General features: G+C 56.8%; 103 protein-coding genes (2 of these 103 only partly in view). 54 read left to right on the forward strand and 49 right to left on the reverse strand.

The features are described 5' to 3' along the window. Both ACOTYH_RS03090 and ACOTYH_RS03095 read left to right on the forward strand, forming a co-directional pair. Nucleotides 1-192, forward strand: the 3' portion of a protein-coding gene (locus ACOTYH_RS03090; RefSeq protein ID WP_045341369.1) for an ExeA family protein. 1,371 nt of this gene lie to the left of the window's left edge; only the last 192 of its 1,563 coding nucleotides appear in the window; its start codon lies off the left edge, out of view; its stop codon occupies nt 190-192. Next, nucleotides 192-830, forward strand: a complete 639-nt coding sequence (locus ACOTYH_RS03095; RefSeq protein WP_032653093.1) for a hypothetical protein — start codon at nt 192-194, stop codon at nt 828-830. The genes ACOTYH_RS03090 and ACOTYH_RS03095 overlap by 1 nt, the downstream gene beginning before the upstream one ends. On the opposite strand, the gene ACOTYH_RS03100 is transcribed toward ACOTYH_RS03095, so the two are convergent. The 3 genes from ACOTYH_RS03100 to ACOTYH_RS03110 form a co-directional block, all read right to left on the reverse strand. Next, nucleotides 827-1,450, reverse strand: a complete 624-nt coding sequence (locus tag ACOTYH_RS03100) for a helix-turn-helix domain-containing protein (RefSeq protein ID WP_023303371.1) — start codon at nt 1,448-1,450, stop codon at nt 827-829. The two genes, ACOTYH_RS03095 and ACOTYH_RS03100, sit on opposite strands and share 4 nt — an antisense overlap. Nucleotides 1,451-1,715: 265 nt before the next feature. Continuing rightward, on the reverse strand, nt 1,716-2,546 hold the full coding sequence (locus tag ACOTYH_RS03105) for an N-acetylmuramoyl-L-alanine amidase (RefSeq protein ID WP_015571006.1): 831 nt from the start codon (nt 2,544-2,546) through the stop codon (nt 1,716-1,718). Next, entirely contained in the window at nt 2,543-2,866 is a 324-nt protein-coding gene (locus tag ACOTYH_RS03110) for a heavy metal-binding domain-containing protein (protein ID WP_006174327.1), read from the reverse strand. The genes ACOTYH_RS03105 and ACOTYH_RS03110 overlap by 4 nt, the downstream gene beginning before the upstream one ends. Before the next feature lie 97 nt (nt 2,867-2,963). Between ACOTYH_RS03110 and ACOTYH_RS03115 the strand changes: the two genes are divergently transcribed. The 6 genes from ACOTYH_RS03115 to artJ all read left to right on the forward strand — a co-directional run bounded on the left by ACOTYH_RS03115 (nt 2,964) and on the right by artJ (nt 7,489). After that, nucleotides 2,964-3,482 (forward strand): lipoprotein, encoded by a 519-nt coding sequence (locus tag ACOTYH_RS03115; RefSeq protein ID WP_015571007.1) that lies wholly within the window; start codon nt 2,964-2,966, stop codon nt 3,480-3,482. A gap of 226 nt (nt 3,483-3,708) precedes the next feature. Beyond that, nucleotides 3,709-4,437 carry an arginine ABC transporter ATP-binding protein ArtP gene (gene artP / locus ACOTYH_RS03120; protein ID WP_006809439.1) on the forward strand — a complete coding sequence of 243 codons (729 nt, stop codon included), beginning with the start codon at nt 3,709-3,711 and terminating at the stop codon, nt 4,435-4,437. Nucleotides 4,438-4,455: 18 nt separating this feature from the next. After that, nucleotides 4,456-5,187, forward strand: a complete 732-nt coding sequence (gene artI / locus ACOTYH_RS03125) for an arginine ABC transporter substrate-binding protein ArtI (protein WP_006174322.1) — start codon at nt 4,456-4,458, stop codon at nt 5,185-5,187. A gap of 6 nt (nt 5,188-5,193) precedes the next feature. Further along, entirely contained in the window at nt 5,194-5,910 is a 717-nt protein-coding gene (gene artQ, locus ACOTYH_RS03130; protein WP_003858367.1) for an arginine ABC transporter permease ArtQ, read from the forward strand. Further along, nucleotides 5,910-6,578: an arginine ABC transporter permease ArtM gene (artM, locus tag ACOTYH_RS03135; protein ID WP_003858369.1), complete on the forward strand. Its 669-nt coding sequence runs from the start codon at nt 5,910-5,912 to the stop codon at nt 6,576-6,578. The genes artQ and artM overlap by 1 nt, the downstream gene beginning before the upstream one ends. Before the next feature lie 179 nt (nt 6,579-6,757). Continuing rightward, nucleotides 6,758-7,489: an arginine ABC transporter substrate-binding protein ArtJ gene (gene artJ, locus ACOTYH_RS03140; RefSeq protein WP_063933206.1), complete on the forward strand. Its 732-nt coding sequence runs from the start codon at nt 6,758-6,760 to the stop codon at nt 7,487-7,489. A 76-nt stretch (nt 7,490-7,565) separates the two neighbouring features. Here artJ and ACOTYH_RS03145 read toward each other — a convergent pair whose 3' ends face one another. The 11 genes from ACOTYH_RS03145 to nfsA all read right to left on the reverse strand — a co-directional run bounded on the left by ACOTYH_RS03145 (nt 7,566) and on the right by nfsA (nt 18,329). After that, on the reverse strand, nt 7,566-9,035 hold the full coding sequence (locus tag ACOTYH_RS03145; RefSeq protein ID WP_032653088.1) for a sensor histidine kinase: 1,470 nt from the start codon (nt 9,033-9,035) through the stop codon (nt 7,566-7,568). Further along, the gene (locus ACOTYH_RS03150) at nt 9,019-9,726 is read right to left on the reverse strand and encodes a response regulator transcription factor (RefSeq protein ID WP_421637553.1); all 708 of its coding nucleotides are present in this window, start codon (nt 9,724-9,726) and stop codon (nt 9,019-9,021) included. The genes ACOTYH_RS03145 and ACOTYH_RS03150 overlap by 17 nt, the downstream gene beginning before the upstream one ends. 112 nt (nt 9,727-9,838) lie before the next feature. Further along, nucleotides 9,839-10,975: a 23S rRNA (uracil(747)-C(5))-methyltransferase RlmC gene (gene rlmC, locus ACOTYH_RS03155; protein ID WP_048973296.1), complete on the reverse strand. Its 1,137-nt coding sequence runs from the start codon at nt 10,973-10,975 to the stop codon at nt 9,839-9,841. Nucleotides 10,976-11,015: 40 nt separating this feature from the next. Further along, on the reverse strand, nt 11,016-11,513 hold the full coding sequence (locus ACOTYH_RS03160) for a YbjO family protein (protein ID WP_085929694.1): 498 nt from the start codon (nt 11,511-11,513) through the stop codon (nt 11,016-11,018). A 42-nt stretch (nt 11,514-11,555) separates the two neighbouring features. After that, nucleotides 11,556-12,401: a putrescine ABC transporter permease PotI gene (gene potI / locus ACOTYH_RS03165; RefSeq protein WP_003858378.1), complete on the reverse strand. Its 846-nt coding sequence runs from the start codon at nt 12,399-12,401 to the stop codon at nt 11,556-11,558. Next, the gene (gene potH, locus ACOTYH_RS03170) at nt 12,398-13,351 is read right to left on the reverse strand and encodes a putrescine ABC transporter permease PotH (protein ID WP_017693731.1); all 954 of its coding nucleotides are present in this window, start codon (nt 13,349-13,351) and stop codon (nt 12,398-12,400) included. The genes potI and potH overlap by 4 nt, the downstream gene beginning before the upstream one ends. A 9-nt stretch (nt 13,352-13,360) precedes the next feature. Then, nucleotides 13,361-14,494, reverse strand: coding sequence for a putrescine ABC transporter ATP-binding subunit PotG (gene potG, locus ACOTYH_RS03175; RefSeq protein ID WP_017693732.1), 1,134 nt, complete (start codon nt 14,492-14,494; stop codon nt 13,361-13,363). A 143-nt stretch (nt 14,495-14,637) separates the two neighbouring features. Continuing rightward, complete coding sequence (potF, locus tag ACOTYH_RS03180) at nt 14,638-15,750, reverse strand: spermidine/putrescine ABC transporter substrate-binding protein PotF (RefSeq protein WP_015571013.1); 1,113 nt, start codon at nt 15,748-15,750, stop codon at nt 14,638-14,640. A gap of 349 nt (nt 15,751-16,099) precedes the next feature. Continuing rightward, nucleotides 16,100-16,576, reverse strand: coding sequence for a YbjN domain-containing protein (locus tag ACOTYH_RS03185; RefSeq protein ID WP_003858385.1), 477 nt, complete (start codon nt 16,574-16,576; stop codon nt 16,100-16,102). Nucleotides 16,577-16,639: 63 nt separating this feature from the next. Next, on the reverse strand, nt 16,640-17,542 hold the full coding sequence (gene rimK, locus ACOTYH_RS03190) for a 30S ribosomal protein S6--L-glutamate ligase (RefSeq protein ID WP_017693733.1): 903 nt from the start codon (nt 17,540-17,542) through the stop codon (nt 16,640-16,642). A 64-nt stretch (nt 17,543-17,606) separates the two neighbouring features. Beyond that, a complete protein-coding gene (gene nfsA / locus ACOTYH_RS03195) occupies nt 17,607-18,329 on the reverse strand; it encodes a nitroreductase NfsA (RefSeq protein WP_015571015.1) in 723 nt (240 codons plus the stop codon). 185 nt (nt 18,330-18,514) lie between these two features. Between nfsA and ACOTYH_RS03200 the strand changes: the two genes are divergently transcribed. After that, nucleotides 18,515-18,784, forward strand: a complete 270-nt coding sequence (locus tag ACOTYH_RS03200; protein WP_006809455.1) for a GrxA family glutaredoxin — start codon at nt 18,515-18,517, stop codon at nt 18,782-18,784. 30 nt (nt 18,785-18,814) lie between these two features. Here ACOTYH_RS03200 and ACOTYH_RS03205 read toward each other — a convergent pair whose 3' ends face one another. Then, nucleotides 18,815-19,189 carry an inner membrane protein YbjM gene (locus tag ACOTYH_RS03205; RefSeq protein ID WP_421637554.1) on the reverse strand — a complete coding sequence of 125 codons (375 nt, stop codon included), beginning with the start codon at nt 19,187-19,189 and terminating at the stop codon, nt 18,815-18,817. A 274-nt stretch (nt 19,190-19,463) separates the two neighbouring features. Here ACOTYH_RS03205 and ACOTYH_RS03210 point away from each other — a divergent pair, with 274 nt between their 5' ends. Beyond that, on the forward strand, nt 19,464-21,149 hold the full coding sequence (locus ACOTYH_RS03210) for an aspartate:alanine antiporter (RefSeq protein WP_026080732.1): 1,686 nt from the start codon (nt 19,464-19,466) through the stop codon (nt 21,147-21,149). Nucleotides 21,150-21,437: 288 nt separating this feature from the next. Here ACOTYH_RS03210 and ACOTYH_RS03215 read toward each other — a convergent pair whose 3' ends face one another. Next, a complete protein-coding gene (locus ACOTYH_RS03215; RefSeq protein ID WP_032647831.1) occupies nt 21,438-21,995 on the reverse strand; it encodes a TetR/AcrR family transcriptional regulator in 558 nt (185 codons plus the stop codon). An 82-nt stretch (nt 21,996-22,077) separates the two neighbouring features. On the opposite strand from ACOTYH_RS03215, the gene ACOTYH_RS03220 reads away from it, so the two are divergent. Together ACOTYH_RS03220 and ACOTYH_RS03225 are read left to right on the forward strand one after the other, a co-directional pair. After that, entirely contained in the window at nt 22,078-23,292 is a 1,215-nt protein-coding gene (locus tag ACOTYH_RS03220) for an MFS transporter (protein WP_421637555.1), read from the forward strand. Then, a complete protein-coding gene (locus ACOTYH_RS03225) occupies nt 23,282-24,094 on the forward strand; it encodes a Cof-type HAD-IIB family hydrolase (RefSeq protein WP_421637556.1) in 813 nt (270 codons plus the stop codon). The genes ACOTYH_RS03220 and ACOTYH_RS03225 overlap by 11 nt, the downstream gene beginning before the upstream one ends. A 90-nt stretch (nt 24,095-24,184) precedes the next feature. Here the strand turns inward: ACOTYH_RS03225 and ACOTYH_RS03230 are convergent, their stop codons facing one another. Further along, entirely contained in the window at nt 24,185-25,417 is a 1,233-nt protein-coding gene (locus ACOTYH_RS03230) for an MFS transporter (protein WP_172739279.1), read from the reverse strand. Between the two features lie 167 nt (nt 25,418-25,584). Between ACOTYH_RS03230 and ACOTYH_RS03235 the strand changes: the two genes are divergently transcribed. From ACOTYH_RS03235 to deoR, 3 genes are all read left to right on the forward strand, one after another. Next, on the forward strand, nt 25,585-26,313 hold the full coding sequence (locus ACOTYH_RS03235) for a phosphatase PAP2 family protein (RefSeq protein ID WP_032653080.1): 729 nt from the start codon (nt 25,585-25,587) through the stop codon (nt 26,311-26,313). Nucleotides 26,314-26,320: 7 nt separating this feature from the next. Then, the gene (ybjG, locus tag ACOTYH_RS03240) at nt 26,321-26,929 is read left to right on the forward strand and encodes an undecaprenyl-diphosphate phosphatase (protein ID WP_062938122.1); all 609 of its coding nucleotides are present in this window, start codon (nt 26,321-26,323) and stop codon (nt 26,927-26,929) included. A gap of 67 nt (nt 26,930-26,996) precedes the next feature. Beyond that, on the forward strand, nt 26,997-27,755 hold the full coding sequence (gene deoR, locus ACOTYH_RS03245) for a DNA-binding transcriptional repressor DeoR (RefSeq protein ID WP_017384886.1): 759 nt from the start codon (nt 26,997-26,999) through the stop codon (nt 27,753-27,755). An 86-nt stretch (nt 27,756-27,841) separates the two neighbouring features. On the opposite strand, the gene dacC is transcribed toward deoR, so the two are convergent. Continuing rightward, on the reverse strand, nt 27,842-29,047 hold the full coding sequence (gene dacC / locus ACOTYH_RS03250) for a serine-type D-Ala-D-Ala carboxypeptidase (RefSeq protein ID WP_023296184.1): 1,206 nt from the start codon (nt 29,045-29,047) through the stop codon (nt 27,842-27,844). A gap of 243 nt (nt 29,048-29,290) precedes the next feature. On the opposite strand from dacC, the gene ACOTYH_RS03255 reads away from it, so the two are divergent. Beyond that, entirely contained in the window at nt 29,291-29,917 is a 627-nt protein-coding gene (locus ACOTYH_RS03255; protein ID WP_017384888.1) for a glutathione S-transferase family protein, read from the forward strand. Here ACOTYH_RS03255 and ACOTYH_RS03260 read toward each other — a convergent pair whose 3' ends face one another. Then, a complete protein-coding gene (locus tag ACOTYH_RS03260) occupies nt 29,918-31,036 on the reverse strand; it encodes a PQQ-dependent sugar dehydrogenase (RefSeq protein WP_017384889.1) in 1,119 nt (372 codons plus the stop codon). It abuts the gene before it with no gap. A gap of 106 nt (nt 31,037-31,142) precedes the next feature. Next, entirely contained in the window at nt 31,143-31,526 is a 384-nt protein-coding gene (bssR, locus tag ACOTYH_RS03265) for a biofilm formation regulator BssR (protein WP_003858412.1), read from the reverse strand. A gap of 217 nt (nt 31,527-31,743) precedes the next feature. On the opposite strand from bssR, the gene rimO reads away from it, so the two are divergent. Continuing rightward, nucleotides 31,744-33,069 (forward strand): 30S ribosomal protein S12 methylthiotransferase RimO, encoded by a 1,326-nt coding sequence (gene rimO / locus ACOTYH_RS03270; protein WP_017693743.1) that lies wholly within the window; start codon nt 31,744-31,746, stop codon nt 33,067-33,069. A 63-nt stretch (nt 33,070-33,132) separates the two neighbouring features. On the opposite strand, the gene gsiD is transcribed toward rimO, so the two are convergent. Genes gsiD through iaaA form a run of 5 tightly spaced genes read right to left on the reverse strand, consistent with a single transcriptional unit; the run spans nt 33,133 to nt 39,355 of the window. Further along, on the reverse strand, nt 33,133-34,044 hold the full coding sequence (gene gsiD, locus ACOTYH_RS03275; protein WP_015571027.1) for a glutathione ABC transporter permease GsiD: 912 nt from the start codon (nt 34,042-34,044) through the stop codon (nt 33,133-33,135). Nucleotide 34,045: 1 nt separating this feature from the next. Then, nucleotides 34,046-34,966, reverse strand: coding sequence for a glutathione ABC transporter permease GsiC (gsiC, locus tag ACOTYH_RS03280; protein ID WP_006809475.1), 921 nt, complete (start codon nt 34,964-34,966; stop codon nt 34,046-34,048). Nucleotides 34,967-34,971: 5 nt separating this feature from the next. Next, complete coding sequence (gsiB, locus tag ACOTYH_RS03285) at nt 34,972-36,510, reverse strand: glutathione ABC transporter substrate-binding protein GsiB (RefSeq protein ID WP_015571028.1); 1,539 nt, start codon at nt 36,508-36,510, stop codon at nt 34,972-34,974. A gap of 23 nt (nt 36,511-36,533) precedes the next feature. After that, nucleotides 36,534-38,405, reverse strand: coding sequence for a glutathione ABC transporter ATP-binding protein GsiA (gene gsiA, locus ACOTYH_RS03290; protein WP_332944226.1), 1,872 nt, complete (start codon nt 38,403-38,405; stop codon nt 36,534-36,536). Nucleotides 38,406-38,416: 11 nt separating this feature from the next. Next, complete coding sequence (gene iaaA / locus ACOTYH_RS03295; RefSeq protein ID WP_017384893.1) at nt 38,417-39,355, reverse strand: beta-aspartyl-peptidase; 939 nt, start codon at nt 39,353-39,355, stop codon at nt 38,417-38,419. 189 nt (nt 39,356-39,544) lie between these two features. Here iaaA and moeA point away from each other — a divergent pair, with 189 nt between their 5' ends. Next, on the forward strand, nt 39,545-40,777 hold the full coding sequence (moeA, locus tag ACOTYH_RS03300) for a molybdopterin molybdotransferase MoeA (RefSeq protein WP_033486341.1): 1,233 nt from the start codon (nt 39,545-39,547) through the stop codon (nt 40,775-40,777). 1 nt (nt 40,778) lies between these two features. Then, nucleotides 40,779-41,531 carry a molybdopterin-synthase adenylyltransferase MoeB gene (moeB, locus tag ACOTYH_RS03305; protein ID WP_023303354.1) on the forward strand — a complete coding sequence of 251 codons (753 nt, stop codon included), beginning with the start codon at nt 40,779-40,781 and terminating at the stop codon, nt 41,529-41,531. Nucleotides 41,532-41,617: 86 nt separating this feature from the next. Here moeB and fsa read toward each other — a convergent pair whose 3' ends face one another. Then, a complete protein-coding gene (gene fsa / locus ACOTYH_RS03310; protein WP_062938124.1) occupies nt 41,618-42,280 on the reverse strand; it encodes a fructose-6-phosphate aldolase in 663 nt (220 codons plus the stop codon). 127 nt (nt 42,281-42,407) lie between these two features. On the opposite strand from fsa, the gene ACOTYH_RS03315 reads away from it, so the two are divergent. The 4 genes from ACOTYH_RS03315 (at nt 42,408) to ACOTYH_RS03330 (ending at nt 48,185) form a co-directional block, all read left to right on the forward strand. After that, on the forward strand, nt 42,408-43,307 hold the full coding sequence (locus tag ACOTYH_RS03315; RefSeq protein WP_015571034.1) for a glycyl-radical enzyme activating protein: 900 nt from the start codon (nt 42,408-42,410) through the stop codon (nt 43,305-43,307). 4 nt (nt 43,308-43,311) lie between these two features. Beyond that, nucleotides 43,312-45,744: a formate C-acetyltransferase/glycerol dehydratase family glycyl radical enzyme gene (locus ACOTYH_RS03320; RefSeq protein ID WP_058700467.1), complete on the forward strand. Its 2,433-nt coding sequence runs from the start codon at nt 43,312-43,314 to the stop codon at nt 45,742-45,744. Nucleotides 45,745-45,962: 218 nt separating this feature from the next. Continuing rightward, nucleotides 45,963-46,778 carry a Cof-type HAD-IIB family hydrolase gene (locus tag ACOTYH_RS03325; RefSeq protein WP_017693749.1) on the forward strand — a complete coding sequence of 272 codons (816 nt, stop codon included), beginning with the start codon at nt 45,963-45,965 and terminating at the stop codon, nt 46,776-46,778. Between the two features lie 150 nt (nt 46,779-46,928). Next, complete coding sequence (locus ACOTYH_RS03330; RefSeq protein WP_017384899.1) at nt 46,929-48,185, forward strand: DUF1479 domain-containing protein; 1,257 nt, start codon at nt 46,929-46,931, stop codon at nt 48,183-48,185. Here the strand turns inward: ACOTYH_RS03330 and ACOTYH_RS03335 are convergent. Beyond that, nucleotides 48,182-49,255 carry a LacI family DNA-binding transcriptional regulator gene (locus tag ACOTYH_RS03335; protein ID WP_047717911.1) on the reverse strand — a complete coding sequence of 358 codons (1,074 nt, stop codon included), beginning with the start codon at nt 49,253-49,255 and terminating at the stop codon, nt 48,182-48,184. The two genes, ACOTYH_RS03330 and ACOTYH_RS03335, sit on opposite strands and share 4 nt — an antisense overlap. 286 nt (nt 49,256-49,541) lie before the next feature. Here ACOTYH_RS03335 and ACOTYH_RS03340 point away from each other — a divergent pair, with 286 nt between their 5' ends. Further along, nucleotides 49,542-50,843, forward strand: coding sequence for an MFS transporter (locus ACOTYH_RS03340; RefSeq protein ID WP_017384901.1), 1,302 nt, complete (start codon nt 49,542-49,544; stop codon nt 50,841-50,843). A 17-nt stretch (nt 50,844-50,860) separates the two neighbouring features. Next, nucleotides 50,861-53,224: a TIM-barrel domain-containing protein gene (locus ACOTYH_RS03345; protein WP_421637557.1), complete on the forward strand. Its 2,364-nt coding sequence runs from the start codon at nt 50,861-50,863 to the stop codon at nt 53,222-53,224. 83 nt (nt 53,225-53,307) lie between these two features. Here the strand turns inward: ACOTYH_RS03345 and ACOTYH_RS03350 are convergent, their stop codons facing one another. Next, nucleotides 53,308-54,903, reverse strand: a complete 1,596-nt coding sequence (locus tag ACOTYH_RS03350; RefSeq protein WP_023296172.1) for an ABC-F family ATPase — start codon at nt 54,901-54,903, stop codon at nt 53,308-53,310. Nucleotides 54,904-55,125: 222 nt separating this feature from the next. Between ACOTYH_RS03350 and ldtB the strand changes: the two genes are divergently transcribed. Beyond that, nucleotides 55,126-56,046 carry a L,D-transpeptidase gene (ldtB, locus tag ACOTYH_RS03355; protein ID WP_063413073.1) on the forward strand — a complete coding sequence of 307 codons (921 nt, stop codon included), beginning with the start codon at nt 55,126-55,128 and terminating at the stop codon, nt 56,044-56,046. Between the two features lie 41 nt (nt 56,047-56,087). Here the strand turns inward: ldtB and ACOTYH_RS03360 are convergent, their stop codons facing one another. The 6 genes from ACOTYH_RS03360 to ACOTYH_RS03385 all read right to left on the reverse strand — a co-directional run bounded on the left by ACOTYH_RS03360 (nt 56,088) and on the right by ACOTYH_RS03385 (nt 64,252). Next, entirely contained in the window at nt 56,088-56,804 is a 717-nt protein-coding gene (locus tag ACOTYH_RS03360) for a GntR family transcriptional regulator (protein ID WP_015571043.1), read from the reverse strand. Between the two features lie 14 nt (nt 56,805-56,818). Next, on the reverse strand, nt 56,819-58,141 hold the full coding sequence (locus tag ACOTYH_RS03365; RefSeq protein WP_421637558.1) for a PTS sugar transporter subunit IIC: 1,323 nt from the start codon (nt 58,139-58,141) through the stop codon (nt 56,819-56,821). Between the two features lie 51 nt (nt 58,142-58,192). Next, on the reverse strand, nt 58,193-59,569 hold the full coding sequence (locus ACOTYH_RS03370) for a glycoside hydrolase family 1 protein (RefSeq protein ID WP_257437784.1): 1,377 nt from the start codon (nt 59,567-59,569) through the stop codon (nt 58,193-58,195). Between the two features lie 184 nt (nt 59,570-59,753). Further along, nucleotides 59,754-61,124 carry an efflux transporter outer membrane subunit gene (locus ACOTYH_RS03375; protein WP_154123227.1) on the reverse strand — a complete coding sequence of 457 codons (1,371 nt, stop codon included), beginning with the start codon at nt 61,122-61,124 and terminating at the stop codon, nt 59,754-59,756. Between the two features lie 3 nt (nt 61,125-61,127). Then, nucleotides 61,128-63,068, reverse strand: coding sequence for a MacB family efflux pump subunit (locus ACOTYH_RS03380; RefSeq protein ID WP_058688784.1), 1,941 nt, complete (start codon nt 63,066-63,068; stop codon nt 61,128-61,130). Further along, nucleotides 63,065-64,252, reverse strand: coding sequence for an efflux RND transporter periplasmic adaptor subunit (locus ACOTYH_RS03385; RefSeq protein WP_023303343.1), 1,188 nt, complete (start codon nt 64,250-64,252; stop codon nt 63,065-63,067). Before ACOTYH_RS03385 ends, ACOTYH_RS03380 begins: the two co-directional genes overlap by 4 nt. Nucleotides 64,253-64,922: 670 nt before the next feature. Between ACOTYH_RS03385 and iroB the strand changes: the two genes are divergently transcribed. The 4 genes from iroB (at nt 64,923) to ACOTYH_RS03405 (ending at nt 72,210) form a co-directional block, all read left to right on the forward strand. Beyond that, a complete protein-coding gene (iroB, locus tag ACOTYH_RS03390) occupies nt 64,923-66,038 on the forward strand; it encodes a salmochelin biosynthesis C-glycosyltransferase IroB (protein ID WP_017384908.1) in 1,116 nt (371 codons plus the stop codon). A 141-nt stretch (nt 66,039-66,179) separates the two neighbouring features. Continuing rightward, complete coding sequence (gene iroC / locus ACOTYH_RS03395; RefSeq protein ID WP_047740607.1) at nt 66,180-69,839, forward strand: salmochelin/enterobactin export ABC transporter IroC; 3,660 nt, start codon at nt 66,180-66,182, stop codon at nt 69,837-69,839. 101 nt (nt 69,840-69,940) lie between these two features. Continuing rightward, nucleotides 69,941-71,170, forward strand: coding sequence for an esterase family protein (locus ACOTYH_RS03400; RefSeq protein ID WP_032102662.1), 1,230 nt, complete (start codon nt 69,941-69,943; stop codon nt 71,168-71,170). 83 nt (nt 71,171-71,253) lie between these two features. Beyond that, nucleotides 71,254-72,210, forward strand: coding sequence for an alpha/beta hydrolase (locus tag ACOTYH_RS03405; protein WP_032647796.1), 957 nt, complete (start codon nt 71,254-71,256; stop codon nt 72,208-72,210). Between the two features lie 44 nt (nt 72,211-72,254). Here the strand turns inward: ACOTYH_RS03405 and iroN are convergent, their stop codons facing one another. The 7 genes from iroN to mntR all read right to left on the reverse strand — a co-directional run bounded on the left by iroN (nt 72,255) and on the right by mntR (nt 81,785). Beyond that, nucleotides 72,255-74,429 carry a siderophore salmochelin receptor IroN gene (gene iroN / locus ACOTYH_RS03410; RefSeq protein ID WP_086523929.1) on the reverse strand — a complete coding sequence of 725 codons (2,175 nt, stop codon included), beginning with the start codon at nt 74,427-74,429 and terminating at the stop codon, nt 72,255-72,257. Between the two features lie 346 nt (nt 74,430-74,775). After that, nucleotides 74,776-75,816 carry an aldo/keto reductase gene (locus ACOTYH_RS03415; RefSeq protein ID WP_015571054.1) on the reverse strand — a complete coding sequence of 347 codons (1,041 nt, stop codon included), beginning with the start codon at nt 75,814-75,816 and terminating at the stop codon, nt 74,776-74,778. 102 nt (nt 75,817-75,918) lie between these two features. Next, the gene (locus tag ACOTYH_RS03420; protein ID WP_063847782.1) at nt 75,919-77,442 is read right to left on the reverse strand and encodes an efflux transporter outer membrane subunit; all 1,524 of its coding nucleotides are present in this window, start codon (nt 77,440-77,442) and stop codon (nt 75,919-75,921) included. Then, complete coding sequence (locus ACOTYH_RS03425) at nt 77,442-79,013, reverse strand: DHA2 family efflux MFS transporter permease subunit (RefSeq protein WP_015571056.1); 1,572 nt, start codon at nt 79,011-79,013, stop codon at nt 77,442-77,444. The genes ACOTYH_RS03420 and ACOTYH_RS03425 overlap by 1 nt, the downstream gene beginning before the upstream one ends. Further along, complete coding sequence (locus ACOTYH_RS03430) at nt 79,010-80,104, reverse strand: HlyD family secretion protein (protein ID WP_015571057.1); 1,095 nt, start codon at nt 80,102-80,104, stop codon at nt 79,010-79,012. The genes ACOTYH_RS03425 and ACOTYH_RS03430 overlap by 4 nt, the downstream gene beginning before the upstream one ends. 101 nt (nt 80,105-80,205) lie before the next feature. Beyond that, nucleotides 80,206-81,315, reverse strand: a complete 1,110-nt coding sequence (locus tag ACOTYH_RS03435) for an anion transporter (protein WP_017384914.1) — start codon at nt 81,313-81,315, stop codon at nt 80,206-80,208. Further along, nucleotides 81,312-81,785 carry a manganese-binding transcriptional regulator MntR gene (gene mntR, locus ACOTYH_RS03440; protein ID WP_015571059.1) on the reverse strand — a complete coding sequence of 158 codons (474 nt, stop codon included), beginning with the start codon at nt 81,783-81,785 and terminating at the stop codon, nt 81,312-81,314. Before mntR ends, ACOTYH_RS03435 begins: the two co-directional genes overlap by 4 nt. 183 nt (nt 81,786-81,968) lie before the next feature. On the opposite strand from mntR, the gene mntS reads away from it, so the two are divergent. Then, on the forward strand, nt 81,969-82,097 hold the full coding sequence (gene mntS / locus ACOTYH_RS03445; RefSeq protein ID WP_017384915.1) for a manganase accumulation protein MntS: 129 nt from the start codon (nt 81,969-81,971) through the stop codon (nt 82,095-82,097). Between the two features lie 269 nt (nt 82,098-82,366). Beyond that, on the forward strand, nt 82,367-83,950 hold the full coding sequence (locus tag ACOTYH_RS03450) for a phosphoethanolamine transferase (protein WP_032653046.1): 1,584 nt from the start codon (nt 82,367-82,369) through the stop codon (nt 83,948-83,950). A gap of 112 nt (nt 83,951-84,062) precedes the next feature. Here ACOTYH_RS03450 and ompX read toward each other — a convergent pair whose 3' ends face one another. After that, nucleotides 84,063-84,581: an outer membrane protein OmpX gene (gene ompX, locus ACOTYH_RS03455; RefSeq protein ID WP_003858450.1), complete on the reverse strand. Its 519-nt coding sequence runs from the start codon at nt 84,579-84,581 to the stop codon at nt 84,063-84,065. Between the two features lie 354 nt (nt 84,582-84,935). Between ompX and rhtA the strand changes: the two genes are divergently transcribed. From rhtA to ybiO, 6 genes are all read left to right on the forward strand, one after another. Continuing rightward, entirely contained in the window at nt 84,936-85,823 is an 888-nt protein-coding gene (gene rhtA, locus ACOTYH_RS03460) for a threonine/homoserine exporter RhtA (protein ID WP_017384917.1), read from the forward strand. Between the two features lie 298 nt (nt 85,824-86,121). Continuing rightward, nucleotides 86,122-86,625 carry a DNA starvation/stationary phase protection protein Dps gene (gene dps, locus ACOTYH_RS03465; protein ID WP_000100801.1) on the forward strand — a complete coding sequence of 168 codons (504 nt, stop codon included), beginning with the start codon at nt 86,122-86,124 and terminating at the stop codon, nt 86,623-86,625. A 361-nt stretch (nt 86,626-86,986) separates the two neighbouring features. Further along, complete coding sequence (gene glnH, locus ACOTYH_RS03470; protein WP_003858455.1) at nt 86,987-87,730, forward strand: glutamine ABC transporter substrate-binding protein GlnH; 744 nt, start codon at nt 86,987-86,989, stop codon at nt 87,728-87,730. Between the two features lie 93 nt (nt 87,731-87,823). Then, nucleotides 87,824-88,483 (forward strand): glutamine ABC transporter permease GlnP, encoded by a 660-nt coding sequence (gene glnP / locus ACOTYH_RS03475; protein WP_421637559.1) that lies wholly within the window; start codon nt 87,824-87,826, stop codon nt 88,481-88,483. Further along, nucleotides 88,480-89,202: a glutamine ABC transporter ATP-binding protein GlnQ gene (gene glnQ, locus ACOTYH_RS03480; protein WP_006809503.1), complete on the forward strand. Its 723-nt coding sequence runs from the start codon at nt 88,480-88,482 to the stop codon at nt 89,200-89,202. The genes glnP and glnQ overlap by 4 nt, the downstream gene beginning before the upstream one ends. A 120-nt stretch (nt 89,203-89,322) precedes the next feature. Further along, entirely contained in the window at nt 89,323-91,533 is a 2,211-nt protein-coding gene (gene ybiO, locus ACOTYH_RS03485; protein ID WP_023303335.1) for a mechanosensitive channel protein, read from the forward strand. Between the two features lie 45 nt (nt 91,534-91,578). On the opposite strand, the gene rlmF is transcribed toward ybiO, so the two are convergent. Next, nucleotides 91,579-92,490, reverse strand: a complete 912-nt coding sequence (gene rlmF / locus ACOTYH_RS03490; RefSeq protein WP_017384919.1) for a 23S rRNA (adenine(1618)-N(6))-methyltransferase RlmF — start codon at nt 92,488-92,490, stop codon at nt 91,579-91,581. A 242-nt stretch (nt 92,491-92,732) separates the two neighbouring features. Between rlmF and mcbA the strand changes: the two genes are divergently transcribed. From mcbA to ybiJ, 3 genes are all read left to right on the forward strand, one after another. Beyond that, nucleotides 92,733-92,996: a DUF1471 family periplasmic protein McbA gene (gene mcbA, locus ACOTYH_RS03495; protein WP_003858470.1), complete on the forward strand. Its 264-nt coding sequence runs from the start codon at nt 92,733-92,735 to the stop codon at nt 92,994-92,996. Between the two features lie 123 nt (nt 92,997-93,119). Next, entirely contained in the window at nt 93,120-93,386 is a 267-nt protein-coding gene (locus ACOTYH_RS03500) for a DksA/TraR family C4-type zinc finger protein (RefSeq protein WP_017693765.1), read from the forward strand. 285 nt (nt 93,387-93,671) lie between these two features. Continuing rightward, the gene (gene ybiJ / locus ACOTYH_RS03505; RefSeq protein WP_032670284.1) at nt 93,672-93,932 is read left to right on the forward strand and encodes a DUF1471 family protein YbiJ; all 261 of its coding nucleotides are present in this window, start codon (nt 93,672-93,674) and stop codon (nt 93,930-93,932) included. 116 nt (nt 93,933-94,048) lie between these two features. Here ybiJ and ybiB read toward each other — a convergent pair whose 3' ends face one another. Continuing rightward, nucleotides 94,049-95,011, reverse strand: a complete 963-nt coding sequence (ybiB, locus tag ACOTYH_RS03510) for a DNA-binding protein YbiB (protein WP_017693766.1) — start codon at nt 95,009-95,011, stop codon at nt 94,049-94,051. Nucleotides 95,012-95,266: 255 nt separating this feature from the next. On the opposite strand from ybiB, the gene ACOTYH_RS03515 reads away from it, so the two are divergent. The 5 genes from ACOTYH_RS03515 (at nt 95,267) to ACOTYH_RS03535 (ending at nt 100,636) form a co-directional block, all read left to right on the forward strand. Further along, on the forward strand, nt 95,267-95,803 hold the full coding sequence (locus ACOTYH_RS03515) for a fimbrial protein (protein ID WP_128771757.1): 537 nt from the start codon (nt 95,267-95,269) through the stop codon (nt 95,801-95,803). Nucleotides 95,804-95,872: 69 nt separating this feature from the next. Continuing rightward, nucleotides 95,873-96,547 (forward strand): fimbrial biogenesis chaperone, encoded by a 675-nt coding sequence (locus ACOTYH_RS03520; RefSeq protein WP_063658891.1) that lies wholly within the window; start codon nt 95,873-95,875, stop codon nt 96,545-96,547. Between the two features lie 26 nt (nt 96,548-96,573). Continuing rightward, entirely contained in the window at nt 96,574-99,117 is a 2,544-nt protein-coding gene (locus tag ACOTYH_RS03525) for a fimbria/pilus outer membrane usher protein (RefSeq protein ID WP_192969349.1), read from the forward strand. Nucleotides 99,118-99,138: 21 nt separating this feature from the next. Next, nucleotides 99,139-100,125 (forward strand): fimbrial protein, encoded by a 987-nt coding sequence (locus tag ACOTYH_RS03530; protein ID WP_063658895.1) that lies wholly within the window; start codon nt 99,139-99,141, stop codon nt 100,123-100,125. 7 nt (nt 100,126-100,132) lie between these two features. Then, nucleotides 100,133-100,636, forward strand: a complete 504-nt coding sequence (locus ACOTYH_RS03535) for a fimbrial protein (protein WP_033486369.1) — start codon at nt 100,133-100,135, stop codon at nt 100,634-100,636. On the opposite strand, the gene dinG is transcribed toward ACOTYH_RS03535, so the two are convergent. Beyond that, entirely contained in the window at nt 100,623-102,800 is a 2,178-nt protein-coding gene (gene dinG, locus ACOTYH_RS03540; protein WP_040117404.1) for an ATP-dependent DNA helicase DinG, read from the reverse strand. The genes ACOTYH_RS03535 and dinG overlap by 14 nt on opposite strands. A 97-nt stretch (nt 102,801-102,897) precedes the next feature. After that, the gene (gene rhlE, locus ACOTYH_RS03545; RefSeq protein ID WP_017693771.1) at nt 102,898-104,280 is read right to left on the reverse strand and encodes an ATP-dependent RNA helicase RhlE; all 1,383 of its coding nucleotides are present in this window, start codon (nt 104,278-104,280) and stop codon (nt 102,898-102,900) included. Nucleotides 104,281-104,484: 204 nt separating this feature from the next. Between rhlE and cecR the strand changes: the two genes are divergently transcribed. The 5 genes from cecR to ACOTYH_RS03570 are packed head-to-tail and all read left to right on the forward strand — an operon-like array spanning nt 104,485 to nt 110,173. Then, a complete protein-coding gene (cecR, locus tag ACOTYH_RS03550; protein WP_003858489.1) occupies nt 104,485-105,162 on the forward strand; it encodes a transcriptional regulator CecR in 678 nt (225 codons plus the stop codon). After that, entirely contained in the window at nt 105,159-106,154 is a 996-nt protein-coding gene (gene hlyD / locus ACOTYH_RS03555) for a secretion protein HlyD (RefSeq protein WP_023296152.1), read from the forward strand. Before cecR ends, hlyD begins: the two co-directional genes overlap by 4 nt. After that, nucleotides 106,147-107,886 carry an ATP-binding cassette domain-containing protein gene (locus ACOTYH_RS03560; protein ID WP_047057791.1) on the forward strand — a complete coding sequence of 580 codons (1,740 nt, stop codon included), beginning with the start codon at nt 106,147-106,149 and terminating at the stop codon, nt 107,884-107,886. The genes hlyD and ACOTYH_RS03560 overlap by 8 nt, the downstream gene beginning before the upstream one ends. Further along, nucleotides 107,876-109,009, forward strand: coding sequence for an ABC transporter permease (locus tag ACOTYH_RS03565; RefSeq protein WP_045906632.1), 1,134 nt, complete (start codon nt 107,876-107,878; stop codon nt 109,007-109,009). The genes ACOTYH_RS03560 and ACOTYH_RS03565 overlap by 11 nt, the downstream gene beginning before the upstream one ends. A gap of 57 nt (nt 109,010-109,066) precedes the next feature. Then, a complete protein-coding gene (locus ACOTYH_RS03570; protein WP_017384932.1) occupies nt 109,067-110,173 on the forward strand; it encodes an ABC transporter permease in 1,107 nt (368 codons plus the stop codon). Here ACOTYH_RS03570 and ACOTYH_RS03575 read toward each other — a convergent pair. Then, complete coding sequence (locus ACOTYH_RS03575; protein WP_003858499.1) at nt 110,135-110,545, reverse strand: YbhQ family protein; 411 nt, start codon at nt 110,543-110,545, stop codon at nt 110,135-110,137. The genes ACOTYH_RS03570 and ACOTYH_RS03575 overlap by 39 nt on opposite strands. 133 nt (nt 110,546-110,678) lie before the next feature. Between ACOTYH_RS03575 and ACOTYH_RS03580 the strand changes: the two genes are divergently transcribed. Genes ACOTYH_RS03580 through ACOTYH_RS03590 form a run of 3 tightly spaced genes read left to right on the forward strand, consistent with a single transcriptional unit; the run spans nt 110,679 to nt 113,637 of the window. After that, nucleotides 110,679-111,440 (forward strand): endonuclease/exonuclease/phosphatase family protein, encoded by a 762-nt coding sequence (locus ACOTYH_RS03580; protein ID WP_017384933.1) that lies wholly within the window; start codon nt 110,679-110,681, stop codon nt 111,438-111,440. After that, nucleotides 111,437-112,675, forward strand: a complete 1,239-nt coding sequence (gene clsB, locus ACOTYH_RS03585) for a cardiolipin synthase ClsB (RefSeq protein ID WP_015571079.1) — start codon at nt 111,437-111,439, stop codon at nt 112,673-112,675. Before ACOTYH_RS03580 ends, clsB begins: the two co-directional genes overlap by 4 nt. Further along, nucleotides 112,675-113,637, forward strand: a complete 963-nt coding sequence (locus ACOTYH_RS03590; RefSeq protein ID WP_015571080.1) for a lysylphosphatidylglycerol synthase domain-containing protein — start codon at nt 112,675-112,677, stop codon at nt 113,635-113,637. Before clsB ends, ACOTYH_RS03590 begins: the two co-directional genes overlap by 1 nt. 126 nt (nt 113,638-113,763) lie before the next feature. Here ACOTYH_RS03590 and ACOTYH_RS03595 read toward each other — a convergent pair whose 3' ends face one another. Both ACOTYH_RS03595 and moaE read right to left on the reverse strand, forming a co-directional pair. Continuing rightward, the gene (locus ACOTYH_RS03595) at nt 113,764-114,471 is read right to left on the reverse strand and encodes a Bax inhibitor-1/YccA family protein (RefSeq protein WP_015571081.1); all 708 of its coding nucleotides are present in this window, start codon (nt 114,469-114,471) and stop codon (nt 113,764-113,766) included. Nucleotides 114,472-114,529: 58 nt separating this feature from the next. Beyond that, nucleotides 114,530-114,808, reverse strand: partial view of a molybdopterin synthase catalytic subunit MoaE gene (moaE, locus tag ACOTYH_RS03600; RefSeq protein ID WP_015571082.1) — the 3' portion only. It continues 174 nt past the right edge of the window; 279 of the gene's 453 nt are visible here — the last part of the coding sequence; its start codon lies off the right edge, out of view; its stop codon occupies nt 114,530-114,532.

Genomic DNA, 114,808 nt, shown 5'->3' on the forward strand with positions numbered 1-114,808 from the left:
GCCCGGATCTGGACCACAGAGATGATGAAACGCACCCGCGAGTTCCAGCAAAAAATGCATCTGCACGTGGATGGTATCCCCGGTGAAGATACGCTGATGCAGCTGATGCGCGTGACCAACAGCACGCCGGGCGTACTGATTCAGACCACCCGCACCACCCCGGACGCGAAAATGCAGGAGAAGAAAGCCTAATGTCGACCATCTGTCTTGCGGCCCAGCGCAGCTATACAACCGGGGAAGCGGTCTGGTTTTCGTACCGTCTCCCCAGCCTGAAAAACGTATTCGGCAAAACAGCGTTATGGCTGGTCGGGCTTTGCGTCATGCTGGTTGTCGGCCTGTATATGCACGTCTACTGGAACCTGCACCACCCGGCGCCTGAACCGGTCAACGCCAGCGTTGCGAAACCGGAAACGCAGCTTTCGGATATGCATTACGTGTACGTGAGTAAACCGTTCCCGCATCCGCAGCCTAAAGCTGCGCCAGTGCCAGTTGATGTTCCATCGATGCAGGATCTGCCGATCAACAGTGATGATGGCGACTGGCAGCAGGCGCCCGACGGCGCGGTGCCACACGACGCCTCGCGGGATACCTTACCCGGGACCGAAGCGCATGAGCACGATAACGCTCCCGCCAGCACGGGCAGTGAAGAGTCATCATTAACAGAATTATTTAAGCAGGCGCTAAAAGAGCAGGAGCAGGATTATTCTCAAGGAAAAATTCCCGCGCCGCCGGTTGACGAAACGCAGGATAATTCACAAGCCAGTGTAAAAAACAGTGGAAATAGCCGTTCTCCTTTCAGTGAAAAAGGAGACGGCGGGAGCAGGTATTAATATTTTTCAGGCAGTGCGGTAAGGTTAAGCAGTCGACCTTTTTCCACCACAATATATTGACCCTTTTTCAGATCGGAGAGGATTTTAATAATAGTGCTACGTGCCAGGTTAGTGTATTCCTGAATGTAATCATAAACGTTAATATCACGCTGTTGTTGAACAATCAGGTCGTTAATCTCATATAAAAATTCGCGGACAACGGAATACGCACTGCGGGCAACCAGAACATCATCACGTTTGCTCAGCATGCAGATGTACCAGGAAAGGACTTTGGTCAGTTCTGGCCACAGATTTTTTTCGGTCATCAGCTGGGCGAAGACCTCTTTCTTGATCGAGCGAACAACCGTATTCGTCCGAACAAGGCCGTACATATGGGTGGCGCTGTAATACATTGACGACAGGCCGAAAATGCATTGCCCGGTGACGGTGAACATGCACAGTTCGTCAGATTCACGTCGAAATTCGACTTCACCGCTGACGATAATATGAATATAGCCGGAATCAGAAGTGGAAATTTTCTGCCATTTTTTTAATGTTCTTTCTTCAACGCCTGAGGTTGCAGAAATGATCTTTTCCATTTCATGTTGCGGACGTAATTTTTTTCCATAGATGCTTAACATGGTTATACCCGATTTAAGATGTGATTTTTAAAAAGCATGGCAACGGCATTCATACCGAGCCATAAATATTTTTCCTGATGAAAACGTCAAGAATAAAAATAAAAGTGTGAAGATTTTTTATTCGCCAAATTACTTAGCGTGCTATATGTCCATCTTAAATCCGGATAATTTTAAGTCAATTAACTAAAAATGAAATGAGTTTGTACTTAAGATTAATCTGATAGAAACTTGCTAAAATATACTCATTCGGGGGTAATCCGAAGGTTTACCCCTGTCCGTATTTCTCTAAAAGTGCTTCAGCAATCGCCATGGTTTCAACATCTGCAACGCCACTCCATAACTGCGGACGGAAATGCATCTGGAAAACCATGATGATGCGTTTTTGCTGTTCGGGCGTACTGTTTTCTGGCACCTCGTAACCGTAGCGCGCCAGCAAATCGAGCAGTGCTGCGGTATCAACCTGCTGATAATGCGGTCGCCCGTTGATATAAAAATTCACGCGCCCCGGATCGGGCCAGGCTCCGATACCCTGCTGCGCCAGTTCGCGCCAAGGAAACAGTGGCCCAGGATCGTCTTTACGCTGCGGGGCGATATCCGAGTGTGCCACCACGTTCTGCGGTTTAATGTCGTAGCGGGCGATGATGTCTCTGGCAAGCGGGATCAGCGCCGCAATTTGCCCCGGTTCGAAGGGGGTAAAGGTTTTCACGTCACCGGTTTTCCGCCAGCCGCGGTTTTCCAGCTCAATGCCGACGGAGGTATCATTTATGCGGTTGGTGCCACGCCAGAAGCTGATGCCCGCATGCCAGGCCAGTTCGCTCTCCGGGACCAGCTGCCAGATACGCGGTTTGCCCTGCGGAGCTGGCGGCTTTGCGGGGATGAGATAGTGAGAGCTGACGTTTTTATCGGTCAGGGTCGCAAGCGAGGTGTCGAAATCATCGGCGGTGTAGTGAATAACCAGCACCTTTATACGCGGGTAGGCCGCCTGCGCCTGATGGCGCGTATCCAGCTCGTACGCGCCTTTATCAACAATGCCCTCTTCCGAGGCGCATCCTGCCAGCAACATCGCCAGCAGGAGGGTTGAGAGCGAACGCTTCATCGACGGGTTTTCACCGCCGTACCGCTTACGCTCACCATCAGCATGCTGGCATCTTTTCCGACCGTTTCGTAGTCGATATCAATGCCCACCACCGCATCCGCGCCCAGCGCTTTGGCCTGCTCGCCCAGCTCCTTAAAAGCAATCTCGCGCGCCTTACGCAGCTCTTTCTCGTACGCGCCGGAACGACCCCCGACGATATCCCGAATGCCGGCAAAGAAATCGCGGAAAATGTTTGCGCCCAGAATCGCCTCACCGGTGACCACGCCGCAGTACTCGGTAATCGGTTGACCTTCCAGGGTTGGCGTTGTTGAAAATTGCATACTTTCTCTCCTTCTTTAGCGTTCAATGCGTTAGCGACAGCATTATCGGTTCGTTACGCTATGATTGAAAGGATAGTTAATAAATAAGGAAATCAACATGCGCTACTCTGCTTTAACGCTTTTAGTGCCATGCGCGCTGGTGCTCAGCGCCTGCACAACGCCGGTCACGCCAGCCTTTAAGGATATCGGAACCCGCAGCGGCCCTTGTATTGAGGGTGGCCCGGATGCCGTGGCGCAACAATTTTATGATTACCGTATTCAGCATCGCGGTAATGACCTGACCGCCCTGCGCCCGTACCTGAGCGATAATCTGGCGAAACTGCTCACCGACGCTTCGCGCGATCCGCAGCACAACGCCCTGCTGTCATCCGATCCGTTCTCCAGCCGCGCCACGCTGCCGGACAGCGCCGACGTTGCCAGCGCGTCCACCATACCGAATACCGACGCACGCAATATTCCCCTGCGCGTGAAGCTCACCCAGGGGACGCAAACATGGCAGGATGAGGTTCTGATGATCCGTGAAGGCCAGTGCTGGGCAATAGACGATGTGCGCTACATTGGCGGCAGCGTTCATGCCCCGGCGGGCACCCTTCGCCAGTCGATTGAGAACCGCTAACGCCTCCGTTAAATAAACGTTAACCCCGTAAAATGTCCGGCATTTCCTGCGGAATGCCGACATTTATACTCGCCCCCCTTTCCCGTCGCTATTTTGTGCTATGTTTAAGAGGAAACACGGGTTATATTTAACTTTTAACGCAGAAATATTGCATAACTATTCTGTCAACGGTACTATCTGCGGCCTCAATTGCTATAGATTGCCTGGATGAGTAAAGACTGCCCCGATGAGTATTAAACTAAACGGCATTAACTGCTTCTACGGCGCACACCAGGCGCTGTTCGACATTACGCTGAGTTGCCCGGAGGGCGAAACGCTGGTTTTGCTCGGCCCAAGCGGCGCGGGAAAAAGCTCCCTTCTGCGAGTTCTTAATCTGCTTGAAATGCCCCGTTCGGGGACGCTGGCCATCGCCGGTAACCATTTTGACTTCGCGAAAACCCCGTCTGATAAAGCGATTCGTGAACTGCGTCAAAACGTGGGCATGGTTTTCCAGCAATACAATCTCTGGCCGCATCTGACGGTGGTGCAAAACCTGATTGAAGCCCCGTGCCGCGTGCTTGGCTTAAGCAAAGACCAGGCGATGGCGCGTGCGGAAAAGCTGCTGGAACGTCTGCGTCTGAAACCGTACAGCGACCGGTATCCTTTACACCTCTCTGGTGGTCAGCAACAGCGTGTGGCGATCGCCCGTGCGCTGATGATGGAGCCGGCAGTGCTGCTGTTTGACGAGCCAACCGCGGCGCTGGACCCGGAAATTACCGCCCAGATCGTGAGCATTATTCGTGAGCTGGCGGAAACCAACATTACCCAGGTCATCGTGACCCACGAGGTGGAAGTGGCGCGCAAAACCGCCAGCCGCGTGGTCTATATGGAAAACGGGTATATCGTTGAGCAGGGTGACGCGAGCTGCTTCACTAACCCGCAAACCGATGCCTTCAAAAACTATTTATCTCACTGATGTGTTAGGGAAATTATAATGAAAAAAGTATTGATTGCCGCGCTGCTTGCTAGCGTCAGCCTTTCCGCTACCGCAGCCCAGACCATCCGTTTCGCCACTGAAGCGTCCTACCCTCCGTTTGAATCCATTGATGCGAACAACAAGATTGTTGGCTTCGACGTGGACCTGGCAAACGCCCTGTGTAAAGAGATCGACGCGACCTGTACCTTCAGCAACCAGGCGTTCGACAGCCTGATCCCAAGCCTGAAGTTCCGCCGTATCGACGCCGTAATGGCCGGAATGGACATCACTCCGGAGCGTGAAAAGCAGGTTCTGTTCACCACCCCTTACTATGACAACTCGGCCCTGTTCATCGGTCAGAAAGGTAAATACGCCTCCGTTGACCTGCTGAAAGGCAAGAAAGTCGGCGTGCAGAACGGCACCACGCACCAGAAATTCATCATGGATAAGCATCCGGAAATCACCACCGTGCCGTATGACAGCTACCAGAATGCGAAGCTGGACCTGCAAAACGGTCGTATCGATGCGGTGTTCGGGGACACGGCTGTTGTGACTGAATGGCTGAAAGCGAACGACAAGCTGGCCGCCGTGGGTGACAAGGTGACCGATAAAGACTACTTCGGTACAGGTCTGGGTATTGCCGTACGTCAGGGCAATACCGAGTTGCAGCAGAAATTCAACGCTGCGCTGGAAAAAGTGAAGAAAGACGGCACCTACGAAACCATCTACAAAAAATGGTTCCAGAAGTAATTCCTGATGAATGAAATTTTTCCTTTAGCAAGCGCCGCCGGGATGACCGTCGGCCTTGCCGTTTGTGCACTGATTATCGGCCTCGTACTGGCGATGTTCTTTGCGGTGTGGGAGTCCGTTAAGTGGCGCCCTGTCGCATGGCTCGGTTCAGCGCTGGTGACTGTGCTGCGTGGACTGCCGGAAATTCTGGTGGTCCTGTTTATCTATTTCGGCTCCTCACAGCTGCTGTTAACGCTGTCGGACGGCTTCACGATTAATCTCGGCTTTGCGCAGATCCCGGTGCAGATGCAGATTGAGAACTTCGACGTCAGCCCGTTCCTGTGCGGCGTGATTGCGCTCTCCCTGCTCTATTCGGCCTATGCGTCACAAACGCTGCGCGGCGCGCTGAAAGCGGTACCGCAGGGTCAATGGGAATCCGGCCAGGCGCTGGGTCTGTCGAAAGCGGCGATCTTCTTCCGCCTGGTGATGCCGCAGATGTGGCGTCATGCCCTGCCAGGGCTGGGTAACCAGTGGCTGGTACTGCTGAAAGATACCGCGCTGGTGAGCCTGATCAGCGTGAACGATTTGATGTTGCAAACAAAAAGTATCGCCACCCGTACGCAGGAGCCGTTTACCTGGTACATCGTCGCGGCGGCTATCTACCTGGTGATCACGTTGCTGAGCCAGTACGTTCTGAAGCGTATTGATCTGCGCGCAACGCGTTTTGAACGGAGACCAGGCTGATGCTGGATTATTTACCCGAACTGATGAAAGGGCTGCACACCAGCCTGACGCTGACCGTCGCGTCTATCATCGTGGCGCTGATCCTGGCGCTGATCTTCACCATCGTCCTGACGCTGAAAACGCCGGTGCTGGTGTGGATTGTACGTGGCTACATTACGCTCTTCACCGGAACGCCGCTGCTGGTGCAGATCTTCCTGATTTACTACGGCCCGGGCCAGTTCCCGTCGTTACAGGAATATCCGGTTATCTGGCATCTGCTCTCTGAGCCATGGCTCTGCGCCCTGATTGCCCTCTCCCTGAACAGCGCGGCCTATACCACGCAGCTGTTCTACGGTGCCATTCGCGCGATCCCGGAAGGCCAGTGGCAGTCCTGCGGGGCGCTGGGCATGAGCAAGAAGGATACGCTGGCGATCCTGCTGCCTTATGCCTTTAAGCGCGCCCTCTCTTCCTATTCCAACGAAGTCGTGCTGGTGTTCAAAAGTACCTCTCTGGCCTACACCATCACCCTGATGGAAGTGATGGGCCACGGACAGCTGCTGTACGGACGCACCTACGACGTGATGGTGTTCGGTGCGGCGGGTCTGGTCTATCTGGTGGTCAACGGTCTGCTGACCCTGATGATGCGTCTTATCGAGCGTAAGGCGCTGGCGTTTGAGCGCAGAAATTAATCGACTTAATGCATAAAGCTGTTTTCGTAGTGCGGGTAACCTGATGGGTTACCCGCATTTTTTTATGCATTAAATAATATTTAATCATATTTATTGCATATAAATTCATTGAGTGGCATTGTACATCCATGCCGCAGACACGGCGCATAATGACAAGATTGACAGACGGGAGCATTACAATGAAAAAGTTAGTTCTGGCCGCATTCCTCGCAACCTTCGCCGCTGGCGCATCCGCCGCCGATAAAATCAATTTCGGCGTTTCTGCCACCTATCCGCCGTTTGAATCGCTGGATGCCAGCAACCAGATCGTCGGCTTCGACATCGACCTGGCGAAAGCGCTGTGCAAGCAGATGCAGGCCGACTGCACCTTTACTAACCACGCATTTGACAGCCTGATCCCGTCCCTGAAATTTAAAAAGTACGACGCGGTGATCTCCGGCATGGACATCACGCCAGAGCGCAGCAAGCAGGTCGCGTTCACCGACCCGTACTACGCGAACTCTGCGGTGGTGATTGCGAAGAAAGGGGCTTATAAATCTTTCGACGAGCTGAAAGGCAAGCGCATCGGCATGGAGAACGGCACCACGCACCAGAAATACCTCCAGGACAAGCATCCTGAAGTGAAAACCGTGGCCTACGACAGCTACCAGAACGCCATTATCGACCTGAAAAATGGCCGTATTGATGGCGTATTTGGCGACACCGCGGTCGTGAATGAGTGGCTGAAAACCAACCCGCAGCTGGGTACAGCGACGGAGAAAGTGACCGATCCGCAGTATTTCGGCACTGGCCTCGGTATTGCCGTGCGTCCGGATAACAAGGCTCTGCTTGAGAAACTGAACGGCGCGCTGAAAGCGATCAAAGCTGACGGCACATACCAGAAAATCAGCGAGCAGTGGTTCCCGCAATAACCTTTTTTGCCGGGTGACCTGGCCTACGGGGGTGGTCTGTAGGCCGGGTAAGGCGAAGCCGCCACCCGGCAATTTCTTAAAGCGGCACAAAGAACCTGAACCGTGCCCCGCTCACGGACTCCATCAGCCTGATCCCCCCGCCGTGCAGCTCCAGCATTCTTTTCACGATTAACAGCCCTAACCCGCCCCGGTGCTCCCGCGAGGCCTGTGGATTTAACGCTGACGGACGCTGGAACAGATCGTCCCGTAATGCGGCATCAACACCCGTTCCGCTGTCGGCCACTTCAACCTGTAACCGGTCGTTCTCCTGCCACACCGCCAGACGAATGTCTCCACCTGCTGGGGTATGGCGTATCGCATTATCCAGCAGATTCGTCACCACCCGTTCAATCATGGAAACATCGGCCAACACCTGCGGCAGCGGACCCGGGACGTCAATGTGCAGATTTAACTCACGCGTGCGGGCAGCGAGTTCAAACTTTTGCGCCACGTCGGAAATCAGTTCAGCCATGGCAAAACGCTCGCGCTGGGGCTTGATGCCGCCGTGCTCAAGACGCGCCAGCTCGAACAGCTGCTGCGACAGATGGCGTACCTTTTGCCCCTGACGCAGCGCGGTAGCGAGGTACTGCTGATGCTCCTGCGGCGACAGCGTTGCGGATTTCAGCGACAGCGTTTCCAGATAACCCAGCAGCGACGTCAGCGGGGTGCGTAAGTCGTGCGAAATGTTGGCGATAAACTCCCGGCGCTGGCGGTCGCTGTCGGCCAGCCGATCCCACTGAGAGGTGATTTTGCGCGCCAGCTCGATAAAGGTATTGCGCAGGATCGCCACTTCATCCTGGCCGGCAGGCTCAAGCGGCTGGGCCGCCAGCTGCTTAATCGCGCTGATGCTGTCCTGCTCCAGCCCGGCCACGTCCAGCGTGAGCTCTTTAACCGGGCGCGTCACCCAGTACCAGAGCAGCAACCCCGCCAGCAGACCAAACAGCGCCACCAGCAGCATCGACCACAGCGCCGTACTCCAGAGCGCTTTGTGCCAGGCCATATCCGCCAGCGCGTTGGACTCCTCCCCCTGCAAAATAATGTACAGATACCCCTTCAGCTCACCGTCCTGCCGCAGCGGGGTGGCGCTGAAGACTTTCTTATTATGGCTTCGGGGATCGTCGCCAAACACCGGCATCACCGTCCCGCTGAGGAAATTCTGTATCGGCGCAAGGTCAATTTTTTGCCGCTGAATGTGCCCCGGCGGGGCGGCATCGGCCAGGATATCGCCATCTGGCGAGACAACATACAGCTCGACGCTCGGATTAAAGGTCATCAGCCGGTCGAACAGCGGTTTTAAGGCGCTGCGATCCACCCTGCCCTGCGCATCCAGAATCGCTTCCCGCTGCACAATCTGCTGCGCCAGCCCGCCGGAGAGCCGCTGCACCATCGCATTGCCGTACTGCATGCTACTGTAGAGCTGCACCGCACAGGCGACGGTGGCGCAGAGCAGCAGTAACGCCGTAAACAGCAGCGTCAGGCGCTGGCTCAGGCTAAAGCGACGCATCATGATTCTGCTCCGCAAATTTGTAGCCTTTGCCCCAGACGGTGCGAACGATCTCCGGCTCGGCGGCATCTTTCTCTATTTTGATGCGCAGGCGGTTAATGTGGGTATTGACGGTGTGTTCGTAGCCTTCGTGCTGATACCCCCACACCTGCTCCAGTAGCGCCAGCCGCGAAAAAATCTCCCCGGGATGGCGGGCAAAGAAATAGAGCAGTTCAAATTCGCGCGGGGTGAGATCGACGTGTTGACCGTTAAGGCGCACGGTGCGCGCCAGCGGATCGATAGTCAGTCCGTGCGCCTGAATAATGCCGTCCGTCTGCGCCTGGCCCATCGCCTGCTGACGGCGAAACAGCGCCTTAATGCGGGCAATCAGCTCCTGCACCGAGAAAGGTTTTGCCAGATAATCATCCGCCCCTGTTTCCAGGCCAGTAATACGGTCAGTTTCACTGCTGCGGGCGCTAATGATGATAATGGGCAGGTAGCAGGTCATCTGGCGGATACGGCGGCAAATCTCCAGACCATCGACATTCGGCAGCATCAGATCGAGGATCACCGCGTCCCACGGCTGTGTTTCAAGACGCTGTAAGGCGTTGCCCCCGTCGGGCTCGTGGGTAATGGCGTAGCCTTCATCTTCCAGATTAAGACGCAGGAGTGCCGCGATATCGTGGTCGTCTTCTACCAGCAGGATCTGCTTCATGGGTAAGCCTTCAATCATTTGTTATGACGTAAGCTTACCTGATTTCGAGCGGGGGAAGAGTTCACATTTTGTTGAACATTGTGCGGGGTTTATGCCGGGTGACGGCTTCGCCTTACCCGGCCTGCGCTTTGGTTAACAACGTCAACACTTCATAATGGGCGGTATGGGGGAACATATCGAAAAGCTGAACGCGCGCAATGCGGTAGCCCGGCAGGCTGGCGATATCCTTCGCCATGGTCTGCGCGTTACAGCTGGAGTAGACAATGTACTCCGGCGCCATCTGGCTCAGGTAGTCGCAGAGCGCCTGGCCGATACCCCGGCGCGGCGGGTTCACCAGCACCAGCTCCGGCACGTTGCCCTGTCCGGTGGCGAACCGGGTCGAGTCTAGCGCCTGGAAGTGCAGATTCGTCAGCCCCAGCTCTGCGGCGGACTGCTTCGCGCAGGCAATCGCTTCGGCGGAGATCTCAATTCCGGTGAGCTGCATGTCTGGCGTGGCACAGTGCAGACCAAAGCCGCCGACGCCGCAGAACAGATCCCACATGTGATGAACCTGTAACGCACGCACCCAGTCGCGCGCGGTGGCATACAGCGCGCTGGCGACGGTGGGGTTAGTCTGAAAGAAGCTTTGCGGACGGATCCACAGCGGCACGCAGTTAAAGCTCTCCGCCAGCGCATGCTGTTCGGTGAAGAAAATCTCTTTCTCCCCTTCCATGATCGCCATATGCACCGGCTGAATATTCGCGGTGATAACCTTGAGCTGCGGAAGCTGTTCCTGCAACCCCGGAAGCGCCGCGCGCAGCTGCTCCAGCTTGTTTTCCGAACGCAGCACAAAGCGCAGCATCATCCCGCCGTCGATCTGGCTTTCGGTCAGCAAAAGGTATTTCAGCTCGCCGCGCCTGCGGGCAACGTTATAGGGCGTTAACCCCGCCCGGGCGATAAACGGTTTCAGCGCGCTAAACACCGGCTCAAACGAGGCGGGATACAGCGGGCAGTCGGTTAAATCTTCCGGGGTGCCGTCGCGGTGCAGCATCCCCAGCAGCGGCTTTTCAACGCTGCCGCTGACCACCATTTTGGCTTTATTGCGAAAGCCCTGTTCCGGGCCACTGACGGGTGCGCACCACTCGCCCACCGCATGTGCTGTCAGCAGCTGTTGCAGGTCGGCCATTTTGGCGGTGAGTTGTTGAGAGACCGGCTGTTCTATCCACTGACAGGAGCGGCAGCGTCCGGCGTCATAGAGTGCGCACTGCATATGAAAACCTTAAGAAACACGAGGGCTGCGATTATACACATTATTGCAGGCGGAAGAACCGCCGACTGGAAGCCGGGAGATAAAGCAGGCAGAGCACCAGCATATCCGGCAGTTTTTGCATCACCAGTGAATGGAAAATCTCGCGTCGCGACTCACCGGGTATGCTGAACAGCTCCGGATAGCCATAGCCCAGCGAGGCGGCCCACAGGTAGCCTGCGGCGGTGATCTGCGTAAGCAGATACACCCAGCGCGCCCAGTTACGTCCTTTCACCAGCGAGAACGCACAGTAGATCTCAATAAACACCAGCATCAGGCTGCTGAGAAACACCAGCGTCAGATTCCACGTCTGCGCGCTGCGGTGAATAAATTCCCCCATTCCGCGCGGACCCAGCGTGTTCATTATCATCAGCACATCCAGGCAGCGGATCATAATAATGGCGAGCGCCGCCACCTGCACCAGTGCAGGGACGTTCGGACGAGCGTGCGAATGACGTGTTTTTTGTAAGAATCCCAATGTTTTTACTTCCCTGAAAAACAGTGCCGCGTCATACGCGGCACATCACTGGAAATAGTAATTCCTTCAGCCGCGTCTTGCACGCTGGATATCGCGCACACGCTGTTTTTCCGCGCGCGCCATCAAATACCAGGCGATAAATCCGACAATTCCGACCACGCCAAGGATGATGGACGCCAGGGCGTTGATCTCCGGATTCACCCCCATCCGCACGCTGGAGAAGACCAGCATCGGCAGCGTCGTCGCGCCTGGCCCCGACACAAAGCTGGCGATAACCAGATCGTCGAGCGAGAGCGTGAACGCCAGCAGCCAGCCGGAGATCACCGCCGGCATAATCATCGGCAGCGTGATGATGAAAAAGACCTTCAGCGGCGTTGCGCCGAGATCCATCGCCGCCTCTTCAATGGAGCGATCCAGCTCGCGCAGCCGCGAGGAGATCACCACCGCCACATACGCCGTACAGAAGGTGACATGTGCCAGCCAGATGGTGAGCATCCCGCGATCCGCTGGCCAGCCGATGGCGTGCGCCAGCGCGACAAACAGCAGCAGTAGCGACAGGCCGGTGATGACGTCCGGCATGACCAGCGGGGCGGTGATCATAAACGCGAAACCATTCGCCCCGCGGAAACGGCCAAAGCGCACCATCACCAGCGCGGCGATAGTGCCCAGCACGCAGGCCATCGTCGCCGCCAGCGCCGCAATGGTCAGGCTCAGCCCCACCGCGCTCATCATCGCATCATCGTGGAACAGCTCGCTGTACCAGCGCGTGGACCAGCCCGCCCAGACGGTGACCAGCTTAGAGCTGTTGAACGAGTAGATCACCAGCATCAGCATCGGCGCATACAGGAAGGTAAAGCCGATAATCAGGATCGCAATTCGCCACGGGGAGCGTACTACCGGTAAGTTGTTCATCCGTGGTCTCCCATCTGTTTCTGCTGATGTTTGTGGAACCACATGATCGGCACGATCAGCAGCAGTAACATGACGATCGCCACCGCCGAGGCCACCGGCCAGTCGCGGTTATTGAAGAACTCCTGCCACAGCACGCGGCCAATCATGATGCTGTCCGGGCCACCGAGCAGTTCCGGGATCACAAACTCCCCGACCGCCGGGATAAACACCAGCATCGATCCGGCGATGATCCCGCCTTTGGTGAGCGGCACAATGACGCTGAAGAAAGTCTTCAACGGGCGTGCGCCGAGATCCAGCGAGGCTTCCACCAGCGAGTAATCGATTCGCGTCAGCGCCGTATAGATCGGCAGCACCATAAACGGCAGATAGGCATAGACAATCCCGATATACACCGCAAGGTTGGTGTGCAGGATCGTCAGCGGCTGGTCGATGACCCCAAGCCACAGCAGGAAGTTATTCAGTATGCCGTTATTCTTCAGGATCCCCATCCACGCGTACACGCGGATCAGGAACGACGTCCACGACGGTAAAATGACCAACAGCAGTAAAATATTTCGCGTCGACGGCTTGCTGTGCGCCACTGCCCACGCCAGCGGGTAGCCCATCAACAAGCAGCAAATCGTAGAAATAGCCGCAACCTGTAACGACTGCAAATAGGCTTCGAAATAGAGCGGATCGTCGGTCAGTTGCAGGAAATTACCGAGGTTTAAGGTCAGCGTCAGCTGCCCGTCGGCCCACTCCCACAGATCGGTATACGGTGGGATAGCCCGCGCCATCTCCGCCAGGCTGATCTTAAAGACGATCAGGAACGGCAGCAGAAACAGCAGGATCAGCCAGATATAGGGCATGGCGATGACCAGCTTGCGGCCATGCGCCATCTGCATGCGCGCCAGCCAGAGCGCGAAACCGCCCGGTTTTTTGACGCGGGCTGGAGGTTCAAGTGTGCTCATGACCGCTCCTTATACCGTCAGGACTACGCAACTGTCCGCATCCCAGCAGAGGCTCACTTCGTCGCCCCAGGTTGGCTGTCCCTTGCGATACCGGTGTTCGTTCTGTAACTGGGCGCTGAGCATCTGGCCGCTTTTCAGGCGCACATGGTAAATCGACAGATCGCCGAGATAGGCAATGTGCACCACTTCGCCCACGGCAAAGTTATAGCCATCGGCGGGCGGCTCATCGCAAAGCATGATTTTTTCCGGGCGCAGGGCAACGTAAACCGGCACGTTGTCCACTACGGAGTTATCAGAATCAACCTTCAGCGGGTGCACCAGCCCCGGCGATTCAATCACCAGACCGTCGTCCTGGCGTTCCTTCAGTAGCCCTTCGAAGACGTTTACCGAGCCGATGAACTCCGCGCTGTAGCGGGTTGTCGGGTGTTCATAGATCTCTTCCGGCTCGCCGATCTGCACGAACTTACCGCGATTCATGATCGCAATGCGCCCGGCCATGGTCATCGCCTCTTCCTGATCGTGGGTCACCATCACGCAGGTCACCCCCACGCGCTCGAGGATATCCACCACTTCCAGCTGCATCCGGTCGCGCAGCTTTTTATCCAGCGCGCCCATCGGCTCGTCGAGCAGTAATAATTTTGGTCGCTTCGCCAGACTTCTTGCCAGCGCCACGCGCTGACGCTGGCCGCCGGAAAGCTGATGCGGCTTACGCTTCGCAAACTCCTGCATATGCACCAGGCTCAGCATCTCTGCCACGCGCGCGGTGATTTCGGCTTTCGGCAGTTTGTCCTGCTTCAGGCCGAAGGCGATGTTCTGCTCAACGGTCATGTGCGGGAACAGGGCATAGGACTGGAACATCATGTTTATGGGCCGCTGGTACGGCGGCACGCTGGAGAGGTCTACCCCATCCAGCACGATCTGCCCGGCGGTAGGCTGTTCAAAGCCTGCCAGCATACGCAGCAGTGTGGATTTGCCGCAGCCCGATGCACCGAGCAAAGCAAAAATTTCACCTTTGTAGATCGTCAGGCTGACATCGTCCACGGCATGCTGGCCGTCGAAGGATTTAGTGAGGTTACGAATTTCAAGAAGCGGGGTCAGCGCTTTACGGACTTTCGCCTGCGGGCGGGGGATCGCGTCATTCACGGGGTGTTCTCCGGCATAGATCAACACTGGTGCAAACGCACCGTCAGGGTGCGCATCGCCGGGCGGCGCTAACGCTTGCCCGGCCTACGGGATCTGTCGGCCCGGTAAGCGACAGCGCCACCGGGCAACGATATCAAACGCCGTTACTTACCGCTTTTCACCTTGGTCCACGCGCGGGTACGCACACGGTCAATTTTCGGTTCCTGCACTTTCAGGGTGAAGAGCTTGGCAAACACATCGGCTGGCGGATAGATCGCCGGATTATTGCGGATTTCTTCGCTCACCAGCGGCACGGAGGCCTTGTTACCGTTGGCGTAGTAGACATGGTCGCTGATGTGGGCAATCACCTCCGGACGCATCAGGTAGTTGAGGAATTGATACGCTTCCTCTTTATTTTTCGCATCAGCCGGCATCGCGAAGACGTCGAAGAACGCCAGCGCCCCCTCCTTCGGAATGAAGTAGGAAACATTCACGCCGTTTTTGGCCTCTTTCGCGCGGTTCGCCGCCTGCCAGACATCGCCCGCCCAGCCGATGGCCACGCAGATATCCCCGTTAGCCAGGTCGTTGATGTACTGAGAGGAGTGGAAGTAGCGAATATTCGGACGCAGCTTCAGGAGCAGGTCGGTCGCCGGACCGGTGTAGTCGTCGGCCTTGCTGCTGTTTGGATCTTTGCCGAGATAGTTAAGCACGGTGGCGAAAATCTCTTCCGGCGCATCGAGGAAAGAGACGCCGCAGCTTTTCAGCTTCTCGAGGTTTTCCGGCTTCAGCACCACGTCCCAACTGTCCAGCTTGACGTCCGGGCCCAGCGCCGCTTTGACTTTATCCACGTTATAGCCAATACCGGTGGTCGCCCACAGGTAAGGCATCGCGTATTTATTCTCCGGATCGTGCTTCGCCACCAGCTTCAGCACGTCCGGATCGAGGTTTTTCCAGTTCGGTAATTTGCTCTTGTCCAGCGGCTGGAAGACACCGGCGGTCAGCTGACGCTCCAGGAAGCTTGCCGACGGCACCACCAGATCGAAACCGGTGCTGCCCGCCATCAGTTTGCCTTCCAGCACTTCGTTGGAATCGAATACGTCGTAGACAACCTTAATGCCGGTCTCTTTTTCAAAATTCGCGACGGTGTCCGGCGCAATATAGTCAGACCAGTTATAGACGTGCAGCGTTTTTTGTTCCGCAGCGAGCGTGCCGGCAGAGACGGCCATCAGAGCACCCGCAACCAGACCCGATAACCATTTTTTATTCAAGGCGATCATATTGTTATTCCTTCTGAAAGTTCGTTAACAAACGAACCAAAACTGTGCAGCCTGAAGATATGCAATAATCATGCATAGTTTGTCGCTCTGCCCGAAATAAAATACCCCCTCTTCCCGGCAGGTTCCGCTCGCTTTTTTAAGCACCGCAAGAATAACTGTAGCCCGTGTCTCCGGCTATAGCCCAGACGAAAAAACGCCTTTTATCAATTTTTTATGCAGATTATGTCTACGTGATAAGCCGAAACGGCCGGAGAGGAGGTGAAAAACTCTTTAAAGAAAGGTTAAAAGCAGCAGAAAAAATGGTGTTATGCAGCCGCTCTGGCAGCGACTGCGCAAAAGTCAGACAGGCTTAGTGGAGAAAATTGGGAGATGCATCATTATTCTCGGCATCATCTTCCGCGCTATACAGCAGGTGATGTGCGTTGGCTTCCATCATTACCATGGAAATTTGCTCTTCGCTCAGGCGCATAAACCAGGCGAACTGCTTGAAGGAGAGCCCCGCGCCGGAGAATAAAGACTGGCAAACCACCAGCTTTGGCAGATTATCATCCTGTATGTCGAGAAACGCTTTCACCGTCAAAGAACTGGCGTTGATCGCTGACAGATCAGACGCCAGCGCCAGCAGCGCAGAAGGCTTTACTTCAGCCAGCGCCGAGAACAGGATCACGTCGTTAATCAGATCGATTTTGGCATCGAAAATGCCATCGAAATTTTGCATGTGAGGCAGATGCAGCGCCTGGCAGGAGTCGCATTCGAAGAAAGTAATACCGGCATCATCGAGCCATTGACGTAACGTATCCAGTGTAGGTACGACCTGTAAATCCATCGCTGTGCAGCCTCTTAAATAAAAACGTTGTCCAGATTACGCAAAAAGTGCGCGCCGATCCATTTAACCGCCCGTTTTCAGGCAAAATCCCGGCGTCGCATGGCGTTCAATCCATGCGATCATTTTACCTGCAATATCGACGCCTGTGGTTTTTTCCACCCCTTCCAGCCCCGGCGAGGCGTTGACTTCCATCACCAGCGGCCCGCGCCCGGCACGCAGCAGATCGACCCCCGCCACGTCCAGGCCCAGCGTCTGCGCCGCTTTCACCGCAATCTCGCGCTCGCGCTCGCTAATAAGGGCCACCCGCGCGATACCGCCGCGGTGCAGGTTAGAGCGGAAGTCGCCCTCTTTTGCCTGCCGCTCTATGGCGGCCACCACCTCATCGCCCACCACAAAGCAGCGGATGTCGCACCCGTTGGCCTCTTTAATATACTCCTGCACCAGAATATGGGCATTCAGACCGCGAAACGCGTCGATCACGCTTTCCGCCGCCTGACGCGTCTCCGCCAGTACCACCCCAATACCCTGCGTACCTTCCACCAGCTTAATAACCAGCGGCGCACCGCCCACCATGTCGATTAAATCGCTGGTGTCGTCCGGGGAGTGGGCAATCCCGGTGACGGGCAGATCGATCCCCTGGCGCGCCAGCAGTTGCAGCGAGCGCAGCTTATCGCGGGCGCGGGAGATCGCCACGGACTCGTTGAGCGGATAGCTTCCCAGCATTTCAAACTGGCGCAGCGCAGCCGTACCGTAATAGGTGATCTGGGAGCCAATGCGGGGAATTACCGCATCAAAATGCGGGAGTTTGCGGCCTTTGTAATGAATCGACGATGCCGCAGGGTCGATGTTCATATAGCAGGACATCGGATCGAGGATCTCAATCTGATGTCCGCGTTTCGCCGCCGCTTCTCGCAGGCGTTTACATGAATAGAGCGTTCCATCCCGGGACAATATGGCAATTTTCACCCTGCACCTCTCTAAAGACATGGTAAAAGCCTGCCTATCATACACGAGGCGCAGGAGGAATGGACTACCGCGTTGCCCAGCCCTGTTTGTGCAGGTAATCAAGAATGAACGGGCGGTTCTCCTTGATGATGGTGCGACGAATATGGTCGCTCCAGGTGTCGCGGCGGTTGTTGCTGTCGCGCGTCAGATAGTAGTTCGCCAGCTCTTCATCGTATTGATGCAGAACGTCCTGGTCGACCGGCTGGTAGTGGTTTTCATGCACCAGCATCGCAGCAGGAATGCGCGGCTTCAGATCCGGGTTATCTGCCGGCCAGCCGAGGCACAGACCAAACAGCGGCAGCACGTGTTTCGGCAGCTTCAGCAGTTCCGTCACGCTTTCGATGTTGTTACGCAGCCCGCCAATATAGACGCCGCCAAGCCCCAGCGATTCCGCCGCCGTGAACGCGTTTTGCGCCATCAGCGCCGTATCCACCACGCCCAGCAGCAGCTGTTCCGCCAGCCCCAGCTCGGCCTCGGGGCAGATTTGCAGATGACGGTTAAAATCGGCGCAGAACACCCAGAACTCAGCCGCCTGGGCAACGTGCTTTTGTCCGCCCGTCAGCGTTACCAGCTGCTCACGCATCGCCGGATCGGTGATGCGGATAATGGAGCTGCACTGCAAAAAGCTGGAGCTGGAGGTGCCTCTTGCGCTGTCGATGATCGCTTCCCGCTGCGCCTGGGTAATCGGCTCATCGGTGAAATGGCGAATGGAACGGTGGGAACGAAGCAGGTCAATGGTTGGCGTCATTTTGTCTCTCTTTGTGTTGCGTAAAACGTATGGCAGCCAGTATAGGCAATGATCCACCTGATGTAATTGGCGAAACATAGCCTGACTGTATCAAAGTGACAGGTGAAACCTTCTTTCCATGACGGCAGGTTATCGTGCACTATAGGCGCCATTCGCCGTCAGGCTTGTTTTTTGAGGAGAGAGAAATGTTTGCAGTAATTTTTGGTCGTCCAGGATGCCCTTACTGTGTACGCGCGAAAGAGCTGGCAGAGAAACTGACTGAAGAACGTGATGATTTCAACTTCCGTTACGTGGATATCCACGCGGAAGGCATCACTAAAGCCGATCTGGAAAAAACCGTGGGTAAACCGGTTGAAACCGTGCCGCAGATCTTCCTCGATCAGAAACACATCGGCGGCTGCACCGATTTTGAGGCCTACGCCAAAGAACACCTGGGCCTGTTTGCGGCTCAGTAATGCGAAGACGCCCTCACCCTGAGGGCGTTTTTATTTACGGTGCTTCCTCTGTTGCAGCAGGCTGCGCGTAAATAAGAAACAGAGCGCGCCCAGCGCACACCAGAAAACGCCACTCAGTAGCCACGCCACTTCCTGCCAGACGCTTCTCGACGAGAGAAACAGCACGCGCATCAGAAGCAGGCAGAGCGGGGCCGCAAGTATTGCCCCAATAAGCGGCATCACCACCTCGCCTTTACGCGAGAGAAAACCAGCGACTACCCCCGGCAGGATGAAGAACAACAGGCCCAGCTCGGGATGACCGGACGCTCTGAAGGCGCCTTTCACGTTAAAAGCGAGCGACATGCAAACGACCGTAAACAGCAAAAAACAGCTGATTACGCCAGCCCAGTTTCGTTTAAAGTTCAAACTATCCTCCTGACTTATCTCTATCAAATACAAAAATCGTCCGGTGGACGCCCAGTCAGATAAAGCAATGCGGCAATCCTTGCCAAAGCACGCACAGAAGTCGTGCGATAATAGGTGGCTGTCGGTAGCTATTACGATTAAACTAACCGACTGCTAGTGTTTAGGGTATTTATCAGGAAGCAGGGAGATGCAAAGTGATTCCCTGACTCTGAAAACAGTAGCCCAAATAGTCCTTTCATTCAACAACTTACTGGTAAACAAGAAGTTAGCCTCCGTGAATATAAACGTCGCAGACTTGTTAAATGGGAATTACATCCTGTTATTATTTGTGGTACTGGCGCTGGGCCTTTGTCTGGGTAAATTACGCCTGGGTTCAGTTCAACTTGGTAATTCCATTGGCGTTTTAGTCGTCTCCCTGTTATTAGGTCAACAACATTTCAGTATTAACACGGACGCGCTTAACTTAGGTTTCATGCTGTTTATTTTTTGCGTAGGCGTGGAAGCCGGTCCGAACTTTTTTTCCATTTTCTTCCGAGACGGCAAAAATTACCTGATGCTGGCGCTGGTGATGGTCGGCAGCGCCCTGCTGATTGCGTTAGGGCTGGGCAAACTGTTTGGCTGGGACATCGGCTTAACGGCCGGTATGCTGGCAGGCTCGATGACCTCCACGCCGGTGCTTGTTGGCGCGGGGGATACGCTTCGTCATTCTGGCATGGCAGGCACGCAGCTTTCCTCCGCGCTGGACAACCTGAGTCTGGGCTATGCCCTGACCTATCTGATTGGTCTGGTGAGCCTGATTGTTGGCGCGCGCTATCTGCCAAAACTTCAGCATCAGGATCTCCAGACCAGCGCCCAGACCATCGCCCGCGAGCGCGGCCTGGACACGGACTCCAAACGTAAAGTTTACCTGCCGGTGATCCGCGCCTACCGCGTCGGGCCGGAGCTGGTTGCCTGGACCGACGGGAAAAACCTGCGCGAGCTGGGGATCTACCGTCAGACCGGCTGCTACATCGAACGTATCCGTCGTAACGGCATTCTGGCAAACCCGGACGGTGACGCGGTGCTCCAGATGGGCGATGACATCGCCCTTGTTGGCTACCCGGACGCCCACGCGCGTCTCGATCCGAGCTTCCGCAACGGGAAAGAGGTGTTTGACCGCGACCTGCTGGACATGCGTATCGTCACCGAAGAGATTGTGGTGAAAAACCACAACGCCGTGGGCCGCCGTCTGGCACAGCTGAAGCTGACCGACCACGGTTGTTTCCTCAACCGCGTGATCCGCAGCCAGATTGAAATGCCTATCGACGATAACGTGGTGCTCAATAAAGGCGATGTGTTGCAGGTCAGCGGCGATGCCCGACGGGTTAAAACCGTTGCCGACCGTATCGGCTTTATCTCGATCCACAGCCAGGTGACGGACCTGTTAGCCTTCTGCGCCTTCTTCATTGTCGGCCTGATGATCGGGATGATAACCTTCCAGTTCAGCAACTTTAGCTTCGGCATTGGTAACGCAGCCGGTCTGCTGTTCGCCGGGATCATGCTGGGCTTCCTGCGAGCGAACCATCCCACCTTCGGCTATATCCCTCAGGGGGCGCTGAACATGGTGAAAGAGTTCGGTCTGATGGTCTTTATGGCGGGTGTCGGATTAAGCGCCGGGAGCGGCATTGGCAACGGCCTGGGCGCGGTCGGCTGGCAAATGTTGGTTTCCGGACTTATCGTCAGCCTGGTACCGGTGGTGATCTGTTTCCTGTTCGGCGCCTACGTGCTGCGCATGAACCGCGCCCTGCTCTTCGGCGCGATGATGGGCGCGCGCACCTGCGCACCGGCGATGGAGATCATCAGCGACACCGCGCGCAGCAATATCCCGGCGCTGGGCTATGCAGGCACGTACGCAATCGCCAACGTGCTGCTGACGCTGGCGGGTACGCTGATCATCATTATCTGGCCAGGACTCGGATAAATCTCAAGTTTGCGTGTGGCTGAAAAAATTTTCGTTACGCGCAGAACTTTTTACGCAGGGTGCAGTCATAACTAGTGCCACTGCTTTTCTTTGATGTCCCCAATTTGTGGAGCCCATCAACCCCGCCGTTTTGGTTCAAGGTTGATGGGTTTTTTGTTGCCTGAAGAAATACAAATTTAAGATTCAGGATTGTAGGCCGTGTAAGGCGAAGCCGTCACCCGGCAAGTAGGGTAGTCGAATCGACTCCAGGCAAAAGTTCTGGGCCGGTAACATCATGGTGCCCTTCTGCTAATCGCGTGGCATCTGCTCACGGGCAATCCGCCCCACCATCACCCGGATCTCCTCCCGAGTTAACGGCGACCGATCGGTCACAAAATGCAGCGTCATCCCCTCGATAAACGCATCCAGCGCGCGGGCGGTGGCCGGATCAAACCACTGCTCCAGCGTAGCCTGGCTCATCTTCATCCAGTCCTGCATCACCGTTTTCAGCGCGGCGCTGCGGTGCATAAACGCGTACAGCTGATACATCAGCGCCATATTGTGTGGCGTGGTCACGGCTGAACTGTGGATCAGCGTGGTAATCGCCTCGCACGCCCTCTCGCGCCCCGTAACCCCCGCGAAGAAATCCCGGTACTGCTGAGACATCTGCTGCGTAAACCACGTGAATGCCTCCTCCAGAAGCGACTCCATCCCGTCGAAATAGTAGGTCATCGACCCCAGCGGCACGCCTGCGCAGGTGGCAATTTTGCGGTGCGTGACGGCATGAATACCGTGCTCAGCAATGGTGTCCAGCGTCGCCTGGAGTATCTTCTCGCGGCGGTTAGGGTCGTTCGGTGGTCTGCTCATAAAATCCTCATCCGGTTTATGTACAAATGTACACAAAGTTGCTAGTGTTGTCGCTATTGTTGTACTTCTGGTGCTGATCCCAATGACGCTAACTTCTCCTCGCAAAGCCCTGCATCTGCGCATGTGGGCGCTGTTTATGTTCTTCTTCATCCCCGGGCTGCTGATGGCTTCCTGGGCAACGCGCACCCCGGCAATCCGCGATACGCTATCCGTTTCGACGGCGGAGATGGGGATCGTGCTGTTTGGCCTGTCGATTGGCTCGATGAGCGGCATTCTCTGCTCGGCCTGGCTGGTGAAACGCTTTGGCACGCGCGCGGTGATCCGCACCACCATGTGCTGCGCCGTGGTGGGAATGCTCGGTCTGAGCGTGGCGCTGTGGCTCGCCTCGCCGCTGATGTTTGCCCTTGGGTTGATGGTATTTGGCGGCAGCTTTGGTGCGGCGGAAGTGGCCATTAACGTCGAGGGGGCCGCCGTTGAACAGGCGATGAACAAAACGGTGCTGCCGATGATGCATGGCTTTTACAGCCTCGGCACGCTGGCGGGCGCGGGCGTAGGGATGGCGCTGACGGCGCTGGGCATTGCGGCCAATGTGCACATTTTACTCGCGGCGCTGGTCTGCATTATCCCGATCCTCACCGGCATCAGGGCTATTCCCGCAGGCACAGGACAAAATGCCTCGGACGAACAGAAGTCTGCGGCAAAAGGGTTGCCCTTCTATCGCGATTTCCAGCTGATGCTGATTGGTGTGGTGGTACTGGCGATGGCGTTTGCTGAAGGCTCCGCCAACGACTGGCTACCGTTGCTGATGGTGGACGGGCACGGATTCAGCCCCACCTCCGGCTCGCTGATTTACGCCGGGTTTACGCTCGGCATGACCGTCGGACGCTTTACCGGGGGCTGGTTTATCGACCGTTACAGCCGCGTGGCTGTCGTCCGTGCCAGCGCCCTGCTGGGTGGGCTGGGCATCGCGATGATTATCTTTGTGGATGTGGACTGGATTGCCGGCGTGTCGGTGATCTTGTGGGGACTGGGCGCCTCCCTTGGCTTCCCGCTGACCATTTCCGCTGCCAGCGATACCGGCCCCGACGCGCCGACGCGCGTGAGCGTCGTAGCGACCACGGGCTACCTCGCTTTCCTGGTGGGGCCGCCGCTGCTTGGATTCCTCGGTGAGCACTACGGGTTACGCAGCGCGATGCTGGTGGTATTAGGGTTAGTCATTATTGCCGCCCTGGTGGCGCGAGCGGTGGCAAAACCGGAAGCAGAAACAACGTCAATGGAGAAGGGATATGAGCGTTAAACTGATTGCAGTCGACATGGATGGCTCCTTCCTGAGCGATGCGAAAACCTATAACCGCGCGCGTTTTCTGGCGCAGTACGCGCGCATGAAAGCGCAAGGCATCCGTTTTGTGGTCGCCAGCGGAAACCAGTACTACCAGCTGATCTCATTTTTCCCGGAGATCGCCCATGAAATTGCCTTCGTCGCCGAAAACGGCGGCTGGGTGGTAGATGCGGGCGAAGACGTGTTTAACAGCGAACTGTCGAAAGAGCATTTTCTGACCGTCGCCACCCTGTTAAACGACGTGCCCGGCATAGAGATAATTGCCTGCGGAAAAAACAGCGCCTACACGCTGAAAACGTATAACGACCTCTTCAAAGAGATTGCTGCGAAATACTATCACCGCCTTGAAAGCGTCAGCAGCTTTGACAACCTCAACGATATTTTCTTCAAATTCGGGCTAAACGTCTCTGACGACGAAATTCCGCGCATTCAGGCGCTGCTGCATGAGAAGCTTGGCGACATCATGGTGCCGGTGACCACGGGACACGGCAGTATCGACCTGATTATCCCCGGCGTACACAAAGCTAACGGCCTGCGGATCCTGCAAGCGCGCTGGGGCATTGAGGACAGTGAAGTGGTGGCCTTTGGCGACAGCGGTAACGACGTGGAGATGTTGCGCCAGGCTGGGTTTGGCTTCGCGATGGCCAATGCCAGACCGCACATTAAGGCGGTGGCCCGCTATGAAGCGCCGAACAATAATGACGAAGGGGTGCTGGACGTAATTGATAGGGTGCTGGACGGGGAGGCGCCGTTTAATTGATTCCGTGCGCTCTGGTGCCCTCACCCTAACCCTCTCCCACAGGGAGAGGGGACTGTCCCGAGCTCGCCCACGGGGGAGAGGGAATAAGAATTACGGTTGCAGGGCGTTTCCGACGCGCTTGTCTTTCAGGAATACCACCATCAGGGCAATCCACAGCACGCCGTTGGCGAGGTTAAACAGGCTGAACAGTCCGTTACCGCCGAAAGCATAGGCATGCTTGCTCACCTCAATACCGACGGTGAAAATCAGCATTTGCAGCATCCCCATCGCGGCAGACACCGTGCCTTTACTCATTTCACTGGCGAACAGCGTCAGGCGCACCAGGCCAGCATTCGCCACGCCAATACCAAACGCATAAACGCTCAGCCCCGCCGTCATCCACAGGTACGCATGGGACGAGACTATGGTCGCCACCGCCGCGATAATCAGCCCTGCCGCTATGGGCCAGCCGCCCATAATAATCAGCGAACGTACGGTACGGCGGGACGTCAGACGCGCCAGCACCAGGTTACCGATAATCAGCGCGCCAAAAATCGGCACCTGTAACAGGCCATACTCATAGCTGCTAAGCTGTTCGCCGCTGATGATAATGACCGGCGACTGGGCAATCCACGCCAGCAGCGGCAGGCTGACAAAGCCCGTCGCCAGCGCGCCCGCGACAAAACGACCGTTTTTCAGCACCGCCTTATAGTCACGCCCCAGCTCTTTAAGCGAGAGCTTTTCGCCCAGGCGGGTGGCGGTCTCCGGCATCGCACGGTGCAGCCCAAAGAAAGAGATGGCCGCAAGCGCGGCAAAGAGGACGAACATCCCTTCCCACGGCGCAACGTGGACCCATGCGGCTCCCACCAGCGGCCCCAGAAGCGGCGCAATCAGCGCCACGTTCGCCATCAGCGCGGTTATTTTGATACATACCGCCTCCTCAAACGACTCCTGAATAGCGGCGTAGCCCACGGCGCCAATAAAGCACAGGCTCACGCCCTGAAGGAAACGCAGCAGCGTGAATTGCTCAATGTTCTGCGCCAGCAGCGTGGCGAGACAGGTGACGATAAACCACACCACGCCCGTCAGCATCACCGGGCGGCGGCCAATACGATCCGACAGCGGCCCTAAAAGCCACTGTAAAAACATGCCGCCCGCCAGATAGGCGGTCATGGATGTAGGTACCCACTCAATACCTGCGTTGTACTGCTCAACCACAGCCAGCATGCCTGGCTGGATCATGTCGTTGCCGATGTAGGTAGAGAATTCGTAAAGCACCAGACACAGAGGAAAAAGTAACGCCTGACGACCCAGACGATTACCGGAAGAAGAACGGTTTATCATGCAATCTCTTTAGTATGAAAAAATCGCGATGAGTGTAATGAATTGCCGCTGTCTGAGATAGCACAATCATGTGAAAACTCAGAAATAAGGCACTTATCGTTGTTGTTTAAGGTTTCCTTAAGTTGCCCTCCCTATGATAGTGCTATTTCACGTTATTGACCGAAACTATGACACACGCCGTCAGCCCTTCAGAATTATCTAAGTTACCGACAAATAAGACAAAAAGCCTTTACCGTTTTTCTGCCCGCTTTTATGGTTATCAGCTTTTCGGGCTGATCGTCCTTGCGCTGCTTTTTACCTGGCTTTCGCGCGATGAATCGCTTGACCGATGGATAACCGGCTTCTGGTATGACGCGGCGACGCACCATTTCCCGCTACAGCAAAACCCGCTGCTGGATCTGCTGAACCATCGGCTGGCGAAATATGTGACCATTGCGCTGGCTGCCGCATCGCTGATTTACGGCGCTTACAAACGCAATGCCCGGCTGGTGACGGCCGCGCTTCTGATGGGGCTGGGGGCGCTGGTAGTTGGGGTGCTGAAAAGCATAAGCCACCACAGCTGTCCGTGGGATCTGGTGGAGTATGGCGGCAAAGCCGTCTCGTATCCCCTGTTCAGCGCCGTTCCGGCAGACAGCGGACCGGGACGCTGCTTTCCCGGCGGCCACGCCTCAAGCGGGTTTATGGTGATGGGGTTGTTTTTTGCCTTCTGGCGTGAACGTCCGCGCCTGGCATGGTCCTTTGTCGCGTTAGGCGTTGTTATGGGGCTGCTGATGGGATTCGGGCAGGTCATGCGCGGCGCGCATTTTTTCTCTCACAACCTGTGGGCCGGGTGGTGGGTCTGGTTTTCCCAGGTGCTGGTTTACGGGCTGGTTTCCACCTGGTTTGCTAAAGAGTAACGAGATTATGTTAGAAAATCTGAACTACGAACTGTTTTACCTGCTCAACGCCACGCCAGCATCACCGAAATGGATGATCGATCTCGCCACCTTCATTGCGAAAGATGTGATCAGCATTGTACCGGCGCTGGCGGTGATCCTCTGGTTATGGGGACCTCGTACACAGGTCACCGCCCAGCGCCATCTGGTGATCAAAATGGCGATGGCGATCGGCGTGAGCGTGCTGGCAAGCTACGTGCTGGGCCACGCCTTCCCGCACGATCGTCCGTTTGTCGATCGCGTCGGCTACAACTTCCTGCACCATGCGCCGGATGACTCGTTCCCGAGCGATCACGGCACGGTGATCTTCACCTTTGCGCTGGCCTTCCTGTTCTGGCATCGCCTGTGGTCCGGCATGGTGCTGATGGGGGTGGCGGTCGCCATCGCCTGGTCCCGCGTCTACCTGGGCGTGCACTGGCCGCTGGATATGGTCGGCGGTTTCCTGGTGGGGCTGATGGGCTGCGTCAGCGCAGCCATCCTGTGGAGCCTCTTTGGTCCGGCGCTTTATCGTGGATTATCACAGGCCTATCGCGTTCTGTTTGCCCTTCCGATCCGCAAAGGCTGGATACGTGACTAACCCCGGTCCGTCAGGTTACACTTGAGCCCCCGCCCTGCGGGGGCTCACTTTTTTAGCCCGAGGATCTATGGAAACACGTCGCGATGACCGCATTGCTCAGCTACTTCAGGCGCTGAAGCGCAGCGATAAGCTGCATCTTAAGGAAGCCGCTACCCTGCTTGGCGTGTCTGAAATGACCATTCGTCGCGATCTGAACAGCGACAGCGCCCCCGTTGTGCTGCTTGGCGGGTATATTGTTCTGGAGCCGCGTAGCGCCAGCCATTATCTGTTAAGCGATCAAAAAACACGCCTGGTGGAAGAGAAGCGCAAAGCCGCGCGGCTCGCCGCCTCGCTGGTGCAGCCGCATCAAACGCTGTTTTTTGACTGCGGTACGACAACCCCGTGGATCATCGAGGCCATCGACAGCACCGTTCCCTTTACCGCCGTCTGTTATTCGCTAAACACCTTCCTGGCCTTGCAGGAGAAACCGGCGTGCCGGGTGATTTTGTGCGGCGGCGAGTTTCATGCCAGCAACGCCATCTTCAAACCGCTGAATATTCAGGACACGCTGAGCAATGTATGTCCGGATATCGCCTTTTACTCTGCGGCGGGTGTGAATGTGAAACAGGGGGCAACCTGTTTTAATCTTGAAGAGTTACCGGTGAAACAGTGGGCGCTCAACGCCGCACAGCAGCATGTGCTGGTGGTTGATCACAGTAAATTTGGCAAGGTTCGTCCGGCAAGGATGGGGGAACTGTCGCGCTTTGACGCCATCGTCAGTGATTGCCGCCCGGATGACGAGCTGGTGTCGTATGCAAAGGCGCAGCAGGTGAAGTTGATGTATTGAGGTTGTGCCGGGTGGCGGCTTCGCCTTACCCGGCCTACAACGGCTCAAACGAAGGCCGGGTAAGCGCAGCGCCACCCGGCAAAAACCTAGCTAAACCAGCTGCCAAACCAGCCGTGGAACTTCATTAATACAAAGTCCCACATCCGGCTGAAGAAGCCGCCCTCTTCCACCGCTTCCATCACCACCAGCGGACGCTGCTCAATGGATTTGCCGTTAAGCTGGAAATCTATCGTCCCGACCACCTGGCCTTTTTTCAACGGCGCGGTCAGCTGTGGCTCGGTCAGGGTATAGCTGGCTTTCAGGTTTTTCAGCTGACCGCGTGGAATGGTGACGGAACCCGCTTCACCTGCCCCCAGGTTCACTTCACTTTTATCCCCAAACCAGACGCGCTGGCTGACGAAGGTGGCGTCCGGCTTAATCGGCGTGACGGTTTCAAAGAAGCGGAAACCCCAGGTCAGAAGTTTTTCGGATTCATTAAAACGAATGCGGTCGGTTTTCGTCCCCAGCACCACCGAGATCAGGCGCATGTCGCCCTGCGTCGCAGAAGCCACCAGGTTGTATCCGGCCCCGGCGGTCGTCCCCGTTTTCATGCCGTCCACGTTAACGTTACTGCTCCAGAGCAGACGATTACGGTTAGGCTGGCGGATATTGTTGAAGGTAAACTCTTTCTCTTTATGGATGGCGTACTCATCCGGCACGTCATGGATCAGCGCTTTGCCCAGCAGCGCCATATCGCGCGCGGTACTGAACTGACCGGGCGCATCCAGGCCGTGAACGGTTTTAAAGGTGGTGTTGGTCAGACCCAGTTTTTGCGCGTAGCCATTCATCAACCCAATGAATGAGTCCTGACTGCCTGCGACGTAATCGGCCAGCGCAATACAGGCATCATTTCCCGACTGAATAATGACCCCTTTATTCAGATCGGAAACGGAGACCTGATCGCCGGGCTTCAGGAACATGACGGACGAGCCGCGCAGCGCCGGGTTACCCGTCGCCCAGGCATCTTTGCCGACGGTGACCATGTCATCCAGCTTGATCTTGCCCGCTTTCAACGCCTGGCCCACAACATAGCTGGTCATAATTTTCGTCAGGCTCGCCGGGTCGAGTTTTTCGTCGGCGTTACCTTCCGCCAGCACTTTCCCGCTGGCGTAATCCATCAGGATCCAGGCGCGCGCATCGACAGGCGGCGCTTCGGGCGCCGTCTGTTCCGCCGCATGGAGCGTTGGGGCAAAAAGGAAAAGCAGCGCCGAGCCTGCCGCCAGGCTGCGCAGAGAAGAAGTTTTTTGCGTCATAAATGCCACCCGAGTGTCCATTCTAAAAATCACGTCACAATCACCGTGTCGCAAGAAGCGATGAGTAATAGCGCACTACAGCGTTCAAAGAAACCTGTTCCAGGTAAAGTTTTTAAAGTTTATGCAATAACATTCAGATACGCTTTGATTGCGGCGTTTTTTTTAGCATCTGTTGCGTAATTGTTAGGTTTATCTCACCATGGCGAAAAGCTGACTCGGATTCACATCTCATCGGGAGTAAATATGATTACGCTGTGGGGCAGGAACAATTCGACTAACGTGAAGAAAGTGCTCTGGACGCTGGAGGAGCTGGATTTACCGTTCAACCAAATCATGGCTGGCATGGCGTTCGGGGTGAATAAAGACGCCGACTATCTGGCGATGAACCCAAACGGACTGGTGCCGTTGCTGCGCGATGACGAGACAGACGCCACGCTGTGGGAGTCCAACACCATCGTGCGTTATCTCGCCGCGCAGTACGGCCAGGGTCGGCTGTGGGTTGAAAATCCAGCCCGCCGCGCGCAGGGCGAAAAATGGATGGACTGGGCAAACCAGACGCTTTCCCCCACGCACCGGGTGATCCTGATGGGGCTTGTCCGCACGCCGGAAGCCGAACGTGATTATCCCGCCATTCATGCCGCCCAGGACGCCTGCGAATCCCTGTTCGCGATGATGGACGACGAACTGGCGAAGCACGCCTGGTTCTCCGGCGACACCTTCGGCGTGGGCGATATCGCCGTCGCCCCCTTCGTCTGGAACCTCACTAACATGGGTCTTAGCTGGAGCCCGCGCCCTCACCTGGAGCGCTGGATCCAGCAGCTTAGCGAGCGCCCGGCGTATCGCAACGTGGTGATGATCCCGGTGACCTGATTACGACCTGGACGGGCTGACTTTCAGCAGTTGCCCGTCCGTCTCGTCAGTCAGCACGTACAGATAGCCATCCGGCCCGACGCGCACATCGCGAATACGCTGATCTTTATCGCCCAGAATGCGTCCGTCCTCCGTCACGCTATTGCCCTTCACGCTCAGCACGATGACGTCTTTCTCCTTCAGAGCGCCGATAAACAGCTTGTTTTTCCACTGCGGGAAGACGTCGCTGTTGTAGAACGCCATGCCGCTGACGGCGGGCGATACTTTCCAGACAAACAGCGGCTTTTCGGTGCCCTCAACGTGCTCGCCTTTCGCTTCCGGGATTTTCAGGCCGCTGTAATTGATCCCGTGCGTCGCCAGGGGCCAGCCGTAGTTTTTGCCCTTCTCAGGAATGTTAATCTCATCCCCACCGCGTGGTCCGTGTTCGTTGAGCCACAGCGTGTCGCTCCACGGATTCATCGCCATCCCCTGCGGGTTGCGAATGCCATAGGACCAGATTTCAGGGCGCGCACCGGCGGTGTTCACAAACGGATTATCCGGCGGCACTTTTCCGTCCTCCGTCAGGCGCACCACCTTGCCCTGAAGCTTGTCCAGCTCCTGCGCCGTCGGGCGCTGGTTGTTTTCACCCAGGCCAATAAAGAGATAGCCTTTGCCGTCGAACACCAGCCGTCCGCCAAAGTGGTTGCCGGTAGAGAGCTTCGGCATCTGTCGGAACACCACCTGGAAGCCCTCAATGCGCGAAAGGTCATCGCTCAACCGCCCGTAGCCCACCGCGGTACCCGCTTTGCCATCATTACCTGCCTCGGCGAAGCTGAGCCAGACCCGCCGTGACTGTGCAAAATCCGGGGCCAGCGCGACGTCCAGCAGTCCGCCCTGGCCGCTCGCCCACACTTTCGGCACGCCGACAATCGGATCGGAGAGCCCTTTTCCAGCCTGCCAGTGCTTAAGCTGCCCGTCTTTGAGCGTGATGAGCAGCCCCTTGTTATCTGGCAGAAACGCCAGCGACCAGGGGTGATCCAGTTTTGTCTGTAGCACGTCGACCTTAACCGTCTCAGGCGCTGCAAGCAGTGAAAGCGGGAATAACAAGACTGGAAGGAAAATCAACGAGGATCGAGGCATAACGCACTCCTTTATCGACATATGGCTTAAAGATTAGCCACTGTTCCCGGGTGCGTTACCACTTTTACAAAAGCTTAATCAGAAGGGGGAGTTGCCTCCCCCGGGTTCAGTGCCGGGCAAGCGTTTCCGGCTTGTTCAGACACATGATGCAAAGCGCGAGCGTGGTCAGGCAGTTTTCAAGCTTCTCCGCGTTAACGGCAATAAAATTCGGGCAGTCGTGACGTCCGTTCATCAAACAGACTCCGGCGATGGAGAGCACCTCGGCGGCGCGGCGCAGCGCCACTAATTCGCTTTCAGCGTAGTGCGCTTTCAGGATGGGTGCTTTTTCACGCATGAAATTGCAAAGTTCAAAGAAGTTATCACGCAGATTTTCGCTTTCGCTGACTGACATATACCCTTTCGCCTTGCGGAGTTGCAGATATGCGGCCAGGTCGATTCGGGCGTTGATCAGCTTGTTAAGCAGATCGCGTTTCAGTCTGTCAACGGACATGCTATTTCCTCCCCTGTCAGCCATGTTACCTTATTAAGGATAAGGTCATTTTTTGTACAATGTAATGCCTGAGATCAATAAACGATAACTGATTAACATTCTTTACAATGTTACAACGATTGCCCGCCTCAACTGCGCCATCAAGAGTGTATAAATCCCCCGCGATACGCTGTAAAATCCCGCCCTGATAACTCCATAATTGATGAATTTTTAACCTATGAGCAATGTTACGCACCCGCCGAAAATCGGCTTTGTCTCCCTCGGCTGCCCGAAGAACCTGGTGGACTCCGAACGCATCCTGACTGAACTTCGCACTGAAGGCTATGACGTGGTGCCAAGCTACGACAACGCCGACATGGTGATCGTCAACACCTGCGGGTTCATTGACAGCGCGGTCCAGGAGTCACTGGAAGCCATTGGTGAAGCCCTGACGGAAAACGGCAAAGTGATTGTCACCGGCTGCCTGGGCGCGAAGGTGGATCAGATCCGCGAAGTGCACCCGAAAGTGCTGGAGATCACCGGCCCGCACAGCTACGAGCAGGTGCTGGAACATGTTCATCACTACGTCCCCAAACCAAAGCACAACCCGTTCCTGAGCCTGGTGCCGGAACAGGGCGTGAAGCTGACGCCGCGCCACTACGCCTACCTGAAAATTTCCGAAGGCTGCAACCATCGCTGTACCTTCTGCATCATACCGTCGATGCGTGGCGATCTGGTGAGCCGTCCGATTGGCGAGGTGCTGGCAGAAGCCAAACGCCTGGCCGACGCGGGCGTGAAGGAGCTGCTGGTCATCTCCCAGGACACCTCCGCCTACGGTGTGGACGTCAAACACCGCTCCGGTTTCCACAACGGCGAGCCGGTGAAAACCAGCATGGTCGGCCTGTGCGAGCAGCTGGCTAAGCTCGGGATCTGGACGCGCCTGCACTACGTCTACCCTTATCCGCACGTTGACGATGTGATCCCGCTGATGGCGGAAGGCAAAATCCTGCCGTATCTGGATATCCCGCTACAGCACGCCAGCCCGCGCATTCTGAAGCTGATGAAACGTCCTGGCTCCGTGGATCGCCAACTGGCGCGCATCAAGCAGTGGCGTGAGATTTGCCCGGATCTGACCCTGCGCTCCACCTTTATTGTCGGCTTCCCGGGTGAAACCGAAGAAGATTTCCAGATGCTGCTCGACTTCCTGAAAGAGGCGCGTCTGGATCGCGTCGGCTGCTTCAAGTACAGCCCGGTTGAAGGCGCAACGGCCAACGAGCTGGCGGACCAGGTACCGGAAGAGGTAAAAGAGGAGCGCTGGAACCGCTTTATGCAGCTGCAACAGCAGATCTCTGCTGAACGCTTGCAGGAGAAAGTGGGCCGCGAAATTCTGGTGATTATCGACGAAGTGGACGAAGAAGGCGCGATTGGCCGCAGCATGGCGGATGCACCGGAAATCGATGGCGCGGTGTACCTGAACGGCGAAACACAGGTTAAGCCGGGTGATATTATTCGCGTGAAGGTTGAAAACGCGGATGAGTATGACCTGTGGGGTAGCCGGGTTTAAACACCCAGCTTCCCTTTTGTAGGCCGGGTAAGGCGTAGCCGCCACCCGGCACATTCCACAGCACTACCCTTTTATCCGCGGATCCAGCGCGTCGCGCAGCCCATCCCCCAGCAGGTTAAACGCCAGCACGGTCAGGAAAATCGCCAGGCTCGGGAAGATCGCCACGTGTGGCGCAATCACCATATCCGCCCGCGCCTCGTTCAGCATCGCGCCCCACTCCGGCGTCGGCGGCTGTGCCCCTAACCCCAGAAACGACAGGCTGGCCGCCGAGATAATCGACACGCCTATGCGCATGGTGAAATAGACCACGATAGACGAGACCGTTCCCGGCAGAATATGGCTGAACAGGATGGTGGCATCGCTGGCTCCCATGCTGCGCGCCGACTCGATAAAGGTCTGCTGCTTCAGCACCAGCGTGTTGCCACGTACCAGACGCGCGAAAGCGGGAATCGAGAATACCGCCACGGCGATAATGACGTTCGCCATGCCGCTGCCCATCACCGCCACCACGGCAATCGCCAGCAGAATACCGGGAAAGGCAAACAGCACGTCGCAGATACGCATGATGATGCGGTCCCACCAGCCTTCGTAGTACCCGGCCACCAGCCCCAGCACGGTGCCAATTGCTGCGCCCATCAGCACCGCGAAGACCCCGGCCGCCAGTGAGATCTGCGCCCCTACCAGCACGCGGCTAAAAATATCGCGCCCGAGCGAGTCCACGCCAAACCAGTGCATCATCGACGGACCATCGTTCAGCCGGTCGTAGTCGAAGTAGTTTTCCGCATCAAACGGGGCTATCCAGGGGGCGATAATCGCCACCAGGATCAGCAGTAACACAAACAACCCGGCGACCATAGCGACGGGCTGACGACGGAATCGACGCCAGAACTCAACCCACGGGGTGCGAATATGGTCCGGCCTGATCCCCGGCATAGCGTTTAAAATGGCCTGGCGACGCCAGTTCAGTAATCGCATCTTACTTATACCTGATGGCCGGGTTAATGGCGGCGTAAAGCACATCCACCACTAAGTTGATAAGAATAAACTCCAGCGAGAAAAGCAGGACTTCAGCCTGAATAACCGGATAGTCACGCATATCGACCGAGTCGACCAGCAGGCGCCCCAGCCCCGGCCAGTTAAAGACCTTCTCAACCACGATAGAGCCCCCCAGCAGGAAGCCGAACTGTAGCCCCATCATCGTGACCACCGGGATCATCGCATTACGAAAACCATGCTTCAGAATGACCCATTTCTCACTCACCCCTTTTGCCCGCGCGGTGCGAATGTAATCTTCGCTCAGCACGTCGACAAACGAGGCGCGGGTAAACCGGGCCATAACCGCCGCAACGGCCGCGCCTAGCGTCATAGAGGGCAGAATGTAGTGCTTCCAGGTGTCGGCCCCGACGGTCGGCAACCAGCCCAGCTCGACGGAGAAAATCTGCATCAGCAGCATGCCCAGCGCAAACGCCGGGAAAGAGATGCCGGTGACCGCCAGCGCCATACCGAGCTTATCCGGCCAGCGGTTGCGCCAGACGGCGGCGACAATCCCCGCCCCCAGGCCAAAGACAACCGCCCAGCTCATACTGGCAATCGTTAACCAGAAGGTAGGCATAAAGCGGCTGGCAATCTCCTCCGACACCGGACGACGCGACACCATTGAGATGCCGAAATCGCCCTGAAGGACATTGCCAATGTAACGCAGAAATTGCCTGTACAGCGGTTGGTCAAGACCGAGCTGTTTACGCACCAGTTCAATAACCGTCGCATCCGCTTCCGGTCCGGCAATCAAACGCGCCGGATCGCCGGGCAGCATATGGACAAACAAAAACACCAGCACGGCCACAATCAGCAGCGTCGGGATAAGCCCCAGCAGGCGTTTACACACATAATTCAGCATGAGTTTTATTTCAAATCCGCGTCATCAAAGCTAAAGCCCGTATCCGGCATGATGTAAAAACCGGTCAGCGCTTTGTTGTGGGCTGAGACCAGTTTTTCCACCACCAGCGGCACCCACGGCGACTCTTTCCAGATAATGTCCTGCGCCTCTTTGTACAGGCGTGCTTTCTCTTCCGGTTTGGTGGTTTTTAGGGCATCGGCCAGATCTTTATCCACCTGCGGATTACTGTAGAACGCGGTATTGAACAGCGTTGGCGGCCAGTTCTGGGAAGCAAACAGCGGCGACAGGGACCAGTCCGCTTCTCCGGTTGAAGCCGTCCAGCCGGTGTAGAACATCCGCACTCCGCTCTCTTTCTGTCCTTTGCCTTCCACTTCCGCCGCTCGCTGTCCGGCATCCATCGCCGTAACCCTGGCTTTAATGCCCACCTGCGCCAGCTGCTGCTGGGTAAATTGCAGCACCTTCTGCGCGGTACTGTGGTTATGCGACGACCACAGCGTAGTGCTAAAGCCGTTCGGATAGCCCGCCTCTTTCAGCAGTTCCCGCGCTTTCGCCGGATCGTAAGGCCACGGCTGATAGCTTTGCGCGTACTCAATGGTTGGCGGCATCACGCCCGTCGCCGGGGTGGCATAGCCGGCAAAGGCCACCTTCACCAGCGCCTGGCGGTTAATGGCGTAGTTGATGGCTTCACGCACCTTCGGGTTATCAAACGGTTTCTGCGTGACGTTCATGCTGATGTAGCGCTGCATAATCGACGGGCTGGCCACCAGTTCCAGCTTGCTGTTTTTCGCCAGCAGCGCCGCCTGTTCGTACGGGATTGGGAAGGCAAACTGCGCTTCGCCGGTTTGCAGCATTGCGGCGCGGGTGTTGTTGTCCACTACCGGCCGCCAGGTGATGGTATCCAGCTTCGGCAGCCCCTGCTGCCAGTATCCGGCGAATTTTTTTACCTTCACAAAATCGGTCTGATTCCAGGTAAGCAGTTCGTACGGTCCGGTCCCCACCGGGTGGAAGCCAATCTCTTTGCCGTATTTTTTCAGGGCGGCGGGCGAAATCATCGCCGTCGCGGGATGCGCCAGGATATTGATAAACGCCGAGAACGGCTCTTTGAGGGTGATCTTCACCGTCGCCGGATCAACCACCTCGGTCTGGGCGATATTTTTATACAGGTTGTAGCGTTTAAGACCGTTTTCCGGATTGCTGGCACGATCCAGGTTGACCTTAACCGCCTCGGCGTTGAAGTCGGTGCCATCCTGGAACTTCACGCCGGTACGGAGCTTAACGGTATAGACCAGCCCGTCGTCCGACACGGTATAGCCTTCCGCCAGCACGTTTTTCAGCTTCATTTCGCGGTCCAGGCCGAACAGCCCCTGGTAGAAGGATTTTGCCACCGCCTGAGAAAGAGTGTCGTTGGCATCATACGGATCCAGGGTCGTGAAGTTAGACCCCACAGCCACCACCACATCTTTCGCCGCGAACGCGGGGGCGGCGGCCAGCGCAGCCGTCACGCTCGCGGCCAGCAGCCATTTACGAGCAACAAAAGGAACCATTGTGTTCTCCTGCCTGTTGTAAGTTATAACCGCGAGAATGCATTGCCCTGACGCGGTGGTGCGACAAAATGACCGGGTCCCACCTCACACAGCGCCACGCGCTCCAGGGTTTCGCCCCGTTTACGAATATTGCTCGGCATTTCGTCCTGCAACAGCACGCGCTGGGCGTGACGATGCTCAGGATCGGCAACCGGTACGGCAGCCATCAGCTTGCGGGTGTACGGGTGCTGCGGGTTTTCAAACACCGCCCGACGGGGGCCGATTTCAACAATTTGCCCCATGTACATCACCGCCACGCGATGGCTGATCCGCTCCACCACCGCCATATCGTGGGAGATAAACAGAAACGCAATGCCCAAATCCCGCTGTAAATCGAGCAGGAGATTGATGATTTGCGCGCGGATAGAGACATCCAGCGCTGACACGGACTCATCCGCAATCACCACTTTCGGATTGAGGGCTAATGCCCTCGCAATGCAGATACGCTGACGCTGACCGCCAGAAAATTCGTGCGGATAACGCCAGGCATGCTCCGGCTTCAGGCCCACGCGCTCCAGCAGCCATGCGACGCGGCGCTGCGCGGCTTCACCGTCGAGCAGGTTATGCACCCGCAGCGGCTCCATAATCGAGTACCCCACCGTATGGCGCGGATCGAGCGACGCATAAGGATCCTGGAATATAAACTGAATATCCCGGCGCACCGCCTGCAATTTACTGTTAGGGAGCGTGTCGATGCGCTCACCGTTGAAGGTGATGCTCCCCTCCTGCGACGCCACCAGCCTGAGCAGCGCCCGCCCGGTGGTGGATTTACCGCAGCCGGACTCCCCCACCAGCGCCAGCGTTTCGCCCGGCCAGAGATCAAAACTGACGTTTTCAACCGCATGCACTTCGCGCTTCACGCGATTGAGGATCCCGCTACGCAGCGGGAAACGGGTCACCAGGTCACGCACTTCGAGGATTGGCCTGCCGGGAACCACCGTATCCTGCTCGGTTTCGTCTTCCTGCTGGCCCTGTTCGGTCTGTGAGAGCAGCGGAAAACGGCGCGGAAAATCACTGCCATTCATGGCCCCCAGACGCGGGACCGCCGCCAGCAGCGCTTTGGTATAAGGATGCACCGGCGCATGAAAGACCTGCTCCACCGTGCCGGTTTCCACGGCATTGCCCTGATGCATAACCAGCACCCGATCGGCAATATCCGCCACCACCCCCATATCGTGGGTGATGAAAATCACCCCCATCTCCATCTCCTGCTGCAACACCTTAATCAGTTGCAGGATCTGGGCCTGAATGGTGACATCCAGCGCCGTGGTGGGTTCGTCCGCAATGAGCACCGCCGGACGGCACGACAGCGCCATCGCAATCATCACCCGCTGGCGCATGCCGCCGGAAAGCTGATGCGGATAGCGGGACAAAATCGCGTGCGCCTCAGGGATACGCACCAGCTCCAGCATCCGTTTTGCTTCGTTGAGCGCCTCATCACCGCTCAGTCCCTGATGCAGGCGGATAGATTCGGCAATCTGCTCGCCCACCGGAAAAACCGGGTTCAGGGAGGTCATCGGCTCCTGAAAAATCATCGCAATATCTGCCCCGCGCAACCCCTGCATCTGGGACGCACTCAGCTCGTTGAGATCGATAACCTGACGGTTGCGACGGCGCAACAGCATCCGCTCGCTGGTGACCTGCCCGCCCGTCTGCTCAAGCAGACGCATCAGCGCCAGCGCGGTAACGGATTTACCGGAACCTGATTCGCCAACAATCGCCAGCGTCTCGCCACGCCTGAGCGAAAACGATAAATTCTGTACTGCGGGGATGAACTGCCGCTCTTCCTGAAACGCAATATTCAGTTGGTGGACAGCCAGCACTTCGCAGTTGTCCAGCTCTTCACGGTGCGGCACGCAATGCCCCCTTATTCACGATAAATGCCTGTGCTGGGCGCATCGCCGGCATACCCCCACGCCCGGTACATCCCTTCACTGTTGAACGGCAGAGCCACGTTGCCCTCCCGATCCACCGCAATTAAGCCGCCAATCCCGCCCAGCGCCGGCAGTTTCTCCATTACTACCCGCTCGCAGGCCTCACTCAGGCTTAATCCGCCGTAATCCATTAGCGCGGTAATGTCGTAGGCCGCCAGCGCGCGGATAAACACTTCGCCGGTGCCGGTGCATGACACCGCCGCGGTGGCGTTATTGGCGTAACACCCGGCCCCCGGCAGCGGGCTGTCGCCGACGCGACCGGGAAGTTTGTTGGTCATACCGCCTGTCGACGTCGCGGCGGCGAGATTACCGGCTTTATCCAGCGCCACCGCGCCTACCGTGCCCATTTTGCTGCGTTCATCGAGCGGCGCGGCATGGTCCAGCTGCGTCATCCCCGCTGTACGGGCGTCCAGCAGTTGCCGGTAACGCTCCTCGGTGGAAAAAAGATCGGGCGAGACCGTGTCCATCCCGTGCTCAACGGCAAATTTTTCCGCCCCCGCCCCGGCCAGCAGCACATGCGGGCTTTGTTCCATCACCAAACGCGCGGCCAGCACCGGATTACGCAGACGGCTGACGCCCGCTACCGCGCCCGCCTTCAGGGTGACGCCGTCCATCACGCAGGCATCCAGCTCGTGCGTTTCATCGCGCGTAAAGACCGAGCCAATACCGGCATTAAACAGCGGGCACTCCTCCAGCAGACGTACTGCTTCGGTCACCACGTCCAGCGCGCTGTCGCCCGCTTCCAGCATCCGCTGGCCTGTTTCCACAATGGCGTTCAGCGCATCAATATAACGCTTCTCCTGCTCGGGACTGAGCTGTGCACGGGTGATTGCCCCGGCACCGCCATGAATTGCGATAACCGCTTTACTCATTTCGCATCACCCATTAGCCTGGCTGGCTGCTTTTTCTATAAATATCATTATCGTCGACGAATCTTCAGATGATTTTTGAATATAGAAAGACGCAACTGTGATGTAAAGCGTACACCCATCGGGTCATACAGTTAACCGCACTTTTCTGCCATAATGAGCGCTTTCGTTGTTACTCCGCAGGAGCCCACCATGGATTTTACCGCCGGACTGATGCCGCTTGAGACGGCACTCTCGCAGATGCTTGACCGCATTACTCCACTGCACGACGTTGAGACACTGCCGCTTGTGCGCTGTTTTGGCCGTATTGCCGCGCGCGATATCGTCTCGCCGCTGAACGTGCCGGGGTTCGATAACGCGGCGATGGACGGCTATGCCGTACGTCTGGCGGATCTGCAAACGGGTCAGCCGCTGCCGGTGGCAGGTAAAGCGTTTGCCGGGCAGCCGTTTAACGGTGAGTGGCCAGCGGGCACCTGCGTGCGCATTATGACCGGGGCACCGGTGCCAAAGGGCTGTGAAGCCGTGGTGATGCAGGAAGAGACCGAACAAACGGACGACGGCGTGCGCTTTACCGCCAGCGTCAAAGCGGGACAGAATATCCGCCACATCGGGGAAGACATTACCCTGGGCGCAACGGTCTTTGCCGCCGGGCAAAAGCTGACGGTCGCCGAACTGCCGGTGCTGGCATCGCTTGGCATCGCGGAGATTGACGTGGTCCGCAAAGTGCGCGTGGCGGTGTTCTCCACGGGAGACGAGCTACAGCTTCCGGGTCAGCCGCTGAACGAGGGGCAGATTTACGACACCAACCGTCTGGCGGTGCACCTGATGCTTGAGCAGCTGGGCTGTGAGGTGATTAACCTCGGTATCATTCCTGACGATCCGCAAAAACTGCGCGCGGCGTTTATCGACGCTGACGCCTCTGCCGACGTGGTGATCAGCTCCGGCGGCGTATCGGTTGGCGAAGCGGATTACACCAAAAGCCTGCTTGAAGAGCTGGGCGAAATCGCCTTCTGGAAGCTGGCGATTAAACCGGGCAAACCGTTCGCGTTTGGCAAACTTCCGCACAGCTGGTTCTGTGGCCTGCCGGGTAACCCGGTCTCTGCCGCGCTGACCTTCTACCAGCTGGTGATCCCGCTGCTGGCGAAGCTTTCAGGCAACAATGCCAGCCCGCTGCCGGAGCGTGTGCGCGTGCGGGCGGCAACGCGCCTCAAAAAATCACCGGGCCGTCTCGATTTCCAGCGCGGCATTCTGGCGCGCAACGCCGACGGCGAGCTGGAGGTGAGCACCACCGGGCATCAGGGTTCGCACATCTTTAGCTCCTTCAGTCAGGGTAACTGCTTTATCGTGCTGGAGCGCGATCGCGGCCACGTTGAGGCGGGCGAATGGGTTGAAGTGGAACGCTTTAACCACCTGTTCGGAGGCTGACATGACGGTGGAACTGAGCGACCCGGAGATGATGCGCTATAACCGCCAGATCGTGCTACGCGGGTTTGATTTCGAGGGCCAGGAAGCGCTCAAGGCGGCCAGCGTGCTGGTTGTGGGCCTGGGCGGTCTGGGCTGCGCAGCGGCGCAATACCTGGCTGCGGCGGGTGTCGGCAGCATGACGCTGCTGGATTTCGACACCGTGTCGGTGTCCAACCTGCAACGCCAGACGCTGCACAGCGACGCGACGGTCGGTCAGCCTAAAGTGGAATCAGCACGCACGGCGCTGGCGCGCATTAACCCCAACGTTCAGTTCACCCTGATTGACGCGATGCTGGATGACGACGCGCTGTTTGCGCAGATTGCACGGCATGACCTGGTGCTGGACTGCACCGATAACGTCGCCATTCGCAACCAGCTCAATGCGGGCTGCTTTGCCCGTAAAACGCCGCTGATTTCCGGCGCGGCCATCCGCATGGAGGGGCAAATCAGCGTCTTCACCTACGCTGAAGGAGAGCCCTGCTACCGCTGCCTGAGCCGTCTGTTTGGCGAGAATGCGCTGACCTGCGTCGAGGCGGGCGTGATGGCGCCACTGGTTGGCGTTATCGGTTCCTTGCAGGCGATGGAGGCGATCAAAGTGCTGGCGCACTACGGCACGCCCGCAGCGGGTAAAATCGTGATGTATGACGCGATGACCTGCCAGTTCCGCGAGATGAAGCTGATGCGTAATCCCGGGTGTGAGGTGTGTAGCCAGTAAAAAAGTCGGGTGGCGGCTTCGCCTTACCCGACCTACAACGGCCCGAGCGTAGGCCGGGTAAGCGTCAGCGCCACCCGGCAACAGCGTCAAATAGACGTCCGCCCAAACGCCCCCTGCCAGTCCTGCTCAAACTTCACAATTGCCGCATCCACGGCCGGAGAGGTAATAAACTGCTGCGCCACGTCCAGCGGCAGCGTGATGGACTCGCACCCTGCCAGCAGGCAGTCCAGCGCCTGGCGCGGGGTTTTAAAGCTCGCCGCCAGCACTTTTGACTGCGGGGCATGCAGGGTCAGCAGCTGTTGCAGTTCAACCACCGTCTGGATCCCGTCCCCGCCCTGCGCGTCCACGCGGTTCACATAAGGAGCCACATACTCAGCCCCCGCCAGTGCGGAGAGCATCCCCTGTGCTGCGCCGTACACCGCCGTACCCAGCGTCGGGATCCCTTCTGCTTTCAGCATTTTGAGCGCCGCCAGCCCTTCAGCGGTCACGGGCACTTTCACCACCAGGTCATTGATTATCGCGCGCAGTTTACGTGCGTCTTCCACCATTCCCTCGGCGGTCTTCGCCATCACCTGAGCGAACAGCCGGCCCTTGCCGCCCAGCGCGTCGTGCAGCGCGGGCAGCAGCTCTTCCAGAGGCGTTTTACCCGCCGCCACAATGCTTGGGTTAGTGGTCACGCCCGCCAGCGGGAAGATACGCGCCAGCTTTTTGACTGCCGCAACGTCAGATGTGTCGAGATAAAGTTCCATGATGTCACCCTCAAAATTAGCCTGCACTTACCCTATCACAGCAAAACCTGCTCAGGAATTGACCCATATCAAGATAACTTTCATTCGAAAGTAATTTAATCTTCATATGTAATTAGAGGGCAAGACAATGATCTTCAATATACAGCGTTACTCCACCCACGACGGCCCCGGTATTCGAACCGTGGTATTCCTGAAAGGCTGCTCGCTGGGCTGTCGCTGGTGTCAGAACCCGGAAAGCCGCTCCCGCACGCGGGACGTCCTGTTTGATGCCCGTCTGTGCCTGGACGGCTGTGACCTGTGTCAGCAGGCCGCGCCGGGGTGTGTTGAACGCGCGCTGAACGGGCTGGTCATTCATCGTGAGAAGCTTAACGACGAGACGCTTACTGCCCTTACCGACTGCTGCCCGACCCAGGCGCTTACCGTCTGCGGTGAAGAGAAGCAGGTGGAGGAGATTATGGCCACCGTGCTGCGCGACAAGCCCTTCTACGACCGCAGCGGCGGCGGGATCACCCTCTCCGGCGGCGAGCCGTTCATGAACCCGGCGCTGGCACACGCCCTGTTTAAAGCCAGCCATGAACAAGGCATTCATACCGCCGTTGAAACCTGCCTTCACGTGCCCTGGCATTATATCGAGCCGTCACTGCCGTATGTCGATCTGTTCCTGGCGGACCTGAAGCATGTGGACAGTGACGTATTCAAACAGTGGACCGATGGCTCAGCCAGACGGATCCTGGACAACCTGAAGCGCCTGGCTGCCGCCGGGAAAAAAATCACCATTCGCGTGCCGCTGATCCAGGGCTTTAACGCCGATGAAGCGTCGGTTACCGCCATTACCAATTTCGCCGCCGACGAACTCGGCGTTCACGATATTCATTTTCTGCCGTATCACACGCTGGGCATGAACAAATACACCCTGCTCGGCCAACCCTACTCTGCCCCTGACAAACCGCTGGATAACCCTGCCCTGCTGGACTTCGCGCAGCAGTATGCCTGCCAGAAAGGGTTAACCGCGACCTTACGAGGATAAACCTATGACAACCCTGAATCTCAACACCCTCAGCGAGCGCATTAAGGCGCACAAAACGGCGCTGGTGCATATCGTTAAGCCGCCGGTCTGTACCGAGCGCGCACAGCATTATACCGAAATGTATCAGCAGCATCTGGACAAGCCGATCCCGGTACGTCGCGCACTGGCCCTCGCCCACCACCTGGCAAAACGTACCATTTGGATCAAACACGACGAGCTGATTATCGGTAACCAGGCAAGCGAAGTGCGCGCCGCGCCGATTTTCCCGGAATACACCGTCTCCTGGATTGAGAAAGAGATCGACGATCTGGCGGACCGCCCGGGCGCAGGCTTTGCGGTGAGCGAAGAGAACAAGCGCGTGCTGCATGCGATCTGCCCGTGGTGGCGCGGCCAGACGGTGCAGGACCGCTGCTACGGCATGTTCACCGACGAGCAGAAAGGCCTGCTGGAAACCGGCATCATCAAAGCGGAAGGCAACATGACCTCCGGTGACGCACACCTGGCGGTGAATTTCCCGCTGGTGCTGGAGAAAGGGCTTGACGGCCTGCGCGCGAAAGTGGCCGAGCGCCGGGCGCGCATCAACCTGACGGTGCTGGACGATCTGCACGGCGATCAGTTCCTGAAAGCCATTGATATCGTGCTGGAAGCCGTAAGCCTGCACATCAAACGCTTTGCCGACCTGGCGCGTGAAATGGCCGCGACAGAAACCCGCGACAGCCGCCGCGACGAGCTGCTGGCCATGGCGGAAAACTGCGACGTGATTGCTCACGAGCCGCCAAAAACCTTCTGGCAGGCGCTACAGCTGTGCTACTTCATTCAGCTAATCCTGCAAATTGAGTCCAACGGTCACTCCGTCTCCTTTGCCCGTATGGACCAGTACCTTTACCCGTACTATCGCCGCGACGTGGAGCTGGACCAGAGTCTGGATCGCGAGCACGCCATTGAGCTGCTGCACAGCTGCTGGCTGAAGCTGCTGGAAGTGAACAAAATCCGCTCCGGCTCGCACTCCAAAGCCTCTGCGGGCAGCCCGCTGTATCAGAACGTCACCATCGGCGGCCAGAAGCTGGTCAACGGTGAACCGATGGACGCGGTCAACCCGCTCTCTTACGCCATTCTCGAATCCTGCGGCCGTCTGCGCTCCACCCAGCCGAACCTGAGCGTGCGCTACCACGCGGGCATGAGCAACGACTTCCTCGACGCCTGCGTGCAGGTGATCCGCTGCGGCTTCGGGATGCCGGCGTTTAACAACGATGAAATCGTCATCCCGGAATTTATCAAGCTCGGCGTGGAACGAGAGGACGCGTATGACTATGCGGCGATTGGCTGCATCGAAACCGCCGTTGGCGGCAAGTGGGGCTATCGCTGCACCGGCATGAGCTTTATCAACTTCGCCCGCGTGATGCTGGCGGCGCTGGAAGGCGGTCGCGACGCCACCAGCGGCCAGGTGTTCCTGCCGCAGGAAAAAGCGCTTTCTGCCGGTAACTTCGGGAATTTTGATGAGGTCATGGCGGCGTGGGATAACCAGATCCGCTACTACACCCGCAAATCCATTGAGATCGAGTACGTGGTGGACACCATGCTGGAAGAGAACGTCCACGATATTCTCTGCTCGGCGCTGGTGGACGACTGTATCGAACGCGCGAAAAGCATTAAGCAGGGCGGCGCGAAGTATGACTGGGTTTCCGGCCTACAGGTGGGGATCGCCAACCTCGGCAACAGCCTGGCAGCGGTGAAGAAGCTGGTGTTTGACCAGGGCGTTATCGGTCAGCAACAGCTGGCGGCGGCGCTGGCGGATGACTTCGAGGGGCTGACCCACGAGCAGCTGCGCCAGCGCCTGATCAACGGCGCGCCGAAGTACGGCAACGACGACGACAGCGTGGACCTGCTGCTGACCCGTGCCTACGAAACCTACATTGAAGAGCTGAAGCAGTACCATAACCCACGCTACGGCCGCGGCCCGATTGGGGGTAACTACTATGCGGGCACGTCGTCTATCTCCGCAAACGTGCCGTTTGGCGCAGCAACCATGGCAACGCCGGACGGCCGTAAAGCCCACACCCCGCTGGCGGAAGGGGCAAGCCCGGCCTCCGGTACCGACCACCTCGGCCCGACGGCGGTGATTGGCTCCGTGGGTAAACTGCCGACGGAAGCGATTCTCGGCGGCGTGCTGCTAAACCAGAAGCTGAACCCGTCGACGCTGGAAAACGACAGCGATCGCCAGAAGCTGATGGTGCTGCTGCGCACCTTCTTCGAGGTGCATAAAGGCTGGCACATTCAGTACAACATCGTCTCCCGCGAAACGCTGCTGGAAGCGAAGAAACACCCGGATCAGTATCGTGACCTGGTGGTGCGCGTCGCGGGTTACTCGGCGTTCTTCACCGCCCTGTCGCCGGATGCGCAGGACGATATTATCGCTCGTACTGAGCATACGCTGTAACGGTTTATCCCCTCTCCCTTGAGGGAGAGGGTTAGGGTGAGGGGGAAATGCGCACCCTGATGCCCTCACCCCGGCCCTCTCCCACGGGGAGAGGGAGAAAACACTAAAAACGGCAACTTCGGTTGCCGTTTTGCTTTGACTTTCGAATGAAATTAAATTTGTGCTCCCCGTCACCTTGTTATTAGAATGTTTCAAACGCAGTGACCCAGGAGCACAGTATGACCGTAAAAGTTATCGTCACCGATATGGACGGAACTTTCCTTGATGATGCCAAGCAGTACGATCGTGACCGCTTCCAGGCACAGTTTGAGCAGCTTAAAGCCCGCGACATTGAATTTGTTGTCGCCAGCGGCAACCAGTATTACCAGCTCATCTCCTTCTTCCCGGAGCTGAAAGATCAGATCTCCTTCGTCGCGGAAAACGGCGCGCTGGTCTTCGATCACGGCGAACAGATTTTCCACGGCGAACTGACGCGTCATGAGTCGCAGATCGTCATTGGCGAGTTGCTGAAAGACAAAGGGCTGAACTTTGTGGCCTGCGGGCTGGAGAGCGCGTACGTCAGCGATAAAGCACCAGAAGCGTTCGTGAAGCTGATGTCGAAACACTACCATCGCTTAAAACCCATCAGCGATTACCGCGAAATTGACGACGTGCTGTTTAAATTCTCCCTGAACCTGCCGGACAGCGATATCCCGAATCTGGTTGATAAACTGCATGTCTCCCTGGACGGCATCATGAAGCCGGTCACCAGCGGCTTCGGTTTTGTCGATTTGATTATCCCCGGCCTGCACAAGGCCAACGGCATCAGCCGCCTGCTTAAACGCTGGAAAGTCTCACCTCAGGCGTGCGTCGGCATTGGCGACAGCGGCAACGATGCGGAAATGCTGAAGCTGGTAAAATACTCCTTTGCGATGGGCAACGCGGCGGACAGCATTAAAGAGGTCAGCCGTTACACTACCGACGATAACAACCATCAGGGCGCGCTGAATGTGATTCAGGCCGTGCTCGACGCGCACTCCCCGTTCGACGCCTGATCCCCCTACCTGCCGGAGCCTCGCTCCGGCCTCTCACTCTTTTCCCATCCTGTGGCACCCGTCAAGGTTTTAAACTTGCATTAACTTTTTTTTAACTTAAAGTATCACTTGTAGACACTTTTACTTTCGAATGAAAGATGCGAGGCAGTTATGACCTTTACCAGCGAAACGTTGCCAGCGGACCATAAAGCGGCAATCCGTCAGATGAAACGTGAATTACGCGCGCAGATCGGCGACGTGCAGGCGGTGTTCGACCGGCTCAGCGATAAAATCGCCACCCGCGTGGCGGAAATCAACGCTCTCAAAAACAAAGGCGAAACCGTCTGGCCAGTGATCCCTTTTGCCGACGTGAAAAACGGCACGATCACCGCCGAACAGCGCGAAGCCGTTAAACGTCGCGGCTGCGCGGTGATCAAAGGCCACTTCCCGCGCGAGCAGGCGCTGGCGTGGGATCAGTCGATGCTCGACTACCTCGATCTGAACAAATTTGACGAGGTGTACAAAGGACCCGGCGATAACTTCTTCGGCACCTTAACGGCCTCTCGTCCGGAGATTTATCCGATCTACTGGTCTCAGGCGCAAATGCAGGCGCGCCAGAGTGAAGAGATGGCGCAGGTACAGTCATTCCTGAACCGTTTATGGACATTTGAGAGCAACGGTAAACAGTGGTTCGACCCGGACGTGAGCGTGATTTACCCTGACCGCATCCGCCGCCGCCCGCCGGGAACCACCTCGAAAGGACTTGGCGCACACACCGATTCTGGCGCGCTGGAGCGCTGGCTGCTGCCCGCTTATCAGCAGGTCTTTGCCCGCGTGTTTGACGGCAACGTTGAGAAATACGATCCGTGGAATGCCGCGCATCGTACCGAAGTGGAAGAGTACACCGTCGATAACACCACCAAATGCTCGGTGTTCCGCACCTTCCAGGGCTGGACGGCGCTGTCGGACATGATCCCCGGACAGGGCTTGCTGCACGTGGTGCCGATCCCGGAGGCAATGGCCTATATTCTGCTGCGTCCGCTGCTGGACGACGTGCCGGAAGACGAGCTGTGCGGCGTGGCGCCGGGGCGCGTGCTGCCGATTTCTGAGAAGTGGCATCCGCTGCTGATCGAAGCGTTAACCAGCATTCCGGCGCTGGAAGCCGGTGATTCCGTGTGGTGGCACTGCGATGTGATCCACTCCGTCGCGCCGGTGGAAAATCAGCAGGGCTGGGGCAACGTGATGTATATTCCTGCCGCGCCAATGTGCGAGAAGAATCTCGCCTATGCGAAAAAGGTCAAGGAAGCGCTGGAAACCGGCGCGTCACCGGGCGATTTCCCGCGCGAGGATTATGAGAAAAGCTGGCAGGGCCGCTTTACCGTGGCCGATCTCAACATCCACGGCAGGCGCGCGCTGGGCATGGCTTAACCGTCGTACAGCCCTTCCCGCTCTACGGCGGTACGTCGTTTCCCCTGACGTATCCGCCGGACCGACTCCCGCACGGTCAGCGTGCCGTTTAGCAGCAATGTTCCCACCGGCGCGTCCGGGCGCATCAGCCGCTGCTGGAGCATATGCACCGCTTCCGTTCCCAGCTCATCACGCGGAACATGTACCGCGGTTAAGGGCACATCCTGAATCGCCGCGAGATTAAAGCCGTCGATGCTCATCACCGAGACATCCTGCGGCACGCGCAGACCGTGTTTTTGCAGCGCGCTGATGGTCCCCGCCGCCATAAAATCACCACCAACCAGGAACGCCGTTGGCAGGTCCTTCCCTTTCTGCTGGTGAAGCCACTCGCTTACCAGCTGCTCCGTCTCTCTGGCGCTGAAGCTGGACACCATCAGCAGGTCGCGCCTGTCGCTGAACCTGAGGTTATGACCGTGCCACGCGTCGCGGATCCCGGACAGGCGCAGCTCCATGGTGTAGCGACGCAGGCACAGCACGTTCATCACCTCCCGGTGCCCCATCTCGAACAGGTACTCTGCCGCCCGCTCGCCAATCGCGCGATGATCCGGCGCGACGGCGGGCAGGCGCATGTGGCGGTCCCGGCAGTTAATCAGCATACAGGGTTTGCCCACGTCTACCGCCAGATCGTGGATATGCGGATCGTCGATACCAAGGAGGATCGCCGCCTGGGTGTCCACTTCGTTCATGCGGGCCAGAAACAGCTGGGCATCGCTGTCGTTCTCCTCCAGCGCACAGTAACGCAGGCGAACCTCATGCGAGGCCAGCCCTTTGCTCACGCTCTGGATGACGCGGTAGTAAAAGATGTCGGACCGCTCGTCAAACGCCCGCTGCGGGGCAAACACCACCAGGCTGTTAAGCAGCAGACGCCCCGCCGCCATGCCGTCCATTACCCCCAGCTCCCGCGCGCACGCCAGCACCTTTGCCCGTGCTTTTTCGCTGGTGTTTGCCTTCCCCGCCAGCACGCGAGAAACGGTGCTGATGGAGAGCTGCGTCCGGGCGGCGATTTCGGTGATTTTAAGCCTTTTGTCCATTTTGTGATCTGGCTCCGGATGTGAAATGAAAAAATTTTCACAACTTGTTTATCAGGTAATAACTTGCGAGAAGGTCATAATGCCGAAAATTAAACCTCGGTTATGAGAAAGTTTGCACAAAATCCACTATTCCCTGCCCAATTTCTTTCTTAAGGTGAACCTGTCACACAACTTCCATACTAGTTGTATAGCAGCTTAGCGCTCTAAAACAGATAACTTTCAAACGCCTGACGCTGTGTGACACCTGAACCTTTGTCCCCTTACCGTCCGTCTTGTGGAGAAGAAAATGAGTCAGGACATCAATAACACCGTAGCGACAAGCAAAACACGTCGCGTCATCAGGAACCTGCGCTGGTACGTACTGGTGCTGTTTCTTCTCGGCGTGACCGTTAACTACATCACCCGTAACTCGTTAGGTATTCTCGCCCCTGAACTGAAAGAGAGCCTCGGGATCACCACCGAGCAGTACTCCTGGATCGTCGGCGCGTTCCAGATCGCCTACACCATTTTCCAGCCCCTGTGCGGCTGGCTGATTGACGTTATCGGCCTGAAAATCGGCTTTATGGTCTGCGCCGGGATCTGGGCGCTGATGTGTATCTTCCACGCGGGTGCCGGAAGCTGGCTGCACCTGGCGATTCTGCGCTTCTTTATGGGTGCGTCCGAAGCCGCCGCCACGCCAGCGAACGCCAAAACCATCGGTGAATGGTTCCCGAAATCAGAGCGCCCTGTTGCCGCAGGCTGGGCGGGGGTAGGCTTCTCCATTGGGGCCATGCTGGCCCCGCCTATCATCTACTTTGCTCACGCGTCGTTCGGCTGGCAGGGTGCGTTTATGTTTACCGGCGTGCTGGCGCTGCTGTGGGTGATCCTGTGGTGGGCGTTTTATCACAACCCGGAACAGCACCCAAACCTGAGCCGCGATGAGCTGGCGTTTATCAAGCAGGATAACGAACCTGCGCCGGTCAAACTGCCCTTCCTGACCGCGCTGAAGACCGTCTCGAAGAACAAACGGTTCTACGGTATCGCCATCCCGGCCTTTATGGCGGAACCGGCCTGGGCCGTGCTGAGCTTCTGGGTGCCGCTGTACCTCGCCAAAGAGCACGGTATGGATTTGAAACAGATCGCGATGTTCGCCTGGCTGCCGTTCCTGGCCGCCGACCTCGGCAGCGTGGCGAGCGGCTACCTGACCCGGCTCTACACCCGCTGGTTTGGCTGCACCCGCGTCAACTCGGTGGTAGCCAGCTCCGTCACCGGCGCGTTTCTGATGATTTCTCTGGCCGTCGTGGCCGTGACCCGCGACCCGTATATCACCATCGTGCTGATCTCCATCGGCGGCTTCGGGCACCAGATCATCTCCTGCATGCTTAGCGCGCTGGTCGTGGAGTCGTTCGACAAAGGCCAGATGGCGACCGTCAACGGCATGCGCGGCTCGGCGGCGTGGATCGCCAGCTTCCTGTTCTCCCTTTTGATTGGGGTGACCGCCGACAAAATCGGCTTCAACCCGCTCTTTATCGCCATGGGCTTCTTTGACCTGCTTGGCGCTGTTTTCCTGGTGGCATTTATTGCTGAACGTCGCGCCAAGCGCGCCTGATTGTGGATGTATTGCATATGAAAACCCTGAAAAACTGGACCGTCGATACGCAGTCGGCGAATCATCTGGAACTGCTGGTCGATAACCAGCACCGCCTGTGCCTGTACGTGCTGGAAGAGAACCTGTTCCGCGTGCTGATCAAACGTAAAGGCGAGCTGGCGCTGAACCGCACCTGGAGCATCGCGCCGGAACAAGATGTGCCGTGGGAAGGCCGCCGTCGTGACGATGTCAGCGGCTTCACCTGCCCTGCCTGGACGCTGACGCAGCAGGACGACACGTTAACCGTAGCGACTGAACAGCTGCGCGTCACCGTCCACCAGCCGCTGTGGCTGGAGTGGCACTACCGCAATGAGGCGGGCGAGTGGCAGCCGCTGGTCAATGACCGCCCGACCAGCGCCTACCTGCTGAACGCCCACGGTGACGGCGTGGCGCACTATCTTAGCCGTCGTAAGGATGAACGTTTTTACGGTCTGGGTGAGAAAGCGGGTGATTTACAGCGCAACGGCAAACGCTATGAGATGCGTAACCTGGACGCGATGGGCTATAACGCGGCCAGCACCGATCCGCTTTACAAGCACATCCCGTTCACCCTCACCCGTCGCGATGACGTGAGCTACGGTCTGTTCTACGATAACCTGAGCAGTTGCTGGCTGGATCTGGGTAACGAGATCGACAACTATCACACGGCCTACCGCCGCTGGCAGGCGGAAGCGGGCGATATTGACTACTACCTCTTCACCGGCAAGCGCGTGCTGGACGTGACCAAAGCCTTCGTGCGCCTGACGGGGAAAACGCTCTTTGGACCGAAGTGGAGCCTGGGCTACAGCGGCTCGACCATGCACTACACCGACGCGCCGGATGCGCAAAACCAGCTGATGAACTTCATCCGCCTGTGCGATGAGCATGCCATTCCGTGCGACTCGTTCCAGCTCTCCTCCGGCTATACCTCGATTAACGGCAAGCGCTACGTCTTTAACTGGAACTACGACAAAGTGCCGCAGCCGAAGGTGATGAGCCAGGCGTTCCACGACGCGGGGCTGCGGCTTGCGGCCAACATCAAGCCGTGTCTGTTGCAGGATCATCCCCGCTACAGCGAAGTGGCGGAACGCGGCCTGTTCATTCGTGATTCAGAAACCGATGCGCCTGAACGTTCCAGCTTCTGGGATGACGAAGGATCGCATCTCGACTTCACCAACCCGCAGACGGTGCAGTGGTGGCAGAACGGCGTGACCACGCAGCTGCTGGAGATGGGCATCGACTCCACCTGGAACGACAACAACGAGTATGAAGTGTGGGACGGGGAAGCGCGCTGCTATGGCTTCGGTCAGGAGATCGCCATCAAGCACATTCGCCCGGTGATGCCGCTGCTGATGATGCGCGCCTCGCTGGAAGCGCAGCAGCGCTTTGCGCCGGAGAAACGTCCGTATCTGATCTCCCGCTCCGGCTGCGCCGGGATGCAGCGCTACGTTCAGACCTGGAGCGGCGACAACCGCACCAACTGGGACACCCTGCGTTATAACATCCGCATGGGGCTGGGCATGAGCCTGTCCGGACTGTTCAACGTCGGTCACGACATCGGCGGTTTCTCCGGCGACAAGCCGGATGCCGAGCTGTTCGTGCGCTGGGTACAGAACGGCGTGATGCACCCGCGCTTTACCATTCATTCGTGGAACGATGATCACACGGTGAACGAGCCGTGGATGTACCCGGGCGTCACGCCTGCGATTCGCAGCGCCATTGAACTGCGCTACCGCCTGCTGCCGTATCTCTACACCCTGCTCTGGCAGGCGCACGCCGACGACGAGCCGATGCTGCGCCCGACCTTCCTCGATCATGAGCACGATGCGCAGACGTTTGAAGAGTGCGACGACTTCCTGCTGGGCCGTGACCTGCTGGTGGCCAGCGTCGTCGAAGCCGGGCAGCGCGAGCGCCGCGTCTGGCTGCCGGATAACGAAACCGGCTGGTACGATTTTTACACTCACGCGTGGTATGCGGGCGGGCAATCGATCGTCCTTGATGCGCCGCTGGAAAAGCTGCCGCTGCTGGTACGCGCCGGGGCCGGTTTGCCGCTCAGCGAGCGCATCCGTCACGTGAGCGCAGATAAAGACGATACCCGTGAGCTGAAACTGTTCCCGGTGAAAGGCGTCGGCACCACCGCCGGGCTGCTGTTTGAGGATGACGGCGAAAGCTGGGGCTACCAGAACGGCAATGCGCTGTGGGTGGAATGGGAGATGGTGTGCGACGGCGCAAGTATCAACCTGAAGGTGAATGCGCGCGGCGACTATCGTCCGGCATGGAAGGCGCTGAAGGTGTCATTACCGGCGGGGGAAAAACGTACGTTGCGGGTGAACGGAGTTGAAGGGGGCGAGTGGGTGCTCTGAACAATGCCGGGTGGCGGCTTCGCCTTACCCGGCCTACAAACTGATCCGTAGGCCCGGTAAGCGAAGCGCCACCGGGCTTTTTTTTAGCCGTCGATACCTTTACTGCGCAGGTAATCTTCGTAGTTACCGGTGAAGTCCACCACGCGCTCTGGCGTAATTTCGATCACGCGGGTCGCCAGCGAGCTGACGAACTCCCGGTCGTGAGAGACGAAGATCAGGGTGCCCTGATACATCTCCAGCGCCATGTTCAGCGACTCAATAGATTCCATATCCAGGTGGTTAGTCGGTTCGTCCATCACCAGAATATTCGGTTTTTCCATCATCAGCTTGCCGAACAGCATACGGCCCTTTTCACCACCGGAGAGCACTTTGGCTGGCTTTTTGATGTCGTCCTGGCTGAACAGCAGACGCCCCAGAATGCTGCGTACCGCCTGCTCGTCGTCGCCTTCCTGCTTCCACTGGCTCATCCAGTCAAAGACGGTCAGATCGTTTTCAAACTCATATTCATGGTCCTGCGCGTAGTAACCAATCTGCGCGTTTTCAGACCATTTCACGGTACCGTTATCCGGTTGCAGTTCACCGACCAGGGTTTTCAGCATAGTGGATTTACCCACGCCGTTGGCGCCGAGGATGGCAATCTTCTCGCCCACTTCCAGCAGCAGGTTGAAGTTTTTGAACAGCGGGCCTTCATCGAAGCCTTTGGTGAGGGCTTCCACTTCCAGCGCGTTACGGAACAGCTTCTTGTCCTGCTCGAAGCGAATGAACGGGTTCTGACGGCTGGAGGCTTTAACCTCTTCCAGCTTGATTTTGTCGATCTGACGGGCACGCGACGTTGCCTGGCGCGATTTAGAGGCGTTGGCGCTGAAGCGGCTGACGAAGGATTGCAGGTCAGCAATCTGCGCTTTCTTCTTGGCGTTGTCGGCCAGCAGACGCTCGCGCGCCTGGGTTGCCGCCGTCATGTACTCATCGTAGTTGCCCGGATAAACGCGCAGCTCGCCGTAGTCCAGATCCGCCATGTGAGTACACACCATGTTCAGGAAGTGACGGTCGTGCGAGATGATGATCATGGTGCTGTCGCGATCGTTCAGGGTCTGCTCCAGCCAGCGGATGGTGTCGATGTCCAGGTTGTTCGTCGGTTCGTCGAGCAGCAGGATGTCCGGGTTAGAGAACAGCGCCTGCGCCAGCAGCACACGCAGCTTCCAGCCTGGCGCGACTTCGCTCATCGGGCCGTAGTGCTGTTCAACCGGAATACCGACGCCCAGCAGCAGTTCGCCCGCACGCGCTTCCGCAGAGTAGCCGTCCATTTCGCCGTATTGCGTTTCCAGGTCGGCCACTTTGTAACCATCTTCTTCGCTCATCTCAGCAAGACCGTAGATACGATCGCGCTCCTGCTTCACTTCCCACAGCTCCGCGTGCCCCATGATCACGGTGTCGAGCACGGTGAACTCTTCGAAGGCGAACTGATCCTGACGCAGCTTACCGATGCGCTCGTTAGGGTCGAGCGACACGTTACCGAGCGTTGGCTCCAGGTCACCGCCGAGGATCTTCATAAAGGTGGATTTTCCGCTACCGTTGGCACCAATCAGGCCGTAACGGTTGCCGCCGCCAAATTTGACGGAAATGTTTTCGAACAGCGGCTTACTGCCAAACTGCATAGTGACGTTGCTGGTAACTAACACGGAGAGATTCCTGCGAAAAGTGTGATAAACGCGGCATTATGCCACAATTCCGAATTGAGATCCCGTGTTGCGGTAATCCACTAAACTTTAACAAAATCGAAAAAAATGTGATTTCGTACACATCTGAATTCCCAGTTAACGGGAATGCACATATAATGCGCTCCCATTACCGATTCAGACTTATCAACTCATCGCCAGAATGGCTTAGATACCTCGCATAACATGAACATGAAATTAACAACGCTTTTTGCGGCGGCGTTAGCCGTAGTAGGTTTTTGTAAGACCGCGTCTGCGGTGACGTATCCCCTGCCGACAGACGGAAGCCGTCTGGTGGGTGAAAACCAGGTGGTGACGGTGCCGGAAGGGAACTCTCAGCCGCTGGAATACTTCGCGGCGCAGTATCAGCTCGGTCTGTCGAACATGCTGGAGGCGAACCCGGGCGTTGACCCGTATCTGCCGAAAGCGGGTACCGTACTCAACATTCCACAGCAGCTGATCCTGCCGGATACCGTGCACGAAGGTATCGTGATTAACAGCGCCGAAATGCGTCTGTATTACTACCCGAAAGGCACCAACACCGTGATCGTGCTGCCTATCGGTATCGGTCAGCTGGGTAAAGACACTCCGCTGAACTGGACCACCAAAGTGGAGCGTAAGAAAGCGGGCCCAACCTGGACGCCGACCGCCAAAATGCACGCTGAGTACATTGCTGCCGGCGAACCGCTGCCAGCCGTTGTGCCTGCCGGCCCGGATAACCCGATGGGTCTGTACGCGCTGTACATTGGACGTCTGTATGCCATCCACGGTACTAACGCCAACTTCGGTATCGGCCTGCGCGTAAGCCACGGCTGCGTGCGTCTGCGTAATGAAGACATCAAATTCCTGTTCGATAACGTGCCGGTCGGTACGCGCGTGCAGTTCATTAACGAACCGGTGAAAGCGACGTCAGAGCCGGACGGCAGCCGTTACATTGAAGTGCATAACCCGCTGTCCACCAGCGAAGATCAGATCAACAACAACGAAATCGTACCGATTAGGCTGACCAGCGCGGTGCAGTCCGTCACCTCTCAGGCGGATGTTGACACGACCATTGTTGACCAGGCGATTCAGAACCGTTCCGGTATGCCGGTGCGTCTGAACTAATCGTGAGAATTAAAAAAGCGGGCCGCGGGGCCCGCTTTTTTTTATCCGTTATTCACGATAACGATGCCGCCATGGTCATAGCGATAGTGACAGTGTGCGTACTCCAGCGGCGTACCATCTTCAAGATAGATCACCTGCTCTACCTCCAGCACCGGGTCGGTTGGCTCGCAGACAAGGTGTTGCATATCCAGCGCACTGGGCTTCAGCGCCCGCACCACCCGATACGATCCCATGATCTTCAGCCCCAGCGTCTCCTGTACATACCGGAATACCGAACTTTCAAGATGGGTTTTGTTCAGACCGGGCACCAGATTGAGCGGCATTACCGTAGCGTCCAGAGACATCGGCTCACCGTTCAGCAAACGCAGACGGATAAAGTCATAGATCGGCGTATCCGGATTTATCATCAGCGATGCCTGCTCTTTCTCGTTCGGGAAGCGCAGTTCGAAGTGCACCACCTGGCTCGTCACCGTGCCTAAATGTTCCCAGGTTTTGGTCGCCCCGAAGTAGTCGCTGCCGGAGAGATCCCACTGGGAAAGCTGGAGGAAATTTTTGCGGATGAACGTGCCCTGCCCCTGTCGGGTATAGACCAGCCCTTCTACGATCAGCTGACGCATCGCCTGCTGAATGGTCATCCGGCTGGTGCTGAACTCCGCCGCCAGCGCGAACTGGTCCGGCAGAGGTTCATTGGCGGCGTACTGCTGGGTGATAATGCGTTTCTTAATTTCCCGCGCTATGGTGATGTACTTCGCCGCCATCGTCCTTCCTTAAATTAGTGTTCTGTCCCGCTGTTTTTCAACGCCACTCGCTCGGCAACTTTGAGGAAAGGCAGGTAGAAGAATACACCAAATACGATGATTGCCAACTGCACCACCACCGCCCGCCAGTCCCCCGCCGTCGCCAGCCAGGCGCTGAGGATCGGCGGGGTCGTCCACGGGATCATCACCACGCAGCGCGACATGAGCCCCAGCGTGGTACAAAGCCACGCAAAGTAAATCCCGATAGCGGGCAGCAGAACAAACGGGATCATCAGCGGCAGGTTAAAGACTATCGGCAGGCCGAAAATCACCGGCTCGTTGATGTTAAACAGACCCGGCGCCAGCGACAGACGCGCCACCTGCTTCGCTGATTTCTGTCTTGAGAAGATGAAGATAGCAATCAGCAATGAGATTGTGCTGCCCGTCCCGCCCACCATGCCAAAGGTCGGCACAAAGATGTTGTTGATGATGTGCGGGATCGGCTGGCCGTTGGCAAAGGCCAGCATATTCTCATTGGTATTGATCAGCAGGAATGGCTCCAGCACCACGCTGTTGACCACCGACTGATGAATACCGAGCGTGAACAGGAAGTTACCGAAGCTGTAAATGAAGATCGTCCCGGGCAGACTGGTGTTGATCAGCCGCAGCGGCTGCTGAATAAATGTCGTAATGAGATGGATCAGATCCGTGTGCAGCACGTTCGCCAGTATAGCCGCCAGCACCGCAAACAGGGAGAGCGTGAGGATCGTCGGGATCAGCGCGGTAAAGGATTTGCTCACCGCTGGCGGTACGTTCTCCCCCAGCGAAATGTGCAGCGCCTTCAGCCGTGAAATGGCGATAAACAGCTCGGTTGAGAGCAGCCCAATCAGCACCCCGGCGAAAATCCCGGTGGAGCCGATATTGGCGAACGTCAGCACCTGGTTAACGTTTACCGTGGCGTCGCTGCCGACGGGAGTAATCTGTAAGCGCATCGGCATCATGATGATGAAACTGCTGACGGCGATAACCACTGCCGAGACCGGATTGTCGAAATCTTTGTTGCGCGCCAGCGACCAGGCAATCATCGGCGCCAGCAGCAGCGCGGCGATGTTCAGCGTGCCGTTGATGATCGCCTCGCCCCACACCTTAAACTGCGTGAGCGTGTCGCCCTCTAAGATCCAGGGGAACACCACGTTGTTCACCAGCACCGCCAGACCGGCAAGGATGAAAATCGGCATTACCGTGGCGAAGGCATCGCGCAGGGAGCGAAGATGCACCTGGTTTGCCAGGCGCGCCGAGAACTCAACAAATTTATCGACAAAAGACTGCATGTGCGGTGTTATTTTTGTTTCAGACATAGCGGATAGTTCCCATCAATCAGTCACAAAAACGGCCCGGCAGCGTACGGCTTACATCTCGCGTCCGTTGGTATGGATTACCTGTTTTAACCACGCATAGCTCTTCTTCGGCACGCGCTTCAGGTCTTTCAGGTCGTGATTTTCACGGTTGACGTAGACCACGCCGTAGCGCTTGCGCATGTCACCCTGGGAGCTGAGAATGTCAATCAACCCCCAGCCGAGATAGCCCAATACCTCTGACCCGTCCTCGAACATCGCCTCTTTCATGGCCTTGATATGCGCCCGGTGGTAGTCGATGCGGTAGGTATCCTCTATGGGGTTTACGCCATCCCAGGACTCAATCACCCCAATGCCGTTCTCAATCGGGAATACTGGCATCCGCCAGTCGTTGGCATAGCGGGTGATGATGGTGCGAAAGCCCAGCGGATCGATCTGCCAGTTCCACTCGGTGGCCTTCAGGTACGGATTGTTTTTCTCGCCGTGCAGCAGGTAATAGTTCACCGGCGTGCCTTCCGGGATGGCATCGCTGTCCAGCGTTTTGCTGGCGTAGTAGCTGAAGGCCATAAAGTCGTTCTTCGTGCGCGCAAACAGCGCGAGATCGTCTGCGCGGTAGATATCGCCGAAGCCTTCCTGCTCCACCACCGCCATCACCGCCGGGCTGTAGCCCTGGCCCGCGAAGACGCGCAGCAGGTTCTGGTTAAGGAATTCGTCGTACTGCTGGGCGCAGAAGATGTCACGCGGTTTGCAGGTGGCCGGATAAATCAGCTGGTGCGCCAGCATGCCGCCCATCAGCTTGCCCGGCTTAGTCTGGTGCAGGTACTCGGTCAGCGCCATGTGCGCCACCATGGTGTGATGCTGCACTTCGTACAGCTCGCGCAGGGTTTCCTCCCCCTTCATATAGCCGGAGATGCGAAAGGCTATCGGCATGTGGAAAATATTCTGCTCGTTAAAGGTCAGCCAGTACTTCACCCGGTCACCAAAGCAGTCGATCATCTTTTTGCCGTAGCGGATAAACGCCTCCACCACGCGACGATCGTTAAATCCGTTGTACTCCTGTGCCAGCGCCAGCGGCATATCGAAGTGGTAGAGGCAGACCATCGGCTCGATACCGCGGGCGATCAGATCGTCGATAAAACGGTCATAAAACGCGATGCCTTCGGCGTTGAACTCGCCGTCACCCTGCGGGCAGACGCGGCTCCAGGAGATCTGGAAGCGGTAGCAGTTCATGCCCAGATCCTGCATCAGGTCGAAATCTTCCCGGTAGCGGTGGTAGGAGTCGGTGGCCACTTTCCAGTCAGAGATATTTTCACCGGCTTCGCGAATGTCGTACACCGACATCCCCTTTCCGCCCTCATTCCAGGCCCCTTCCGTCTGCATGCTCGACACCGAGTTGCCCCATAAGAAGTTGGCTGGCAGTGATTGATTCATGGTTGCCTCCTATATGACTAGTCATTTAAATGATATGACTAGTCATATAGCCGGAGATGAAATTTCGATCAAAGGGGAGGAACGATTTTTGTGAGATGGGTTTGAATAATGACGAAGGATGTCTTGCGAACTGCGCCCTGGCAGCAAGTCCTATTGCTGCCAGACGTAAATGAGTCTGCGCAATTCAGGGGAAAGATGCCGAACCGCCGAACTCCATATAGATTTTTGCCAGATTATTTAACTGGTTAAAGCGATTTTCATACAGTGCCAGTTCGGCCTGACGGCGTTTCTCCTGAGCATCAAGCCAGAAAGAAATTCGCACCGCGCCCTGGCGATAGCGAACTTCGTTTAGCCTCTCTGATTTTTTCGCCAGTTCCAGGCCTTCACGTAGAAGCGTCTCCTGTTCCAGGAGTTGATGACGCAAAGCAAGCGCATCTTCTATGCTACTCATCGCCTTGTAAAGTTCCTGTTTAAACTCCAGAACCCGTTGCTCGTAGTCGTTGCGGGCAATCTTCACGTCCATGCCCCTTTCTCTCCATTCCAGGAACGGCAGGGTCAGGTTTGCTCCAACAGAGCCTACAGGATTTTCCAGGAAGGCCATAAGGCTGCTGCTGCTGGTGCCAAGCGAGCCGGTCAGACTAAACGCTGGATAAAATGCAGTACGCTGGACATCAACGGTGGCCAATGCTTCCCGTACCCGCCACTCTTTAGCGCTGATATCGGGTCGATGCCGCAGCACGTTGACCGGGATCTTTCCACTGACCTGCGGCAGTGGTCCCATTGGTAACGCTTTCGGTTCGACTATCGTGCTGCCCGGCGCGGTTCCAAGCAAAACGGCTTGCTGATTGAGCGCCTGTAAACGTTCATTCTTCAACGCCGCCAGCCTGTTTTCCTGCGAAAGCACGCCCTGCTGAGCATCCACAACATCCAGAGAGGAGGCACCGCCCGCGGCATAACGCGCGTTAGCCAGGCGCAGCGTCTCTTTTGCATAGTCGATGCTTTGTTGCAGGACAGACAGCTGCTGGTTAATAAAACCTAAGCGCCAGTAATTATTACTGGCATTTGAAAGCAGCGTCAGGCGTGCAGAACGCAGATCCTCTTCCGAGGCAAAACGTGCCCACGCCTTCCCATCGCGCTGCCGCGCTATTTTGCCCCACAGATCCAGCTCATAGCTGGTATTAATACTGGCAACGCTGCCCCTGCTCCAGTTGGCTGAGCTGTTCAGCTGTTTTTTACCGTCAAGCGCGAGCGAACCTTTTAGTCCCGGATCGTTTGTGATGCCAATCCGCTCTTCTTCCAGGCGGGCGCGATAAACACGCAATACTGCTCCAGCGACATCGTTATTGCGCACCATCACCTGCCGCAGCCAGCCGTCGAGGTCTGGATCGTTAAAGGCCTGCCAGTCGAACGGCATCCTCTCCTCCGCAGCATCCGCCTGATACCAGTTGGCAGGGTATTTCACCTCAGGAGGCTGATAGTCGCTTTTCAGAGAGTCGGCGCAGCCAGCACTAAGCAGGACAGCAAGGCATACTGTTAAAGGGGATAATATTTTCATGGGTTACTCGCTGGCCAGTGAAACGACCGGATCCATCCTTGCTGCCTTGCGGGCAGGGAGATAACCAAAGATCATGCCGATTAAAGTTGAGCAGAAGAATGCGGCAGCAGCGGCCTGCCACGAATAAATGGCGGTGAAAATGCCCCCTGCCAGCGCGGTGAACAGCACTCCGGCGGCATACGACAGTGCAATACCTAACACTCCGCCTATTAGACATACCAGCACAGCCTCAATCATAAACTGCTGCATGATATCGCCCTGACGCGCACCGACCGCCATTCGTACGCCAATCTCATGGGTCCGTTCCGTGACCGACACCAGCATGATATTCATCACCCCAATGCTGCCGATCATCAGCGAGATGCAGGCCACCATCAGAATCAGGATGCTAAAGGTCATTGAGGTCCGTTCGATTGATTGTCGAATCTGCTCGAAATTATAAAGCTGGAAGTCTTTCACGCCGTGGCGTTGAGTGAGAAGCTGAGAAATAGCGCTGACCGCTGCCTCGTTGGCAACATCATCCTTAAGCCTTACGCTGATGCTGGTCAACACCGGTTTTCCTGTCATTCGATACATCACCGTGCTGTAAGGCATCCAGACGTTAATGCGATTAGGCGCATAGCTTCGGCTGTTCCCTTTGGCGATGCCGACAACCCGTGCAGGCACGGAACCCAGAAAAACGATTTGCCCAAGTGCCTTGAGTCCCGCATCGTCAAATAACGCCTTGCGGGCGTTTTCATCAATGATGACTTCCTGCGAGGCATTTCGATCGTCCTGGAAAGTTGATCCCTGCAACAGTTCAATACCGTTTACGCGAAAATGATCGCGCCCAACGCCATTGATCGTGGCGGTAGCGGATTTGCCCAGAAAGCGAATGTTGTCGGAAGCGTTAACTTCGGGGCTGACGCTGTCAACAAACCCCTGCTTTGCTAATGCTTCGGCGTCTGCCGGGACCAGTGTACGAATGGCTTCAGTGCTGTCGTCAAAGAAATCCCTTCCCGGGTAGATGCTCACCACGTTGGTTCCAAGCTCCTTGATATTATCAAGGGTTCGCTGTTTCGCGCCTTCACCCAGTGCCACCACCGTAACAACCGCGGCGATACCAAAAATAATGCCCGTCATGGTTAACGTCGTGCGCAGGCGATGCGCATTCATCGCTTTTAACGCCATGTGCAGGGATTCACGGGTACGGTCAACAATACTTTGCCACCAGCTTTGCTGAACGCTGTCAGGTCGTTTAAGGGCAACCCCGGAGGTAACACGACTGCCGGTATCAGAAATAATTTCACCGTCACGCAGCTCAATAATACGGTTAGCATGCTGCGCTACCTTCATATCATGTGTCACCATAACCACGGTATGGCCACGCTGATTCAGTTCACTGAGTATTGACAGTACCTCCTGACCGGACTGCGTATCCAGCGCGCCGGTGGGTTCATCCGCCAGAATGATTTCACCGCCGTTAATCAGCGAGCGGGCAATACTCACACGCTGCTGCTGGCCGCCTGAAAGCTCTCCCGGCTTATGATGTTCACGACCTTCCAGCCCGAGTCTTCCAAGCAATGTCGCCGCGCGCAGACGGCGCTTTTCGCGCTCACTGTTGGCATAAATCGCCGGAATTTCAACGTTACTTAACGCGCTCAGGTCGGGCATTAAATGATAACGCTGGAAGATAAAACCGATGTGCTCACGGCGGATCCTTGCCAGATCGTCAGGTGAAAGCTGGGCGGCATTTTGACCGCTGATAAAGTAATCGCCACAATCAGGGACATCGAGACAGCCCATAATATTCATCAGGGTTGACTTACCGGAACCGGAGGCGCCGATGATCGCGACCATCTCCCCAGCAGCGATAGTCAAATCAATCCCTTTAAGCACGGTGAGATCCTGTCCACCGTTCCTGTAGGTGCGGCTGATGCCCTTGAGTTCTATGATATTACTCAAGATACAAACCCTTCCCCGGGCGCTTTTTCACCCGGCTGCGATAACACAACATGTTCCCCGACTTTTACACCGTCCAGGATCTGGATATCCACACTGTTAGTAATGCCGGTTTTGACCTCACGGGTTTCCAGCCGGTTATCACTGGTCAATATCTGCACCTGCTGTTTGTTGCCACTCACCTTGTGCACAGCCTGAATCGGCACCAGTAACGTATTTTTAGCTTCTCCAGCCAGCAAGGTCACCTGTGCTGTCATGGCAATTCGCAGCCGATTTTCTGGATTGGGGACATCCAGCAGCGCGTTGTAGTACACCGAAGCATTTGACGTGCCTGACCCTGAGGCTGAGCTACTGCTGGCAAGGCTATCATCTTTCATAACCGACTCAGGTGCCAGTTCAACGGTACGTAACGTGGCGTCATAATGCTTATCCGGCTCAGAGAAAATGGTGAATCTGGCTTTCTGTCCCGGTGAAATTCGCGTGATATCCGCCTCAGAGATCTGGGCTTTAATTGTCATCACGTCCAGACGTGCGAGTTTGATAATGGTCGGCGCACTTTGGCTGGAGTTAACCGTTTGGCCCTGTTGGGTGACAACGGCAATAACAATGCCGTCCATGGGAGCAACAACTTTTGTATAACCCAAATCGACCTTTTTCTTGTCGACATCAATTTGCGCCTGGACGAGTTTGGCGTTCAGTGCCGATAGCTCAGCGCGGGTACTGGCCAGCGTGGTTTCAGCCGTTTCGAAATCTTCTCTCGAGCTGGCATCCTCATTTAACATCTGGCGCTGGCGCTTAAAACGCAATGAGGCTTGCTTCAACTGCGCCTGCTTAGCCTGAAGGTCCGCTTTTACCACGTTGAGAGCAGCTTCTGCGTTGCGTAAATCATTCCGCTGCGGCACGTCATCAATTTCAGCGATGAGCTGTCCTTTAGTGACACGATCGCCTAACTTCACCTTCAGCGACTTAACCTGGCCAGAAACCTGTGCCCCAACGTTGACCCGCTCAATCGCATCAATTCGACCGGTAGCAAGTACGGCGTTTTCAATATCGCCGATGCGTACTGGAGCGGTAACATACTCAGGAACCTCGGGGCTTCTCAGGAAGAAGAACAAGGCGATGCTAAAAATAATTAGCAGAGCCGCAGCACAGGTCATTACGCGTCGGGGAGGGAATTTTGTTAACATTACGCAGGTTTTCCATAACGATAAACAGCAGTGAATCAGGCATCATAGTAACATCGCCAGTATTTACGGGAGGTAAACCCGCGCTATTTGGTGAAGTAGCGTCATCGTAGACCCCCGCCATCAATTACACAGAATCACCAGGTCCGCCTGTAAACCGCCGCAAGCGTGGGATTTTGTGCCTAAATCCACAGAGTCCCCTTTTGCTGAGCCCCACCTGCGATTTTTCCCATAATCGATTCATTGTGCATTAAGTGCTTAATTATAGTTGCAACCCACACATGATAATAGTAATTATTATCATTAGCATTTGCACTGATGGTTTATCTGGCAAGGTATACAGAGGTATCAGGAAACAAGCCTCTCCAGGTTTGTTGAACGGTCTCACACTCAACAAATGCATCTGAACACCGCGGCGTGGCAGCACGACGCCGCCTGGGCTGTTCAAAAGGACAACGGCGCGTAAGCGTTAATGGAAGCCGGGACAAGGAATTCCCGATTCACCAGCCTACGTCACGGAATAGTCAGCGACAGGACCGTTCGTAAGGCTGGTGAAACTCAAAAAGGACGCAGCGTCTGTCAAAGCAGGCTTAACGAAAATTAACGTCCTGCTGCTGGCATATGACTGCGTCGACTTCCTGATTTAGTTCGTCAAGCGGAGAGGGATTTTCTCATGCGTATTTTGTTTGTAGGCCCGCCTCTCTATGGGCTGCTGTATCCTGTGCTGTCTCTGGCACAGGCGTTTCGCGTTAACGGCCATGAAGTGCTGATCGCCAGCGGAGGAAAATTCGCCCAAAAAGCGGCAGAAGCAGGGCTGGTGGTATTTGACGCCGCACCCGGTTTTGATTCTGAAGCTGACTATCGCCGCCGCGAGGCACAGCGAAAAGAAAGCAACATCGGCACAAAAATGGGCAACTTCTCATTCTTCAGCGAAGAGATGGCCGACCACCTGGTGGAGTTTGCCGGACACTGGCGGCCCGATCTCATCATCTACCCGCCGCTGGGCGTCATCGGGCCTCTGATTGCCGCCAAATACGATATACCGGTCGTAATGCAAACCGTCGGCTTCGGCCATACGCCCTGGCATATCAAAGGCGTAACGCGTTCGCTCGCGGACGCCTATCATCGCCACGGCGTTGGGGCCGCACCGCGCGATATGGCCTGGATCGACGTAACACCACCGAGCATGAGCATTCTTGAAAACGACGGAGAACCCATTATTCCCATGCAGTACGTCCCGTACAACGGCGGCGCGGTGTGGGAACCGTGGTGGGAGAGGACGCCCGACCGTAAACGTCTGCTGGTGAGTCTCGGTACCGTCAAACCGATGGTCGACGGCCTTGACCTGATCGCCTGGGTGATGGATTCCGCCAGTGAAGTCGATGCCGAGATCATCCTGCATCTTTCGGCCAATGCGCGGTCGGATCTGCGCTCACTGCCCTCAAATGTTCGCCTGGTCGACTGGATACCCATGGGAGCCTTCCTGAACGGCGCAGATGGCTTCATTCATCATGGTGGCGCGGGCAATACCCTGACGGCGCTGCACGCCGGTATTCCACAGATCGTCTTCGGCCAGGGTGCCGATCGCCCGGTAAATGCCCGCGCTGTTGTCGAACGCGGCTGCGGGATCATCCCCGGCGACGACGGCCTGTCGAGCAGCATGATCAATGCTTTCCTCGACAATCGCGCGCTTCGCGACGCCTCTGAAGAGGTAGCGGCGGAAATGGCAGCGCAACCCTGTCCGAGCGAGGTGGCGAAAAGCCTGATCGCGAGGGTACAGAAAGGGTAGCCACTACGCCGTCATGACGATCATACGCCAGCACGCATCCAGGAGATACGCCCGTAACAATGCGGGACCGGATCGGGCTGGCGCTTTTTTTTGCACAGCGATCCGACTTGGATCCTATTTTTTACAGACGGAGGAGGCTTAATGCCTGCGACTCACTCTCCCACTCCTGCGCGGTCCTGGATAGTTCGCCTGGCACGCGTGTGCTGGGAACGTAAGAAACTTAGCATCATCGTAGTGGTAGCGTCGGTCTCGACCATTCTGCTGGCCGCGCTGACGCCGTTGCTGACAAGGCAAGCGGTGAACGACGCGCTGGCGGGCAATCCGACTCGTCTGCCGTGGCTGGCCTGCGGGCTATTGCTGATTGCCTTTTTTGATTTCATCGGTAACTACGTGCGCCGCGGTTATGCCGGGGAGCTCTCGCTCTGGGTGCAGCACACCCTGCGAGGACGGGCATTCGACAGTATTCAAAAACTTGACGGCGCAGGCCAGGACGCACTGCGCACCGGGCAGGTGATTTCACGGACCAACAGCGATCTGCAGCAGGTGCATACCCTGCTGCAGATGTGCCCGGTGCCGCTGGCGGTGTTCACTTATTACATTGCCGGCATTGCCGTGATGCTGTGGATGTCACCCGCCATGACGCTCATCGTCGTGTGCGTACTGGCATGCCTGGCTATCACTGCGCTGCGCGCGCGTCGCCGGGTCTTCGCGCAAACCGGGCTGGCCTCGGACCGACTGGCAAATCTCACCGAACATATGCGCGAGGTGCTGGCGCAAATCTCAGTGGTAAAATCCTGCGTGGCGGAGCTGCGTGAAACGCGCTGGCTGGATCGCCAGTCGCGGCAGATGGTGCGGGTACGCATCGGCGCGGCCATCTCACAGGCGATGCCAGGTGCCACCATGCTGGCGCTACCGGTGCTCGGGCAAATCGTCCTGCTGTGCTACGGCGGCTGGTCGGTTATGCACGGGCGCATCGATCTCGGCACCTTCGTGGCGTTTGCCAGCTTCCTCGCGATGCTGACCGGGCCAACCCGTGTACTGGCATCGTTTCTGGTTATCGCCCAGCGCACCCAGGCGTCCGTGGAGCGCGTGTTTGCTCTGATCGACACCCGTTCGCAGATGGAAGACGGGACGGAGGCGGTTAACGGTCAGGTTATCGGGCTGCAACTGGAGAATATGAGCTTCGAGTACCGTGGCGGCAGACGCATCCTCAGCGATGTCTCCTTTTCCCTGCACGCCGGTGAAACGGTGGCGGTAGTGGGCGCATCGGGTTCCGGGAAATCCACGCTGCTGATGCTGCTGGCGCGTTTTTACGATCCCAGCGCCGGAGAGATATGGCTCAACACCAGCGCAGGCCGACAGAACCTCCGCGATCTCAGGCTGGAGGCGCTTCGTCGTCGGGTAGGCGTTGTGTTTGAGGATGCTTTTCTGTTTGCCGGTACGGTGGCGGAAAATATCGCCTACGGGCACCCTCAGGCAACGGCGGACGACATTCGCCTCGCGGCGAGGGCAGCAGGAGCCAGCGATTTTATCAACGCCCTGCCGAAAGGCTTCGATACCCAATTAACCGAACGCGGTACGAATCTTTCCGGCGGACAGAGGCAGCGAATCGCGCTGGCACGGGCGCTCATTACCGCGCCGGAAGTGTTGATCCTCGATGACACCACCTCGGCGGTCGATGCCGGTACTGAAACGGAGATCAACACCGCGCTGAGTCGCTATGCTGACGAAAAGCATATGCTGCTGGTGATTGCCCGACGCCGTTCGACGCTTCAGTTAGCCAGCCGGATTGTGGTGCTGGATAAGGGCCGGGTGGTGGACACCGGAACCCAGGCAGAACTTGAAGCGCGCTGTCCGGCGTTCCGCGCGCTGATGACCGGCGACGGCGATTTCCTCGCGCCTTCCCACAGTGGGCCTAACGGATTGTGGCCGACCGTACCAGCGGCACAAGACGATGCGGCGCAGACGGGGGATAAAGGCTTTGTCGCCCGTATGACGCGCGTGCCGGAAAATGCAGTACAGCAGGCGCTGGCCGGTAAAGGCCGCAAAGTTACGTCGCTGCTGAAGCCCGTGGCGTGGATGTTCGTCATCGCCGCCCTGCTGATCGCCCTCGATTCGGCGGCAGGCGTCGGGGTACTGATACTGCTGCAGCGCGGCATTGACTCCGGCGTTGCCACAGGCGATATGTCGACTATCGGCCTCTGTGCCCTATTCGCCCTGTGCCTGGTGGCCGTGAGCTGGTGCTGTTATTCACTACAGACTGTCTTCGCCGCCAGAGCGGCAGAGTCAGTCCAGCATACGGTGCGCTTGCGCAGCTTCGGCCATATGCTGCGTCTTGGTCTCCCCTGGCATGAAAAGCATGTCGATTCACGTCTGACCCGCATGACCGTAGATGTGGACTCTCTCGCCCGCTTTCTGCAAAACGGCCTTGCCGGTGCAGCCACCAGCCTGGTGACAATGTTCGCCATCGCCGCCGCCATGTTCTGGCTCGACCCGCTCCTGGCGCTGACGGCATTAAGCGCGGTGCCAGTGGTCGCACTGGCAACCTGGATTTATCGCCGCCTCAGCTCCCCTGCTTATGCGCAGGCGCGGCTGGAAATAGGCAAAGTCAACAGCACCCTGCAGGAGAAAGTCTCCGGCTTGCGCGTTGTGCAATCGCATGGCCAGCAGGAACAGGAAGCCGCCCGGCTGCGCGCGTTATCGGATCGGTTCCGTGCGACCCGCGTACGTGCGCAAAAATACCTTGCCGTCTATTTCCCGTTCCTGACCTTCTGCACCGAGGCCTCCTATGCCGCCGTTCTTCTGGTGGGTGCATCGCGGGTCGCCGAAGGCGAAATGACCGCCGGGGTGCTGGCGGCTTTCTTCCTGCTGCTGGGGCAATTCTATGGGCCAGTGCAGCAGTTATCAGGAATTGTCGACGCCTGGCAGCAGGCGACGGCCAGCGGCAAACATATCAATGAACTGCTGGCGACCGAAGGCACAGAGAACATCGAGCCCTCTTCCGCACCGCCCGCCACCGGCGCACTGCATCTTGATGAGGTCACGTTCAGTTATCCCGACAGCCCTGAACCCGCGCTGAACAAACTTACCCTGACAATCCCTGAGGGAAGGGTCGTCGCGGTCGTTGGTCGCAGCGGTGCGGGTAAGTCAACGCTGATTAAGCTGATCGCCGGATTGTATTCCCCCACCCACGGCAGGATCAGCATTGGCGATCGGATGATTGATGATGCCTCGCTTGCCGATTACCGTCGCCAGATTGGGCTGGTCGATCAGGATGTGGCGTTGTTTAGTGGTGATATCGCGGAAAACATTCGTTATTCACGGCCATCCAGTACCAATGACGACATTGAGATTGCCTCTCAACGGGCAGGGCTGTATGAGACGGTGCGCAATCTGCCGCAGGGATTCCGCACACCGGTGAATAACGGCGGTGCCGATCTGTCCGCAGGTCAGCGCCAGCTGATTGCGCTGGCCCGCGCACAACTGGCGAATGCTCACATCCTGCTGCTCGATGAAGCCACGTCACGCCTGGATCGCACATCCGAAGAGCGATTGATGTCATCGTTAACAGACGTCGCGCACACCGGGAAGCACCTGGCGCTGATTGTGGCGCACCGTCTGACCACCGCGCAGCGCTGCGATCTGATTGCCGTTATCGATAAGGGACAGCTTGCGGAATACGGCACCCACGAACAGCTGTTAGCGGCCGGCGGCCTCTACACCCGCTTGTGGCATGACAGCGTCGGCAGCTCTGTTCCCCATCGCCAGCACGACATCACGGGGGAAATCGTGGAAGAGTAATTGCGCACGTAAGACATTACAAAACACGCGCTAAAGCGGCTGTTCCCGGAATAGCCGCTTTAGCTATTTATACTGACACCCTTCATATTCAAAGAGAGTGAATGCTGAACATGCAACAACATCCCTCTGCTATCGCCAGGCTGCGCAGCCAGCTGGCAGCAGGCCACATTGCTAACCTTTCTGACTTCTGGCGAGACGCTGAGTCGCTAAATGTACCGCTGGTGACGCCAGTCGACGGAGCGAAAGACGAGCGTGATGTGACATTTCTGTGGCGCGCCAGGCACCCTCTACAGGGCGTTTATCTGCGTCTGAATCGGGTGACGGATAAAGAGCACGTGGCGAAAGGGATGATGACCGCCCTTCCCGCGACGGATATCTGGACTCTGACACTGCGTTTACCTGCAAGCTACTGCGGCTCCTATTCGCTGGTGGAAATCCCCCCCGGCACCCCGGCCGAGACGATTGCACAGTCCGGAGGCCGCTTTGCTACCCTCGTCGGGCACGCCGATCCGCTAAACAAAACGCCGGGGATCAACGTTCGGGGAAGCACACAGGAGTCGGTGCTGGCGCTTGATAAAGCCCCCGCCCAGTCCGAATGGCGCGGCGGGTCACCCAGCGGGCAATTGCTTACCTCGGCGCGCACTCTCGCCGGGGAATCGCGCCGGGTTCGGCTCTATCTGCCGGACGTTGATGTTTCGCAGCCCCTCGGCCTGGTGGTACTGCCCGATGGTGAAACCTGGTTCGATCACCTTGGCGTATGCGCGGCAATTGACGCCGCCATAAACAACGGACGCATCGTGCCTGTGGCTGTACTTGGCATCGATAATATCGATGAACACGAGCGAACTGCGATACTCGGCGGGCGCAGCGAGCTGATAAAGGATATCGCCGGCCAGTTGTTGCCGACGATCCGCGCCGAACACCCGCAGCGGCGGTGGGCAGACCGTTCGCGCACCGTGCTGGCCGGACAGAGCCTCGGCGGGGTCAGCGCGCTCATGGCCGCTCGTTACGCACCGGAAACGTTCGGGCTGGCGCTCAGCCACTCCCCTTCGATGTGGTGGACGCCAGAGGGTGCCAGCCGGCCAAACGTGTTCAGCGAAACCGATTCGTCATGGGTGAGCGAACATCTGCTTTCTGCCCCGCCGCAGGGCGTGCGCATCCGCCTGTGCGTGGGATCGCTGGAAGGTTCGACGGTACCCCACGTTCAGCGGCTGCATCAGCAGTTGCTTACCGCTGGCGTAGACAGCCATTGCGCAATGTACACCGGGGGTCACGATTACGCATGGTGGCGCGGCGCACTGATTGACGGGCTTGGTTTACTCCAGGGTTGACTTGACCCGCGAACACTTTCAGGCAACTGTACAGGCTTCCTGAATAAAGAAAATGTCACCTGCGGAAAAGGAATAAACATCAGATGTATGCCCGCGAGTATCGCCCAACACGCTCACGCAAGGCGCTTGTCACTCTTCTTTCTGGTCTCACCCTTATCTGGAATGCGCACGCTTTCGCAAAGCCGGATATGCAGCCACTGGGGCCGAATATCGCCGATAAAGGCTCTGCGTTTTACCATTTCAGCGTCAACTCGTTCGACTCCGCCGATGGCAGCCGCCATTATCGGGTATGGACGGCCGTGCCAAATAAAGCCGCACCGGCGTCGGGCTACCCGATTTTATATATGCTCGACGGCAACGCAGTTATGGACCGCCTGAACGACGACCTGCTCAAACAGCTGGCAGAAAAATCACCGCCGGTGATTGTGGCTGTCGGGTATCAGACCAACCTCCCCTTCGATCTCAACGGCAGGGCCTACGACTATACGCCAGCAGCAGAAAGCGGCAAAACGGATACCCGCAACGGGCGTTTTAGCCGTAAGAGTGGGGGTAGCAACGACTTTCGCCAGTTACTGGAAACGCGTATAGCGCCAAAGGTGGAACAGGGATTGAATATCGATCGGCAGCGTCGCGGCCTGTGGGGGCACTCCTACGGCGGCCTGTTCGTGCTGGATGCCTGGCTGTCTTCCCCTTATTTCCGGACGTATTACAGCGCCAGCCCGTCGTTGGGCAGAGGCCATGATGCGCTACTGAGCCGCATCACGGCGGTTGAGCCGTCGCAATACTGCGCCAGGCGCCTGATGATAATGGAAGGTTCGGCGACGCCGGGCGATAACCGGGAAACGCATGCTGCCGGAGTGCTGACGAAAATTCATGCCACCCTCGCCACGCTGGAAGATAAAGGCGTCAATGCCGCCTTTTGGGATTTCCCAAACCTGGGACACGGGCCGATGTTCAACGCCTCCTTCCGCGGAGCGCTGTTAGATATCAGTGGTGAAAACGCAGGTAACACAGCAGGCTGTCATTCATTAAGCCGCTAAACACTGCCCGCCTTGACGCGGGCAGTACACCTGTAACACTACGATCAAAATGACGCGGTAACACCGGCATAATAAGCCCGGCCAGGCTCGTTATAGGTATTCGCCCCTTCGGAAGATCGGTAAATCTGTTTATCTAAGATATTGCTGACACCAACGTTAAGACGCAGATTTTTATTAATATCGTAATTGAAGTTCGTCCCCACCAGCGAATAAGCGCCCAGCTCTTTACCTGACAGACCGCCAGTATCTTCACTACGAGTTTCCGAATGAGTACGCGGTTTTTGTCTGCCGTATAACGTCCAGTTGACGCTGGCAGAGAACGCCTGGGTGATGGTCCAGTCAAGCGAGTTATTAATGGTGTATTTCGGGATGATCGACAGCGGATTACCGGTGTCTTTTTGCTCCGAGGTGATCATCCAGGTGGCATTGGTATTCCAGTTCAGACGATCTTTCACCAGCGGGAACGCCATGCTGGCTTCGATACCGTCCACCAGCGCTTTCCCGCCGTTCTGCCACTGGAGAATATATGCGCCGGAAGCGGTTTGCCCGATAACATTATCGCCGGCCACGATCTTATTCTGGTAGTCATTGCGGAAGTAGGTCACGCTGGCATGGTAATCTTCCCAGGCGAACTCCAGCCCAATTTCTTTATTGATGCTAATTTCCGGATCGAGATCTTTATTACCGATCAGGTAGCAGCCGCCCGATGTAATATCTTTTGGACAACCGTTGCCTTTCGAGTAGAGCAGATAACCTTCGCTGGATTGATACAGGTTTGGTGCTTTAAAGGTTCGGGCAATCCCCGCTTTGACTTTGAAGTAATCCCCCAATTCCTGCGAGAGGTTCAGGCTGGGGCTGAAGTTACCGCCGGAATCGTTGAGATAATCAAAGCGCAGGCCGGGAATGATATTCGTGCCGGGAACCGGCTCAATATTATCTTCAATATACAGCGCACTGATTTGGGAATGGTTTTTACTGCTGCGATCCGCAGCCGAGCCAGAAATGCCGCCGATATCACTGTCATCCACGGTCAGGCTGGTAGAGGAAGGATCGTCGAGCTCATCGCGGCTCCACTCCGCACCCACGGTCAGCGTTTGATCGACCAGCGCATTCAGCGGAATATTAAGCTCGCCGCTGGTTCGCCAGGAGCTCAGGCGATTGGTCGTGAACTTTTCATCCGCCGAAATACGCCCTTCACCGCCACCGGATAATCCTTCATTCATGCGGGTGTTATTGGTTTTCTCATAATAGACACCAAAACGGCTTTGACCCCAGTCCCAGATACCATTGTGCGTAACGCCATAATTCTGCCGGTAAAGGCGGTTCGTCTCCTCGCCGGATTTCGCCAGGCTTTCAGTGACGGCACTGGAAGAACTATTTTGCGTATCGCCCGCATAGATATTCCCCTGACGGCTATATCCGGCTTCGAAATCGATAATTTGCTGCGGATTTAATTTCCACGAGACAACGCCGTTAATATCTTTGTTGCGCACCCCTTCATGCCCGGCCGCGTTTTTCGTACCGGCCGAGGAGTTAATATCCCAGCTGTCGGCATCGGTTTTATTCAGGTTTCCGTACAGGCGCATGGTCAGCGCATCGCCAGCCAGCGGCCCGCTAAGGCTGAAGTTGGCGCGACGCGTAGCGCCTTCGTCGCTGCTTTCCGGCTGGTTGGTGTATAACGACAGCGAACCGTGCCAGTCGTTGGTAGGGCGTTTGGTAATGATGTTCACCACCCCGCCCGCTGCGCCCGAACCGTAGCGTGCCGCCGCAGGGCCGCGGATCACTTCAATACGCTCAACCTGTTCCGGTGGCACCCAGTTGGTGTCGCCGCGGGTATCACGCTCTCCACGCCAGCTATAACGCACGGCGTTGCGCGACGTCACCGGCACACCATCAATTAAAATTAAGGTGTTCTCCGGCCCCATGCCGCGAATGTCGATCTGGCGGTTATTACCACGTGTACCCGAGGCGCTGTTGCCGGTCAGATTGACACCGGGCATTTTGCGAATAATATCGGAGAGATCGTTGACCGGAGGGTTCTTTTTAATATCTTCGCTGGTAATAATCGACACGCCCGGCTGCTGTTTGAGTACCTGCTCAGCGGTGGCTTCCACCACCAGGGTCTCGTCGTTATCATCGGAGGATTTTGCCAGTGATACCTGACTGTTCAACCCTGCCAGGAGCGCAGTGAGCGGCCAGAAGATCTTGATAATTCTCATACCCATTCCCTAATACATGCCTAACGTAAAAGTGATCGATCGTTAAGCTCACATCCTTGCCAGATATTTTAAACTGCCATTATTTTTATAATAAGAATGATAATTAGTATCATTTGGAGAGGATTAAGGCAATCCTTAATACACGGATGCGCGCATTAATGAAACGCACGCATTGGCCCGGAGTGATTCTTCCCGGGTACCGCCCTGTGCGTTCGTAAAGCTGGCATACTGAAACAGCGGAAGAAGAGAACAGCCCATTGGTATTTCGTGTAGTGACATAACGTTAATATGTCATTACAAGGGAACGCAGCCCCGGTAAGCGCAAGCGCCACCGGGGAAAGAAAGGTTATTGTTGCGCTAACTGATTGCGACGGTACTCGCCCTGGCGCTCCAGCATCCAGCCAGGATACTCGCGCGGCAGCGCGCTGACCGCATCCAGCTGTTTCAGCTCATCATCGCTCAGCTGAATGCCGGTTGCGGCAATGTTGTCATCCAACTGATCGACCCGTTTCGCCCCGATGATGACGCTGGTCACCGCCTTCTGGTGCAGCAGCCACGCCAGCGCGATTTGCGCCACGGAAACGCCTTTACTTTCGGCGATGGTACGCATCACGTCCACGCAGTCGAAGGCGCGATCTTTATTCACTGGCGGGAAGTCGAACGCCAGGCGACGACTACCGGCCGCGCTCTGCCCGTCGCGATCGTATTTTCCGCTCAGCAGACCACCCGCCAGCGGGCTCCATACCATCAACCCGACGCCTTCGCTCTGCATCATCGGCACCAGTTCGCGCTCAAGGTCGCGCCCGGCGATGGTGTAGTACGCCTGCAATGAGGCAAAACGCGCCAGCCCCAGACGCTCAGAGATGCCGAGCGCTTTGGCAATCTGCCATGCCGCCCAGTTCGAGACGCCGATATAGCGTACGTGACCGTGCTGCACAAGATTATCCAGCGCGTAAAGCGTCTCCTCGATGGGGGTCGCGGGGTCGAAACCGTGTAGCTGATAGAGATCGATATGATCCAGCTGCAAGCGACGCAGGCTCTCCTTCACGCCGCTGATGATGTGATAGCGCGAGCTACCGCGCGAGTTCACCCCCGCTGTGCCGGTTTCACCGAACACCTTGGTGGCAACGACCACGTTTTCGCGCGGAATTTTCAGGTTCTTCAGCGCCTGCCCGGTGATCTCCTCTGAACGCCCTTCCGAGTAGACATCTGCCGTGTCGATAAAATTGATCCCGGCGTCCAGCGCGCGGCCCACCAGCTGCTCGGCGTCGCTTTGCTGAAGCTGACCAATTTTGCCCCACATGCCGCCTTCACCGCCGAAGGTCATGGTGCCGAGGCAGAGTTCAGAAACAAACAGTCCGGTATTGCCCAGTTTTTGATAACGCATAACGCTTTCCTCGCATGTCGATTGGGTGTCTGTTAGTTATACCCGCCCCCCAGCCATCGCGAATGTGGCGTTCCTGTCCGTTTCTTGCCCAATCCTCTGAATCTATCCGCGTGGGGCGTCGCCAAAGACGCTGTAGTCTGGCAGCCGCACCTGCTGATACGGCTCCCAGCCGCCGCCGAGGGCTTTGTAGAGCGCCACCAGATCAAGCGCGCTCTGCACCTGCGCCTGCGCCCGCTGCTGTTCGGCCTGAGCGAGCTGACGCTGGGCGTCCAGCACGTCAATAAAGCTGGCGATCCCCTGCCGGTAGCTGTCGCTGGCGAGATCAAAGGCGTTTTGCAGCGCGTCGATGGTTTTCGCCAGGCCCGCTTCACGCTGCTGGTCGGTGCGATAGCTCACCAGCGCGTTTTCAACGTCGCCGAGCGCCGTCAGTACCGTCTGGCGATAGTCCAGCACTGCCGCCCCCTGCTGCGCGCGCGCCACCTTGACGCTGGAGACCAGCCGACCGCCCTGGAAAATCGGTATGGAAACCTGCGGGCCAAAGCTGTAGAAGTGGCTGCTCCAGTCGGTCAGCCAGTTAGATTCACTGTTGCGCAGGCCAAACTGTCCGGAGAGGGTAAAGCTCGGGAACAGTTCTGCCACCGAGACGCCAATCTGCGCCGTGGCGGCATGGAGATTCGCCTCGGCTTCGCGCACGTCCGGGCGACGGCGCGCCAGGGTGGACGGAATACCGGTCTGCACAATATCTGGCAGGGCAGGCATCGGCTGCACGGATTGCAGTTCGGCATCCAGCGCGCCCGGCGGTTTGCCGAGCAGGATCGCCAGCCCGTTCATCGCCTGGCGTTCCTGCGCCTGATACTGCGGCAGCTGCGCTTCAAGATTGCCCAGCTGCGCCCGGGCGTTCTCCACGTCCATCTGCGGCGACAGCCCGCCCCGCTGGCGGCTTTCGGTCAGATCCAGCGTCTGCTGTGCGCTTTCAATTTGCGTATTAAGCGTGGCAATGATGCTCTGCGCCCCACGCAGCTGTAGCCACGCCCGCGCCACTTCGGCTTCCAGCGAGACCAGCGCATCGTTACGCTGCTCGATCGCCGCCCGCTGCTGCGCCTCGGCCGCTTCTACCTGACGGCGCACCTTGCCCCACAGGTCGATTTCCCACTGGGCGTCGAAGCTGCCCTGATAGAGGTTTATCGGCTGCGTCAGCGGGCCTAACGCGCCCCGCAGTTCAGGATCGACATTATTCAACTGGTCATACACGCCGTGGGACTTCAGCTCCCCTTCCAGCCCAAGCTGCTGGCGCGTCGCCTGCACATTGCCATTCACCGACGGGAAAAACGCCCCGCCGGCCTGGTTAATCTGTTCGCGCGCGCCGGCAATGCGTAATACCGTTTGCTGTAGCGTCAGATTCCCGGCGATGGCGCGTTCAATCAGGCTGTCGAGCTGCGGCGAGCCGAAGGTTTTCCACCAGCGCGGGTTAGTGGCCGCGGAGGAAGTTTGCGATTTCACCGCGCTGTCGCCCTTATCGTTCCAGTGCGTGCTGGCGGGCGGTTCAGGCTGTTGGTAGTCCGGCCCGACGGCGCAGCCCACCAGCAGCATCATTATCATCAGGGGGTGTAAACGTCTGTGTATCATCAGTGTGCTCCTGCACTCCCCTCGCTCTTAACCGGCGAGAGCAACAAACAAAACGGAATCAGTAATAGGGCCACCGCGCTCAGAATGGTGAAGACGTCGATGTAGGCCAGAAAGCGCGACTGCTCGATCATCGTCTGGTACATCCGCCCGGTGGCAATGCCGGTCGGATCGCCCACCTGAGTGGTGAAGTTCTGGATCGCCTGGGCGCTTTCGCGAATCGCCAGCTGGAACTGCTCGTTAAACGGCGAAGCGTGGTAAGCCAGATGCGCGCTGTGCGCCTGCGAGCGCTCGGTGATCGCCGCCGTCGAGAGAGAAATCCCAATCGAGCCGGCCACGTTGCGGAACATGGTAAACAGCGCCGCCGCGTCGGCGTTAAGCCGCCTCGGGATCGAGATAAAGGCGATGGTGGTCAGCGGCACAAACAGGAACCCCAGCCCTATCGACTGCGCGCTGCGGAACAGCACCAGCGTTTCGAAGTCGATATCCGGCGTCAGCGTGCGGGACCAGAAGAACGACACCGCCAGGCAGGTAAAGCCGAAGGCGATGATCCAGCGCGTCTGCACCACCGGCATCAGCTTCAGCACCAGCGGGATGGTCAGCACAATCAGCACCGCGCCGGGCGAGAGCACCAGCCCGGACCAGGTGGCGGTATAGCCCAAATCCTGCTGCGCCAGCTGCGGAATAACCACCGAACTGCCGTACAGGATCATCGCCATCCCCGCCATCAGCAGGCTGGAGATCGCAAAGTTGCGGTCCTTCATACAGTGCAGATCCACCACCGGCTTTCTGGCATACATCAGCCAGTAGATCGCGCCGATAATGCCGACCAGCGTCAGTACTGCGAAGGTGCGGATAAAGTTCGAATAGAACCAGTCATCATCTTCGCCCCGGTCGAGCATCACCTGCAAACAGCCAAGACCGAGGGCGATGAGGCCGATCCCCGTCCAGTCGACGGTGAGCTTCTCTTCCGACTTTTTCTCCCACGGCGGATCTTCCAGCAGCTGATAGATAGCCAGCACCGTCACAATCCCTACCGGGATATTGATAAAGAACACCCAACGCCAGGAGTAGTTATCGGTGATCCAGCCCCCCAGCGTGGGGCCGAGTACCGGCGCGACGATAATGGCAATGGATGAAAGGCCAAAGGCTTTGCCCCTGTCCTCCGGCTTAAAGTAGTCGAGTAGCACCGACTGCTGGGTAGGCTGCAACCCGCCGCCAAAGAACCCCTGCATCACGCGGAACAGGATGATTTGCCATAGCTCGGTGGCGATGCCGCACAGGAACGAGCAGATGGTGAACATCACAATGCAGATCAGGAAGAACTGCTTGCGACCAAACAGGCGGCTCAGAAAGGCCGAAATCGGCAGCACGATGCCGTTCGCCACCAGGTAGCTGGTGAGCACCCAGGTGGATTCGTCATAGCTGGCCGAGAGCGACCCCGCGACGTGGGGCAGCGCCACGTTGACGATGGTGGTGTCCAGAATTTCCATAAACACCGCCAGGGTGACCACAATCGCCACCGCCCACGGGTTACTGGCGGGCTTCCAGTTATCGTGGCTGTGATCCGTCATTCCACGGTGACCTTCGGTTCAACCGACAGCCCCAACGGCAGCGGCTTGTTCGGATCCAGACCTTTATCAATGACGATTTTCACCGGCACGCGCTGAACGATCTTCACAAAGTTACCGGTGGCGTTTTCCGACGGGAAGGCGGAGAAGCGCGAGCCGCTGCCCTGCTGGATGCTGTCGATATGGCCTTCCAGCTCCATATCCGGCCAGGCATCGACGGACACGGTCACTTTGTCGCCCGGCTTCATGCGCTCAAGCTGCGACTCCTTGAAGTTCGCCACCACCCACACGTTCGGGGAAACCAGCGAGAACAGCGCCGTACCTGCCTGCACCAGCGTACCGGGCTGAACGTTGCGTTTGGTGACAAAACCGTCGAACGGGGCGCGGACTTCGGTATAAGAGAGGTTCAGGTTGGCGGTTTCCAGCTGCGCTCTGGCCTGATCGACCTGCCGTTCGCGGGCTTCGACGTTGGTCTCCTGCTGGCGGATTTGCAGCTGAACCTGCTCCGCCACTTCCAGTTGCGCCTGCGCGCTGGCCAGACCCGCCTGGGCACTCCGCAGTTGAGCGTTCGCGGCATCGATACTTTGTTGCGTGGTCGCGCGCGGGTCAACGCCGCGCTGACGGCGGTACTCCGCCTGCGCGTTGGCCATATCCGCCTGGGCTTTCAGTACCTGGGCTTTGGCTTCATCGCGCTGGGCGGGATATTGCACCTTCGAGAGCGCCAGCTGCGCCTGCGCCTGATGCAACTGCGCAACCGCCAGCCCAAGCTGGGCCTGGGCCTGATCGCGCTGGGCGGTGGTATCACGCGGATCGATCACCACCAGCACATCCCCTTTCTTCACGCGCTGGTTATCCCGCACGCGAAGTTCGGTAACGTAGCCTGCCGTTTTTGGGGCAATGGTTACTACGTCGCCATCGGTAAAGGCGTCGTCGGTGGTCTCTTCGTTACGGGTTAAAAACCACCAGACCAGCGCCACAATCACCATCACGATGACCACGATGCCAAGGATAATTAACGGTTTTTTCCCCGGGCGCTTGCGCTCGTTATTGTTTTGATCCTGCTCGTCAGCAGGTGGGTTTTGATCTTCTGCCATAGTTCAGCAACGGTCCTGTCAGTGAGCGGCATCACACTATGCCGTTCACTAAAGCTAGGACGTTGCTATACATTTGCCAGGAAAAACTGACAAATTGCGCACTATATGAGAAGGAATAGTCCGAAACCGACCGCCGCTGACCAGAGCAGCATCGGGATTGACCATAAATGGAAGCGCCACCAGATGCGGCGATCGTTGGCCATCCGCAGGGCGATGAGGTTAGCCAGCGAGCCGGGCAGCAGCCCAAAGCCGCCGACGTTGACCGCCCACGCCAGCAGTACCGTTGGGGGAACATAGTTAAGCAGCAAAATGGTGGACGGCACGTTACTGATCACCTGCGAGAGACCAATCGCCGTCAGCCATAATCCCGGCTGCGACAGACCGCTGACGCTATGGAGAACGTTCTGCAATACCGGAAGCTGGATCAGGAGATGGACGTCAATAAACATCGCCATAAACACCAGCAGCAGCGTCCAGTCAACGCTCACCAGCACCCGCCGGGCGAGGAACAGGAAGCCGCACGCCACCAGCAGCGCGCCCGCCAGCGCCTGGTTTAACTCCAGAGCGATAAGGAAAACGATATACAGCCCCAGGCAGCTCCAGACGAGACGCGGCTGCCACTGGGGGCCGGTTGTACCGCTGTGGTACTGCAACGATTTATTCGGGAAAGCAAACCAGCCCACCGCCAGCAGCGACGCCACGATCGCCAGCGCCAGCGGCGCCATCTGCCCGGTAAACGCGGTAAACGACAGGCCGGAGCGTCCCCACAGCAGAATGTTCTGCGGGTTACCGATAGGCGTGAGCAGCGAGCCCGCATTGACGGCCAGCGCTTCAAAGATAATCAGACGGGTAACCGGTATTTCGCACAGCTTACGCAGCGTGAGCGTAAGCGGCACCACGATAAAAAGCGCCACGTCATTAGTGAGAAACGTCGACAACAGCGCCGCCGAAAAGACCATGAACAGGGCCAGTTTGCGCTCGGTGGCGAAGCGGCGCACCATTTTGCGCCCCAGCACGTCAAAATAGCCGCTCAGCTCCACGCCTTTGGTGAGCATCATCAAACCGCTCAGAGTAATAATGGTGCGCCAGTCTATGGCCGCCGGCCAGGTGTGCGGCGTGAAGGGCACAAAGACGCTGAGCCCAACGCCAGTGATCAGTAAAAGATGGAAAAAGCGATCGCGTTTCAGGGCCTGCAAGCCGGGGATGTTCATTCAGCGGAGGGACCGTATTTGAGCGTAAACTCGCGGAACTTCAACAGCGTCTCTTCACTGACGTGGTGTTCCATACCTTCGGCATCCCGACGGGCAATTTCCGGGCTGACGCCCAGCACCAGTAAAAAATTCTCGACGATCTGGTGTCGCTCGCGGCTCTCCTGCGCCAGCTTCTCGCCCTCAGCGGTGAGAAACACCCCGCGCCAGGGGATCATTTCGATCAGCCCGACCGACGCCAGACGTTTTAACATTTTGGCAACGGTTGGCTGCGACACCCCCAGGCGTGCGGCCATATCCACCTGGCGCGCTTCTCCAACCTCACGGATCAGATCAGAGATCAGTTCGACATAATCATCAATCAGCTCCCGGCGGTGCGCCTCACGCACCTGGCGGAAGCCTTCCACATGCTCTTCAACGTTCACCAGTTGCGTCGTTTTTTTTGTTGTTGGCTTACCTGCGCGACGGTTCATTGTGCTTCCTCAATGGGGTTGACGCTTCCAGCGCCCTGTAACGGAGCGCACATTGTAAACCATAGCTCTACAAGCACAAAAAATTAACGAATTAGCCATAGCTATACAATATAGCCTGTGCTATATCTGTATGTAATGCAGTCACCCTTCACGGATCGAAGGGATCATGAATCAGGAGGTCTTATGAATGAATTCAAGAGGTGTATGAACGTGTTTACCCACTCTCCTTTTAAAGTGCGCCTGATGCTGTTGAACATGCTGTGCGATATGTTTAACGCCAAACCGCAGCAGGACGACAATTCTTCCCACTAAGCGGCGTCGCGGTACGCCGCTTCATTTTCACGTCACACTTACGTTGTAAACTGGCCTGTTCCCGATTATTTTTGCGGATTTGCAGCCCCCTTCGCAAAACATCTGTTTAGCAACTGTTGACCTTAATTCACGCTCGCACTATCTTCTTGCAGCCCTGCACAATTTGCGGCTCGCTGAAGCGGACCTCTCATTCCCTTTCCACGCACTGTCCGGCAGGCTTTGACCCTTGACGCCAGGGTGAGCACATGGCGTTTTCGTGATAGTGATCTATGAACGTAACCCTGATTGATACACTTGTTACCCGCAGCCGGGCCTTAAGCCCGTGGACGGGATTCTATTTTTTGCAATCGCTGTTGATTAACTTTGCTCTTGGCTACCCCTTTAGCCTGCTTTATGCCGTCGGATTCACCTGTATTCTTCACCTGCTCTGGCGAAGCGCACCGCGCGTGCAGAAAGTGCTTATCGGGATCTGTTCTCTGATTGCTGCCGCCTATTTCCCGTTTGGCCAGGCCTATGGCGCGCCGAACTTTAATACTCTGCTGGCGCTCCACTCCACCAATATGGAAGAGTCCACAGAGATCCTGACGATCTTTCCGTGGTACAACTACGTGGTTGGCCTTTTCATTTTTGCCCTCGGTGTGATTGCGGTTCGTCGTAAGCCCGTCGGGAAAAAGGCATGGGGTAAAATTGAAAGCCTGTGCCTGGCCTTTAGCGTGGTGACGTTTTTTGTTGCACCGGTACAAAATCTGGCCTGGGGCGGCGTGTTTAAGCTTAAAGATACCGGGTATCCGGTGTTTCGCTTCGTCAAAGACGTGGTGGTGAATAACGAGGAAGTGCTCGACGAGCAGGCGCGTATGGCCGAGCTTTCCACCATGAAAGATACCTGGAACGTGCTGGCGGTGAAACCGAAGTATCACACTTACGTGGTGGTGATCGGGGAAAGCGCGCGTCGCGATGCGCTCGGCGCGTTTGGCGGTCACTGGGATAACACGCCGTTTGCCAGCTCCGTTAACGGTACGCTGTTTACCGACTACGTGGCGGCCAGCGGCTCGACGCAGAAATCACTCGGTCTGACGCTCAACCGCGTGGTGGATGGAAAACCGCAGTTTCAGGATAATTTTGTCACCCTGGCCAACCGGGCAGGTTTTCAGACATGGTGGTTCTCTAACCAGGGACAGATCGGCGAGTATGATACCGCCATCGCCAGCATCGCGAAGCGTGCCGACGAGGTACAGTTCCTGAAAAGCGGTGATTTCGAAGCCGATAAAAACACAAAAGATGAAGCGTTGCTAAAAATGACGGCGCAGGTCTTTGCTACTCAGCGCACCCAGCCGCAGCTGATTGTCCTGCACCTGATGGGGTCACACCCGCAGGCATGCGATCGTACCGGGGGAAAATATGCGGAGTTTGTGCAATCCAAAGAGACCTCGTGTTATCTCTACACCATGACGCAAACCGACGATCTGCTCAGCAAGCTGTACGCACAGCTGCGCAACAGCGGCGACAGCTTCTCGATGGTCTATTTCTCTGACCACGGTCTGGCATTTAAGGAGCGCGGTAAACAGGTGCAGTATCTGGCACACGATGACAAGTTCCAGCAAAACTTCCAGGTACCGTTTATGGTGCTGTCGAGTGATGACAAAACGCATCGCATCATCAAAGCGCGCCGTTCCGCGAACGATTTCCTGAAATTCTTCTCACAATGGACGGGGATTAAGGCGAAAGAGATAAAAAATGATTACCCGTTTATCTCCGGGAAGAAGGGCCCGCCAGTTTACATTACCAACTTTAAGTTACAGAAAGTCGACTATAACCATCTTGGGACGGATATTTTCGATATTAAGAGTAAGTAATTTCTGCCGTTTCGTGCGGGCTGATGCCCTCACCGGCTCTCCCACGAGGAGAGGGTACAAACAAAAAAAATCCGCCACATTGGGCGGATTTTTTACTGGCTCACCGAAGTGATTAGAAGCGGTAACCTACGCCCGCGATCCAGGTGCCAACGTCAACGTTGCGGATACGGCTCTGCTCATAGGAGAAGTCCAGAGCAACGTTTTCGATTGGGTTGAACTGCATACCTGCGCCATAGGAGAAACCATAGTCGCTGTTGCTTGCAGTACGGTTCAGACCCTGGTTTTCGGTCTGCTGGAATTTACCGTAGCCAACACCTACAACACCGTAGATGCTTGCCCAGTCATTCAGGCGGTAAGCAGGACCCGCGGTGATGCCGTAGTACTGACCTTTATTGTAAGAGCCATTTTCAGTACGATCTTTCTCGGTGTAAGTGAAAGAACCGATCACACCCAGCGGGTTGTTGTCTTGCTCGTAACGGTACTTCAGGTTGAAACCGTTGGTTTTGTTCATCACGCCCTGCATATCGCTCTGAGCGTAACCACCGGTTACAGTAGAAGTTGCCGCTACAGCGGTACCTGCGGAAACAGCCAGAACAGCTGCCAGTGCTGAAAGACATGCAATTTTTTTCATAACCACCTCAAATGTGCTTCAAGTAAGTCCGTAAGTTTTAAATATATCAAAAAATTCTGTGAAACTCTTTGTCATTCACGATGTCTAATGCGACCTTTCCTGTAACAGAACATTTCCAGCACCAGCTATCTCGTTCAAATAACTCCAGATTTTCACCTGTAAATGCTAATAGTGCGCGTCATCGCCATTTAGTTCATCCAGATTATTCCTAATCTTTCAGGCGATAAAATCATCAACGTTTTCTCATTTTACGGATTTTCCCTGGATTTTTTTCAACAGTAGCTCAACCGTTGCAGCTTATTTCCATTACACTGCGACTTTTACCTCATTTGACATAAATTGACAGGAGAAAGGATGCCAGGTTTACCTCGTAAATCGTCGGTCTGGATGCCGGTGGCAGTCATACTTATCGCGATGATGTCCATACAAAGCGGCGCGTCGCTGGCAAAATCGCTGTTTCCGCTGGTTGGTGCGCCCGGCGTCACGGCGCTGCGTATCGCATTAGGCACCCTGATCCTCGTGGTTGTTTTTAAACCCTGGCGGCTACGGTTTAAAAAGGAGCAGCGACTGCCACTGCTTTTTTATGGGCTGGCGCTGGGAGGGATGAACTACATGTTCTATCTCTCTATTCAGACGATCCCGCTGGGGATCGCGGTCGCGCTTGAATTTACCGGCCCGCTGGCGGTTGCCCTCTTCTCTTCTCGTCGTCCGGTAGACTTTATCTGGGTCGTACTGGCCGTGCTGGGGCTATGGTTCCTGCTGCCGCTCGGGCAAAGCGTTTCACAAATCGATCTGACAGGGGCAGCTCTGGCGCTGGGCGCGGGGGCATGCTGGGCGGTGTATATTCTCACTGGCCAGCGTGCGGGGGAAGAGCACGGCCCCGCGACGGTCGCCTTAGGCTCGCTGATTGCCGCCGTTATCTTTGTCCCGATTGGAATGGCACAAGCGACAGACTCAATATGGCAATGGTCAATCCTGCCGGTTGGGCTGGCGGTTGCCATTCTCTCCACGGCGCTGCCCTACTCTCTGGAGATGATCGCCCTGACGCGCCTGCCCACACGCATTTTTGGTACGCTCATGAGCATGGAGCCCGCGCTGGCCGCCATCTCAGGAATGATTTTCCTCGGTGAAACCCTGACCCTGGTACAAACGCTGGCGCTCTGTTCCATTATCGCGGCGTCAATGGGCTCCACCCTGACCATGCGTCCGGAACCTAAAGTGGAAAAAATAGACCTCAACTAAGCCTTAAATTCTGCATGGCTAACCCGCCATGCAGAATATACGCCACGTCAGTAGCTCAAATAATTTCTTACAAACTCTCTCATATTGCCAAAATATTTCACCTGCTCGCCTTCCTGGAAAGTGAATTAAGATTGATCTGCATCAATTTAAATAAAACACTTATTTTTCAAAGTATTGAGAATACAACCATCCTTTCACTATTAAACCAATAGGCAGAGCCAAATCGCAGAGAAAAAATCCGGTGCTATACTTAGTCCCGTAATTACCTGGGACACAAACATCAAGAGGATATGAGATTATGAGTACCGCTAAACTGGTGAAAACGAAAGCGTCTAATCTGCTTTATACCCGTAACGATGTATCGGATAGCGATAAAAAAGCGACCATCGAGTTGCTGAATCGCCAGGTGGTCCAGTTCATCGATCTTTCGCTGATCACCAAACAGGCCCACTGGAATATGCGCGGTGCAAACTTTATTGCCGTTCATGAAATGCTGGATGGCTTCCGCACAGCACTGGTGACTCACCTGGATACCATGGCCGAACGTGCCGTACAGCTGGGTGGCGTGGCACTGGGTACCACACAGGTGATCAACAGCAAAACGCCACTGAAAAGCTATCCGCTGGATATCCATACCGTTCAGGATCACCTGAAAGAGCTGGCGGATCGTTATGCGATTGTGGCGAATGATGTTCGTAAAGCGATTGGCGAAGCCAAAGATGAAGATACCGCTGATATCTTCACTGCCGCATCACGCGACCTGGATCAGTTCCTGTGGTTCATTGAGTCCAACATCGAATAATCCCTGCGGATTGTCCGAATAACCCTCGCCCCTGGCGGGGGTTTTGCACATTTATGGTGCGCACTTTTGCCCGCAACGGCCGCAAAAGTGAATAAATTGTAATAATCACCTCACACAACCGTTAACGGAAGATTGTTTTTTCGTCAGATTCTGCGCTAAATATCCCCCTGTCAGAAGACCTTAACGAAGCGCACCAAAACGGTGCTCCATTCTGGTGCAACCTGGCAGAATTGCCACGCTTTTTGTGCAATGCGTGACATCATCCCCTTTGCAAAACAACAGCTTGTAAAATTGGCACGATTTTTTCATTGTGCCTGAGGTTCTCGCAGGGGATCGCCCCGTGGATATAAAAGGAAATGCTATGAAGTCTGTATTAAAAGTTTCACTGGCTGCACTTACCCTGGCGTTTGCGGTGTCCTCGCAGGCTGCCGACAAACTGGTTGTGGCGACTGACACGGCGTTCGTACCGTTTGAATTCAAACAGGGTGATAAATACGTTGGTTTTGACGTGGATCTGTGGGCCGCGGTCGCAAAAGAACTCAAACTGGATTACACCCTGAAGCCAATGGATTTCAGCGGCATTATCCCGGCACTGCAAACCAAAAACGTTGACCTGGCGCTGGCAGGCATCACCATTACCGAAGAGCGTAAAAAAGCCATCGACTTCTCTGACGGCTACTACAAAAGCGGCCTGCTGGTGATGGTGAAAGCGGATAACAACGACGTGAAAAGCGTGAAAGATCTCGACGGTAAAGTGGTCGCCGTGAAGAGCGGCACCGGCTCCGTTGATTACGCGAAAGCCAACATCAAAACCAAAGACCTGCGTCAGTTCCCGAACATCGACAACGCTTACATGGAACTAGGCACCAACCGCGCTGACGCGGTGCTGCACGACACGCCTAACATCCTTTACTTCATCAAAACCGCCGGTAATGGCAAGTTCAAAGCGGTAGGTGATTCCCTGGAAGCTCAGCAGTACGGTATTGCGTTCCCGAAAGGCAGCGACGACCTGCGTAACAAAGTTAACGGCGCGCTGAAAACCCTGAAAGAGAACGGCACCTATAACGAAATCTACAAAAAATGGTTCGGTACCGAGCCTAAATAATTTCACCTGACTTCAGGTTTGTAACGCCCGGTGGCGCTTCCGCTTACCGGGCCTACGTTTTTTGTTTTTCACCACGGTATACAGGAATACATCATGCAGTTTGACTGGAGCGCCATCTGGCCTGCCATTCCTCTCTTGCTTGAAGGCGCTAAAATGACCCTGTGGATTTCGGTCCTCGGTCTGGTTGGCGGGTTGATTATCGGTCTGGTGGCCGGTTTCGCCCGCACCTACGGCGGCTGTATTGCAAACCACATCGCACTGGTTTTCATCGAAGTGATCCGCGGCACCCCCATTGTGGTGCAGGTCATGTTCATCTACTTCGCCCTGCCGATGGCCTTCACCGACCTGCGCATCGACCCGTTCAGCGCCGCCGTTGTCACCATCATGATCAACTCCGGCGCCTACATTGCGGAAATTACCCGCGGTGCGGTGCTGTCGATTCATAAAGGCTTCAGCGAAGCTGGCCTGGCGTTAGGTCTTTCCCGTCGCGAAACCATTCGTCACGTGATCCTGCCGCTGGCGCTGCGCCGCATGCTGCCGCCGCTGGGTAACCAGTGGATCATCAGCATTAAAGACACCTCGCTGTTTATTGTTATCGGCGTGGCCGAACTGACCCGTCAGGGCCAGGAGATCATCGCGGGTAACTTCCGCGCTCTGGAAATCTGGAGTGCGGTCGCCGTTGTCTATCTGATTATCACGCTTGTCCTGAGCTTTGTTCTGCGTCGTCTTGAAAGAAGGATGAAAATCCTGTGATTGAATTTAAAAACGTTTCCAAGCACTTTGGCCCAACCCAGGTGCTGCACAATATCGATTTGAACATCAGGCAGGGCGAAGTGGTGGTGATCATCGGGCCGTCTGGTTCCGGTAAATCCACCCTGCTGCGCTGCATTAACAAGCTTGAGGAGATCACCAGCGGCGATTTGATCGTCGATGGTCTGAAGGTTAACGATCCGAAAGTGGACGAGCGCCTGATTCGTCAGGAAGCGGGCATGGTGTTCCAGCAGTTCTACCTGTTCCCGCACCTCACGGCGCTGGAAAACGTAATGTTTGGTCCTCTGCGCGTGCGCGGGGCCAGCAAAGCGGCAGCGGAAGCGCTGGCAAAAGATCTGCTGGCGAAGGTTGGTCTGGCGGAGCGTGCCCACCACTATCCTTCCGAGCTGTCCGGCGGCCAGCAGCAGCGCGTGGCCATTGCCCGTGCGCTGGCGGTGAAGCCAAAGATGATGCTGTTCGATGAGCCAACGTCGGCACTCGACCCGGAGCTGCGTCACGAAGTGCTGAAAGTTATGCAGGATCTGGCGGAAGAAGGCATGACGATGGTGATCGTTACCCACGAAATCGGCTTTGCCGAAAAGGTGGCGTCCCGTCTGATCTTCATTGATAAGGGCCGTATCGCGGAGGACGGGAATCCGCAGGCGCTGATTGCGAACCCACCAAGCCAGCGCCTCCAGGAGTTCCTGCAACACGTCTCCTGATAGCCACACCCAGAGCCGGGCATGCCCGGCTTTTTTACGCCGGATTGTTCCCAAAAACTCCCCTCCGCTCCCCGCGCTCTATACTTATCATTTTGCACGATATTTTTGTCGGAGGACGCCGTGCCGTGGATCCTGTTGCTACTGTTTAGCCTGTTTAGCGCGCCATCACTTGCTGTAACCCTTCCCGGCGTTACCACCGGAGCCACCGCCACCCAGCAAAATGCGCCGCCAGAGCCAGACGCTGAAAAGAAAAAAGCCGCCTACGGCGCGCTGGCCGACGTGCTTGAGAACGACACGTCCCGACAGGAGCTGATCGATCAGCTGAGGAAGGTGGCCGCCACGCCGCCTCAGGATCCGGTTCCTGCTATTGCGCCGCCGGAAGCCGAAGAAGAAAAAACGGTGCTGGAAAACGTCACCGACATCAGTCGCCGCTACGGGGAAGCCCTGTCGTCGCGTTTTGCCCAGCTCTATCGCAACCTGGTTGGCACCTCACATAAGCCTTTTAATCCTCACACCTTTTCCGCAGCCGCCACCCAGTTTGCCATTCTGGCCGGCGCCGTCTTCATTTTTTACTGGCTGTTGCGCCTGTCTGTCTGGCCGCTTTACCGGAAAATGGGCCAGTGGGGGCGCAAAAAGAACCAGCATAAAAGCAGCTGGCTGCATCTTCCGGCAATGATTACCGGGGCGTTTGTCATCGATTTACTGCTGCTGGCCCTGACGCTGTTTGTCGGCCAGATGCTGGCCGACCGCCTTAATACCGGAAACAAAACCATCGCGTTTCAGCAGGGACTGTTCCTCAATGCATTTGCCCTGATTGAGTTCTTTAAAGCCCTCCTGCGGTTGATCTTCTGCCCACGCGTGCCGGACCTTCGCCCCTTCGCCATTTCGGATCAGAGCGCCAAATACTGGGCGGTGCGGCTCAGCGTGCTGAGCGGGTTGATCGGTTATGGCCTGCTGGTTGCCGTGCCGATTATTTCCAACCAGGTTAACGTGCAGTTCGGGGCGCTGGCGAACGTGCTGATCATGCTGTGCATTACCGTCTGGGCGCTGTACCTCATCTTCCACAATAAAAAAGCGATCACCGACAGCCTGCTGCACCTGGCCGATCGCTCCCTCTCCTTTTTCAGCCTCTTTATTCGCGCCTTTGCGCTGGTGTGGCACTGGCTGGCCAGCGCCTATTTTATTGTGCTCTGTTTCTTCTCCCTGTTCGATCCGGGCAATAGCCTGAAATTTATGATGGGGGCGACGTTCAAAAGCCTGGCGATTATCGGCATTGCGGCCTTTGTCTCTGGCCTGCTCTCCCGCTGGCTGTCGAAAACGATCACCCTGTCGCCGCAGGTTCAGCGTAACTACCCGGAACTGCAAAAGCGGGTAAATGGCTGGATGACGGTATCCCTGAAGGTGGCGCGTATTCTGACGGTCTGCGTGGCAATTATGCTGCTGCTGAACGCGTGGGGGCTGTTTGATTTCTGGAACTGGCTGCATAACGGCGCGGGGGAAAAGACCGTTGATATTCTTATTCGTATCGCGCTGATCCTGTTCTTCTCCGCCGTCGGCTGGACGCTGCTGGCAAGCCTTATCGAAAACCGTCTGGTGTCGGATGTCCACGGCAGGCCGCTGCCGAGCGCCCGCGCCCGCACGCTGCTGACCCTGTGCCGCAACGCGCTGGCGGTGATCATCAGCACCATCACCATCATGATTGTACTGTCGGAAATCGGCGTGAATATCGCCCCGCTGCTGGCGGGTGCCGGTGCGCTTGGGCTGGCGATCTCCTTTGGTTCGCAGACGCTGGTGAAGGATATTATCACCGGCGTTTTTATCCAGTTCGAGAACGGGATGAACACCGGGGATCTGGTGACCATCGGACCGCTCACCGGCACGGTGGAGAGGATGTCCATTCGCTCCGTCGGCGTACGTCAGGATACCGGCGCGTACCACATTATTCCGTGGTCATCGATTACCACCTTTGCCAACTTTGTGCGCGGCATTGGTTCGGTGGTGGCGAATTATGATGTCGATCGTCATGAGGATGCAGATAAGGCGAAGCAGGCGCTGCGGGATGCGGTGAGCGAACTGATGGAGATGGAGGACATTCGCGGGCTGGTGATTGGTGAACCGTCCTTCGCGGGTATCGTCGGGCTGACGAACACTGCCTTTACCCTGCGCGTGTCGTTCACCACCCAGCCCCTTAAGCAGTGGACGGTGCGCTTCGCCCTCGACAGCATGGTGAAAAAACACTTCGATCTGGCGAACGTGAGAGCGCCGGTGCAGACGTATCAGGTATTGTCGCCGCCCGCTTCGCCGCTGCCTCCGCAGGAGCCGACGCTGTAACCGAGCCGGGTGGCGGCTTCGCCTTACCCGGCCTGCGATGGGGGGCTATTTGCGGCGTTTGTTATCGTCCATAAAGGTCCAGGCGATAAAGCGGCTCTGCTTCTGGCCCTGCGCCATCTCTTTTTTGACTACCTTCACCGCGCCGACGTCAGTTAGCGCGCGGTAAAGCGGCGGCAGGTTATCGCCGCGGGAGACCAGCGTGGTAAACCATTTCACCTGACGACCGAAGCCCTTACTCTCGGCAATCATGCGCAGAATAAATGCCACTTCCCCGCCCTCGCACCATAGCTCCTGCTGCTGGCCGCCAAAGTTCAGCGCGCCGTCTTCAGCCTGGCCCAGGTTACGCCGCTTGCGTTCACTTCCCGCACGTGCGGAGGCGGCGGAGTCGTGGAAGGGCGGGTTGCACAGGGTGGCATCATATTGTTCGTTCTTGTGAATAATGCCGTTGAAAATAGCAGCGGGATCCTTTTGACGACGCAAACGAACGGCCCGGCTTAACCCTGGGTTAGCGTTGATAATGGCCTGTGCGCTGGCAAAGGCCTCGGCGCCGATCTCGCTGCCGGTAAACCGCCACTGGTACTCATGTGCGCCTATCAGGGGGTAGATCAGGTTCGCGCCCGTACCGATATCAAGCACGGTGGCCTGTTTCGGCACCACGCCGCCATTATCATCCGCCAGCAGATCGGCAAGATGATGGACATAATCCGCACGTCCTGGCACCGGTGGGCAGAGAAAGCCATCCGGGATGTCCCAGTGCGTAACGCCATAAAAATGGGCCAGCAGCGCTTTGTTCAGCGTCTTAACCGCCAGCGGATCGGCAAAGTTTACCGACGGTTCACCGGCTGGTGTCTGAACAATAAAATCCTGCAATTCCGGGCAGCTCAGGCACAGGGCTTTCATGTCGTAGCGGCTACGGTGGCGGTTACGCGGGTGCAATCCCGGCTTTTGGGAAGTCATGGCATTCTCCTTTAGACAGCCGCGTAAGATACCCTGTGACGGCGCGGGGGTAAATATCTGTCTGCGCTGCACAAAAAACCGACGAAAATCAGCAACCTGTATGTCTATGATCTGTCAGCAAATTGTCAGAATTTATCGTTCAAAAAATAAGCAGATCATCATCAAATTTTTGCGCTAAATCACGCGCGTCAGGCTTCTAAACTTAAGAGGAATCACCTGTTGTTTCCCCTGAGGATGTGATTATGAAAAAGTATCTGACCTTTATTATTGCGGGTGCGCTGGCAGGCGCATCGTTCTCAGCCTGGTCCGTTCAACCTCTGACCGACAGCAACGACACCAGCCAGCTACGTGCGGCCGGTACGGTCTCTGTCAGCCGGGCAAGCAACCTTGATGACCTTCAGGACAAGCTGGCCGAAAAAGCGCGTCAGGAAGGGGCTAAAGGCTTCGTGGTGAACGCCGCCGGTGGTGATAACCATATGTACGGCACCGCGACTATCTATAAATAACGCCCTCTTTTCCCACACTGCATCTGCAAGGCAGATGCAGTTCTCATTTCCTTCCTTCGCCTTGACTGTGCGTTTTTTAACCCCATATTAAGATGAATGGCTTAAACAGATCAGGAGAACATGATGGCTTCCGGCTGGGCGAATGACGACGCCGTTAACGAACAGATCAACAGTACCATTGAAGATGCGGTCGCGCGTGCTCGCGGTGAAATTCCGCGCGGCGAAAGTTTGACGGAATGCGAAGAGTGCGGGGATCCGATTCCTGAAGCACGGCGTAAAGCCATTCCTGGCGTACGGCTATGCATTGCCTGTCAGCAGGAGAAAGATTCAAAAAATGCGGCACATTCAGGATATAATCGTAGAGGATCGAAAGACAGCCAGTTACGTTGACTTTCCTTTACCGAAGTTAACCGCGCCAGCCGTTTACTTTACGTTCACGACTTTTAGCGAAACGCGTAGCAAAACGTGCCCTTCCGATGGCTTCTGTAAAGCGCATCCCCAAGAAATGTCAATTGCGCTTCTGAATTTATTAATAATCAATAAGTTATTTGTCATTCAATTTTTTTGAGTAACCACGTCAATTCTCTTCGATTTTATCTTCCACTAAAAACCGTGATACTTATCACATCGACGGAACATCGTCCCCTTAACAGAATAACCTGCGAGAATTGACCTATGAAAACCATCAAATATGCTGTTGCCGCTGTTGCCCTGTCCGCTCTGTCTTTCGGCGCTTTCGCCGTAGAGCCAGTCTCCTCTACTCAGTCACAGGATCTGAACAAAATCGGGGTGGTGAGTGCTGAAGGCGCGACCACGCTGGACGGTCTGGAAGCCAAACTGGCGGAAAAAGCTGCCGCTGCCGGCGCAAGTGGATACACCATCACCTCCACTAACGGTAATAACAAACTGAGCGGTACCGCGGTTATCTACAAGTAATCGAACGAATTATGCTCCACCCTCACCATACCCTCTGGTGAGATGCTCCAACCCTCATTGACCCTGTTGTTGTTACCCTTGTTTGCCCGTCCGCCACTGGACGGGTTTTTTTTTGCTTAAAACGACTGCGCCACGCGCTGCAACCCGGCGTCCACGGACGCCACTTCCCCTGCCGCCAGCAGACAGCAGGCCATTTGCAGCTTGATAGACTGCGGAACCGGCACCTTTCCGGCCAGACACTGTACGATCCAGTGCGCGGTGACTTGCGGATCTTTCGACTCAGGCAGGATCACATCGCTGTTCTCTTCCCCACGTTCCAGCACGACCCGCGTCCCGGCAGGCTCAATCAGCATCAGCTGTGGACAACGCTGCGGGTTGGCGTAAACCTCCCCTTCAGTCCCGTGCATCAGCAGCGCTCGCCCGCCGATTTTGGCAAAGAATTGACCGACCCGCGTCACGTACTCCGGATGGGAGACGCTGGAAAGACGCAGCGCGGCGTCTTCGGCAAACGGCGTCGCCAGCTTCGCCAGGGTGTGGGCGCTGTTACGTACCCCCATGCGCCAGCGCATGTCCAGCTGCTTTTCCAGCGGCGGGCAGAGCGCGCGCACGGGAATATAGACCGGCTGGTTCCCCTCCAGCTTTGCCTGCGCCTGGCCAGCATGGAGAGTGGGTTCGATGCCTAATAATTCCAGAATGGTTTCTGTCAGCACGCGCGTCGGATCTTCGCTCACGCCATGCACCACCACCGGGAAACCGAGTTTCTGCAACAGAATAGCCAGCAGCGGCGTGAGGTTTGCCTGCTTACGCGCGCCATTGTAGGTCGGGATCACAATCGGCATCGGCTTCGTGACGGGCGGGGTTAAACGCATCGTCTGCGACTGCATGGCCTCATAAAAACCGCGCATCTCCGCCTCACCTTCCCCTTTGATGCGCAGCGCAATCAGAATGCCGCCCATTTCCAGATCCGGCACGTCGCCATTCAGCATATGCGTGTACAACGCACGGGCCGTTTCCTGATCCAGATCGCGAGCATGGTTTTTCCCACGCCCTACCTCTTTGATAATTTTGCGGTAATCCACGACATTTCTCCTGACAGCATCATCTTGTTAACAATATAGCCCGATGAACACGCACCCGATAGTGTTTTGTGATCATTATCAACCTGCTGTTTTCAGGTAAAAAAATAAACTCAAGCACTATTTGCATTATTTGTGATTGGAACTAAAGATTCGTACCTGCCCTTTTTTTGATTAAATAAACATCTGAAAGTTATTAAGGGTCAACGGTAAAAACGTCCAGGCAACGTTTTTGCCAGAAACACATCGGGATTTACTATGAACAAGGTTGCATTAGGGTTGTTTATCGCCGCAGCGGTGGGATGTTCTGCATCCGCATTTGCGGCAATCAACGGTGAAGGGCAGATTAATTTCACCGGAGAAATTATCGATTCTGCTTGCCAGGTCGTGAATGGATTAAGTAATCCATTAGATGTTCAGTTAGGAAAAGTATCTAAAACGGTATTTACCGGCGCAGGCTCTACCAGCACACTCACGAAGTTTGATATTAAGTTAACCAATTGTCCGGAAACCGTAACCTCGGCTGCGATTAACTTCGGTGGTACCCCGGATGCGAATAATAATGCCACGCTGGCATTAACGCCCGATACCGGTGCAGCTACTGGTGTGGCGATTCAGCTACTGGATGCTTCCGGGCAGCCTGTCACCCTGTATACCCCTTCGATGCAATATCCTTTAGTCTCCGGTACGGAGGTTAACGACCTGGAGTTTGGTGCGCGTTATATTCAAACTCAGGCGGCAGTCACTGCGGGCCCTGCTAACTCTGTATCGACCTTCACCGTTATTTATAACTGATCTTATCAATCCTGAGATATTAATGCTCTTGCGGGCATTAATATCTCATCTTTTTAATGAGAAATCTTTATGCGCCACGGTTATTTACTGAGCACTCTTTTACTGGTAGCAGCCTCGGCACAGGCGGGTGTCGTGATCAATGGCACCCGTCTGGTCTATCAGGGAGATAAAAAGGAATCATCTCTTGGTCTTTCAAATCCAGATACCACGGATTATCTGGTGCAATCCTGGGTCGATTCCGGCGGTAAAAACCCGGCCAAAGCCCCGTTCCTGATCACCCCGCCGCTTTTCCGACTAGATGCGAAAGAGGATAACGTCCTGCGCGTGGTGCGTACGGGAGGAAATTTACCGGAAGACAGGGAATCTCTGTACTGGCTGAATATTAAAGCGATCCCTTCCTCAAAGCATGTTGAGGGTGTAAATACGCTGCAAATTGCCATTAACACCCGAATTAAATTGCTCTATCGCCCGTCAGCGGTAAAAGGCAAACCAGAAGATATGGCCGATAAACTTGAATGGCATCGCGAAGGGAATGATTTAGTGGTGAACAATCCCACGCCTTTCTATATGAATTTTCAGGCCGTCACCCTGAATGGTCAGAAAATCACGAAAGCCACCTGGGCTGTGCCAAAAACTGAAACGCATTTTGCTTTACCTGGCAATGTCGGAGGCTCGACCGTCGCGTATTCCATTATTACTGATTACGGCAGCATCAGCCAGACATGGTCTAAACACGTTCATTAATAATATTGCCCGGTAATAAAATCATCATGTACCGCCATAAAAAGCCGTTCACCTGCCGATTTTCGTCATTACTGATGACTTTTTGTTGCCTGGCAATGGCGATCTTTGCGCAGCAGGTTTTGGCTGATGATTATTTTAACCCTGCCCTGCTGGACATTGATAATCCACAGCAGGAAAAGACCGATCTGTCTGTCTATGAAAAAGGTCCCGGTCAGGCGCCAGGTAAATATCAGGTCGCGGTATTTATCAATAACAATAAAATTGATACCCGTGACGTGACCTTTAACATAGTTAAAGATCCGCAGGGCACCAGCACGCTTCAGCCCTGTTTTACACTGGACGAATTAAAGAGCCTCGGGATCAAAACGCAAAAATATCCGCAGCTGAGGGCAGAAGGTCAGTGCGCCGATCTACACGCCATCCCTTCGGCATCCGCGACCTTTCGCGTGCGCAATCAGCAGCTGCTGCTGAGCATTCCGCAAAAGGCGCTCGGACAGGTGCCACGCGGTTACATCGACCCGAAAGAGTTTGACGAAGGGATCAACGCGGGCCTGCTTAATTACAGCGTCAACGCCAGCCAGAGCCATGCGCGCCAGCAGGGTGAAGAGGATAGCAGCAGCCAGTACGTTAACCTGCGTCCCGGCTTCAACCTCGGGGCATGGCGCGTTCGTAACTACTCCACCTGGAATCGCAGCACCACGGGCCACGAGGAGGAACAGAAATTCACCTCCGTTTATACCTATGCGCAACGCGACATTGTGGCAATGAAAAGTGACGTGACGGTGGGGCAAAGCACCTCACCTTCCGACGTTTTTGACAGCGTCCCCTACACCGGCGTGGAGCTGAAATCCGACAGCGACATGCTGCCGGACAGTGAAAAAGGCTATGCCCCTATTATTCGCGGCACCGCCCACAGCAACGCGCTGGTGATGGTCCGCCAGAACGGGTACGTGATTTATCAGAACACGGTCGCGCCGGGCGCATTCGAAATTAACGACCTCTACCCCACCGGCAGCAGCGGTGACCTCCAGGTTACGGTGAAAGAAACAGACGGCAGCGAGAGCCATTTCGTGGTGCCGTTTGCCTCCGTGCCGGTATTGCAGCGTGAAAAAAACCTGCGCTACAGCGTAACCGCCGGGCGTTATCGCTCTTATGACAAAGACGTTGAAAAGACGCCGTTTGCCCAGGGAAGCGCCATCTACGGTTTACCTCACGGCTTCACGGCCTATGGCGGCGTGCAGCAGAGCAGCCACTATCAGTCCCAGGCGCTCGGCGCCGGGAAAAACATGGGCGATCTCGGGGCGTTCTCCATTGACGTGACCCGCGCCAGAGCCCTGCTGAAAAAACAGCAGTCCAGCAAGGGCCAGTCGTGGCGCGTACGCTACAGCAAAGATTTCGCCGGTTCAGGCACCAACTTTTCGCTTGCGGGCTATCGCTATAACAGCAAGGGGTTTTACACCCTGGACGACACTATGGAGTCGTATACCCGCGCCGACGACTGGTCTGCTCCCCAGCAGCGCCGCGCCCGTACAGAAGCCACCATTGACCAGACGCTGCCAGAAGGTTGGGGGTCGGTGACGCTGAGCATGGTGAAGGAAACTTACTGGAGCCAGAGTCAGAACATGACCTCCCTGAGCGTCAGCTACAACAACAGCTGGCACGGCGTGAGCTACAGCCTCAGCTACAGCTTGAACAAAAACACCCACGACAGCGATGAAGACGGTAATGAGGTAACAAACGACAACCAGTTCTCGCTGAGCGTTTCGGTTCCGCTGGATCGCTGGATGCATAATACCTGGGCCACGTACAACCTGAACAACACCAAAGACGGCACCACGCAGAACATCGGTCTTAACGGTACGGCGCTGAAAGAAGACAACCTGAACTGGAATATCCAGGAAGGGCTGAGCAGCACCGGCAGCGGTAACTCCACCAGCATCAACGCCGATTACAAAGCGACCTACGGCGAAGTGAGCGCAGGCGTCAGTCAGGATAAGTATCAGCAGACCCTGAACGTCGGTTTGCAGGGCGGCGTGGTGGCCCACGCTAACGGGATAACCCTGAGCCAACCGCTCGGTGAAACCATCGCGCTGGTGAAAGCGCCAGGTACGCACGGCACCCATATCACCAACCAGACAGGCGTGGAGACTGACTTCCGCGGCTATACCGTCGTGCCGTTCGTGACCGCTTATCGCCATAACACCATCGCACTGGATACCGAAACGCTGCCGGAGGATGCCGACGTCACCCACGCGGCGCAAATTGTGACGCCAACCCGCGGGGCCGTGGTGCGCGCCAGCTTTACTACCCGCGTGGGTAACCGCGTCCTGATAACGCTTACACAAAATGGTAAACCGCTGCCCTTCGGCGCAACGGTGACCACCGGGGATAAGGACAGCGAATTTATTGTCGGAAATGACGGCCAGACTTACCTCTCGGGTCTGCCGCAGCAAGGGCATCTCAACGTTTCCTGGGGACAGGAGGCGAGCGAGCACTGCGTTGCTGACTATGCGCTAACGGATGAGAAAGAAAAAACAAGCATCATAAACGCTGCCGCGCAGTGCCATTGATTACCATTCAGGCTAACGATTATGCAAATGATTAAACAGTGCTTTTTATTACTGGTTCTGGGAACCGCCGCGTTATTTATGCCGCATGCGAAGGCGACCTGCACCACGCCAGATCTGCCCAAAATGATTAACGTGGCCTCCATCTCAGTCCCCACGACGCTGACCGTTGGCGAGACCATCCCGGGTACTGAACAAGTCACCCATGTCGCCGGGAGTTGCGACCAGTCGATAGACAGCGGGCTGGAAATTGTCTCTTGCTATTACGGCACGGGCGCTGAAATTTCAGGCCTGAAAGGCGTCTACGCTTCTGGCGTACCCGGTATTGGTGTGGCATTGATGAACGATCGGGGCCAACGCATCAGCGGAGGCGGAGGGGTTAACTGTATCTCTACGGGAACGCCGGTCGGTTACGTCTCAAGTGACGGTAAACGCACTTTTGATTTCGACGTTACGCTGGAGCTGGTCAAAACCAGCACTGCGGTGGCATCGGGCACACTGGATCAAAATCAGACCCGTTTTGGTATTGGTCTTTATCACCACGAGGGCATCGGTGATCCCAACTCAATCTCCTATGCAGGGAATATCATTCTCCAGGAAGTAACCTGTTCCGTCTCGCCAAAAAGCCTGACCGTTGTGTTGGGCGATTTTCCCGTGAGCCAGTTTTTCACAACTGGCCTGCTTACCGATGAAAAAGACTTCAACGTCAGCATCACCTGCAATACAACCGTTCAGCCGGAACTGAAGATCAGCAGTACGAACGGCTACGTACCGGGCTTCGGCGGGGTTATTAAGCTCACACCCGAGAGCGGTGTGGCAACAGGGGTAGGTGTATTTATGGTCACCGATGGCAAGGTTCCCGCCTTCGATGAGTACTTCACCACCTCAAGCCCCGCGAACGCAAATGAAACCTTAAACATCCCCTTCAAGGTACGCTACGAGCAGATAAACGACATCGTCACGCCCGGGCCGGCCAACACCGTCGCGACCATTACCGTTGCGTATAAGTAGGTTCACAATGAAAAGTTATTTGATTTTCCTGACCCTCGGCCTGTTGGCTAACGCTTATGCGGAGGATATTCAGATAGAAATGACCGGCAACATTTACGCCAATACCTGCACGGTGGATAGCGCCAGCCAGAACCTGACGGTTAATCTGGGTCAGGCCGTCGCGGGTAATTTTAAGGATGTAGGGGATACCGGCAAGTGGATAGCGTTTGATTTAACGCTCTCAAAATGTCCCTCAACGACGACCCTGGCGACGGCGACATTTCTCGGCCAGGCCGACGGCGCGCACCCGAGCAAATTCGCTAATATCGGTACGGCCGGTGGGCTGGCGCTGGAGCTGGCCGATCGTCCGGATAAGATGCTCATCGCCCCGCAGGCAAGCTTCAGCGTTCTGGTGAATCAGGACGATCATACCGCCGATTTCCCGCTTTCTGCCCGCTATTACGCCACCGCCCTGCCCGTTACCGCCGGCACGTTCAGCAGCGTTGTTCAGGTCACGTTTATTTACCAGTAGGACCGCGCCTCTTTGCACGGATGCTTTTTGTACGCCCGGCAGAGGATTTCGCCGGGCGTTTTTTTACCTCCGGCACCTCTGGCTGCTCAATCGGGAAGATCGGCAGCGCATTCAGCAGCCGCTGGCCATAGTTTTTGGTGAGCAGACGTTTGTCATAAATCACCACCTCGCCCCAGCAGCCGTGGCTACGGATCAGGCGCCCGACCTGCTGGATCAGGTTAAACGACGCCGCAGGCAGGCTTTGCACTTCAAACGGATAACGGTTAAGGCTTTTCAGCCATTCGCCTTCGGTGATCACCACCGGGCTGTCGATGGGCGGGAAGGCAATTTTATGGATATGCACCTGCGTCAGGTAGTCGCCTTTTAAATCCAGCCCTTCCGCAAAGGACTGTAGCCCCACCAGCACGCTACGCTCGCCGTTATCAATGCGTTTACGGTGGGTTTCCACCAGCCGATAGCGCGGCTGATCGCCCTGCACCAGCAGGAGTAAGCGCAGATCGGTGACGTGCTCCAGAAAGCGTTGCATCGCGCGGCCGCTGGCAAACAGCACCAGCATACCGGGGTATTTTTTACTCTCAACCTGCTCGCGGAAGTAGGCCGCCATTTCCGCAATATGCTGCTCTTCGTTATCGATAAGCGGCTCATAGTTCATGCGCGGGATCACCAGCTTGCCCTGCTCACAGTGGTTGAACGGCGAGTCCAGGGCCACAAAACGGTCCCCCGCTTTCTCTTTCAGGCCGCTCATTTCCTGCAACCTTGAGAAGCTGTTCAGTGAACGCAGGGTCGCCGACGTCACTACCACGTGCGGCACGCTGCGCCAGATCAGCTTTTCCAGCTGATCGGCCACGCGGATGCCCACGCAGTGGAAGAACAGATGTACCTGCCCGTCTCGCACTTCGCGGGTGGCCCACTTTGTCACTGGCGCCCCGGACGCCTGCGCCATCGAGGCCAGCCGCCAGAGTTTGCTCTGCGCCTCAAACATGCCCAGCGCGCGGTTCATTTGCAGCAGAATGCGGTGCAAGCGCACCACGTCATGGGTACCGGTTTTCTCGCTGAGATCGTTGAGGAACATCTCCGCCAGCCCGCGCAGCTTTTCAAGGTGCTTCGCCAGCTGCTGGCAAATCTCCATCACTTCCTGTGGCAACTCCCCCATCGCAAAGCGGTGTTCCGCTTCCTGGGTGGCGGGGAGATACAGGTTGAGAATGTTATTCAGCGAGGCGATGAGGCCGTACACCTCTTCACAGTGCTCGCTCAACCGCTCCGGGACCGCCAGCGGCGGCGTGGTTTTCGGGCGGAACTGCTCCATGCAGGTTGCCACCAGCTTGCAGAACAGATCCAGTTGCAGGCGAAACCACGGGGCGGTAATTTCTGCACTCATCTCCAGCGCATCCCGCGCCACGTCGGGCAGATGATGACCTTCATCCAGCACCAGCAGCAGGTTTTTGGGCTCCGGCAGGACCGCTTCACTCTCCAGGGCAGCCATCACCAGCGCATGGTTGGCGACAACCACCTCCGCTTCCTGAATCTCACGCCGGGCGACAAAGAACGGGCACTCGCGATAGTAGTGACAGTTGCGGTTCAGGCAGCTCGCTTTATCGGTGCTGAGCCTGCGCCACAGGTCGTCGCCGATCGCCTGGCTGGTGTGATCCCGCAGGCCGTCCCACCTGTAGCCGTCGAGATCGGCCTTTAGCTTTGCACACTGCTCCTGCTCCGCCTTGTTGTTTGGCGTCAGCTCGTCATCAAGAAACGCGAGCAGATCCTGCTGGGAGGGTTCACTGCTGGCCAGCGCCGCCAGATTGCGCGGGCAGACGTAGCGCCCGCGACCAAAGGCGGCGGTGAACCGTAAATCGGGGATAATTTTGCGCAGCAGCGGCAAATCTTTGCTGAAGATCTGATCCTGCAAGGCCACGTTAGCGGTACTGACCACCAGCGTTTTGTCTTCTTCCCGCGCGATGGCAATGCCGGGAATGAGATACGACAGGGTTTTCCCGACGCCGGTCGGGGCTTCAATCGCCAGATGTCGTCCGTCGTCCCCGGCGAGCGTTTTTGCCACGTCGGCAATCATCTGCCGCTGCGGGGCTCGGGGGATAAAGTCGGGGATCTGCTGTTGTAGCGCCTTATACCATGCGCCAATTTGCGCCTTGAGCGCAGCGGTTAAAGCCATCGGAAAACCTGAAATACTGTATAAACAGCCACTATTGTGGCACTTTCTCTCCGCTGCCGCAAAAAGAAAAGCCCGGCTTTACGACCGGGCTTCCAGATTACTGCGGGTTAGCAGGTTTACGCGGGCGGCGTCGGCGCTGCCCCTCGCCTGCCGGTTTCCCTTCGCCGCTACGCCACGGGTTTTCACCGGCTGGTTTGCTGTCGTTATTACGACGCGGCGGTTTGCCCGAAGATTTCGGCGCGCCACCTTCGGCACGACGCGGCTGCTGACCGCGACCGCCGCCGCCCTGACCGCGACCGCCGCCCTGACGACCGTTCTGAATTGGCTCAGCTTTGATCGACGGGTCCACTTCATATCCCGGGGTTTCAATGCGTGGGATCTCTTTCTTCAGCAGGCGTTCGATGTCGCGCAGCAGCTTGTGTTCATCCACGCAGACCAGAGAGAGCGCTTCCCCGGTTGCCGCCGCACGGCCGGTACGGCCGATACGGTGCACGTAGTCTTCCGGCACGTTTGGCAGCTCGTAGTTCACCACGTGCGGCAGCTCTTCAATGTCCAGGCCACGGGCGGCGATGTCGGTTGCCACCAGCACACGTATGTCGCCGGATTTAAAATCAGCCAGCGCGCGGGTACGCGCACCTTGACTCTTGTTGCCGTGGATCGCCGCGCTGCGAATACCGTCTTTATTGAGCTGTTCCGCCAGGTGGTTAGCGCCGTGCTTGGTGCGGGTAAAGACCAGTACCTGCTGCCAGTTGCCCTGGCCGATCATCTGGGAGAGCAGTTCCCGCTTGCGCTTCTTATCCACAAAGTGCACGTGCTGCGTCACCTGCTCGGAGGCGGTATTGCGGCGCGCGACTTCCACTTCCAGCGGGTTATGCAGCAGCTTTTCCGCCAGTGCCTTGATCTCGTCGGAGAAGGTTGCCGAGAAGAGCAGGTTCTGACGACGCGTCGGCAGCTTCGCCAGCACGCGGCGAATATCGTGGATGAAGCCCATATCCAGCATACGGTCGGCTTCGTCCAGCACCAGAATTTCGATGTTATCGAGCTTCACCGCGTTCTGGTGTTCCAGATCCAGCAGACGCCCCGGCGTTGCCACCAGCACGTCCACGCCGCCGCGCAGCTTCATCATCTGCGGGTTAATGCTTACCCCGCCGAAAACCACCAGCGAACGAATGTTGAGGTAGCGGCTGTATTCACGCACGTTCTCGCCAATCTGGGCCGCCAGTTCGCGGGTTGGGGTGAGGATCAGCGCACGCACCGGACGACGGCCTTTGGCGTGCGGCTGGTTTTTTACCAACAGCTCCAGCAGCGGCAGGGTAAAGCCCGCGGTCTTACCGGTACCGGTCTGCGCGCTTGCCATCAGGTCACGGCCCTGCAAAACGGCCGGAATGGCCTGCTGCTGGATAGGGGTTGGCTCAACGTAGCCCTGCTCTGCGATGGCGCGCAGAATTTCCGGGTTCAGACCAAGGGAATCAAAAGACATAAAAACTCCGAACCGCCCCGACCATCACAGGTGTAGTTTTCAGGGAGATATAACGAATAGAAGGACAAAAACCACAATGTCGCGAAGGAGCGGAGTGTAGCAGCTTTTGTGACGTGGCGCATAAAATATCCTCGGCCATGACTCGACGTTTGCGCAAATCAGGCATAATCTTAATCAATCGATTGATTAATTTTTAATGCTGCTATGAATACAACCCCAACGACAACCAAAGGCGAACAGGCGAAAAGTCAGCTTATCGCCGCCGCGCTGGCGCAGTTTGGCGAGTATGGTCTGCATGCCACCACGCGGGATATCGCCGCTCAGGCCGGGCAGAATATTGCGGCCATCACCTACTATTTTGGCTCAAAAGAGGATTTATACCTCGCCTGCGCCCAGTGGATCGCGGATTTTATCGGCACCAGCTTTCGCCCGCACGTGGAAGAAGCCACCGCGCTGTTCAGCCAGCCAGAGCCTGACCGGGCTGCCATCCGCCAGCTGATCCTTAACGCCTGTCACAACATGATCCGCTTGCTGACGCACGACGATACGCTGAACCTGAGCAAATTTATCTCCCGCGAGCAGCTCTCCCCCACTGCCGCGTACCAGCTGGTGCACGATCAGGTGATCGCCCCGATGCACAGCCATCTGACCCGGCTGATCGCCGCCTATACCGGACGGGACGCCAGCGATACCGACACCATTTTGCATACCCACGCCCTGCTGGGCGAAGTGCTCGCCTTCCGTCTGGGGCGTGAGACCATCCTGTTACGTACGGGCTGGACACAATTCGATGAGGATAAAGCCGCGCAAATTAGCCAGGTCATTACCTGTCACGTTGATCTGATCCTGCAAGGCTTAACGCAAAGGAGCCAGAAGTCATGAAAAAACCTGTCGCCATCATTCTGGTGGTTGTTGTGTTACTTGCTGCGGGAATCGGTGGCTGGCTGTGGTATCAGAGCCAGCAGGATCGTGGCCTGACGCTGTACGGCAACGTGGATATCCGCACCGTGAACATGAGCTTCCGCGTCGGCGGACGGCTGGCCTCGCTGAACGTTGACGAAGGCGATGCCATCAAAGCCGGGCAGACGCTGGGAATGCTGGACAAAGCCCCGTTTGAGAACGCGCTGATGCAGGCAAAAGCAGGCGTCTCCGTCGCACAGGCGCAATACGACCTGATGCTGGCGGGCTACCGTGACGAAGAGATCTCCCAGGCGGCCGCTGCCGTTAAGCAGGCAAAAGCCGCCTATGACTATGCGCAGAATTTCTATAACCGTCAGCAAGGCTTATGGAAAAGCCGTACTATTTCCGCCAACGACCTGGAAAACGCGCGCTCATCCCGCGACCAGGCACAGGCGACGCTGAAATCTGCCCAGGATAAGCTAAGCCAGTACCGCACCGGTAACCGTGCGCAGGACATTGCCCAGGCGAAGGCCAGCCTTGAGCAGGCGCAGGCGCAGTTAGCCCAGGCGGAGCTGGATCTGCACGACACCACGTTAGTCGCCCCGTCTGACGGCACGCTGATGACCCGCGCCGTGGAGCCGGGCAGCATGCTCAGCGCGGGCAGCACCGTGTTAACGCTCTCCTTAACCCGTCCGGTGTGGGTGCGCGCTTACATTGATGAGCCAAATCTTGGCCAGATGCAGCCGGGCCGCGAACTGCTGCTCTATACCGACGGTCGCCCGGACAAGCCGTATCACGGCAAAGTGGGCTTCGTCTCCCCTACCGCCGAGTTCACGCCAAAAACCGTTGAAACCCCGGACCTGCGTACCGACCTGGTGTATCGCCTGCGCATCATCGTCACCGATGCGGACGACGCGCTGCGTCAGGGCATGCCTGTTACCGTGACCTTAAACGACGGGGAACGACATGAATGATGCGGTTATCCAGCTCAACAATCTGGTCAAACGCTTCCCGGGAATGGCCAAACCGGCGGTCGCGCCGCTGAATTGTACGATTCAGAAAGGCTATGTGACCGGGCTGGTGGGGCCGGACGGCGCGGGTAAAACCACGCTGATGCGGATGCTGGCGGGATTGCTGAAGCCGGATGAAGGCAGTGCCAGCGTGCTTGGCCTCGATCCGATCAAAGACGACGCGGCGCTCCACGGCATGCTCGGCTATATGCCGCAGAAGTTTGGTCTGTACGAAGATCTGACGGTAATGGAAAACCTCAACCTGTATGCCGATCTGCGCAGCGTTACCGGCGAAACCCGGCAGAAAACCTTCCAGCGTCTGCTGGCGTTTACCTCCCTCGGCCCGTTCACCGACCGGCTGGCGGGCAAACTTTCCGGCGGGATGAAGCAGAAGCTGGGGCTGGCCTGCACGCTGGTGGGCGAACCGAAGGTGCTATTGCTGGATGAACCCGGCGTGGGCGTGGACCCGATTTCCCGCCGCGAGCTGTGGCAGATGGTGCACGAGCTGGCGGGTGACGGCATGCTGATCCTCTGGAGTACCTCTTACCTTGATGAAGCAGAGCAGTGCCGCGACGTGCTGCTGATGAATGAAGGCGAACTGCTCTATCAGGGCGAACCCACCGAGCTGACGCAAACCATGGCCGGGCGCAGTTTTCTGCTGCACAGCGCGCAGGAGTCCAACCGCAAGCTGCTGCAACGGGTACTGAAGCTGCCGCAGGTGAGCGACGGGATGATTCAGGGCCGTTCGGTGCGCGTGATCCTCAAAAAAGAGACTACCGCCGACGATATCCGCCGTGCGCAGGGTATGCCTGAGATCGACATGACAGAGACCGCGCCGCGCTTTGAAGATGCGTTTATCGATCTGCTGGGCGGGGCGGGAACCTCAGAATCACCGCTTGGCGCCATCCTGCACACGGTGGAAGGCACGCCGGGCGAAACGGTCATTGAAGCGAAATCGCTCACCAAAAAATTCGGCGATTTCGCCGCCACCGATAACGTCAATTTTGCCGTGAAGCGCGGCGAGATATTTGGCCTGCTCGGGCCGAACGGCGCGGGGAAATCCACCACCTTTAAAATGATGTGCGGCCTGCTGGTACCGACCTCCGGCAAAGCGCTGGTGCTGAACATGGATCTCAAAGTCAGCTCCGGCAAGGCGCGCCAGCACCTGGGCTATATGGCGCAGAAGTTTTCGCTCTACGGCAACCTGACGGTGGAGCAAAATCTGCGATTTTTCTCCGGCGTCTATGGCCTGCGGGGACGGGCACAGAATGAGAAGATCGGTCGCATGTGCGACGCCTTCGGCCTGACCGATATCGCCTCACACGCTACCGAAGCGCTGCCGCTTGGCTTCAAACAGCGGCTGGCGCTGGCCTGCTCACTGATGCACGAGCCGGATATCCTGTTTCTTGATGAACCAACTTCAGGCGTGGACCCCCTCACCCGCCGAGAATTCTGGTTGCATATCAATAGCATGGTGGAAAAAGGCGTGACCGTGATGGTCACCACCCACTTTATGGACGAGGCAGAGTATTGCGACCGCATCGGGCTGGTCTATCGCGGCAAGCTGATTGCCCACGGCACCCCGGATGACCTGAAAGCGCAGGCCGCCGACGACGCGCAGCCAGACCCAACCATGGAGCAGGCGTTTATCACCCTCATCCACGACTGGGATAAGGAGAATACTCATGCGCAGTAACGCCCTTTCCTGGCGCCGGGTGCGCGCCCTGTGCGTCAAAGAGACGCGGCAGATTGTGCGTGACCCCAGCAGCTGGCTGATTGCGGTGGTGATCCCCCTGCTGCTGCTGTTTATTTTCGGCTACGGGATTAACCTCGACTCCAGCAAGCTGCGGGTCGGGATTTTGCTGGAGCAGCAGAGCGAAGAGGCGCTGGACTTCACTCACGCCATGACCGGTTCGCCCTACATTGACGCCACCATCAGCGACAACCGGCAGGAATTGATCCAGAAAATGCAGGCCGGGAAAATTCGCGGTCTGATCGTCATTCCGGTCGATTTCGCCGCCAATATGGCGCGCGCTGAAACCGATGCGCCGATTCAGGTGATCACCGACGGCAGCGAGCCGAACACCGCCAACTTCGTGCAGGGCTACGCGGAGGGGATCTGGCAGCTCTGGCAGATGCAGCGCGCCGAAGACCGGGGTGAGGAGTTTGAGCCACTGATCGATGTGCAGACGCGCTACTGGTTTAACCCCGCCGCCATCAGCCAGCACTTTATTATTCCGGGCGCGGTGACCATCATCATGACGGTAATCGGCGCGATTTTGACCTCGCTGGTGATCGCCCGCGAGTGGGAGCGCGGCACCATGGAGGCGCTGCTCTCGACCGAAGTGACGCGCGTCGAGCTGCTGCTCTGCAAGCTGATCCCCTACTACTTCCTCGGCATGCTGGCGATGCTGCTGTGTATGCTGGTCTCGGTATTTATTCTTGGCGTGCCGTACCGCGGCTCGCTGGTGCTGCTGTTCTTTATTACCAGCCTGTTTTTGCTCAGCACGCTGGGGATGGGACTGTTAATTTCCACCATCACCCGCAACCAGTTTAACGCCGCGCAGGTGGCGCTTAATGCCGCCTTCCTGCCGTCGATTATGCTCTCCGGCTTTATCTTCCAGATAGACAGTATGCCGGCGGTGATCCGCGCCGTGACGTACATCATTCCGGCGCGCTACTTTGTGAGCACCCTGCAAAGCCTGTTCCTGGCGGGAAATATTCCGGTGGTGCTGATTATCAACACCCTGTTTTTGCTGGCGTCGGCGGTGATGTTTATCGGGCTGACGTGGATGAAAACGAAAAGAAGATTAGATTAGCCATCGGATTTTGTAGGTCGGGTAAGCGCAAGCGCCCCCCGACAGGAGGACGACGCGATGTTTCACCGTTTATGGACATTGATCCGCAAAGAGCTGCAATCCTTGCTGCGCGAGCCGCAGACCCGCGCCATTCTGGTGCTGCCGGTGCTGCTTCAGGTTGTACTGTTTCCGTTTGCCGCCACACTGGAGGTCACCAACGCCACCATCGCCATTTACAACGAAGACAACGGCAAGCATTCCGTCGAGTTGACGCAGCGTTTCGCCCGCGCCAAAGCCTTTACCCATGTCCTGCTTCTGGAAAGCCCGCAGGCGATCCAGCCCACCATCGACACGCAGAAAGCATTATTGCTGGTGCGCTTCCCGGCGGACTTCTCCCGCAACCTGGACACATTCCAGACCGCGCCGATGCAGCTGATCCTCGACGGACGTAACTCCAACAGCGCCCAGATTGCGGCGAACTATTTGCAACAGGTGGTGAAGGATTACCAGCAGGAGCTGATGGCGGGCAAACCCAAACCCAACAACAGCGAGCTGGTGGTGCGCAACTGGTACAACCCGAACCTGGACTATAAATGGTTTGTGGTGCCGTCATTAATCGCCATGATCACCACCATTGGCGTGATGATTGTCACCTCGCTGTCCGTGGCGCGCGAACGTGAGCAAGGTACGCTGGATCAGCTGCTGGTCTCACCGCTCGCCACCTGGCAGATATTTGTCGGCAAGGCGGTGCCGGCACTGATTGTCGCGACGTTCCAGGCCACCATCGTGCTGGGGGTGGGAATATGGGCGTACCAGATCCCGTTTGCCGGATCGCTGGCGCTGTTTTACTTCACGATGGTGATTTACGGCCTGTCGCTGGTGGGGTTTGGGCTGCTGATTTCCGCGCTCTGCTCAACGCAGCAGCAGGCGTTTATCGGGGTGTTTGTCTTTATGATGCCGGCGATTTTGCTTTCAGGGTATGTTTCGCCAGTGGAGAACATGCCGGTGTGGTTACAGGATTTGACGTGGATAAACCCGATTCGTCACTTCACGGATATCACCAAGCAAATCTATCTGAAGGATGCGAGTCTGGATATTGTGTGGGGAAGTTTGTGGCCGCTACTGGTCATCGCGGCCACAACGGGCTCAGTGGCCTATGCGATGTTTAGACGAAACATCGCGTAGCTTTTTCTCTTTGGTGAGCAACGACACCACCGCAGGCCCTGCGAGGATAGCCAGACCCGCCAGGGCCAGCAGCAGGTTGTTTTGCAGCACGCGTGACAACAGCCACAGGACGATCATTGCCGCACCAAAATACCAGGTGGTGGTGAGCTCTTCGAGCACATCACCCACTTCACGCCAGCGCGCGTCGTGGTGACGCTGTAAAAACAGCATCGACAGCACGGTCACGCCGTAAACCACGCATAACCCTAAGCCGACACGCACCAGCGTGCCGCTCATCCAGCCCATCACCAGTACGGCCACGACCAGTAAATGCAACATTATCTGCCAGCAACTCAAACCGGTTGCGACACGAACGCGTTGTTGCCACTTCATGGCTTCTCTCCTGAAGGATTTTTCTCTGCTAATTCAGACTACCGCACTTTACGGAAAATTCCGTAACGCCGCATCTTTTTGTGACGCCTACTACACTTTATTTTCATCGGGATAGTCACCCAGGAAGGTGTTTATGAGCAAAAAAACGCAGCATTTCTCGCTTAAGGTGCTGACGATAAACATTCATAAGGGCTTCACAGCATTTAACCGCCGCTTCATTTTACCGGAGCTGCGCGACGCGGTACGCACCGTCAGCGCCGATATTGTCTGCCTCCAGGAGGTCATGGGCGCGCACGAAGTGCACCCGATGCATTTCGAAAACTGGCCCGACACGCCCCACTACGAGTTTCTGGCGGATACCATGTGGAGCGACTACGCCTACGGGCGCAATGCGGTCTACCCGGAGGGGCATCACGGTAACGCGGTGCTGTCGCGTTTTCCTATCGAGCATTATGAGAACCGCGACGTCTCCGTTGGCGAGAGCGAAAAACGCGGGCTGTTATACTGTCGTATCACCCCCCCGGCGCTCGATTTTCCCATTCATGTGGGCTGTGTTCATCTTGGCCTGCGTGAAGCCCACCGTCAGGCCCAGCTACAGATGCTGGCAGACTGGACCAATGCGCTGCCGGAGGGCGAGCCCGTAGTGGTGGCCGGTGATTTCAACGACTGGCGACAGCGGGCCAACCATCCGCTGAAGGTGAAGGCGGGGCTGGAGGAGATCTTTACCCGCTCACGCGGTCGTCCCGCGCGGACGTTTCCGGTGCGCTTCCCCCTGCTGCGCCTTGACCGCATTTACGTAAAAAATGCCCACGCCAGCAGCCCGACGGCGCTGGCTTTACTCAACTGGCGACATCTCTCCGACCATGCCCCACTCAGCGCGGAGATCCACTTATGAAATGCACATGGCAGGAAGGTAACCGTATTACGCTGCTGGAAAATGGCGATAACTTTTATCCGGCGGTTTTTGAGGCGATTAGCCACGCACAGCAGAAAGTCTTTCTCGAAACGTTTATCTGGTTTGAAGACGATGTGGGCAGGCAGTTGCACAGCGCACTGCTGCATGCCGCCCGTCGCGGTGTAAAAATCGAGGTTCTGCTCGACGGATATGGTTCGCCGGATCTCAGCGACGAATTTGTTAACGAGCTCACCGCCGCAGGGGTGGTGTTCCGCTATTACGATCCCGGCCCGCGTCTGTTCGGCATGCGCACCAACCTGTTCCGTCGAATGCACCGCAAAATTGTGGTGGTGGATGAAACGGTGGCCTTCGTTGGCGGCATTAACTACTCCGCCGAGCATATGTCGGATTACGGTCCCGAAGCTAAACAGGACTACGCGATCCGTATCGAAGGACCGGTGGTTCAGGACATCCAGCTGTTCGTGCTGGAAAACTTACCCGGCAAAGAGGCCGCTCGCCGCTGGTGGCGACGCCGTCATCGCCCGGAAGAGAACCGCAAGCCGGGCGAGGCGCAGGCGCTGTTCGTCTGGCGGGATAACGAGGAGCACCGGGACGATATCGAGCGTCATTACCTGAAGATGCTGGCGAACGCGAAGCGCGAGGTGATTATCGCCAACGCCTATTTCTTCCCCGGTTACCGGATTTTGCACGCCATGCGCAACGCGGCCCGACGCGGCGTGAGCGTGAAGCTTATCGTGCAGGGTGAGCCCGATATGCCGATTGTGAAGGTGGGCGCGCGTCTGCTCTATCGCTATCTGGTCAAAAGCGGCGTGCAGATCTATGAATATCGCCGCCGCCCGCTGCACGGCAAAGTCGCCGTGATGGATGACCACTGGGCGACCGTTGGCTCCAGCAACCTCGATCCGCTGAGCTTATCGCTCAATCTGGAAGCGAACCTGATCATCCACGATCGCCAGTTTAATCAGACCCTGCGCGATAACCTTCAGGGACTTATCAATAAAGACTGCGTGCGTGTGGATGAGTCCATGGTGCCAAAACGGAGCTGGTGGAACGTGGGCATCGGCGTGGTGGTGTTCCACTTCCTGCGCCACTTCCCGGCCATGGTGGGCTGGCTGCCCGCGCATACGCCGAAACTGGCGCTGGTGGATCCGCCTGTGCAACCCGAAATGGAAACCCAGGACCGCGTAGAGGCGGAAGATGGAGGGAAAACCTGATGTCGAAATCTCATCCTCGCTGGCGGCTGGCGAAAAAAATCCTGACCTGGCTATTCTTCATTGCCGTCGCGGTCCTGCTGGTGGTGTATGCCCAGAAGGTGGACTGGGAAGAGGTGTGGAAAGTTATTCGCAATTACAACCGGACAGTCCTGCTGGGGGCCGTTGGGCTGGTGATTGTGAGCTACCTGATGTACGGCTGCTATGACCTGTTGGGACGCGCCTACTGCGGACATAAGCTTGCCAAACGGCAGGTTATGCTGGTGTCATTCATCTGCTATGCCTTTAACCTGACGCTGAGCACCTGGGTGGGCGGGATTGGTATGCGCTATCGCCTGTACTCCCGCCTTGGCTTACCGGGCGGCACCATCACGCGTATTTTCTCCTTAAGCATCACCACCAACTGGCTGGGGTATATCCTGCTGGGCGGGGTGATTTTCACCATCGGCGTGGTGCAGCTGCCTGCGCACTGGTACATCGATGAGGCTACCCTGCGCATCCTGGGCATCGTACTGCTGCTGATCATCGCCGCCTACCTGTGGGCCTGCGCCTTTGCCAAACGTCGTCACATGACCATTAAAGGCCAGAAGCTGGTGCTGCCGTCATGGAAGTTTGCCGTCCTGCAAATGGTGGTTTCCAGCGCTAACTGGATGGCGATGGGGGCCATTATCTGGCTGTTGATTGGCGAAGATGTGAACTACTTCTTCGTGCTGGGCGTGCTGCTGGTAAGCAGTATTGCCGGGGTGATTGTGCATATTCCGGCGGGTATTGGCGTACTGGAGGCGGTGTTTATCGCGCTGCTTGCGGGGGAGCATGTGTCTCACGGGACGATTATCGCCGCCCTGCTCGCGTACCGCATGATCTACTACTTCCTGCCGCTGGCGCTGGCAACGGTCTGTTATCTGGTGCTGGAGAGTCGGGCGAAGAAGCTGCGCGCGAAGAACGAGAGGATGTTGGCGAAGTGAGTTGTGTCGGGTAGCGCTGCGGTCTGATGCCCTCACCCCGGCCCTCTCCCACGGGGAGAGGGAGAAAAGCCCGCACCGTGCAATCCCCTCTCCCTGAGGGAGAGGGTTAGGGTGAGGGGGAAATAACTAGCGACGGTTGCCGAAGATACGCAGCAGCATCAGGAACAGGTTGATGAAGTCCAGATAAAGCGTCAGCGCGCCCAGAATCGAGTATTTGCGCAGGTTTGAACTGTCGCGAACATCAATTTGTTCACCGATGTTTTTCAGCTTCTGGGTGTCGTAAGCGGTTAAGCCCACGAAGATCACCACCCCGATATAGGTCACCGCCCACATCAGCGCGTCACTCTTCAGCCACAGGTTCACCAGCGACGCCAGCACAATCCCAATCAGCCCCATAAACAGCATGTTGCCGAAGCCGCTCAGGTCACGTTTGGTGGTGTAACCGTACAGGCTCATCACACCGAACATCCCGCCGGTCACCACAAACGTGCTGGCGATGGAAGAGTAGGTGTAAACGATGAAAATACTGGAAAGCGTCAGCCCGGTCAGCGCCGAATAGAGCATAAACAGCGTGGTCGCCATACCCGCACTGAGCTTGTGCACCAGCCCGGAGAGCACGAACACCAGCGCCAGTTGCGCAATAATCAGCCCAAAGAAGGTGATTTTGCTTGAGAAGATAAACATCATCAGTTCAGGCGTGTTTGCCGCATACCAAGCGATAAACGCGGTAAGCAGCAGGCCAACCGTCATCCAGCCATACACCTGAGCCATGTAGGTTTGCAGCCCGCTACGGGTCTGCTGAACTATCGAATCGGAACGCGGAAATCGGTCCATGATTCACTCCTGATTAAGTAAACACACACGTTAAGAGTAACACATCCGCGTAAACCAACTACCAACGGCTGGCGGCATGTTTATCGCTGTCGCGTGATTCCACCCAGCGCTCACCTTCCGGCGTCGCTTCACGCTTCCAGAACGGCGCTTTGGTTTTAAGGTAATCCATGATGAACTCCCCCGCCGCAAAAGCACTCCCGCGATGGGCGCTGGTGACGCCGACAAACACAATCTCTTCGCCGGGCCACATTTCGCCGATGCGATGGATAACCGTAACGCGCCCCAGCGGCCAGCGGCCTCGCGCCTCTTCGACAATGGCCGCCAGCGATTTTTCGGT

This window comes from Enterobacter cloacae complex sp. SHL001 (assembly GCF_049236825.1).
GTDB classification, from domain to species: domain Bacteria; phylum Pseudomonadota; class Gammaproteobacteria; order Enterobacterales; family Enterobacteriaceae; genus Enterobacter; species Enterobacter hormaechei_C.

Bases quoted from the DNA above. Each gene is read 5' to 3' on its own strand.
- artM (WP_003858369.1), top strand. From the start codon at position 5,910: ATGCTGGATTATTTACCCGAACTGATGAAAGGGCTGCACACCAGCCTG.
- ACOTYH_RS03255 (WP_017384888.1), top strand. From the start codon at position 29,291: ATGATTACGCTGTGGGGCAGGAACAATTCGACTAACGTGAAGAAAGTG.
- ACOTYH_RS03420 (WP_063847782.1), bottom strand. From the start codon at position 77,442: ATGATACACAGACGTTTACACCCCCTGATGATAATGATGCTGCTGGTG.
- ACOTYH_RS03225 (WP_421637556.1), top strand. From the start codon at position 23,282: ATGAGCGTTAAACTGATTGCAGTCGACATGGATGGCTCCTTCCTGAGC.
- ACOTYH_RS03150 (WP_421637553.1), bottom strand. From the start codon at position 9,726: ATGAAGCAGATCCTGCTGGTAGAAGACGACCACGATATCGCGGCACTC.
- ACOTYH_RS03330 (WP_017384899.1), top strand. From the start codon at position 46,929: ATGACCTTTACCAGCGAAACGTTGCCAGCGGACCATAAAGCGGCAATC.
- artI (WP_006174322.1), top strand. From the start codon at position 4,456: ATGAAAAAAGTATTGATTGCCGCGCTGCTTGCTAGCGTCAGCCTTTCC.
- ACOTYH_RS03185 (WP_003858385.1), bottom strand. From the start codon at position 16,576: ATGGATTTACAGGTCGTACCTACACTGGATACGTTACGTCAATGGCTC.
- rhtA (WP_017384917.1), top strand. From the start codon at position 84,936: ATGCCAGGTTTACCTCGTAAATCGTCGGTCTGGATGCCGGTGGCAGTC.
- mntS (WP_017384915.1), top strand. From the start codon at position 81,969: ATGAATGAATTCAAGAGGTGTATGAACGTGTTTACCCACTCTCCTTTT.
- ACOTYH_RS03565 (WP_045906632.1), top strand. From the start codon at position 107,876: ATGCGCAGTAACGCCCTTTCCTGGCGCCGGGTGCGCGCCCTGTGCGTC.
- fsa (WP_062938124.1), bottom strand. From the start codon at position 42,280: ATGGAACTTTATCTCGACACATCTGACGTTGCGGCAGTCAAAAAGCTG.
- ACOTYH_RS03230 (WP_172739279.1), bottom strand. From the start codon at position 25,417: ATGATAAACCGTTCTTCTTCCGGTAATCGTCTGGGTCGTCAGGCGTTA.
- ACOTYH_RS03535 (WP_033486369.1), top strand. From the start codon at position 100,133: ATGAAAAGTTATTTGATTTTCCTGACCCTCGGCCTGTTGGCTAACGCT.
- ACOTYH_RS03320 (WP_058700467.1), top strand. From the start codon at position 43,312: ATGACAACCCTGAATCTCAACACCCTCAGCGAGCGCATTAAGGCGCAC.
- bssR (WP_003858412.1), bottom strand. From the start codon at position 31,526: ATGTCCGTTGACAGACTGAAACGCGATCTGCTTAACAAGCTGATCAAC.
- ACOTYH_RS03235 (WP_032653080.1), top strand. From the start codon at position 25,585: ATGACACACGCCGTCAGCCCTTCAGAATTATCTAAGTTACCGACAAAT.
- ACOTYH_RS03530 (WP_063658895.1), top strand. From the start codon at position 99,139: ATGCAAATGATTAAACAGTGCTTTTTATTACTGGTTCTGGGAACCGCC.
- ybjG (WP_062938122.1), top strand. From the start codon at position 26,321: ATGTTAGAAAATCTGAACTACGAACTGTTTTACCTGCTCAACGCCACG.
- clsB (WP_015571079.1), top strand. From the start codon at position 111,437: ATGAAATGCACATGGCAGGAAGGTAACCGTATTACGCTGCTGGAAAAT.
- ACOTYH_RS03415 (WP_015571054.1), bottom strand. From the start codon at position 75,816: ATGCGTTATCAAAAACTGGGCAATACCGGACTGTTTGTTTCTGAACTC.
- ACOTYH_RS03525 (WP_192969349.1), top strand. From the start codon at position 96,574: ATGTACCGCCATAAAAAGCCGTTCACCTGCCGATTTTCGTCATTACTG.
- hlyD (WP_023296152.1), top strand. From the start codon at position 105,159: ATGAAAAAACCTGTCGCCATCATTCTGGTGGTTGTTGTGTTACTTGCT.
- mcbA (WP_003858470.1), top strand. From the start codon at position 92,733: ATGAAAAAGTATCTGACCTTTATTATTGCGGGTGCGCTGGCAGGCGCA.
- ACOTYH_RS03215 (WP_032647831.1), bottom strand. From the start codon at position 21,995: ATGAGCAGACCACCGAACGACCCTAACCGCCGCGAGAAGATACTCCAG.
- ACOTYH_RS03405 (WP_032647796.1), top strand. From the start codon at position 71,254: ATGTATGCCCGCGAGTATCGCCCAACACGCTCACGCAAGGCGCTTGTC.
- ACOTYH_RS03400 (WP_032102662.1), top strand. From the start codon at position 69,941: ATGCTGAACATGCAACAACATCCCTCTGCTATCGCCAGGCTGCGCAGC.
- rlmF (WP_017384919.1), bottom strand. From the start codon at position 92,490: ATGACTTCCCAAAAGCCGGGATTGCACCCGCGTAACCGCCACCGTAGC.
- ompX (WP_003858450.1), bottom strand. From the start codon at position 84,581: ATGAAAAAAATTGCATGTCTTTCAGCACTGGCAGCTGTTCTGGCTGTT.
- ACOTYH_RS03450 (WP_032653046.1), top strand. From the start codon at position 82,367: ATGAACGTAACCCTGATTGATACACTTGTTACCCGCAGCCGGGCCTTA.
- potF (WP_015571013.1), bottom strand. From the start codon at position 15,750: ATGATCGCCTTGAATAAAAAATGGTTATCGGGTCTGGTTGCGGGTGCT.
- ACOTYH_RS03315 (WP_015571034.1), top strand. From the start codon at position 42,408: ATGATCTTCAATATACAGCGTTACTCCACCCACGACGGCCCCGGTATT.
- ACOTYH_RS03110 (WP_006174327.1), bottom strand. From the start codon at position 2,866: ATGCAATTTTCAACAACGCCAACCCTGGAAGGTCAACCGATTACCGAG.
- ACOTYH_RS03430 (WP_015571057.1), bottom strand. From the start codon at position 80,104: ATGGCAGAAGATCAAAACCCACCTGCTGACGAGCAGGATCAAAACAAT.
- ACOTYH_RS03595 (WP_015571081.1), bottom strand. From the start codon at position 114,471: ATGGACCGATTTCCGCGTTCCGATTCGATAGTTCAGCAGACCCGTAGC.
- ybiJ (WP_032670284.1), top strand. From the start codon at position 93,672: ATGAAAACCATCAAATATGCTGTTGCCGCTGTTGCCCTGTCCGCTCTG.
- artQ (WP_003858367.1), top strand. From the start codon at position 5,194: ATGAATGAAATTTTTCCTTTAGCAAGCGCCGCCGGGATGACCGTCGGC.
- dacC (WP_023296184.1), bottom strand. From the start codon at position 29,047: ATGACGCAAAAAACTTCTTCTCTGCGCAGCCTGGCGGCAGGCTCGGCG.
- artP (WP_006809439.1), top strand. From the start codon at position 3,709: ATGAGTATTAAACTAAACGGCATTAACTGCTTCTACGGCGCACACCAG.
- ACOTYH_RS03220 (WP_421637555.1), top strand. From the start codon at position 22,078: ATGACGCTAACTTCTCCTCGCAAAGCCCTGCATCTGCGCATGTGGGCG.
- ACOTYH_RS03115 (WP_015571007.1), top strand. From the start codon at position 2,964: ATGCGCTACTCTGCTTTAACGCTTTTAGTGCCATGCGCGCTGGTGCTC.
- moeA (WP_033486341.1), top strand. From the start codon at position 39,545: ATGGATTTTACCGCCGGACTGATGCCGCTTGAGACGGCACTCTCGCAG.
- moeB (WP_023303354.1), top strand. From the start codon at position 40,779: ATGACGGTGGAACTGAGCGACCCGGAGATGATGCGCTATAACCGCCAG.
- ACOTYH_RS03435 (WP_017384914.1), bottom strand. From the start codon at position 81,315: ATGAACATCCCCGGCTTGCAGGCCCTGAAACGCGATCGCTTTTTCCAT.
- nfsA (WP_015571015.1), bottom strand. From the start codon at position 18,329: ATGACGCCAACCATTGACCTGCTTCGTTCCCACCGTTCCATTCGCCAT.
- rlmC (WP_048973296.1), bottom strand. From the start codon at position 10,975: ATGCAGTGCGCACTCTATGACGCCGGACGCTGCCGCTCCTGTCAGTGG.
- ACOTYH_RS03325 (WP_017693749.1), top strand. From the start codon at position 45,963: ATGACCGTAAAAGTTATCGTCACCGATATGGACGGAACTTTCCTTGAT.
- ACOTYH_RS03575 (WP_003858499.1), bottom strand. From the start codon at position 110,545: ATGAAGTGGCAACAACGCGTTCGTGTCGCAACCGGTTTGAGTTGCTGG.
- glnH (WP_003858455.1), top strand. From the start codon at position 86,987: ATGAAGTCTGTATTAAAAGTTTCACTGGCTGCACTTACCCTGGCGTTT.
- cecR (WP_003858489.1), top strand. From the start codon at position 104,485: ATGAATACAACCCCAACGACAACCAAAGGCGAACAGGCGAAAAGTCAG.
- iroN (WP_086523929.1), bottom strand. From the start codon at position 74,429: ATGAGAATTATCAAGATCTTCTGGCCGCTCACTGCGCTCCTGGCAGGG.
- ACOTYH_RS03200 (WP_006809455.1), top strand. From the start codon at position 18,515: ATGTTTGCAGTAATTTTTGGTCGTCCAGGATGCCCTTACTGTGTACGC.
- ACOTYH_RS03100 (WP_023303371.1), bottom strand. From the start codon at position 1,450: ATGTTAAGCATCTATGGAAAAAAATTACGTCCGCAACATGAAATGGAA.
- ACOTYH_RS03560 (WP_047057791.1), top strand. From the start codon at position 106,147: ATGAATGATGCGGTTATCCAGCTCAACAATCTGGTCAAACGCTTCCCG.
- ACOTYH_RS03580 (WP_017384933.1), top strand. From the start codon at position 110,679: ATGAGCAAAAAAACGCAGCATTTCTCGCTTAAGGTGCTGACGATAAAC.
- dinG (WP_040117404.1), bottom strand. From the start codon at position 102,800: ATGGCTTTAACCGCTGCGCTCAAGGCGCAAATTGGCGCATGGTATAAG.
- deoR (WP_017384886.1), top strand. From the start codon at position 26,997: ATGGAAACACGTCGCGATGACCGCATTGCTCAGCTACTTCAGGCGCTG.
- ACOTYH_RS03360 (WP_015571043.1), bottom strand. From the start codon at position 56,804: ATGGCGGCGAAGTACATCACCATAGCGCGGGAAATTAAGAAACGCATT.
- iaaA (WP_017384893.1), bottom strand. From the start codon at position 39,355: ATGAGTAAAGCGGTTATCGCAATTCATGGCGGTGCCGGGGCAATCACC.
- ldtB (WP_063413073.1), top strand. From the start codon at position 55,126: ATGAACATGAAATTAACAACGCTTTTTGCGGCGGCGTTAGCCGTAGTA.
- ACOTYH_RS03515 (WP_128771757.1), top strand. From the start codon at position 95,267: ATGAACAAGGTTGCATTAGGGTTGTTTATCGCCGCAGCGGTGGGATGT.
- ACOTYH_RS03345 (WP_421637557.1), top strand. From the start codon at position 50,861: ATGAAAACCCTGAAAAACTGGACCGTCGATACGCAGTCGGCGAATCAT.
- potI (WP_003858378.1), bottom strand. From the start codon at position 12,401: ATGAACAACTTACCGGTAGTACGCTCCCCGTGGCGAATTGCGATCCTG.
- ACOTYH_RS03095 (WP_032653093.1), top strand. From the start codon at position 192: ATGTCGACCATCTGTCTTGCGGCCCAGCGCAGCTATACAACCGGGGAA.
- glnP (WP_421637559.1), top strand. From the start codon at position 87,824: ATGCAGTTTGACTGGAGCGCCATCTGGCCTGCCATTCCTCTCTTGCTT.
- ACOTYH_RS03370 (WP_257437784.1), bottom strand. From the start codon at position 59,569: ATGAATCAATCACTGCCAGCCAACTTCTTATGGGGCAACTCGGTGTCG.
- ACOTYH_RS03335 (WP_047717911.1), bottom strand. From the start codon at position 49,255: ATGGACAAAAGGCTTAAAATCACCGAAATCGCCGCCCGGACGCAGCTC.
- ACOTYH_RS03500 (WP_017693765.1), top strand. From the start codon at position 93,120: ATGGCTTCCGGCTGGGCGAATGACGACGCCGTTAACGAACAGATCAAC.
- rimO (WP_017693743.1), top strand. From the start codon at position 31,744: ATGAGCAATGTTACGCACCCGCCGAAAATCGGCTTTGTCTCCCTCGGC.
- ACOTYH_RS03385 (WP_023303343.1), bottom strand. From the start codon at position 64,252: ATGTTAACAAAATTCCCTCCCCGACGCGTAATGACCTGTGCTGCGGCT.
- potH (WP_017693731.1), bottom strand. From the start codon at position 13,351: ATGAGCACACTTGAACCTCCAGCCCGCGTCAAAAAACCGGGCGGTTTC.
- dps (WP_000100801.1), top strand. From the start codon at position 86,122: ATGAGTACCGCTAAACTGGTGAAAACGAAAGCGTCTAATCTGCTTTAT.
- ACOTYH_RS03260 (WP_017384889.1), bottom strand. From the start codon at position 31,036: ATGCCTCGATCCTCGTTGATTTTCCTTCCAGTCTTGTTATTCCCGCTT.
- iroB (WP_017384908.1), top strand. From the start codon at position 64,923: ATGCGTATTTTGTTTGTAGGCCCGCCTCTCTATGGGCTGCTGTATCCT.
- iroC (WP_047740607.1), top strand. From the start codon at position 66,180: ATGCCTGCGACTCACTCTCCCACTCCTGCGCGGTCCTGGATAGTTCGC.
- ACOTYH_RS03105 (WP_015571006.1), bottom strand. From the start codon at position 2,546: ATGAAGCGTTCGCTCTCAACCCTCCTGCTGGCGATGTTGCTGGCAGGA.
- ACOTYH_RS03145 (WP_032653088.1), bottom strand. From the start codon at position 9,035: ATGATGCGTCGCTTTAGCCTGAGCCAGCGCCTGACGCTGCTGTTTACG.
- artJ (WP_063933206.1), top strand. From the start codon at position 6,758: ATGAAAAAGTTAGTTCTGGCCGCATTCCTCGCAACCTTCGCCGCTGGC.
- ACOTYH_RS03375 (WP_154123227.1), bottom strand. From the start codon at position 61,124: ATGAAAATATTATCCCCTTTAACAGTATGCCTTGCTGTCCTGCTTAGT.
- ACOTYH_RS03520 (WP_063658891.1), top strand. From the start codon at position 95,873: ATGCGCCACGGTTATTTACTGAGCACTCTTTTACTGGTAGCAGCCTCG.
- rhlE (WP_017693771.1), bottom strand. From the start codon at position 104,280: ATGTCTTTTGATTCCCTTGGTCTGAACCCGGAAATTCTGCGCGCCATC.
- ACOTYH_RS03425 (WP_015571056.1), bottom strand. From the start codon at position 79,013: ATGACGGATCACAGCCACGATAACTGGAAGCCCGCCAGTAACCCGTGG.
- ACOTYH_RS03570 (WP_017384932.1), top strand. From the start codon at position 109,067: ATGTTTCACCGTTTATGGACATTGATCCGCAAAGAGCTGCAATCCTTG.
- mntR (WP_015571059.1), bottom strand. From the start codon at position 81,785: ATGAACCGTCGCGCAGGTAAGCCAACAACAAAAAAAACGACGCAACTG.
- gsiD (WP_015571027.1), bottom strand. From the start codon at position 34,044: ATGCGATTACTGAACTGGCGTCGCCAGGCCATTTTAAACGCTATGCCG.
- ACOTYH_RS03365 (WP_421637558.1), bottom strand. From the start codon at position 58,141: ATGTCTGAAACAAAAATAACACCGCACATGCAGTCTTTTGTCGATAAA.
- ACOTYH_RS03590 (WP_015571080.1), top strand. From the start codon at position 112,675: ATGTCGAAATCTCATCCTCGCTGGCGGCTGGCGAAAAAAATCCTGACC.
- gsiB (WP_015571028.1), bottom strand. From the start codon at position 36,510: ATGGTTCCTTTTGTTGCTCGTAAATGGCTGCTGGCCGCGAGCGTGACG.
- ACOTYH_RS03340 (WP_017384901.1), top strand. From the start codon at position 49,542: ATGAGTCAGGACATCAATAACACCGTAGCGACAAGCAAAACACGTCGC.
- gsiC (WP_006809475.1), bottom strand. From the start codon at position 34,966: ATGCTGAATTATGTGTGTAAACGCCTGCTGGGGCTTATCCCGACGCTG.